This is a genomic window from Pseudomonas sp. SJZ074 (assembly GCF_007828215.1).
Lineage (GTDB): Bacteria > Pseudomonadota > Gammaproteobacteria > Pseudomonadales > Pseudomonadaceae > Aquipseudomonas.
Map to the genome: position 1 here is coordinate 344,025 of NZ_VIUE01000001.1, position 85,909 is coordinate 429,933.

The window sequence follows — 85,909 nt, forward strand, 5'->3', positions numbered from 1 at the left end:
CGATGGCATCGCCAGCTACGGCACCGACGCCCTGCGCTTCACCTTCTGCTCCCTGGCGTCCACCGGTCGTGACATCAAGTTCGACATGGGCCGCGTCGAAGGCTACCGCAACTTCTGCAACAAGATCTGGAACGCCGCGCGCTATGTGCTGGACAAAGGCGAAGACTGCGGCCAGAACGGCGAAGCCTATGAGCTGACCCTGGCTGACCGCTGGATCATTTCGCAACTGCAACGCACCGAAGCCGAAGTGACCCGCCAACTGGACCAGTTCCGTTTCGACCTGGCCGCACAAGCCTTGTACGAGTTCATCTGGAACCAGTATTGCGACTGGTATCTGGAACTGTCCAAACCCGTGCTGTGGGACGAAAATGCACCAGCCGAACGCCAGCGCGGCACCCGTCGCACCTTGGTGCGCGTGCTGGAAGTGGCGTTGCGCCTGGCGCATCCGTTCATGCCGTTCATCACCGAGGAAATCTGGCAGCGCATCGCGCCACTGGCAGGCGCCCAAGGCAAGACGATCATGCTGCAACCGTGGCCGGTGGCCAACGAAAGCCGCATCGATCCGGCGGCCGAAGACGACATCGAGTGGCTCAAGACCTTCATGCTCGGCCTGCGCAACATCCGCGCCGAGATGAACATCGGCCCGGGCAAGCCGCTGACCCTGTTCCTGAAGAACGCCAGCGCCGAAGACCTGCGCCGCCTCAACGAAAACGAAGCGCTGCTCAAGAAGCTGGCCAAGCTTGAATCGGTGACGGTCCTGGCTGCCGGCGAAGAAGCGCCGTTGTCGGCCACCGCCCTGGTGGGCGAGATGGAAGTACTGGTGCCGATGGCCGGCCTGATCGACAAGGCCGCCGAACTGGCGCGCCTGGACAAGGAAATCCTGCGCTTGAAAGGAGAAGTCCAGCGGGTTGGTGGCAAGCTGTCCAACGCCGGCTTCGTCGACAAGGCCCCGGCCGACGTCATCGAGAAGGAACGGGCCAAACTGGCCGAGGCGGAACAGGCCTTGGGCAAGCTGGCCGAGCAACATGCGCGGATTGCCAGTTTGTAACGGCAAGCTGCAATGAACGAAGGAGGCCCTGGTGGCCTCCTTCTTTGTCTTGCCACTTTCTCCTGAGCACTGGAAATCTCCTGTGGGAGCGGGCTTGCTCGCGAAGACGGTGGGTCAGCTAACCAACGAGCTGACTGATCCACCGCCTTCGCGAGCAAGCCCGCTCCCACATTTGTCCAGCGCAAGCCTCAAAAGCAGGCAGGATGTGGGACAATGCCCGCCACTTTTTGAGCCAGCCCCGAATCGACCCGCCCATGACCGCGCCCCGCCCCCCCAGACCCGCACGCCCGAAGCCCAAGCCTGCCACCGAAACCAAGGCCGCCGTGCCCCGTGAAAAAGCCAGCCTGCACCCGCGCAATCGCCATCAGGGCCATTACGACTTCCCGGCCTTGATCAAGGGCACGCCGGAACTGGCCAGGTTCGTGATCATCAACCCCTACGGCAAGGAAAGCATCGACTTTGCCAGCCCCGAGGCCGTGCGGGTATTCAACCGGGCGCTGCTCAAGTCTTTTTATGGCATTGCCCACTGGGACATTCCGGCCGACTACCTGTGTCCTCCGGTACCGGGTCGTGCGGACTATGTGCACTTCCTCGCCGACCTGCTCGCCAACCATAACGAAGGGGAAATCCCTCGGGGCGCGGCGGTGAAGGTGCTGGATGTCGGCACCGGCGCCAACTGCGTGTATCCGCTGATCGGCTACAGCGACTACCGCTGGCACTTCCTGGGTTCGGAGATCGACCCGACGGCGATCGCCTCGGCCAAGACCATCGTCCAGGCCAATGGGTTGGCCAAGGCGATCCAACTGCGCCAGCAAACCAATCGCAAGAAGATCCTGCTGGGCCTGCTCGAAGAAGCCGAACGATTCGACCTGACGATGTGCAATCCGCCATTCCACGCGTCCCTGGAGGAGGCGACCCGCGGCAGCCAGCGTAAGTGGCGCGCCCTCGGCAAGGCCGATCCGAAACGCAAGTTGCCGGTCCTGAATTTCGGCGGTCAGGCCGCCGAGTTGTGGTGCGAGGGCGGAGAAGTCCGTTTCGTGACCCAACTGATCGGTGAAAGCGCGCAGTTGGCTCGGCAGGTCCTGTGGTTCAGCACCCTGGTGTCGAAGGTGTCGAACCTGCCAGCGATTCAGGCCGCCCTGAAGAAGGCCGGCGCGGTGCACAGCGAAGTGGTGGAGATGTCCCAGGGACAAAAGCAGAGCCGTTTCGTGGCCTGGACCTTCCATACCGAAGCCCAGCAGCAGGCCTGGCGTCAGGCGCGATGGGTTCGCAAGGACTGAACGGGCCGCATTACGCCGACCACTTTATTCAGGACAACAAAAAACCGTGCCCGGACTGCTCCGCTGCACGGTTTCTTTAAAGCGTCTTACTTGGCGTTGATCGAATCGACCAGGACTTTGGCCGGAACCAGCTTGACGACTTTCTTTGCAGCGATTTCGATTGCAGCGCCAGTCGAAGGGTTGCGGCCGGTACGGGCAGGACGCTCGGTGACTTTCAGCTTGCCAACGCCTGGCAGAGTGAGTTCGCCGCCGTTTTCCAGCTGATCGGCAACGATTTGGCCCAGTTGGTCCAACAGTGCACGCACGGTGGTTTTCGACGCGTCTGCAGCGTCAGCCAAATCAGTGATCAGTTGGTCTTTAGTAAGAGCCATGTAGTGTTCCTTCCCTATCAAATTCATATGGATTGCAGAGTGCAGTGTCAGCCATCGAGCCCGATCTCCTCGGATCGGACACCCTCGGTCATCACCACGACGGGTCGGGGTAATAGATGCCGAAATCCGGGTTTGGTTCGACCTGACAAATGCTGAATGCATGCTTAACGCAGTGCCTTCGCGTAAGACCGGGCAAAACTAGCACAACGCCTGGGAAATATCCGCCCTTAGCTACCCATTTGGTCAGCTTTATTGCGCTAAATCGGTAAAAAAATGCATATGGACTGTCGGACGGCTCCGAAATCCCCTTCGCAGCGCTCCAAAACCAGTGATTGCGGTACACTGGGCGCTTTTCGGGGGAGCGTGCCCTCCTCCCTTTCATCAGCCGAGAAGCCCATGCCGATCCGTCATTGCATCGTCCACCTGATCGACAAAAAACCCGACGGCACCCCTGCTGTGCTCCATGCCCGGGACTCCGAACTGGCAGAGTCCACGGCCATCGAAAACATGCTTGCCGACCTCAACGAAAGCTACAACGCCAAACAAGGCAAGGCCTGGGGTTTTTTCCACGCCGAGTCCGGTGCACATCCGTTCAGCGGCTGGCTGAAGGAATACCTGGACGGCGGCAAGGATTTCACTGCGTTCAGTCGCGTGGCCGTGGAACACCTGCAGAAGCTGATGGAAGAGTCCAACCTGTCGGTGGGTGGCCACGTCCTGTTCGCCCACTATCAACAGGGCATGACCGACTACCTGGCCATCGCCCTGCTACACCACAGTGAAGGCGTGGCGGTCACCGATGAACTGGACGTCACCCCGTCCCGTCACCTGGACCTGGGCCAGTTGCACCTGGCGGCGCGGATCAACGTGTCGGAGTGGCAGAACAATAAACAGTCCAAGCAGTACATTTCCTTCATCAAGGGCAAGAACGGCAAGAAGGTCTCGGAATACTTCCGCGACTTCATCGGCTGCCAGGAGGGTGTCGACGGCCCCGGCGAAACCCGCACGCTGCTCAAGGCCTTCAGCGACTTCGTCGAAAGCGAAGACCTGCCGGAAGACGACGCCCGGGAAAAGACCAAGACCCTGGTGGATTACGCCAGCAGCCAGGCCAAGCTCGGCGAACCCATGGGCCTGGAGGAATTGTCCGAGTTGATCGACGAAGACCGCCCGAAAGCCTTCTACGATCACATCCGCAACAAGGACTATGGCCTGTCACCGGAAATTCCGGCGGATAAACGCACCCTCAACCAGTTCCGCCGCTTCACCGGCCGGGCCGAGGGGTTATCCATCAGCTTCGAGGCGCACCTGCTGGGCTCGAAGATCGAGTATGACGAAGAGGCCGGTACGTTGATCATCAAGGGGTTGCCGACGTCGTTGACGGACCAGTTGAAACGAAGAAATTGACGAACCGGGCGACCTGATGCCAGTCAGCCAAGCCAAAAAGCGGTGAGGGTAAACTTTGCTCCCACCGTTGTTTGACCACCGGTCAGGACTGTCAACCTCTACAGTAGCGACCTCCATAGAAAATCCATTTCATTCAATAGCACCTCGGTGGAAGCACCCGCCGAGGCCGTCTTCTGCCAGACAGAACTCAGATGGAGCCTATGGAAATGAACCCCATTCACCGGTTTATCAGAATCACCGGCCCAGGCCTGGTAGTTTTACTCATTGGGACTTACACCGGTTTCGCTTCTGCCGCGACCTACACGTGTGAGTACTACTCCTCGCCGAACAACGTTCGCATGAAAACCATCACCGTCAATGCAACCAGCACCAGCGACGCGTTGGCACAAGCCAAAGCCAGCTTTCAGAGAGAAAGTTTTTATAACGCCCAGCAAAACTTGATTCTTTGCAATCCTTAACGGACCCGCGTCCCGTTAAACCTGAATCGCCGCCTGAGTAACATGAGGCGGCGACACATTCGAATAAGCGCAGGGTTATGCAACCGACAGCTTGAAACCAAACCGCGGAAAGTGCACATGCACCACCCCGCCGCGCTCGTCTTCTCGGCGCAGGATCAGCTCTTCGCGCCCGGCAAACAGCAACTCCCCCGCCACCGGATCGACACCATAGTCAGTCGCGGCTATGGTCACCTGCTGCCCCTCCTGTGCAAATCCGCTCGACTCATCGAATGACTCATCCGGCAACGCGGCCGGCGTAGCGTTGTTAGCCACGTCCAACGCCTCTTCGGAGCTCATCGCGCTCGACGCACCATGGCCGAAAGCCAAGACCCGCGCCAGCCAGGCCGAGACGGCCGGATACGCGTCCACCAGCGCCGACGTCACCGGTGTGCCCTTGAGAAACCACAATGGGTGAGCCATGGCGAAGTCGGCAATCGACGGCTCTCCCAGCAGGAAATCACCCTCTTCGCGCTGCAACTGCTGCTCGAGCCGCGCCATGATCGTCGGCCACTGATGCTTGGCCTGCTCGGCAGACAGGCGCGAGGCCGATCCACCGCTGAATAGGCCAGCGCGGTCAGCGATGAACGCCTTGATTGCCTCAGGCGACAACTTGGCGAAACGCACGGCCATCGACTCGGGCTGGAACACCAGGCTCACTGCATGCTGGAACACTACCGAATCGGCCCAGGCCGCAAAGGCTGCCGCGATCATTTCCCGGCCCTCGGGAAACAAAGCCGGTGAAGCTTTTTCCTGTTCCAGTCGCCGGGCGATCAGGGCCGTGTCGCAATAGATGTCCGCGCCGATCTGCAACACCGGCGTCTTGCGATAGCCACCCGTCAACGCCGTCAGGTCGGGCTTGGGCATCATCGGCGGGATGTTGACCGAGCGCCAGGACAAGCCTTTGAAGCCCAGCAGCAGACGGGCTTTTTCGGCGAAGGGAGACGTCGGGTAATGATGAAGAATCAGCTCTGACATGAGGTTTGCCAATGCAGGAAGGAAGTTCGCAAGCTTAGCGCGCCACGGCCAGACAGCCTACCCACCTGATGAGGGCTCATCAGTGGGATGGATGATGCGGCGCGGCACTCGCTACCAGGCATTCCTTGGCACTTTTGCGCAGCTTTTTGATCAACCGCTCCTGACGCAGGGCTTCGCCCTTGTCACGGCAGGCTTCGGTATAGACCAATGCCACCGCCGGGCTGGAGAGAAAGAAACGTGCGCCCTTGCCGCTCTGGTGCTTGGCGAAACGGCGCACCGGATCGTCGCTGATGCCACAGTACAACGCGCCGTTGGCGGCCCGCACCAGGTAGACGAACCAGGGCTTGCCCGGTTCGGTCGCGGCCTCCACAGGCAGCTCGGGAGTGTTGTTGGCAGTCGTCACGAAATGTTCAACAGACGCGTAGGAAGTAGGCCGCGATCTTATCAGCGACTGGCCTGGAACGCCCGAAGCCCTTTGAGCGCCTGGGCCCTCACCGCATTGCGCACCAGCGGCGTCCAACCCAGCAGCAAACCCTTGGCACCCAAGGCCTGACGGGACCAGCGCCACAGATCGAAACTGTCGTGATGTTCACAGATCTTGCCATCACGAAACACGAAGCGAGCCTGAATGTCGTTGACCACGACATTGCCGGTCTGGCTGAACAGGTAAGTCGCCACCCAATGCGCCCCACCGGAACGCTCATCGCTGCGCACGTTATCGAAGGTCAGGGAAAAGTCCTTGGCGCGGGTGGTGAGCATGCGCCACATATCACCGGCATCACGCCCACGAAGCTCGCCGAATGCCGGGTCGCTGAAGACCACGTCGTCGGTGTAACAGGCGCTCATGGCTTCGGCATCCAGGCGTTGGAAGGCCTGGTAAAACCGGTTGATCAGGGCGGTGTGGGCATCACTCATGGACGAACTCCGAAAGCGTTTCAGTAGACTCGCCACAATAATCTGCCACTGGCGAGAACACTATCGTCATTCGCCATGAAAATAACATCAGCGAAGGTCGGTGATTTTCTCGCTGCTGACGCCGACGTACAACGCCCGCCCTGCGCCGATACCAGCGATGATCGCGCCCAGGCCGATCAAGCCGAAGATCCAGCCCAGGGCTTGCCATCCGCCGGTCCAGTCATGCACCACCCCCACTGCGAAAGGCCCGAGGGACGCCAGGGTATAACCGAAGCCCTGCGCCATGCTGGAGAGGTTCGCGGCCACATGGGCGTCTCGCGAACGCAGCACGATCAGCGTCAACGCCAGGCTGAACGTTGCGCCCTGCCCCAGTCCCAGCAGGATCGCCCAACCCCACAAACCTTCGAGGGGTGCGTAGAGGCAACCGAACAGCCCACCGAGGGTCATGACCATGACGATCACGATGGCCGGGCGCTGGTCCTGGCCACGGGTCGCCAGCCAGGGCGCCGCCAGGGAACTGATCAACTGCACGATAACCGAGCCCGACAGCACCAGGCCGGCCTGGGTCGGCGTCAGGCCACGGCCGATGAGGATCGATGGCAGCCAGCCGAACACGATGTAGGCCAGGGACGATTGCAGCCCCATGTACAGCGTCACTTGCCAGGCCAATGGATCGCGCAACAAACCGCGAACCCGATACGCCGCCTGGTGGGCACCTTGTTTCTGAGCGGTCTGCGGCAGCCAGAACACACTGGCCAACAATGCCGGAACCGCCCAGAAGCCAAGCCCCAGGGCCCAACTATGGTCCAGTTGTTCGCTCAACGGCACCGTTGCCCCGGCGGCCATCGCCGCGCCCAGGCACAGCGCCATGGTGTAGACCCCGGTCATGGTCCCGGCCTGCCGGGCGAAGTCACGCTTGACGATGCCCGGCAACAGCACGCCGATCACACCGATACTCGCACCGGCCAGGACGCTGCCGGCGAACAGGCCGACCTGGCCGAACGAACTGCGCAGCACAATCCCACCGGCAAGCGTCAACAAGATCCCCAGCACCACGCGCTCGGCGCCGAAACGCCGAGCCAGCACGGGCGCCAGTGGCGCGAACAGGCCAAGGCACAGCACCGGCAGCGTAGTCAGCAAACCCGCCTGGGCGGCGGACAAGCCGAGGCTTTTCGAAACCTCGCTGAGCAAAGGCGCCATGCTCGACAACGCCGGGCGCAGGTTCAACGCGACCAGGACCAACCCGAGCAACAGCAACCAGGGCCGACGCAGCAGCGGATGGGCTTGCTGAGCCTGTTCATCGTCGACTTCAGCGTCGATCAGCAATTCTTCGAGTTCGGCGGCACGCTTGGGCGCCGTCGACGAGGTGTGGTCAAGCAAATCGCGGGACATGGAGAACTCTGGGGCTTGGGGACAACGGAGCGGCGATCACCAGGAGGGAGCCACCGTTGCGGGCGTTGGACCGATCCAGCACCTGGCCGGCCAGCACTGAAAAAACGAAGAAATATCAGACATGAGATTCGTTTTTTCATCCGATCAAGGGATCAATTTTCTGACATGTTAGTCAGGTTCCTCCGAGGGAACAAGGGCCTAGGGTTGGAGGGCAGGGAAAGAAACGTGATCTTCGATTAGAAAGAAGCAGTCAAGCTGCTGTCCGGTGGTGGGCACAATGCCTTTTCCCGCTATGAGCGAGGGGAAGCTTCCCCGCCTCAGCCGCTGCTCATGCTGATGCGCCTGCTGGATCGTCAGCCGCATCTGCTGGCCGAAATCCAGGTCCTGAACGAAGGCGCCGATCTGCGACAACTGCTGCTCGAACGTCACCCGGAACGCGAGACCATGCTGACGTCTTGAGGCGAGAACGCAGCAAAAAAATAAACCCGGACAAGTCCGGGTTTATTTTCACTACCTGGCGATCAATGCAGGATCTGGCTCAGGAACAGCTTGGTGCGGTCGTTCTGCGGGTTGTCGAAGAAGTCGTTCGGCGCCGCCTGCTCGACGATTTCGCCCTTGTCCATGAAGATCACGCGATTGGCCACGGTGCGGGCGAAGCCCATTTCGTGGGTTACGCACAACATGGTCATGCCGTCTTCGGCCAGGCCGATCATGGTGTCGAGTACTTCCTTCACCATTTCCGGGTCAAGAGCCGAGGTCGGCTCGTCAAACAGCATGATCTTCGGCTTCATGCACAGGGCACGGGCGATGGCCACACGCTGCTGCTGACCGCCGGAGAGCTGGCCCGGGTACTTGTGCGCCTGCTCTGGAATGCGTACGCGCTCCAGATAATGCATAGCGATTTCCTCGGCCTTGCGTTTGGGCATCTTGCGCACCCACATCGGCGCCAGGGTGCAGTTCTGCAGGATGGTCAGGTGCGGGAACAGATTGAAGTGCTGGAACACCATGCCGACTTCACGGCGGATCGCTTCGATCTGCTTGAGGTCGTTAGTCAGTTCCACGCCATCGACCACGATGCGGCCTTGCTGGTGCTCTTCCAAACGGTTGAGGCAACGGATGGTGGTGGACTTGCCGGAGCCCGACGGGCCGCACAGCACGATACGTTCGCCCTGCTTGACGTTCAGGTTAATGTCCTTCAACACGTGGAACTGGCCGTACCACTTGTTGACGCCCTGCATCTGAATAATGCCTTCAGGGCTCACAGGCTTTTTGATTGCTTCACTCATGAGTCAACTCCTAACGCTTGTGGCCTGTGTCGAGCTTGCGTTCCAGATGCATGGAATAGCGCGACATACCAAAACAGAAAATCCAGAACACCAGGGCGGCAAACACATAGCCTTCGGTGGCCATGCCCAGCCATTTCGGGTCGGCGGCAGCTTGTTTCACGCTGTTGAGCAGGTCGAACAGGCCGATGATGATCACCAGGCTCGTGTCCTTGAACAACGCAATGAAGGTGTTGACGATGCCAGGGATCACCAGCTTCAGGGCTTGCGGCAGAATCACCAGGCCCATGCTGCGCCAGTAGCCAAGGCCCATCGCCGCAGCCGCTTCGTATTGCCCCTTTGGAATGGCTTGCAGACCGCCGCGCACCACTTCGGCCACGTAGGCCGACTGGAACAGGATCACCCCGATCAGCGCCCGCAGCAGCTTGTCGAAGTTCATGCCTTCAGGCAGGAACAGCGGCAGCATCACCGACGACATGAACAGCACGGTGATCAACGGCACGCCACGCCAGAACTCGATGAACGTCACGCAAACCACGCGGATCGCCGGCAGGTTCGAACGCCGCCCCAGGGCCAGTACGATGCCCAGCGGCAATGCGCCGGCGATACCGACAGTGGCGATTACCAGGGTCAGCATCAGGCCGCCCCACTGGCTGGTCGCCACGGTGTCCAGGCCGAACACGCCACCGTGCAACAGGCACCAGGCGATGATCGGGTACAGCACCAGAAAGCTCAGGCCGTAGATCGCCTTGCGCGGGAAGCGCGAGATGAACAACGGCGCCACGCCGATCACCGCCAGCCACACGGTCAGATCCACGCGCCAGCGCAGGTCCGCCGGGTAGTAGCCGTACATGAACTGACCGAAACGCTGCTGGATGAACACCCAGCAGGCGCCTTCCTTGGTGCAGTCGGCGCGGGTAGTACCTACCCAGTTCGCATCCAGGATGGCCCAGTGCAGCAGCGGTGGGATAATCAGGTAAATCAGGTAGAACGCAAACAGAGTCAGCAGCGTGTTGATCCAGCTTGAGAACATGTTGGCGCGCACCCACGCCACCACACCGATGCTATTGCTCGGTGGAGGCATATCGGGTTTGAAAGTATGGGATGTCATGCGCGTTTCCTCACCGCTCGATCAGCGCAATGCGCTTGTTGTACCAGTTCATCAGCAGGGAAATGCTGATACTGATCGCCAGGTACACACTCATGGTGATCGCGATCACCTCGATGGCCTGACCGGTCTGGTTCAACACCGTGCCGGCGAACAGCGACACCATTTCCGGGTAGCCGATACCGGCCGCCAGAGAAGAGTTTTTCGCCAGGTTCAGGTATTGGCTGGTCAACGGCGGAATGATCACGCGCAGGGCCTGCGGGATGATCACCTTGCGCAGGGTCGGACCGTTGCGCAGCCCCAGGGAGCGGGCCGCCTCGGTCTGGCCGTGGCTGACCGACTTGATACCCGAGCGCACGATCTCGGCAATGAATGCCGCGGTGTACACGGTCAACGCCAAGGTCAAGGCCAGCAGTTCCGGGATCAGTACCCAGCCACCGACGAAGTTGAAGCCCTTGAGTTCCGGCATTTCCCAACGCACTGGAGCGCCAAACACCAACGCACACACGGCCGGAATCACCAGGAACAGCGCCAGGCCCACCCAGAACTTGTGGAACGGCTCGCCGGTCTCTTCGAAACGCTTGTTGGCCCAGCGAGTCATCAGCACGATGGCGACAATTGCCAGCACGACGCTGACCACGAACGGCCAGAACCCATCGGCAACCAGCGCGGCCGGCATGTTCAGGCCCCGGCTGCTGACGAAGAAGGTGTCGCCGAAGTTATGACTGTTGCGCGGCCCGGGCATGCTCAGGAATACCGCGAAGTACCAGAACAGGATCTGCAGCAACGGCGGGATGTTACGGAAGACCTCCACGTAAACGGTCGCCAGCTTGGAGATGATCCAGTTCTGCGACAAGCGCGCGACACCGATGATGAAACCGAGGATGGTCGCCAGGATCACCCCAATGAAGGTCACCAGCAACGTGTTGAGCAAACCGATGACAAACACGCGGGCATAACTGTCCGCTTCGGTGTAATCGATCAGGTGTTGAGCGATGCCGAACCCGGCACTGCGTTCCAGGAAACCGAAGCCGGAAGTGATGCCCCGGTGCTGGAGGTTGGTCTGGGTGTTGTCGAACAGGAACCAGCCCAACGCGATAACCGCCACGACCGTGACGATCTGAAATACCCACGCACGCACTTTTGGATCGCTGAGGCTGAGCCTCTGCTTTGGTGCGCCGATTGAATTTTGCATGAAGTGCCCCGCAAAGAATGGAACAGAACATCACCCGGTGGTTGGCCCACCGGGTGATAGAACCATCAGCGCACTGGTGGTGCGTATTGGATGCCGCCAGCGTTCCACAGCGCGTTCAGGCCGCGGTCGATTTCCAGCGGGGTGCCTTTGCCGAGGTTGCGCTCGAACATTTCACCGTAGTTGCCGACTTGCTTGACGATCTGCACGACCCAGTCTTTTGGCAGTTTCAGGTCCTTGCCGTATTCACCGTCAGCGCCGAGCATACGAGCGACGTCCGGGTTCTTGGTGGACTTGGCTTCGGCCTCGACGTTCTTGGAGGTCACACCGGCTTCTTCAGCATTGAGCAGCGCATAGCCAGTCCAACGCACGATGGCCAGCCACTCGTCATCGCCGTTACGCACGACCGGGCCCAGAGGTTCCTTGGAAATGGTTTCTGGCAGAACCACGTAGTCCTTCGGCGAAGCCAGCTTGCTGCGCTGGGCGAACAGCTGGGACTTGTCGGAGGTCAGTACGTCGCAACGACCGGATTCCAGCGACTTGGCGCTTTCATCGGAGGTGTCGAACGTGATCGGGGTGTACTTCAGGCCATTGGCACGGAAGTAGTCGGAAACGTTCAGTTCAGTGGTGGTACCGGCCTGGATGCAGATGGTTGCACCGTCCAGTTCCTTGGCGCTCTTGACGCCCAGCTTGTTGTTGGCCAGGAAACCGATGCCGTCGTAGTAGGTGATGAAGCCTGGGAATTTCAGGCCCATGCCCGCGTCACGGGAGCTGGTCATGGTGGAGTTGCGCGAAAGCACATCGATTTCGCCGGACTGCAGTGCGGTGAAGCGCTCCTTGGCGTTCAACTGGCTGAACTTGACCTTGGTCGCATCGCCGAAGACGGCAGCGGCAACGGCACGGCAGAAGTCAGCGTCGATACCAACAATCTTGCCGGTCGAATCAGGCACCGAGAAACCCGGCAGGCCATCGCTTACGCCGCATTGCACAAAGCCTTTCTTCTGTACGGCGTCCAGGGTTGCACCCGCCTGAGCGAACCCGCTAACCCCGAGCACTGCTGCTGCAGTCACTACTGCCAGGGTGGATTTCAGTAACTTCATTCAAACCTCCAGTTTTGCTCTTGTTGTGTCGGAGCTTGAGTCCTATCGCACCCTTTTGGGGCATTGCCGACCCTTGTTGGCTTTTTTTAGGGTCAACCGACGTCTGGACCTTCGCTATGAGTCTATTAATGAGGACGGCGCGCCACTGGCAGCCATACCCACTTCTCACCAATCGGCCGAACGGGCTGTAGCCCTTCACGTTCGCGAAGCCCGTAACGGCTATTGGCGAACATCCATCACCGGATTTCCGATATCCCATGCGTCGCGTCGAGCTGATAGTGTTACCGCGCAGCGTAAGATTCATCACTCGGGTATCCTCATAGCAAAGCCCGTACCAGACCGCCGCGCGGGGCCCTTGAGAATTACGTCAAGACAAAAAGTTGTAATTTTGCGACATCTAATTAACTGAGGCACCGGGGACGCACCGTAATCACGCACTGATAGGGCGCACCCGCACAGATTTGGAGCACAGCCATGACCGACCCCCTGATTCTTGAGCCCAACAGCACCGCAGATGCGTGTGTTATCTGGCTCCACGGCCTGGGCGCGGATCGTTACGACTTCCTGTCGGTAGCCGAAATGTTGCAGCAAAGCTTGCAAACCATGCGTTTCGTTCTACCCCAGGCTCCGACCCAGCCAGTAACGATCAACGGCGGCTACGCCATGCCCAGTTGGTACGATATCCGCGCCTTGAGCCCGGCGCGGGCCATTGACGAGCAACAGCTGGAAGTGTCGGCCAAACGGGTCATGGACCTGATCGAAAACCAGCGAACCAGCGGAATAGACGCCTCGCGGATTTTCCTGGCCGGTTTTTCCCAAGGCGGTGCCGTGGTCTATCACACGGCGTTCGTGAAGTGGCAGGGGCCGCTGGGCGGTGTGATCGCACTGTCGACCTATGCGCCGACATTCGGTGACGAACTGCAATTATCCGCCAGCCAGCAGCGCATTCCGGTTCTGGCGCTGCACGGGCAATACGACGAAGTGGTGCTCAACCCCATGGGCCGGACCGCAAAGGAGTATTTGAAGCAGCATGGTGTCACCGTGACATGGCAGGAATACCCAATGGGCCACGAAGTGTTACCCGAGGAGATTCGCGACATCGGTACCTGGCTGGCCGAACGGTTGCGCTGAATCGCCACGCCAAGCCTTTGACGAACACACTACGCCGCGCCCGTTTCTTGCATTACACTGGCCGGCGTACATTCCTTAACCAATCGATGAGATGACCGTGCTCAAAGCACTCAAGAAGATGTTCGGTAAGAGCGAGGCCGAGCAGCTCGCGCCCGGCCCCAGCGCCCCTGTCCAAGGCCCGAGCCGTACCGAAGCGCCACAACCATCGCGCCACCCTGCCCCTGTTGCGCAGAAGAAAAAAGAGCCGGCGACTTCCCCCGCCGCCGCTTCTGCGTCGGACAAGCCGCGCAATGTCCCACCCAAGCCGCGCCGCGAACGTGCACCGAAACCGCCGGTCGTCGCCTGGAAGCTCGAGGACTTCGTCGTAGAGCCCCAGGAAGGCAAGACCCGCTTCCATGATTTCAAGCTGGCCCCGGAACTGATGCATGCCATCCAGGACCTGGGCTTCCCGTATTGCACGCCGATCCAGGCCCAGGTGCTCGGGTATACCCTCGCCGGCAAGGACGCTATCGGTCGCGCCCAGACCGGCACCGGCAAGACCGCCGCGTTCCTGATTTCCACCATCACCCAGCTGCTGCAGACCCCTCCGCCCAAAGAACGCTACATGGGCGAGCCGAGGGCATTGATCATCGCGCCGACCCGCGAGCTGGTGGTGCAGATCGCCAAGGACGCCGCCGACCTGACCAAATACACCGGCCTGAACGTCATGACGTTCGTCGGTGGCATGGACTTCGACAAGCAGCTCAAGCACCTCGAAGCCCGTCATTGCGACATCCTGGTGGCAACGCCGGGCAGACTGCTGGACTTCAACCAGCGCGGCGACGTGCACCTGGACATGGTCGAGGTCATGGTGCTGGACGAGGCCGACCGCATGCTCGACATGGGCTTCATCCCGCAAGTGCGCCAGATCATTCGCCAGACCCCGCCGAAAAGCGAACGCCAGACCCTGCTGTTCTCCGCCACCTTCACCGAAGACGTGATGAACCTGGCCCGGCAATGGACCACCGACCCGGCCATCGTCGAAATCGAAGCCGAGAACGTCGCCAGCGAAAACGTCGAACAACATATCTACGCCGTAGCCGGTGCCGACAAGTACAAACTGCTCTACAACCTGGTCAACGACAACGGCTGGGAACGGGTCATGGTGTTCGCCAACCGCAAGGACGAAGTGCGGCGTATCGAAGAACGCCTGGTGCGTGACGGCGTCAATGCGGCCCAGCTGTCAGGCGATGTGCCCCAACACAAGCGCATCAAGACACTCGAAGGCTTTCGCGAAGGCAAGATCCGCGTGCTGGTGGCAACCGACGTGGCCGGCCGCGGCATTCACATCGACGGCATCAGCCATGTGATCAACTTCACCCTGCCGGAAGTGCCGGACGACTACGTGCACCGCATCGGCCGTACCGGTCGCGCCGGCGCCGAGGGCGTGTCCATCAGCTTCGCCGGCGAGGACGACTCCTATCAGTTGCCGTCCATCGAGGCGCTGCTGGGCCGCAAGATCAGTTGCGAAATGCCGCCGACCCATCTGCTCCGGCCGGTCGAGCGCAAACGTCACTGACAGTCACCTGTCCTCCAAAAGCGCAGCCACCGACGGCTGCGCTTTTTTTTATCCGGGATATTGCTCGAATAAACTAAAAGTCCATAATGGACAAATTAGTTTACTCGTATCACCCGGAGTCCACGATGCTCAGCACGCCCTCTGTCATGACCCAAGCCCAGGCCCAGGAACTGCTCGCACAAGTCGACGTGCCGCAGATCCTGCGCAAGCTGTTTCACGACCTTGCCACCGGACACGCGGTACAACCGCCCCAGCAACTGGTGGTGTTCCCCCATGGCGTCGGGGATTTCATCAATTACCTGGGGGTGCTGGCCGAAGACCAGGTGTACGGGGTCAAGACCTCGCCCTATATCGTGCGCGAGCAAGGTCCGCTGGTCACCGCCTGGACCTTGCTGATGTCGATGCAGACTGGGCAACCGCTGCTACTGTGCGATGCCGCCGAGCTGACGACCGCCCGTACCGCCGCGACTACCGCCGTCGCCGTCGATGCCCTCGCCCCGCCCAAGGCCCGGCGCCTGGCCGTCGTCGGCAGCGGTGCAGTGGCGAGGGCCCACGTGCAATACGTCAAGGGCTTACGGGATTGGCAAAGCATCAATCTTTACTCTCCTGGCCTGAAGAGCAAATCGGCCAAGGACCTCGACTCACTCACCGACCTCGACTCACGCCTGCAATTGACTGACCGTCTTGAAGCCGTACTGCACGATGCCGACGTGGTGATGCTGTGCACCTCGTCCGCCAAAGCGGTGCTCGACCCTCAGGTCCTCATCAAACCGACACTGATCACTTCCATCAGCACCAACGCCCCACGCGCCCACGAGGTTCCTCCACAATGCCTGAACGACATGGACGTGTTCTGCGACTATCGTCAGACCACGCCGGGTTCGGCCGGGGAAATGCTGATCGCTGCCGAACAACACGGCTGGGACGCATCGCGCATCATCGGTGACTTGCCGGAACTGCTCAGCGAACGCGTTGCGCGCCCTGGCTATGACCGCCATGTGTTTTTCCGCTCCATTGGCCTGGGGCTGGAGGATGTTGCACTGGCAAATGCGCTTTACCGGTTGAACAACCAAGACTGACACCACTCGATCCTTGTGGGAGCGGGCTTGCTCGCGAAGGCGTCAGCACATTCAACATGGATGTGGCTGACACACCGCCTTCGCGAGCAAGCCCGCTCCCACAGGTTCAACGAACTCCCGCACGCGCTTCAGGAGAGTTTCATGACCTCAGCAGATTTCATCATCATCGGCGGCGGCATTGCCGGTGCCTCCACCGGCTACTGGCTGGCCCCCCATGGCCGGGTCATTGTGCTCGAGCGCGAATCCCATCCGGCCTACCACTCCACCGGCCGTTCGGCGGCGCTGTACACCGCCGCCTACGGCACCGCGCAGGTACGGGCATTGACCCAGGCCAGTCGAGACTTCTTCGACGCACCGCCCGCCGGTTTCTGTGAACACCCACTGCTCACGCCCCGGGGCGAAATGACTGTGGACTTCACCGGTGATCCGGCCGAATTGAACAATCAATACCTCAGCGCCAAGGCCACCGTGCCGCAGATGCAATTGCTCAGCGCCGAAGAAGCCTGCGTGCGATTGCCGATCCTGCGCCGGGAAAAAGTCCATGGCGCCCTCTATGACCCCACGGCCGCCGATATCGACACGGATGCGCTGCACCAAGGTTACTTGCGCGGCATCCGCCGCAATGGCGGTGAGGTGCACACCGACAGCGAAGTCCTGGACCTGATTCGCGATAACCAGGGCTTGTGGCAAGTACGAACGACCAACCGGACCTTCACTGCGCCGATTCTGATCAATGCGGCCGGTGCCTGGGCCGACCAGGTGGCGCAAATGGCCGGCGCCCGCACGCTGGGCCTGCAGCCCAAGCGGCGCGCAGCCTTCATCTTCGCCGGCCCCGAAGGCGTGGACATCCATGACTGGCCGATGCTGGTGAGCCTCGACGAATCCTTCTACATGAAGCCGGATGCCGGCATGTTCCTGGGATCGCCGGCCAATGCCGATCCGGTGGAGCCCCACGATGTACAACCGGAAGAACTGGACATCGCCTTGGGGATCTACCAGATCGAGGAAGCCACGACCTTGAGCATTCGCCGCCCGACCCGCACCTGGGCCGGGTTGCGCAGCTTTGTCCACGACGGCGATCTGCTGTCCGGTTTCGACCCGCAGTTACCCGGATTTTTCTGGGTCGCGGGCCAGGGTGGCTATGGCATCCAGACGTCCCCGGCGATGGGCCAGGCCAGCGCGGCGCTGGTGCGCGGCGAACCGCTGCCCGAAGCCCTGGCTCGCTTCGGCCTGAGCAGCGCGATGCTATCGCCGGCACGCCTTGGCTGACCTCCCTCAAGGTGACGTATCGCCACGATTGCGGCACACTTTCTGCGCCCCTGCTTCACAGGGCGCCGAAGCTGCCTGGAGCCCTGTCATGACCACCCCGCTACCCGACCCGGCAATGGACAATTTCCACACCATCGCCGACGCCATCGCCACGCTGTTCTACCCTCACGCCGAGGTGGTGTTGCACGACCTGCGCACACAGAAAGTCGATTACATCGCCAATAATCTCTCCAAGCGCGAGATCGGTGACGATTCGTCCCTGGAGGACATGCTCAGCGAGGACGTCAACGAACGGAACATCGGTCCGTATGAAAAACTGAACTGGGATGGGCAGAAAATTCGCAGCCTCAGCAGCGTCTTGCGCGACGCTGACGGTCGACCGTTGGCCGTGCTGTGCATCAACCTGAATATTTCACTGTTCGAGAATGCCAGGGCCGCGCTGGACCTGTTCCTGTCACCGGGCAAGTTGATCCCGCAGCCGGACTCCCTGTTTCGCGATGACTGGCAGGAGCGCATCAACACCTTCCTGCATGCCTGGATGCGCGAGCGTCAGTTGAGCCTGAACCTGCTGACCCGCGACCATAAACGCGAGCTGGTGTTGGCGCTGCACGCCGAGGGCGCCTTCAAGGGCAAGAGCGCCTCCAACTATGTGGCGAATGTGCTGAACATGGGGCGGGCGACGGTTTACAAGCATTTGAAGGAGTTGAGGGGCTGAGATTTGCATTGCCTGGTCTGACGCCTTCGCGAGCAAGCCCGCTCCCACATTGGATCTCAGTTCGACGCAGATCCCTTGTGGGAGCGGGCTTGCTCGCGAAGACTATGGTTCAGTCGCCGTAGATGTCGGACTTGAAATACTTGGCCTCGATCTTCTGATACGCCCCATTGGCCCGAATCCCATCGATGGCCTTGTTCAAATCCGCCACCAACTGGGTATTGCCCTTGCGCACCGCAATTCCAGCACCTTCCCCAACATATTTCGGGTCCTTGAGTTCAGGACCGACAAACCCGTAGCCCTTGCCCCGGGGCATCGAGAGGAAATCCTCCAACGGGATGGTGTCGGCAAAAATCGCGTCCAGACGGCCGGATGCCAGGTCCATGTAGATTTCTTCGTTGTTGCTGTAGCGCTTGACGATCACGCCTTTGGGTTCGAGGACTTCGGTGGCATAGCGATCAGTGGTGGTCGCCCGCTGCACACCCACGGTCTTGCCCTTCAGGCTCGCGTACTGGTCATCCACCACGGCTCCTTCCTTCATGACCAGTCGCGATGAGGTGAAGTAGTATTTGTGGGTGAAATCCACCGATTTCTTGCGCTCTTCGGTGATGGTCATGGACGACAACGCCATGTCGATTTTCTTCACCTTCAACGATGGAATCAGCCCGTCGAACTCACCTTCGACCCACTCGCACCTGACCTTCATCTGCGCGCACAGCGCATTGCCGATGTCGTAGTCGAAACCCTCGATCTTCCCTTCCGAGGTCTTGGAAGCAAACGGCGGATAAGCCGCTTCGATACCGATGCGCAGGGTTTTCTCAGCAGCGAACAGGCTGCCGGAGGCCAGCAGGCTCAGGGCCAGGCCGGTGATAAGGGAAAGTTTGTTCATGACGTTCTCTCGCGGGTTGTTGTTGGTTTGGCAGAGAAAAAAGCGTGCAAGGGGTGTTTTGTACTTATGAGTCCATTCTGGACTTCAATGTACAAATCGTCAATGAGTCAGACAGGGGAATTGGATGGAGGCTGATGGCCTCTTCGCGAGCAAGCCCGCTCCCACAGGGAAGCTGTGTCGTACACATAGACTGGGTACAACCCAAATCACCTGTGGGAGCGGGCTTGCTCGCGAATGCTGCCCGGCAGGCGCCAGATGGATGACAGACAGACAACCGATTACTGCTTCCAGCGATCCGCTGCCGCATGATCACTGTCCCGCCCCTCGACCCAGCGCGGGCCATCGGCGGTGTTTTCCTTTTTCCAGAACGGAGCACGGGTCTTGAGGTAGTCCATGACAAAGGCGCAGGCGTCGAACGCCGCCTGGCGATGGGCGCTGGCGGCCGCGACGAAGACGATGGGCTCGCCCGGCTCCAGGGCGCCGATGCGGTGCAGCACTTCCAGCTTCAGCAGCGGCCAGCGCTGCTGCGCCTCGACGGCAATCTTGCCCAGGGCTTTCTCGGTCATCCCCGGGTAGTGCTCCAGGAACATCCCGGACACATCCAGGCCGTCATTGAAGTCCCGCACATAGCCGACAAAACTCACCACCGCGCCCACGCCGACATTGGCCGCGTGCATCGCGTTGACTTCGGCGCCCGGATCGAACGGATCGGCCTGTACACGAATCGCCATGACTCAGCCTCCGGTCACCGTGGGAAAGAACGCGACTTCGTCGCCGTCCGCCAGCGGTTCATCGAGTTGGCACAACTCTTCGTTGCGGGCACACATCAGGTTCTGTTCGTTCAGCACGTCGGAGCCCGGGCGAGCCGCCAACAGCGCGCGAACGTCGTCTACCGTAGAGAATTTACCTTCGACGCTCAGAGCGTCCTCCCCGAGGGCCTCGCGATAACGGGCAAAGAACTTCACATTGATTTTCATGAGGCGTCCGCCTGGAAGTGACCGCTCTTGCCGCCCAACTTTTCCAGCATCCGCACGCCTTCGATGGTCATGCCCCGGTCCACGGCCTTGCACATGTCATAGATGGTCAGCGCGGCGACGCTGGCGGCGGTCAGGGCTTCCATCTCTACCCCCGTCTGCCCCGAGAGTTTGCAGCGGGCAACGATGCGTACCCGGTCCTCTCCTTCGGCATTGAGCTCGACCTTGACGCTGGTGAGCATCAGCGGATGACAGAGCGGAATCAGATCGCTGGTTTTCTTCGCCGCCTGGATACCGGCGATGCGCGCGACGGCGAACACGTCGCCCTTGGGGTGACCGCCGCTGACGATCATCTGCAGCGTAGCGGGCAACATACGCACAAAAGCTTCGGCGGTGGCCTCACGGAACGTCACGGCCTTGTCGGTCACGTCGACCATGTTGGCGCGACCTTGGGAATCGAGATGGGTCAGCACGGGGGCCTCCTTGAGGCAGCTACAAGCCATAAGCTGCAAGCCGCAAGCAACAAAGCGCCGCCCGACCGCAGGCCTGGAAGCGGACATTTAATCAGCGCAAAGCTACAAGCTGCAAGCTGCCGGTGAAATCACCCGGTTCGCTTGCAGCTTGTAGCTTTAAACTTGTAGCTGCTCCTAGAGATGGGATTCGGCGTATTCGGCCAGGATCGAGCGCGGTACACCCTGCAGGGTGATGTGGACCCCGTTGGGGAAGTCTTTGAAGCGTTCGGTCAGGTAGGTCAGCCCGGAACTGGTCGCGGACAGGTAAGGGGTGTCGATCTGTGCCAGGTTACCCAGGCACACCACTTTGGAACCGGCCCCGGCACGGGTGATGATGGTTTTCATCTGGTGCGGGGTGAGGTTCTGGCATTCGTCGATCAGGATCAGGCTCTGCTGGAAGCTGCGGCCCCGGATGTAGTTCAGGGATTTGAACTGCAACGGCACCTTGCTGAGGATGTAGTCGACGCTGCCATGGGTGCTTTCGTCATCCATGTGCAAGGCTTCGAGGTTGTCGGTAATGGCCCCCAGCCAGGGCTCCATTTTTTCCGCTTCGGTGCCGGGCAGGAAGCCGATCTCCTGGTCCAGGCCCTGCACGCTGCGGGTGGCGATGATGCGCCGGTAACGCTTGCTGACCATGGTCTGCTCGATGGCGGCGGCCAGGGCCAGGATGGTCTTGCCGGAACCGGCGGCGCCGGACAGGTTGACCAGGTGGATATCGGGGTCGAGCAAGGCGAACAGGGCCAGGCTCTGGTAGATGTCGCGGGGCTTGAGACCCCAGGCCTCCTGGTGCAGCAAGGGCTCCTGGTGCAGGTCGAGAATCAGCAGCTTGTCGTCCTCGATCTCCTTGATCCAGCCGACGAATCCCTGTTCGTCGATGATGAATTCATTGATGTGCACCGCCGGCAGGTTGTCGATCAGTTGCACCTGGTGCCAGGTGCGACCATGGTCCTGGCGGGTATCGACCTTGCTCACGCGGTCCCAGAAGGAGCCGGTCATGGTGTGGTAGCCGTTGGGCAACAGCGAGACGTCGTCGACCAACTGGTCGGTGCTGTAATCCTCCGCCGCAATCCCGCAGGCCCGGGCCTTGAGGCGCATGTTGATGTCTTTGGTCACCAGCACTACGGCGCGATCCTTGTTGCGCGCGTGCAGGTCGATCAATTGGTTGATGATGATGTTGTCGTTCAGGTGTTCGGGCAGCAGCAGGTTGGGTTCGGTGCGCTTGCTCATCAGGATCGAGAGCAGGCCCTTGGGACCACCCTTGCCGCGCTGGATCGGCACGCCCAGCTCGACATCTTCGGGAGAGGCATCCCCCAGGGTCTTGTCGATCAGGCGAATCGCTTGCCGACACTCGGCCGCGACGCTGTGATGGCCGCTCTTGAGCTTGTCCAGCTCTTCGAGCACGGTCATCGGGATGGCAACGTGGTGTTCTTCGAAATTGAGCAGTGCGTTTGGATCGTGGATCAATACGTTGGTATCGAGTACATAGAGGATTGGCTGGTTGGAGGAAGGGCTACGTCCGTGGTCATCCATACTCGGTCACCTTTGTGGGGGCCATTCGACGCAATACCATGACAGTGCTGCGCCTCGAGGTAGCCACCGGATTCACCCGCAAGGATTCAGGTGAACTGCACACAAACGGGGTCTTGGAAGACGCCACCTGTGTTGCAGGTTTCGGCGGTCTGACTTCTTGATACTCCAAAAACCATGACAGGAAAAAGCACTTTGACGCTTTTTTGAAGTTTATTTTTCAGAGTGACGAAAAGCCCTTGGCGTACCGCCGCTACGCCGTTAAAGTCGGAAGTCCGGTCGCCATGAATGCGCAGCGCTTTTTTGCTTTCCCCCAGTGTTTCCGGGCCTTTTGCGTTTCAGCGAAACGCCTCCAGACAATCTTCCCAACCGATCCCGCTCTGCGCCGTTTGCGTGATGAGCCAGGGCATTGCCGTCTTCACCGCATCCTGCTTGGCGTTGAAGTTGATCACCCCGTGACGCCACAGAAGCATCAAGGTCAGCGCGCGGTGGGCACTCTGCTCGGGCTTGAGCCGGTTGGTGCCGTCCTGGGGATCGATGTCCCACAACGCCACTTGCAGGCCCTGCTGCCTGAAAAATGCCTCGGCATCGCCACGTCGCTGACCCTGGGGCGGGCGAAACAGCGGCACATAGTTCTCCGGCAGCTTGCCCTTCACCAGATCGACGCTGCGCCGTACCGAGTCCTGCCAGTCCTGCCAATAGCTATGGGAGCGGAACTCCCAGCCCTGGACCCCCACGCACTGTTCTGAATACAACGACTGGAGGTCGTTGACGGACGCCTCCACCAGCCGCGCCTGGATGTCCTTGCCCAGCACGAAGAAGGTGCCGTTCATGTTCGACTTGCGCAAGTAATCCGTCAGCCAAGGAGTGTTGTCCGGCGCTACGTTGGCACCACTGTCGAACGTCAGCAGAAACAGCCGGTCATGCATGTCTTCGCCGTTGCGTTCGTAATCGCCGAAACGTTCGATTTCGCTGGCGGTTTGCGGAAAAAGCGCGGCTTTTCGCAACAACTCATCCCGGTATTGGGTATGAAAGATCTGGCTCGGCCCGGCCCATTTGAAATAGAACGAGTCTTCATCGAGATGGAATCGGCGCGCCTCCTCACGCAAGGTCGCCATGTTCTCCACCAGGTAGCAGAAGGAGGCGTCCTGGTCACAACTTTGCTGCGCAAAGTTGTAGCCGGTCAGCAAGCGCTGCCACAACCGGGCACGCAGGGCGGTGATCGCCGCCATGTTCACCGAGCGCAGTCCCAGGTACTGCTTGAGGGCGATTTCATCCATGGCATCGGTATCCAGCAACACCCGGGCGAACATCAGGATCTCGGCCCGCGAAGCGACGTCGAACAGGGTCGGGCTGGTGAGTTGTTCCGGCCAGGTACTGCGATCCAGGGTGGCGATGTCGTTGGGCGCGGCAAGGGCATTAAGGCTCAGGAGCCAGGCCGATAACAGAAGCACGAAGCGCAAAAGGGATATCTCCATAACGAAACCCGCGCGGCATCATAGCTGATCCTGAGGTGACCACTGCGCAAACCCCTTATCTGGGCATACGGCTGTTGTGGCGAGGGGATTTATCCCCTCGCCACAACAGCCGACGGCATCCAGGCTACGACTCGAATCGCCGCCCCCCATCACCTATCACCCCAATAGCTGGAGTCCACCCGGACAACCCCCTAGAATCGCCGCACCTTTAAAGGAGATGATTCATGCTGATGGTGATTTCCCCCGCCAAGACCCTCGACTACGAAACACCGCCGGCCACCGAACGCTTTACCTTGCCGCAATACCTGGACCACTCCCAGGAACTGGTCGAGCAATTGCGTGAGTTCTCGCCGGCACAGATCAGTGAACTGATGCACGTCTCCGACAAGATCGGCGGCCTCAATGCCGCCCGATTCGGCAGTTGGACCCCGGCGTTCACCCCGGCCAATGCCAAGCAAGCCCTGCTCGCTTTCAAGGGCGACGTGTACACGGGCCTGGATGCACAGAGCTTCAGCGAAACCGACTTCGATCACGCCCAACGGCATCTGCGCATGCTCTCCGGTCTCTACGGCCTGCTGCGACCGCTGGACCTGATGCAGCCCTACCGCCTGGAAATGGGCACGAAACTGGCCAATGCCCGGGGCAAGGATCTTTATGCATTCTGGGGCAACCGCATCAGCGAATGGCTCAACGAAGCCCTGGCCGACCAGGAGGATGACGTGCTGTTGAACCTGGCTTCCAACGAGTACTTCTCGGCGGTCAAACGCAGCGTCTTGAAGGCGCGCATCATCGATACCGAATTCAAGGATCTGAAGAACGGCCAGTACAAGATCATCAGCTTCTACGCCAAAAAAGCCCGCGGGTTAATGAGCCGGTTTGTCATTCAGGAACGCATCAACGATCCAGCCTTGCTCAAACAGTTCGATGTGCAAGGCTATCGTTACAGTGCCGAGCAATCCTCATCCGAAAAACTGGTTTTCCTGCGCGACCACGCCCCACAATAACGCACCCCCCTCCCAGGCCCCTGATCAGGGGCCTCGATCAGACCGCGATAAGTCATCCCACTTCCCCGCTCAATTCGCCACTTTAATGGCGTCAATATTCAAACCACCCTCCGGGCTAACTTTTGTTTCACTCGACAATTGTCAGTTTTTTCCGTAGTGGCACAGAAAATTTTCAACAGTAGTGGCAAAAAAATATCGAGGCCTTTTAACACCCCGTAACTAAAGGGCGAAATCGCAAGTGCTATCAATATGAAAGCAGTGCCATCTCGGCCAATATTTCAAAAAATTTCAGAAATCGCGATGAGCGGGCTGGAACTATGTCCAAATGCACGGCTCATACCACCCGTAACGATTCTCGCCGAGCGTGTACGAGATAACTTACAAGGGACCTCGACTAAAGTAACCAAGTTGTCACAGCAACTAAGCGAAACGGTCGTCCTTATGGATCCAAGATGGGAAGGACAGGAGATAAGGCACCATAATTATCCCCAAAAAGGCCAAGGCTGCGCCCCTATAACGTGTTCACCCGAGCACACAAGCTTCTGATTTTGTGGGCTTTTTGCCAGAAATCAGAAGTGAACGACCTTTGCACGAACGTTCTGGTTAACGAGGACTGGCTGCATAACAGGGCAGGTCATAACAAGAAGGCCGCATTGCGCACAACTTGAGTGCAATTATTTAGACACTCGGAACTTAGTATGCCTGCACACGGCACTGTGGCGCCTGCATTCCACACTTCCGAGTGCACTATGACCGCTGAACACTATTAACTCCGGCCATTTAATGGCGTGAAAAACAGAGGTAAATGCGATGCGCATTAGCATATTTGGTTTGGGTTACGTCGGTGCAGTATGTGCCGGTTGCCTGTCTGCACGGGGCCATGATGTGGTTGGCGTAGATGTCGCCAAAGACAAGATCGATATGATCAACGCCGGCAAATCGCCAATTGTTGAACCGGGTCTTGGAGAGTTGTTGGCGCAAGGTATTCAAACAGGTCGCCTGCGTGGCACCACCAACTTCGCGGAAGCCATTCGCGACACGGACCTGTCGATGATTTGCGTCGGCACGCCGAGCAAAAAGAACGGCGACCTGGAACTGAATTACATCGAGGCCGTCTGCCGCGAGATCGGTTTTGTCCTGCGTGAAAAAACCACCCGCCACACCATCGTGGTTCGCAGCACCGTATTGCCAGGCACTGTCGCAAACGTTGTCATCCCAATCCTCGAAGACTGCTCCGGCAAAAAGGCCGGTGTCGATTTCGGCGTCGCGGTCAACCCTGAGTTCCTGCGTGAAAGCACCGCGATCAAGGACTACGACCAGCCTCCGATGACCGTCATCGGCGAGTTCGACAAGGCCTCCGGCGACGTCCTGCAATCGCTGTACGAAGAACTCGATGCGCCGATCATCCGCAAGGACATCGCGGTTGCCGAGATGATCAAGTACACCTGCAACGTCTGGCACGCCACCAAGGTGACCTTCGCCAACGAGATCGGCAACATCGCCAAGGCCGTGGGTGTCGACGGTCGCGTCGTGATGGACGTGGTCTGCCAGGACAAGGCCCTGAACCTGTCCCAGTACTACATGCGTCCAGGCTTCGCCTTCGGCGGCTCGTGCCTGCCCAAGGACGTACGCGCCCTGACCTATCGCGCCAGCTCCCTGGACGTGGAAGCGCCGCTGCTCAACTCGCTGATGCGCAGCAACGAATCCCAGGTGCAGAACGCCTTCGACATCGTTTCCAGCCATGAAAAACGCAAAGTCGCCCTGCTGGGCCTGAGCTTCAAGGCCGGTACCGACGACCTGCGCGAAAGCCCACTGGTAGAACTGGCGGAAATGCTGATCGGCAAGGGCTATGACCTGCGCATCTACGACAGCAACGTCGAATACGCCCGTGTCCACGGTGCGAACAAGGATTACATCGAGTCGAAGATTCCTCATGTCTCGTCCTTGCTCAACTCCGACTTCGACTCGGTGATCGACAACTCCGACATCATCATCCTCGGCAACCGCGACGAGAAGTTCCGCGCGCTGACCGAGAACGTACCGGAAGGCAAGCAGGTCATTGACCTGGTTGGCTTCATGTCCAAGGCCACGACTCCAAATGGCCGGACCGAAGGCATCTGCTGGTAAGGCAGCCCCAAGCTGCGAGCTTCAAGCTTCAAGCTGAAAGCCCTCTTGCGGCTTGCAGCTTGAAGCTTGCAACTGATTCTGGGAATCAAGATTATGCACAGGCTAAAGAATGGCCTGCTTCAGGCCGCCGGTTGGCTGTTTTACTTGAGTCTATTGATGGGCATCGCCACGGCGTTGCCCACGTCCACGTTCGACTCCGAATCCAAGGACTTCATTTTCCTGATCGGCGCCGTGGGCATCTGGCGTTACTCCATGGGAGCAACGCATTTCGTGCGTGGCATGATCTTCCTGTATATCGTCTACCCGCACCTGCGTCGCAAGGTACGCAAGCTGGGCGCGGCGGCGGATCCTTCCCATGTCTACCTGATGGTCACCAGTTTCCGTATCGATGCGCTGACCACTGCCCAGGTCTACGGCTCGGTGATCCGCGAGGCCATTGACTGCGGGCTGCCCACTACCGTGGTCTGCTCCATCGTGGAAATGTCCGACGAACTGCTGGTCAAGAGTCTGTGGGCCCGCCTGAACCCGCCAGAGCGAGTCAAGCTCGACTTCGTGCGCATCCCTGGCACCGGCAAGCGTGACGGCCTGGCCTACGGTTTCCGTGCCATCTCTCGCCACTTGCCGGACGACCGTGCCGTGGTTGCCGTGATCGATGGCGACACCGTGCTCGCCGAAGGCGTCGTGCGCAAGACCGTGCCGTGGTTCCAGCTGTTCGGCAACGTGGGCGGCCTGACCACCAACGAGTTCTGCGAAGTGCGCGGCGGCTACATCATGAGCGAATGGCACAAGATGCGTTTCGCCCAGCGTCACATCAACATGTGCTCCATGGCCCTGTCCAAGCGCGTGCTGACCATGACCGGCCGGATGTCGGTGTTCCGCGCCGCCGTGGTGACCAACCCGGACTTCATCGCCGACGTGGAAAGCGACTCGCTGCAACACTGGCGCCTGGGTCGCTTCAAGTTCCTCACCGGCGATGACAAGTCGAGCTGGTTCAGCCTGATGCGCCTGGGCTACGACACCTTCTACGTGCCGGATGCGGCGATCAACACGGTCGAGCACCCGCCGGAGAAGAGCTTCATCAAGGCCAGCCGCAAGCTGATGTTCCGCTGGTACGGCAACAACCTGCGGCAGAACTCCCGGGCGCTGGGCCTGGGTCTGCGGCGTCTGGGCCTGTTTACTTCGGTGGTGCTGTTTGACCAGCGCGTATCGATGTGGACTTCGCTGCTGGGCCTGACCGTGGCGCTGATCGCCAGCTTCAAGTACGGCACCGCGTTCATCCTGGTGTACCTGCTGTGGATCGGCATCACCCGGTTGATCCTGACCCTGCTGCTGTCGTGCTCCGGACACCGGATCGGCCCGGCCTACCCGCTGATTCTCTATTACAACCAGATCGTCGGCGCGCTGGTGAAGATCTACGTGTTCTTCCGCCTCGACCAACAGTCCTGGACCCGCCAGCCCACTGCACTTACCCGTGATCTCGCCAGCTTTCAACGTTGGTTCAACACCTGGTCGTCTCGGACCATGACCTTCTCTGCCGGCAGTATTTTCGTCGCCGTGCTGTTGACGATGGTCTGACCGAACTCGCCTGAATTAACTAGGAAATCGCCCCTATGAACACCGCCGTGAATGTCAACGTAGTGCATGAATCCGAAGCCCAGCGCCAACACGCCCGAGTGAAAATCCCGGCCAAGTTGCGCTTCTTCGGCCCCGACCGTACCCCTATGGAAGTCAAGGTCCTGGACCTGTCCGCTGGCGGCCTGAGCTTCAACGCCGGCCAGATGCCGCTCAAGGTGGGCGAGGCCTACAAGGGCCGCCTGCAATTCGTCATCGACAACCTTGGCCTGGCCATGGACGTGGAATTGCAGATCCGCTCCCACGAGCGCCAGACCGGCCGCACCGGCTGCCAATTCCAGAACCTGGAACCACGGGACATTTCGACACTGCGTCACATCATCACCTCGCACCTGGCCGGCGACATCGTCGGTGTCGGCGATGTGCTGGCGACCCTGCAACGCGACAACTTCACCAAGGCCCGCAAGCACAAGGATGACAATGCTGGCATGAGTGCCCTGGGTCGCCTGCGGGCCGTGACCTTCAGCCTGGGTGTGTTCATCGTCGGCCTGGCGGCATTCGGGTTCATCTTCAAGTCGTTGTACGGCATGTACTTCGTCAGCCACGCCCAGGCAGGCCTGGTGAATGTACCGGGCATGGCGATCACCATGCCGCGCGACGGCACCGTGCAGAGCCTGGTCAAGGCTGACGGCGTGGCCGCCAAAGGCGCCCCGCTGGCGACCTTCAGCACCAGCATGCTCGACGTGCTCAAGGGTCACCTGGACGATAACCAGCTGCAACCGGCCAAGGTCGAAGAGCTGTTCGGCAAGCAGATGACCGGCACCCTGACCTCCCCTTGCGACTGCATCGTGGCTCAGCAATTAGTGGCCAACGGTCAATACGCCAGCAAGGGCGACGTGATCTTCCAACTGGTTCCGCGCGGCACCGAGGCCAACGTGGAAGCCCGCTTCTCCTATCGCCAGTTCGGCGAAGTGCGTCCAGGCACCTCGGTCAACTTCCAGGTCGCCGGCGAAGACATCACCCGCACCGGCAAGATCATCAGCAGCAGCAGCCTGAAAAGCGAAGACCTGTCGTCGGATATCCGCGTGCTGATCAAGCCCGACGAGCCCCTGGACAGTGCCCTGGCCGGTCGTCCCGTGGAAGTCAACAGCGACCGTGGTCCGAACCTGAACTGGCTGGTCGAAAAAGCCATGGCTGTCGGTAAGTAAGCGGAGGACTGCCCGTGACCATTACAAAAATCCTGAACACCCCACAGTTCCTGTGGGAGCGGGCTTGCTCGCGAAAGGATCAACGCGGTCTGACTGTGGCACCGCAGCGTCTGCTTCGCGAGCAAGTCGGATCGCCGCACCGCCGCTCCCACATGGGAACCCTCAGTGCCATTGCGCTGGCAATCAGCCTGGCCGGTTGCGCCGGCCTGCCCGACCAGCGTCTGGCCAACGAGGCCCTCAAGCGTGGCGATACGGCGCTGGCGCAGCAGAACTACCAGCAACTGGCCGACCTGGGCTACAGCGAGGCCCAAGTGGGTCTGGCCGATATCCAGGTGGACAGCCGCGATCCCGAGCAGATGAAAAAGGCCGAGGCCACCTACCGCGCCGCCGCGGATATTTCGCCGCGGGCCCAGGCTCGCCTGGGTCGCCTGCTGGTGGCCAAGCCGGGCTCCACCGAGGCCGAAAAGCACGAAGCCGAAGGCCTGTTGAAAAAAGCCTTCGCCAACGGTGAAGGCAATACCCTGATCCCGCTGGCGATGCTGTACCTGCAATATCCTCACAGCTTCCCGAACGTCAACGCCCAGCAGCAGATCAGCCAGTGGCGCAGCGCCGGTTACCCGGAAGCGGGCCTGGCGCAGATTCTGCTCTATCGCACCCAGGGCACCTACGACCAGCACCTGGATGAAGTCGAGAAGGTCTGCAAGGCCGCATTGGCCACCACCGATATCTGCTACGTCGAACTGGCCACGGTCTATCAAAAGCGCGGTCAGCCGGAACAGCAGGCCGAGTTGCTCAAGCAGATGCAGGCCGGCCACGCCCGCGGCGTCGTTTCCGCCCAGCGCGTAGACAGCGTCGCCCGTGTCCTGGCCGATGCCAGCCTGGGCAAGACCGATGAAAAGACCGCCCAGTCGTTGCTCGAAGGCATCGCCCCTGGCTATCCCGCTGCCTGGGTCAGTCTGGCGCAACTGCTCTACGACTTCCCCGAACTGGGCGATGTCGACAAGATGATGCAGTACCTGGAAAACGGCCGCGCCGCCGACCAGCCTCGCGCCGAGCTGCTGCTGGGCAAGCTGTATTACGAAGGCAAATGGGTACCGGCCGACGCCAAGGCCGCCGAGGCACACTTTCAGAAAGCCGTCGGCCGCGAAGTGGCCGCCGATTACTACCTTGGCCAGATCTATCGCCGTGGCTACCTGGGCCAGGTGTATTCGCAAAAGGCCCTGGACCATCTGCTCAAGGCCGCCCGCAACGGCCAGAACAGTGCCGACTTCGCCATTGCCCAGTTGTTTTCCCAAGGCAAGGGCACCAAGCCCAACCCGGTCAACGCCTATGTATTCAGTCAGTTGGCCAAGGCCCAGAACACCCCGCAAGCCATCGAGCTTGCCCAGACCCTCGAAGCACAATTACCGCCGGAGCAGCTTGCACAAGCCAAACGCCTGCTACAACAAGAGCAGGCCATTCGTGGCGTCATGAGCCCCGATACGCTGGAACTGCAAGCCCTAAAAGAAGATAACGGCGAGGAACAACTATGAAGCCCTTGAAGCTCAATCCTTTTGTGCAGGCCGGAATTGGTCTGACGTTCGCACTGATGTGGTCCTGTCCGACCCTGGCGGCCCTGACCGAAAGCAAGAATTTCGGCCTGGAAGTGAAGATCACCGGCCAATCCGAAGACGACCGCGACCTGGGTACCCAGAGCGGTGGCGACGTCAATGGCGTGGGCCTGGACCTGCGTCCATGGGTCTATGGCGAAAGCGGTAACTGGAGTGCCTACGCCATGGCTCAGGCCGTGACGTCTACCGATGTCATCGAGACCGACACCCTGCAACAGTCCGATGGCGCCACCCAGCAGACAGACAGCGGCGACCGCGAAGCCAAGAAGAACTACCTGGCCATGCGTGAATTCTGGATTGGCTACAGCGGCCTGACCCCTTATCCGGGCGAACAGTTGAAGTTCGGGCGCCAGCGCCTGCGCAACGACGACGGCCAATGGCGTGACACCAACATCGAAGCCCTGAACTGGACCTTCGACACCACGTTGCTGCGCGCCAACGTCGGCGTCGCCGAACGTTTCAGCGAATACCGCACCGACCTCAAGGAACTGTCGCCCAAGGACAAGGATCGCCTGCACGTCTACGGTGACGTGGCTTACCAGTGGATGCCAGGCCAATGGGCCGGTATCCGTGCCCATCACACCCATGACAACGGCAGCCTCGATTACCCGACCCCGGGCGAGCCCACCGACACCCTGGACAAAACCCAGAACGGCGACTTGACCTGGCTCGGCCTGGAAGCCAACAGCGACGCCTACAACTGGCGCAACACCAACACCGTCAACTACTGGGCCAGCCTCACCGGCATGTCCGGCGACAGCGACATCGTCAACCCGCTCAACGCCGACGGCACGCGTCCTGCGCAAGCCAAGCGCAGCGAAGACCTGAACGGCTGGGCCACTGACCTGGGTATCCGCCTGCGCCTCGATCCGCAATGGCAAGTCGGCGCGGCCTATGCCCGCGCCAGCGATGAGTACCAACAGAACGGCCTGCAGAGCAACCGCTCGAACTTCACCGGCACCCGCTCGCGGGTCCACCGTTTCGGCGAAGCGTTCCGCGGCGAGATGGCCAACACCCAGAGCGCCAGCCTGTTTGGCTCCTGGCAGTTGCGCGACGAATACGACGCCAGCCTGGTGTACCACAAGTTCTGGCGTGTGGACGGCAACAAGCCGGTGGGCAGCAACGGCATCAACGCCGTGCAGAACAACACCGACGACGTGACCGGCGCCATCCTCTCCACCTCGACCCTGCCGCTGCGTGACGGCGACAAGGACCTGGGCCAGGAGGTCGACCTGGTGGTCACCAAGTATTTCAAGCAAGGACTGCTGCCGGCCGCACTGAGCCAGTCCATCGATGAACCTTCGGCGCTGGTGCGCTTGCGTGGCGGCGTGTTCAAGCCAGGCGATGCCTACGGCAAAGACGTCGACTCGTACATGCATCGCGCCTTTGTCGACGTGATCTGGCGCTTCTGATGCGAATGGCCATGGGAGTGCCCGAAATGAACCGCTACCTCAGGAACAGCCAGGCGATGAAAGATTCGATCAGCCTGTTGGTCGCAGCGATGCTGCTGGCCGGCTCGCCGGCGTTCGCCAACGTTGAACCGGTGGTCAAGCCGGGCAACGTGGTCAAGGAACTGCAACGCGCCAAGACCTACACCGTCAACAGCGCGCCGACCGCGCCCCTGGAACTGGCCAAGCCGACCTTGCCCGACCTCAAAGGCTTCACTGCCGAAGCGGTCGCGGCCAAGATCGTGCGGACCAAGCCCGGCAAGGTCAGCGTGCGCCGGATGATGCAGGAAAACGCCTTGAAGGACTTCATCGGCGGTGACAACAAGATGGCCGAGTGGGTGGTGCGCCAGCACGGCATCCCGCAAGCCATCTTCATCGACGACGGCTACATGAACTTCAAGGACCTGGCCAAGAAACTGCCCAAGTACATCATCGAAACCTCGCCGGGTGTCTACCTGGCCAAGATTCCGATCGTGGTCGGCCAGAAAGGCATCCTGGAAATCGACAAACAGACCCAGGAACTGCGCCTGTCCCAGGAGGGCGGCTCGTTCCTGGTCAACGATGGCCGGATGTTCATCCGCGACACCAAGGTCACCGGCTGGCGTGAAAAGGACAACGGCCCCGCCACGTTCCGCTCGCCCAAGGAGTTCCGTCCGTTCCTGCTCGCATGGGGCGGTACCGAGACCTACATCGTCAACACCAAGATGGCCAGCTTCGGCTACTCCAACAGTAAGTCGTACGGGGTGAGTATTTCCCAGTACACGCCGAACATGGCCAAGGTCCTCAAGCGCCCGGAACCGACCGGCTGGATCATCGGTTCCGAGTTCTCGGACATGTGGTACGGCTTCTACTGCTATGAGACCCGCGACTTCGTGGTCAAGGGCAACACCTACAAAGACAACATCGTCTACGGCATCGACCCCCACGACCGGTCCCATCGGCTGATCATCGCCGACAACACCGTCTACGGGACGAAGAAGAAGCACGGGATCATTATTTCCCGTGAGGTCAACGACAGCTTCATCTTCAACAACCGCAGCTACGACAACAAGCTCTCGGGCCTGGTGATCGACCGTAACAGCGTCAACAACATCATCGCCTACAACGAGATCTACAAGAACCACACCGACGGCATCACCCTCTACGAGAGTGCCGACAATCTGTTGTGGGCCAACCAGGTGATCAGTAACCAGCGCCACGGCATCCGGATTCGTAACAGCGTGAACATCCGCCTCTACGAAAACGTGGCCATGGCCAACGGCCTGACCGGCATCTACGGCCACATCAAGGACCTGTCCAACACCGACCGGGACATCAAGCTCGACCCGTTCGACGCCGAGGTTTCGTTGATCGTGGTGGGTGGCGAACTGGCCGCCAACGGCAGTGGCCCGCTGTCCATCGACTCGCCCCTGAGCGTCGAGCTGTATCGCGTGTCCATGCTCGCGCCGACCAAATCCAGCGGCATCAGCTTCACGGGAGTCCTGGGCGAACGCCAGGATGAAATTCTCGACCTGCTGGTACGCCAGCAGAAAGCCGTGCTCATCGACCCCGTCGAAAGCCAGACCGAATTGCGGGATTGAGGATGACCTTTATGAACCCACAGATGATCAAACTCCTGGGCCTGTCTGCCCTGACTGCCGGCATTCTCGCCGCTGCAAGCGGCGCGCGCGCCGACGAAATCAAGGCGCCTGCCTTCACCGCGGAGCCCTGCTGCAACCTGTGCCCCGCCGCTCACGATCCGAAGAATTACACCACGCGTTACCAGCAGAATTTCACCACGCTGGTACAGGCCCAGGGTGACTGGCTGTTCCGTACCCAGGAAGACCTGCGTACCGAATTCAACACCACGCCGGCCGGCTACAAGCGCATGCAACAGCTGCACGACGCATTCAAGAAGAAAGGCGTCGAACTGGTCCTCGTCTACCAGCCGACCCGGGGCCTGGTGAATCGCAACAAGCTCAACCCACAGGAAAAGGCCAGTTTCGACTATGAAAAAGCCCTGGCCAACTACAAGACCATGCTCGGCCGTTTCGCGCAGATGGGCTACGTGGTGCCAGACCTGTCGCCGCTGACCAACGAAAACCTGCCCGAAACCCTGCCGGCCCACGATTTCTACTTCCGTGGCGACCAGCACTGGACGCCTTATGGGGCCCAGCGCACGGCGAAGATCGTCGCCGAGAAGGTCAAGCAGATCCCGGCCTTTGCCGACATTCCCAAGCGTGAATTCGAGACCAAGAAATCCGGCCGCATGGGCAAGACCGGCACCCTGCATAACATGGCCGGACAACTGTGCGGCACCAGTTACGCCATCCAGTACATGGATCAGTTCACCACCGAGCCTAAGGGCGAGGCCGGTGACGGCGATCTGTTCGGCGATTCCGGCAATCCGCAGATCACCCTCGTGGGTACCAGTCACAGCGGCAAGAACTACAACTTCGCCGGTTTCCTGGAAGAAGCCATCGGCGCCGACATCCTCAACGTGGCCTTCCCCGGCGGCGGTTTCGAAGGCGCAATGATCCAGTACCTGGGCAGCGAAGAATTCCAGAAGAGCCCGCCGAAAATCCTCATCTGGGAATTTTCGCCGCTGTATCGCCTGGACCAGGAAACCATCTACCGCCAGATGATGGCGCTGCTGGACGACAACGCTTGTGAAGGCAAACCGGCGCTGATGAGCAGCAAGACCGCCCTCAAGCCGGGCAAGAACGAATTGATGGTCAATAGCAAGAACATGGATCTGCGTAACAGCAGTCACCAGGTCGATATCCGTTTCGCCGATACCTCGGTGAAAACGTTGCAAGCCACCCTCTGGTACATGAATGGGCGCCACGAGGATATCAAGATCGAAAAACCGAATACCTCGGACACCGACGGACGTTTCGCCTTCCAGTTGCGCACCGATGAGGACTGGGCTTCGCAGAACCTGCTGGCCGTTGAAGTCCAGGGCCCAGAAGCCGGTGCGGCGCCACAGCAAGTGGAAGCGAAAATCTGCAAACGCAATGTCTCTCCGCAAGCCGAACAAACGGCCCAAATCGGACAATGAGGTCTCGCTTTATGACCAGAAACATGCGCAACCGAACGTTGAAAACGCTGCTGGCGCCGTCCCTGCTGACCCTGGCGATGTTCGCCGGGGCCGCCCAGGCCGCGGCCCCGCTGCGCCCGCCACAGGGCTACTTCGCACCGATCGAAAAGGCCAAGGCCGGTGACTCGGCCCAAGGCTGCGAAGCTGTGCCGGCGCCGTATACCGGTTCCCTGCAGTTTCGCAGCAAGTACGAGGGCTCCGACAAGGCCCGAGCGACGTTGAACGTGCAATCGGAAAAAGCCTTTCGCGACAGCACCGCCGACATCACCAAGATCGAGCGTGGCGTCAGCAAGCAAGTGATGCAGTTCATGCGCGACGGCCGTCCCGAGCAACTGGACTGCACCCTGAACTGGCTGACCACCTGGGCGAAAGCCGATGCGCTGATGTCCAAGGACTTCAACCACACCGGCAAGTCCATGCGCAAATGGGCCTTGGGCAGCATGGCTTCGGCCTATGTGCGCCTGAAATTCTCCGACTCTCATCCGTTGGCGAACCATCAGGAACAGGCGCAGCTGATCGAAAGCTGGTTCAGCAAGATGGCCGACCAGGTGGTCAGCGACTGGGACAACCTGCCGCTGGACAAGACCAACAACCACTCCTACTGGGCCGCCTGGTCGGTGATGGCGACCTCGGTCGCGACCAACCGCCGCGACCTGTTCGACTGGGCCGTCAAGGAATACAAGGTCGGCGTCAACCAGATCGATGCCGACGGTTTCCTGCCCAACGAACTCAAGCGCAAGCAACGAGCCTTGTCCTATCACAACTATGCCCTGCCGCCGTTGGCGATGATCGCCAGTTTCGCCCAGGTCAACGGTGTGGATCTACGCCAGGAAAACAACGGTGCCCTCAAGCGCCTGGGTGAACGGGTGCTGGCCGGGGTGAAAGACCCGGACATCTTCGAGAAGAAGAACGGCGAAGAGCAGGACATGAAGGATCTGAAGATCGATTCGAAGTTCGCCTGGCTCGAACCGTTCTGCAGCCTCTACACCTGCTCCGGCGATGTGCTGGAGCGCAAACATGAAATGCAACCGTTCAAGACCTTCCGCCTTGGCGGGGACTTGACCAAGGTCTATGACCCGGCCAACGAGAAAGGTAAAGGCTCGTAGAACCTGTGGGAGCGGGCTTGCTCGCGAATGCGGTCTGACATTCAACAGTGATGTCGACTGTTACACCGCTTTCGCGAGCAAGCCCGCTCCCACAGGGGATGTGGCTTGGTTTGAAGGTAATGAAACCTCCCGGTTTGGATGGGGGGGTTTGGGGGGGCTCTGGCCCTTGACTGTTGATTCAACATGGAGAGATCGGGATGGTATTTTCATCCAACGTGTTCCTGTTCCTGTTCCTGCCGATCTTTCTCGGCTTGTACTACTTGAGCGGGCAACGCTATCGCAACCTGCTGCTGCTGATCGCCAGCTATGTGTTCTATGCCTGGTGGCGGGTGGACTTCCTGGCGCTGTTTGCCGCCGTCACCCTGTGGAACTACTGGATCGGCCTGAAAGTCGGGGCCGCCGGCGTGCGCACCAAGCCGGCCCAGCGCTGGCTGTTGCTCGGCGTGGCGGTGGACCTGTGCATCCTGGGCTACTTCAAGTACGCCAACTTCGGGGTGGACAGCCTCAACGCGATCATGACTAGCTTCGGTCTCGAACCCTTCATCCTGACCCACGTGCTGCTGCCGATCGGGATTTCGTTCTATATCTTCGAGTCCATCAGCTACATCATCGACGTCTACCGCGGCGACACCCCGGCGACCCGCAACCTGATCGACTTCGCAGCGTTCGTGGCGATCTTCCCGCACCTGATCGCCGGCCCCGTGCTGCGTTTCCGTGACCTGGCCGACCAGTTCAACAACCGTACCCACACCCTGGATAAGTTCTCCGAAGGCTGCACGCGTTTCATGCAGGGCTTCATCAAGAAAGTGTTCATCGCCGATACCCTGGCGGTGGTGGCCGACCATTGCTTCGCCCTGCAGAACCCGACCACCGGCGATGCCTGGCTCGGCGCCCTGGCCTACACCGCGCAGCTGTACTTCGACTTCTCCGGCTACAGCGACATGGCCATCGGCCTGGGCCTGATGATGGGTTTCCGTTTCATGGAAAACTTCAAGCAGCCCTACATCAGCCAGTCCATCACCGAGTTCTGGCGGCGCTGGCACATCAGCCTGTCGACCTGGCTGCGCGACTACCTCTACATCACCCTGGGCGGTAATCGCAAAGGCACGCTGATGACCTATCGCAACCTGTTCCTGACCATGCTGCTCGGTGGTCTGTGGCACGGCGCGAACTTCACCTACGTGATCTGGGGCGCCTGGCACGGTATCTGGCTGGCCATCGAGAAGGCCGTAGGCATCAACACTACCCCACGCAGCCTCAACCCGATCCGCTGGGCACTGACCTTCCTGCTGGTGGTGATGGGCTGGGTAATCTTCCGTGCCGAGAACCTGCACGTGGCCGGACGCATGTACGGCGCCATGTTCAGCTTCGGTGACTGGTCGCTGTCGGAACTGACCCGCGCCAACCTCACCGGCCTGCAGATCGCCACGCTGGTGGTGGCCTACATCACCCTCGCCTTCTTCGGCCTGCGGGACTTCTACACCAACCGTCCGCCGGTCAAGACCAAGCCGGAGGTCAACACCGAGGCCAATGGCCCGGCCACTGCACAACCGGGGCTGATCAAGGCCGTACCGGGCGACAACCCGTCGACGATCCATGAGCCAGGCTACACCGTGGGCGTCGAGGCCCAGGTGCAACCGGCCTACTGGGTCGCGGACTGGCCGTGCTATGTCATGCGTGCGTTGGTGCTGCTGCTGTTCATCGCTTCGATTCTCAAACTCTCGGCGCAAAGCTTCTCGCCGTTCCTTTACTTCCAGTTCTGAGGGATCTGAACATGACCCGCTCATTACGCATCTTTTACATCGCACTGTTCCTGCTGATCCTGGCGGTCCTGGGCCTGTGGTCGATGCGCAGTTTCTTCGGCTTCAGCACCAACCCCGATGCCACCGTGCTCAACGGGCGCTGGGCCAAGGCTGTCGAAACCCACTACGACGACCAGTTCCCGATCAAGCGCCTGGGCACCAACATCTGGGCTGCGCTGGACTACAAGCTGTTCAACGAAGGCCGCAAAGGCGTGGTCCTCGGCCGCGACCAGTGGCTGTACAGCGACGAAGAGTTCAACCCGATCGTCAACGAAGAACTGAACCTGCAAGGCAACTACGCGCTGGTCGAAGGCGTGCGCCAGAAACTCAAGGAACAAGGCATCACCCTGGTGATGGCGATCGTGCCGGCCAAGGCGCGGTTGTATCCAGAACACCTGGGTGAAGTGAAGCCGGCCAGCATTCACGCCAATCTCTACCAGGATTTCCATGCCCGCGTCGCAGCCGACAAGATCCTCGCCCCCGACCTGCTCGGCCCGCTGCAACAGGCCAAGCAGAACGGCCAGCAAGTCTTCCTGCGCACCGACACCCACTGGACCCCGGAAGGCGCCCAGGTCGCCGCCGAAAACATTGCCAGGGCCATTGCCGAGCGCGCGCCCCTCAACGGCGAGCCGCAACGCTTCGTCACCGAGCCTGCCGAAAAGATCATCCACAAGGGTGACCTGCGCCAGTTCCTGCCCCTGGACCCGCTGTTCGAAAACCTGATGCCGGCCCAGGAGCCACTGGTCAAGCGCAACACCCGCGAGGCCGACGACCAGCCCGCCGGCGACGACGCGCTGTTTGCCGACGCCCAGGTTCCCGTGGCCCTGATCGGCACCAGTTACAGCGCCAACCCCAACTGGAACTTCGTCGGTGCACTCAAGCAAGCCCTGCACAGCGACGTCGTGAACTACGCCGAAGACGGCCACGGCCCGATTCTGCCGATGCTCAGCTACCTCAAGAGCGACGCTTTCAAGAACAGCCCGCCACAAGTGCTGATCTGGGAATTTCCTGAACGTTATCTGCCCGTGAACAACGAAATCGGCGACGCCGACCCGCAGTGGGTCGCAGAACTCAAACAAGCCGGTGCGCGCCAACAGAACGTTGCCGCCAACACTCAATCCGAGACGCCCGACCGGGCGCAAAACTGAAAGAGAGGTCCACCATGACTTTCAACACTACTCCTCGCCGTCTCGCTGCTCGTTCCTTCAAGGCCGTTGCCCTGGTTGCCAGCATGAGCGCCCTTTCCTTCGCAGCCTTTGCCGGCGACTCGGCGCTGTACGGCCCGGTCGCACCAAAAGGCTCGAGCTTCGTGCGCATCTACAACGCCAGCAACAGCGAAGTCAGCGCCACCGTCGGCAGCACCAACCTCAACGACGTCGCCCCATTGGCTAGCAGCGACTTCAGCTTCATGCCCGGCGGCGACTACAGCGCCAAGGTAGGCAGCCAGACCGTTCCGGTTAAACTGGCTCCCGATCACTACTACACCCTGGTCAACAACGCGAGTGGCCAGCCGCAACTGATCGAAGAACCACCGTTCAAGAACAAGCAGAAATCCCTGGTGCGGGTGCAAAACCTCACCGACAAGGCGCTGACCCTCAAGACCGCCGACGGCAAGACCGAAGTGGTGCCGAACGTGGCGGCCAAGGGCCGTGGCGAACGTGAAATCAACCCGGTGAAAGTCAGCCTGGCGCTGTTCGAGGGCGACAAGAAAGTCGGCGACCTCAAGCCCGTGGCCCTGGAGCGCGGCGAAGCGGCCGTGCTGTACGTCACCGGCTCTGGAAGCAGCTTGTCGCCGGTCTGGGTAAAGCGTCCAGTGTCAACCCGCTGACAGATTCACTCGACTGACGCTGTACCCCTTGTGGGAGCGGCGGTGCGGCGATCCGACTTGCTCGCAAAAGCGGTCTGACATTCAACATCAATGTCGACCGATCTACCGCCTTCGCGAGCAAGCCCGCTCCCACCCTGACCGAGGCGTCATTCGAGGTACGGAATAAAAACAAGAGTGAAACGACAGAACGCAGTAGCTCTATAACCATTACGCTTCAAAGGAGTAACACACATGATTCCGGTGATCTTGTCAGGTGGTAGCGGCTCACGTCTTTGGCCGCTTTCGCGCAAGCAATTCCCTAAACAGTTCCTGGCCCTGACCGGCGAACACACTCTGTTCCAGCAAACCCTCGAACGCCTGGTGTTCGAAGGCATGGATACGCCGATCGTGGTCTGCAACAAAGACCACCGTTTCATCGTCACCGAGCAGTTGAACGGCCGCAACCTGGAAGCCCAGCGCATCCTGATGGAACCGTTCGGCCGCAACACCGCGCCAGCCGTCGCGCTGACCGCGATGATGCTGGTCAACGAAGGTCGCGACGAGTTGATGCTGGTGCTGCCGGCCGATCATGTGATCGAAGACCAGAAAGCCCTGCAACGCGCCCTGGCCCTGGCCACCGTGGCCGCCGAGCGTGGTGAAATGGTGCTGTTCGGCGTACCGGCCACCAAACCGGAAACCGGCTACGGCTACATCAAGTCGACCAACGATGCGCTGCTGCCTGAAGGTGTGAGCCGTGTGTCGCACTTCGTCGAAAAACCCGATGTCAAGCGCGCCACCGAGTTCGTCGAGGCCGGCGGTTACTTCTGGAACAGCGGCATGTTCCTGTTCCGCGCCAGCCGTTTCCTCGAAGAGCTGAAAAAACACGATCCGGATATCTACGACACCTGCCTGCTGACCCTGGAGCGCAGTGAGCAGACCGCGGACACCATCACTTTCGACGAAGCCACCTTCGCCTGCTGCCCGGACAACTCCATCGACTACGCCGTGATGGAAAAGACCCAACGCGCCTGCGTGGTGCCGCTGTCCGCCGGTTGGAGCGATGTCGGCTGCTGGGCGTCGTTGTGGGAAGTCAATCCCAAGGATGCCGACGGCAACGTCACCAAGGGCGACGTGGTGGTCCAGGACAGCCGCAACTGCATGATCCATGGCAACGGCAAACTGGTGTCGGTGATCGGCCTGGAAAACATCGTGGTGGTCGAAACCAAGGACGCCATGATGATTGCCCACAAGGACAAGGTCCAAGACGTCAAGAAGATGGTCAACACCCTCAACGCCCGGGGTCGCACCGAAACCCAGAACCACTGCGAAGTCTATCGTCCATGGGGCTCGTATGACTCGGTGGACATGGGCGGGCGTTTCCAGGTCAAGCACATCTCGGTCAAGCCGGGTGCGTGCCTGTCCTTACAGATGCACCACCACCGCGCCGAACACTGGATCGTAGTCAGCGGCACCGCTGAGGTGACCTGCGACGAGAACGTGTTCCTGCTCACCGAAAACCAGTCGACCTACATCCCGATCGCGTCGGTTCATCGCCTGCGTAACCCGGGCAAGATCCCGCTGGAAATCATCGAAGTGCAGTCCGGCAGCTACCTGGGCGAAGACGACATCGAGCGCTTCGAAGACATCTACGGTCGCTCCACCCCGATCGAACGTGGCGTGTCGGTAAAGACCATCGCGCAGTAACGATCAGCGAAACAAGAAGCCCTCATCCAGCCCACTGCGTCCCCTATCCGCAGCGGGTTGGGTGGGGGCTTTTTTTGCCCTGGATCAAAATTTCAGGGGCCTGCTTTTCTGCTTGGCAAACGTTTTCCATTTTGACAGCGACGGATCTTTCAGCGCGTTCAATGTACCGGTACTAAAATAGCTGTGCGCCAATGCCTGAGGCGTCACATGACCCGAGTCGACCATGAACTTGGCGAGATTCCCGCCCCACTGCATGAAGTTGCCGCCCAGATCCTTGGTGAAATAACCGGTCTTATAGACCGCACCGGGAAACATCTTGGTAAAGACCTGATAAGCGAAATAATCGGTCACATACTCATCATAATTAAGATTCGTTGCGCCCAAGTCCGTTTCAGCCTGGAAACCGACATGTCGGTAAGAGGAGTAATGCAGGCTTTCGTGAACAATGGTGGAGCGAATCTTGTCCACATCAAGCTGCCCATTATCGGAGTAATCCGGTGAATCCACCCCCATGTAGATGATCCCTTCGGGTGATGTCCACGCAGCAGGATTGGCGCTCAGGTTTATCGAGTCGAACTCCATGGTTTCGTTACCCGGAACAGCCCTTATCTTGTTGAAGAGTTCTTCCTGGGAAACGCTCTTTATGGCAATGGGCTGCCGGGGCGAACTAAACAGTTCACTGATGACGCTGGCCAGTTCGACAATGTCCACATGATTTTTCGCCTCCCAACTGGCCGAAGGTACGTTGCCCGGCATGTTAGGCGGCGCTAGCACAACAGCTTCAAATACACGCTCGGCTGGCGCCTGTTTAGCTGCCCCTGGAGGTGGCTTTGGGCCAACCCCAGGCGGCGGGGGAGGGCCCGCGAATGTCAGAACCCTGAACGGAGGACCACTGGGTATTATCGGTACCGTCGTTGCCTTATCACTCTCCGGCTCTGTTTTTATGAGCCCATCCGTATCTACGAAAGTAAGCGGATTATTCCCCACCATCGCATAAGCATTCAGACCATCGGCAGCCCCGGCCGGGTCCGGATTGAGCCAACGCTGCAACCACGCTGCGTAGTACCTGAAACCGTAGTAATAGAGCCCTGTCGCATCCCGCTCCTTGCCCGAATAACGGATCGTCTTGTAACTGACCTCGATCACATCATCCCCGGCCAGGTAAGCGGTCTCGCCGAAGGGGTAGAAATGCTCCTGGCTGATGATTCGCCCATCGTGTCCGAACTCCAGGCAGACCGAACCCAGATGATCGGAAAAGCTGTATCGATAGTGATCGTTCACACCTGAAGGGGGTGGGCTGTCCCAGTGCAAGACCCGCACGCCGCTGAGCCCGCCCTGGGCGGTGATGACCTGCAGCGACTCGCCGGTGCCGCTGTCGGCGCGCAGCTCCAATCCCGGCAGGTAACGCACCTCGGCGGCCAGGGTCCGGGCCCCCGTGTGCAACGTGCGCAACTTGCGCACCCGCTGGCCGCCGCCATCGTAGACATAGGCCTCACGATCATCGAGCCCCGACTCGCGCTCGACCGGCGTGACCGAGCGCAACTGGTTGCGCAGGTCCCAGGCCAGGGTCCGGCTGCCCTCCAACACCAGGCCGTTACCCCGGGCATCGAACGCCGCGGCGATCTCCTCTTCGGTCGGCGGCACGCCGTTACGGTACGGCAGGCAACGATTGCTGTAGCGGGCCACCTGCAACTGACGACCATGGTTCTGCGCCCCGACGTGGGTCAGCTCCAGCAGGTTACCGCTGGCGTCGTAGCGATAGGTTTGTCGGTAATTGCTGAGCGCAGCCGGGTCGACACGCCCCACAGAGTCGGGCCCCTGATTCGCCCCGCCCGCCTCCCATCCGCTGGCTTCGATCAGCCGATAGAGGCTGTTGTAACGAAAACGACTGACCGGGTCGATGCGCTGGTTGGCGAAATAGCGCACCGGCACCGCCTTGTCCTCGATGCCCAGTACGTTGCCCACGGGGTCGTAAGCGTAAACAAGATGTTGCAGCGACTGACCGGCCCGCCGGACCTGACGCGCCATCAGCCGTCCGTCCTCAGGGGCGTAAGTCAGCGTGGTCTGCACGTCGTTGCCGGCCAACTCCCGTTCGATCTGGCCTTCGGCGTTGTAGTCGATCTCGCTCACCAGGGGTTGCCATTGGCTCTGGCCCTGCAACAGCAATTGGCTGCTGGACAGTCGACCATCGCGGGTCAGGGCCTGGCGCTGCCGATTGCCTCGGGCATCGATCTGCTCCAGCAGATCCCCCAGCGGACCGAGACGCCACGTCGACAACGCACCGTCGCCCGGTTCGAGCAGGGACTCGCGGTCGGCTTCCGACGCCGGCCAGTCCGGCATGGCCCCGTCCAGGCAGAAACGTCGACTCAGGGTCAGACTCTGGCCGCTCAGGGCAAAGGACTCCAACAGCAAGGTGCCCGCCGGGTCATCGTGGCGGATCAGTTGTCCGTACTGATTGAAGGCCTGGAGGCCCTGGCCCGGAGCGCCATATTGCATACGTTCGACACAGGTGCGCCGCTGTCCGCTACCTTGTTCGAACACCGCCACCGGACGGAGCAAGTCGTCGAAGGTCACCTCCCGTTGCATGCTCCGGCCATCCCAGCCCTGCAGGCTCTCACTGGCGAGCCCGGGCAGACCGAGCTGCCAGCCCGCGTCGACACTGTTCGTAAAGAGCACGTCACCGGACAGCGTATACACCGTCGAAAGATTGGCCGGGGTCGCCGCATCCTCCTGTTGCAGGGCCCACAGGCGCGGGTCCCATTGCTTAACCACGCGCCCGGCCATATCGAAAAGACTACGGTTGACCAGTGACTGCGCAGGCTCTCGCTCAAGCGCGCGGCAGTAATCGACCGAACGGACCGGCAGGAACCTGGGATCCACCACAATCAGCCTCGGCGTACCGTGATCCATGTTCATGCCTTGGCCCCCTGATTGTCGTGCGATCTGGCCGACATCTAACAAGGGGCAACCCCAGGTGGCTACTGTCAGAGATTACAGTGATGACCGATGGAGCAGATGGATGAGATATCCATGCCCCGTCCCCTTCGGTAGGATGGAACAACGGTATCGGAGGCTTCGAACATGCTTATCGGCGTCTTGCTGGTCATTACCTGGCTGGTCCTGCTGTTGCGCTATCCGGCCAAGGCGCTGCCGGTGTCATTGGCCGCATTCGTCGGCTTGGGGCTGGTCGCCGCCTGGGTGGTCTGGCAGGAAAACCGTGAAACCCGGCAACTGGCACGCCTGGAGCTGCGCATTACCTACGCCCCCGAACGCTGCCCTGCCGATCGCCCGCTGTTGCTGAACTTGAACAACGGCAACGACGTCCCCTTGGTCGAGCTGCGCTGGCGAATCGCGGCCTATGCCCCCGGCGATACCATCAACCTGGCCGACACGCCCTACAGTGCACCGCGCTACCGGGGCCCTGGCCAATTGCAGGCGGGCAAGGACTGGCAGGATTGCCTGCCACTGCCATCCTTGCGACCCGGCTACCGCCCGCAGACCCTGGAGTTTCGTGCCGAGCGTCTGCAAGGTAGTTTCTCCGACTGATTGCTTCTTCCCGACTTTATTCTGCACAAGGAACGCGCCATGCCCGTTGCGTTGATTACCGGATGTTCCAGCGGCATCGGCCGCGCCCTCGCCGATGCGTTCAAGACCGCCGGATACCAGGTCTGGGCCAGTGCCCGTAAAGCTGACGACGTCGCCCAACTCAGCGCCGCCGGGTTTACCGCGGTGCAACTGGACGTGAACGACAGCCGGGCCTTGGAGCAATTGGGCGAACGGATCAACCAACAGCACGGCGGTCTCGACGTGCTGATCAACAACGCCGGCTACGGCGCCATGGGTCCACTGCTGGACGGCGGCGTACCGGCGATGCAACGTCAGTTCGAAACCAACGTGTTCGCCATCGTCGGTGTGACTCGGGCGTTGTTCCCGGTACTGCGCCGCGCCAAGGGGCTGGTGGTGAATATCGGCAGTGTGTCCGGTGTGCTGGTGACACCGTTTGCCGGCGCTTATTGCGCCTCGAAGGCCGCGGTGCATGCCTTGAGCGATGCGCTGCGCATGGAACTGGCGCCCTTCGGCATCCGCGTGATGGAGGTGCAGCCCGGCGCCATCGCTTCGAGCTTTGCGAAGAACGCCGGTCATGAAGCCGAACAGTTGATCCATGAACAATCGCCCTGGTGGCCCCTGCGCGACGGCATCCGCGCCCGGGCCAGGGCATCCCAGGACAACCCCACCCCTGCCGGCGAATTCGCCGCGGGGTTGCTCAAGGCCGTGCAACAACCCAGGCCACCCCGCCTGCTGCGCCTGGGCAATGGAAGCCGGGCGCTGCCGTTGATGGCGGGATTGCTGCCCAAAGGGTTGCTGGAGAAAGGCTTGATGAAGCGGTTCGGGCTGGGTGGATCGCTTTAATCAAAACGGCAAAGCTCATCGACAACTGACCCACCGCCATCGCGAGCAGGGCTCGCTCCCACAAGCCCCAGAGCCTCAACCGCCGGCCTGGGGCTCGACCACCACCGTACAGGTCATCCCCGCCGCCAGCAGCACGGTGTCCGGCACTTGGTCGAGATGAATCCTTACCGGCACCCGTTGGGCCAGGCGAACCCAGTTGAAGGTCGGGTTCACGTCGGCGATCAACTCGCGACTGACCGGGTTGTCGCGGTCGTAGATCCCCCGGGAGATGCTTTCCACATGCCCCTTCAGCACCTCGCCACTCATCAACTGCAACTGCGCCGGGTCACCGATCCGCACCTTGGGCAGCTTGGTTTCCTCGAAGAAACCGTAAACCCAGAACGAATGCATATCGACCACCGCCATCTTCGCCTCGCCGATGCGCGCATAGTCGCCCCGGTGCACGTTGAGGTTAGTGACGTAGCCATCCACGGCTGCACGAACTTCAGTGCGCGACAGGTTCAGTTCGGCCGCCTCCAGTTGCGCCTGGGCTTGCTGGTAATCGGCCAGGGCCGAATCGGCGAGGTTGCTGGCGTCGTCGCGGTTTTCCCGGGAAATCACCAGGCTGTCCAGGTCGGCGCGCCGATGGGCATTGATCTTGCGCATTTCCCACGTCGCCTTGCGTGAGGCCACCAGCGATTGCGCCTGCTTGACCGCGATACGGTAATGCTCGGGATCGATGCGCATCAGCAAGTCGCCCTTTTTCACCTGCTGGTTGTCATGCACCGGCACGTCCACCACCTCGCCGCTGACATCGGCGGCGACGTTGATGATGTCGGCACGTACCCGACCATCGCGGGTCCAGGGCGTATTCATGTAATGGACCCACAATGCACGACCGATCCACAGCGCAAGGGCCAGCACCAGCAGCGTCGCAAGCAGACTGAAAAACTTTTTCATTGCATCGATCTCAACGGTAGACCGTCAGTGCCAACGCACCGAACAGACAGGTAAACAGACTCAGGCGCAACAGCGCCGGGTGCCAGAAGAAGCGGTACAGGTCCAGCCCCGACAGGAAGCGATCCAGGGCCCAGGCCAACGCCGCGGCGAGGAAGAACATCAAGGTCAGGGTGGGCATGTACACGCCGTGGAAGGCGATTTCACGAGGCATGTCGACGGTCCTGAGGCAGCGCGGCAGCGAAGGCCGCCATGGGCGATTGCGGATCCAGCAACGAAGTGCGGATGAAATGCAGGTAGCTCTTCACCCGGCGCAGGGCCGAGGTGTCGAAATGCGGGGCGAAAGGTTCGTCGGTGGCCTGCACACGGCAGATGGCTTGGTCCACCGCTACCAGGGCACGCTCCAGGTTGCCCGGTCCGGGGTGACGGAAAAGCCTCACCAGCGCCCGTCCCATTCCACGAATCGCCTGGCGCCACGGCTGGCTCTCGGCATAGGCCGGATGCACCGGCAGGATCGCCTGTTCCTTGCGCAACTCGATAACCCCATGACCGACCTCCAGCACCACGAACATCCAGCGCAAGAGGTCCCGTTGCACGGCGGGTTGTCCCGCCGCCAAGCCGTAGGCCTGGTGCAACAGGTCGCGGGTGCGGCTCTCGAAGCCCGACGCCAGCCCCTTGAGCCTGCCGCTGATAGCAAAGACCACTTGTTCGCGCAGGTCCTGCTCAAGCCGGCGCCACAACCAGCGGCTATTGGGCGGCAGGATGATCGCCCCGGCGGCGGCGCACACCAGCATGCCGAGGATCATCGCGAGGTAATCGTTGATGAACGTGTAGGGGTTGTACACCGTCAGGTTGTCGGGTACCGAACCTGTGCAGAAAAAGATCAGTAACCCCAGCCCGACCCCGGCGTATTGCGGCCGCGAACTGAGGAGCGAGCCGAACATGATCACCGGTGCCAACATCACACAGAGCAACGGGAAGCCGTCGATCAGCGGAAAGATGAAGAACATCTCGACAAAACCGATCAGCGCCCCGAGCAAGGTGCCGCAGGCCATCTGGAAGGCCATACGCTTGGGGTTCGGCGTGGCAGCCGACAAACCCACCGTGGCCGCGGCGATCATCGTCATGGTCGCGCCGCTCGGCCAGGCCGTGGCAACCCAATAGCTGCCCAGCACCAGCAAGATGAAGCCGGCACGCAACCCCGAAGCCGCGGCGGCCAGCCAATTGGTCTGCGACACGAACGGCTCGTCCCAGTGTTCACGCTCGTGACGGTGCTCGGCCAGGGACGCATGGGTCAGGGCGTATCCGTGCAGGTCGTCGACAAAGCGATAGAGCAATTCACAGGCGGTGTGGAAATCCAGTAATTGCGCATCGCTCGGTCCTGTTGCCTGGAACGCTGCCCGCAACTGACGGACCTGTGCCGGCAAGTCAGCCTTGTAGCGGGCCAAGACCTGGGCCAGGTGCGCCGCATCCCTATCGGTCAAGCCCCGCGCACTGAAGCCGTCCAGCAATTCGGCCAGGTTCTGCAGGCCGGGCTTGATGGCGTCCACCACATGATCGATGGCACCGACGCGCAAGCGCTGGAGCAACTGGTGCAAGGCATTGAAGCGCGTGGTGATGCCCATGAACTCGCTGTTCAGGCGACTGAGCCGGCCGTTGCGCCGACGCATGTGCGGGTCTTCGAATACCGTCACGCTGCGCAGGCTCTCCAGGCCCACCGCTTCGGCAATGAAACGCACGTTGGCGGCTTCGAAGGCATCCCGCTGGCTACGCCCGCGCAAGCCGTCGGTGACGAACAGCGCGAACACCCCAAAACGCTGGTACAAGGCGTTGCGCATGGCCGTGCTGGCGGTTTGCGGCAGGATCGCGGCGCTGACCAGGGTGGCGCAGAGAATGCCCAGAGAAATTTCCAGGACCCGCCAGAGCGCCGCCATGAACGCCCCTTCCGGATGGGCCAGGGCTGGCAAACCAATCATCGCCGCGGTGTAGCCGGCCAGCACAAAGCCGTAGGCCCGGAAGTTGCGATAACGCGCCGCACCCGCTGTGCAGACACCGACCCAGAGGGTCAGGCAACCGAGAAACCATTCGGTGGTCTGGGCGAACAACGCAATCAACGCCACCATCACCGCCGAACCGGCCAACGTGCCGAGAAAGCGGTAGAAGCTCTTGGCGAACACTTGGCCGCTTTGTGGCTGCATGACGATGAACACAGTGATCATGGCCGTGCGCGGTTGCGGCAGCTCCAGGCGCATCGCCAGCCACAACGTCAGGAACGCGGCAAACAGCACCTTGAAGATATAGACCCAGGTCACCCCATCGCTGCGGGCCCAGTCGAAGAAACCACGGCGCCATTCGAGACGGTAGAGCCAGCGTACGGGGGTCATCAAAGGGCTCATGGGCTAGCATTCATCGGGCGAAATTGAACATCGTGGCGGTGTCAGGTACATCGCTCCCGGCCTCCAGCCCACCACCCAGGGCCGTCACCAGATCGGCATGGACACTGAGGCGCGCCGCTTCCACCTGCTGCTGCACCTGCTGCTGCTTGAACAACAGGCTCTGGGCGTTGAGTACATTGAGGTAGTCCGTCAGCCCGCGCTGGAACGCCACCAACGCAATGTCGTAGGTACGTTGTGCGGCGGCCACGGACTCGGCGGCGAAGGCCTGTTGCTTGTCCATGGACTCGCGACGGATCAGTTGGTCGGAAATGCCCTTGAGCGCGTTCACCAGCGTCTGGTTGTAGTGCGCCACGGCGGCGTCATAGCCGGCCGCCGCCTCGCCCAACTGCGAACGCAGGCGCCCGCCGTCGAAGATTGGCAGCGTGACGGCCGGCCCGACGCTGTAAGTCAGCTTCTTGCCCGTCAGGAACTCCAGCGCACCGCCGCCCGTGGCCATGTAGCCCAGGCTTCCCACCAAGTCCACATTGGGATAGAAACCGGCCCTGGCCACCTCGATGCCCCGGGCCTGGGCCGCCACCTGCCAGCGACCGGCAACCACATCCGGTCGCTGGCCCAGCAGTTCGGCGGGCAATGTCGACGGCAGCTTCAAGGGGGCCCCCAGGGCCAGAGCCGGTCGCTGCAGACCCGCGCCCTCCCCCGGTCCCTTGCCCGCCAATGCGGCCAATTGATTGCGACTCAAGGCGATGGCTTCGTCGAGGGCGTCGAGTTGACGATGGGTCTCGGGCAACGGCGCCTGGGCCTGGCTGACGTCGAAATGAGTGCCGATGCCGCCGTCGAGACGCTTTTGCGCCAGGTCGAGAATCTGTTCCTGCTGGCGCAGGGTCGCGGCGACGATATCGCGCTGGGCATAATGCAGCGCAAAGCGGATATAGGCTTGCACGATGTTGTTCTGCAACTCCAGCTGCGCCTGCCGTGCCTCAGCGACGCTGGCATGGGCCAGGTCGACTGCCCGCTCGCTGGCGTTGCGCTCCCGCCCCCAAAGGTCCAGGGCGTAGCTCAGGCCCAGGCCGGCGTTGTTGTCCCAGGTGGTGGTGTCGGCCAGTTCGCCAGGACCGTAGAACTGATCGGTGGGCCAGTTATGGCGCTTGAGGGTCGCCTGGACATTGACCTGCGGTGACTCGGCCGCCTCGACAACACCGGCCATGGCCTTGGCCTGCCGCACCCTGGCGACGGCCAGGGCCAGGCTCGGGCTGTCCTGCCCCGCCAGGTCGATCCAGCGGTCCAGCTGCGGGTCGCCATAGCCCTTCCACCACTGGCGACTGGGCCAGTGGGCATCGCGGGCGGCCTCGCGGATGGCTTCATCGGTGGCCAGTCGATTGGCCGACAATGCCTCGCCCCGGGGTGCGATCCCTCCTGTCCCGATGCAAGCGCTGAGGGTCAACGATAAAGCCCAAACACTGAGAGTCTTCAGCTCTCTGCTGATGCAACGCGGCACTTGCGCAAGATTCCTGGGAGAGAAAAAACGGGAAACCGTGGGGTCTTCTGTGGGAGCGGGCTTGCTCGCGAAGGCTGACTGACATTCAACATCACCGGCGGTGGACACACCGTATTCGCGAGTAAGCCCGCTCCCACAGGTTCCGCACCAGACTCAAGCCAGCACAGCGACGGCGGCAATTCTAGGCACCCAGCCAAACGGCGATAAGCCGATCTTTCTGCGAATCTTTGTTACCGTAAACGCGATAATCCGTAAGTCGGATCCCGTAGCTCCGTAACTTCGTGTCACAATTTGCCATCGCCCTAGAGAGCCCTCCATGGACACCCTGCAAAACATGCGCGCGTTCTGCTGTGTTGCCGAAGCCGGCAGTTTCACCGCCGCCGCCGTGCAGCTCGATACCACGACAGCCAACGTCTCGCGTGCGGTTTCCAACCTGGAAGCCCATCTGCAAACCCGCCTGCTCAACCGCACCACCCGGCGCATTGCCCTGACCGAAGCCGGCAAACGCTATCTATTGCGTTGTGAACAGATCCTGGCCTATGTCGAGGAAGCCGAAGCCGAGGCCAGCGACGCCCATGCCCGACCGGCCGGACAATTGAAGGTCCACACCATGACCGGTATTGGTCAGCATTTCGTGATCGACGCTATCGCCCGCTATCGCAAGACCCATCCGGACGTGACCTTCGACCTGACCCTGGCCAACCGCGTGCCGGACATCCTGGACGAGGGTTACGACGTCTCCATCGTGCTGGCCAGTGAACTACCGGATTCAGGCTTCGTTTCCCAACGCCTGGGCATCACCTACAGCATCGTCTGCGCGTCACCTGCCTACGTGAAGGCCAACGGTTGCCCCCAAAAGCCCAGTGAGCTGCTGAACCACGCCTGCCTGCGCCTGGTCAGCCCGGTCATTCCACTGGAGAAGTGGGTGTTCGATGGCCCCGAAGGCCAGGAGATGGTCACCATCAACCAGTCCCCCTTCCTGGTGAATTCCGCCGATGCGATGAAAACCGCGATCATCAGCGGCATGGGTATCGGTGTACTGCCGGTTTATGCGGCCATCGAAGGCCTGCGCAACGGCACACTGGTGCGGGTAATGCCCAATTACCGCTCCCAGGAATTGAACCTCTATGCCATCTACCCTTCGCGCCAGTATCTGGATGCGAAGATCAAGACTTGGGTCGAGTACCTGCGGGGTTCGCTGCCGGAAATCCTGACAGCGCACCAGGCCGAGCTGACGGCGTACGAGTTGAGCGGAAGCCTGGCGGGGGCGCGAGCCACGAACTGAAATCGTCGCTCTGTGTCGAGGAACGCCCCTCAGCGCTTGCCCATCGAACGACGGGTGCCGGGAGGTGCGGCACCGGGGGACTTGGCATGACCGTCCTTTACCCCGTTTTTGTACCACGGCAGTTGCCCAGCGCCTTTGGCCGGGGCCAGCTCACCGGGCTTGAAGGGAAACTTGAAGGCCGGGATCGCCGCTTTGCCGCTCTCGGCGCTGGAAACATCGCCGTCAGGCAGGTCGGCCGGTTCGCCGTTCGGGGAAGTCATGTAAATGCCGCTCACTCAAGGTAGACCATCGATCTGCGGCGAGGGGTCTGTTCCTCGCCATATTGTGTGCAAGTCAGGCCTGGGAAAGACATGACGGGCGCCAGTATACCCGCCCGCTTGCGCAACGTATCGGGCAGATTCACCCTGGATACCCACTCGTCCGACAATTATCCAGGACAAAACTGACAAGCCTGTCAGTTAGTCGTCACCTTCCTGACCGTCTCGCAACGCTATATAAGAATCCTGTAAATCCCTTCGTCCCGGACCGGCTTCTCACACCCATGCACATCCAGAAAAAAACCGTCCTGCTCGTCGCGCTATTGGTCGTCCTGGCGGCCCTCGCCCTCTGGCTCGTCGTGAAGCCCAGCGCCGCCAAACCCGGTGCGCCTGCCGCCGTTCCGGTACGGGTGGTCAGCGTGGAGCAAAAGGATGTGCCGCGCTTCGCCAGCGGCATCGGCACGGTGCTGTCACTGCACAGCGTGGTCATCCGTCCGCAGATCGATGGCATCCTCACCCGACTGCTGGTCAAGGAAGGGCAACAGGTGAGCAAGGGTGACCTGCTGGCGACCATCGACGACCGCTCCATTCGTGCCAGCCTCGACCAGGCCCGGGCCCAGCTTGGCGAAAGCCAGGCGCAACTGGCGGTGGCCCAGGTCAATCTCAAGCGTTACAAATTGCTGAGCGTCGACGATGGGGTCTCGAAGCAGACCTACGACCAGCAACAGGCCCTGGTCAATCAGCTCAAGGCCACTGCCCAGGGCAACCAGGCAGCCATCGATGCCGCCCAGGTGCAGCTGTCTTACACCCAGATCCGCTCCCCGGTGACCGGTCGCGTCGGTATCCGCAACGTGGACGAAGGCAACTTCCTGCGCACCAGCGACAGCGAAGGCCTGTTCACCGTGACCCAGATCGACCCGATTGCGGTGGAATTTTCCTTGCCCCAGCAGATGCTGCCCACCTTGCAGCGGTTGATCGCCGCGCCCGAGCAGGCGCTGGTCAAAGCCTACATCGGCGCCGATGGCACGGCGGGCGAGCTGCTTGGCGAGGGTCGGCTGAGCCTCATCGACAACCAGATCAACCCCAACACCGGCACCCTGCGGGCCAAGGCCGAGTTCAGCAACACCGGGCAACGGTTGTGGCCGGGGCAACTGGTCACGTTGAAAATCCAGACCGCCCTCGACAAGGGCGCCCTGGTGGTACCACCGACCGTGGTCCAGCGCGGGCTGGACCAGCACTTCGTCTACCGGCTCAAGGGTGACAAGGTCGAGAACGTGCCGGTGGAAATGGTCTACCAGGACAGCGGCATGCAGATCATCAAGGGGGTGAACGCCGGTGATCAACTGGTGAGCGACGGCCAGTCACGCCTCAGGCCGGGGGCCCGCGTCCAGGTGCTCACTGCCCCACCGGTCCTCGCCACGGCCACGGAGCCGCAGCCATGAAGGGGCACGGCTCGATCTCGGCGTGGTGCATCGACCACCCCGTCGCCACGGTGCTGCTGACGTTCGCCCTGATACTGCTGGGCTCTATCGCCTTCCCTCGCCTGCCCGTCGCCCCGTTGCCGGAGGCGGAATTCCCGACGATCCAGGTCAACGCCCAACTGCCCGGCGCCAGCCCCGAAACCATGGCCTCCTCGGTGGCGACGCCGTTGGAAGTGCAGTTCAGCGCGATTCCCGGCATCACCCAGATGACCTCCAGCAGCGCCTTGGGTTCGACCAACCTGACCCTGCAATTCAGCCTCGACAAGAGCATCGACACCGCCGCCCAGGAAGTGCAGGCAGCCATCAACACCGCCGCCGGCAAACTGCCCGGCGACATGCCGAACCTGCCCACCTGGCGCAAGGTCAACCCCGCCGACAGCCCGGTGCTGATCCTCAGTATCAGTTCGAGTCTGATGCCCGGCACCGAACTGAGCGACTACGTCGAAACGCTGCTTGCCCGTCAGATCAGCCAGATCGACGGCGTCGGACAAGTCAACATCACCGGGCAACAACGCCCGGCGATCCGCGTCCAGGCCTCCGCCGACCGTCTCGCCGCCATCGGCCTGACCCTGGCCGACATCCGCACGACACTCCAGCAGGCCAGTCTCAACCTGGCCAAGGGCGCCCTGTACGGCGACTCAAGCATCTCGACCTTGTCCACCAACGACCAATTGTTCCAGCCCGAGGAATATGGCGACCTGATCGTGTCCTACAGGAATGGGGCGCCGGTGCATCTCAAGGACATCGCCAAGGTGATCAATGGCTCGGAAAACGCCTACGTCCAGGCCTGGTCTGACAGCGAGCCAGGGCTCAACCTGGTGATCTTCCGGCAGCCCGGGGCGAACATCGTCGAGACCGTCGACCGCATCCAGGCGGCCCTGCCCACCCTGGAAGCCATGCTCCCCGCCGCGGTACAGGTCAAGGTGCTGATCGATCGCACCCAGACCATCCGCGCCTCTTTGCACGAGGTGGAGCTCACCCTGCTGATCGCCGTGCTGCTGGTGGTGGCGGTCATGGCGTTGTTCCTGCGCCAGCTCTCGGCGACGCTGATCGTCTCGGCCGTACTGGGAGTGTCCCTGACCGCAAGCTTCGCCCTGATGTACGTGATGGGCTTCAGCCTGAACAACCTGACCCTGGTGGCCATCGTCATCTCGGTGGGCTTCGTGGTGGACGACGCGATCGTGGTGGTGGAGAACATCCACCGGCATCTCGAGGCCGGTGACGGCATGCGCGAAGCGGCAATCAAGGGCGCCGGCGAAATCGGCTTCACGGTGGTGTCCATCAGCTTCTCCCTGGTGGCCGCGTTCATTCCGTTGCTGTTCATGGGCGGCGTGGTCGGGCGGCTGTTCAAGGAGTTTGCCCTGACCGCCACCTCGACCATCCTGATTTCCGTGATGGTGTCCCTGACCCTGGCGCCCACCCTGGCGGCGCTGTTCATGCGAGCCCCGGCGCATCATGCTCACCGAGGTCCGGGCTTTGGCGAGCGGCTGCTGGGTGGCTATGAAAAAGGCCTGCGCAAGGCGCTGGCCCATCAAAGACTGATGATCGGTGTGTTCGGCCTGACCCTGGCACTGGCGGTGGCAGGCTATGTGTTCATCCCCAAGGGGTTCTTCCCGGTGCAGGATACCAGCCTGGTACTTGGCACCAGCGAGGCGGCCGCCGACGTGTCGTTCCCGGACATGGTGGCCAAGCACAAGGCCCTGGCCGAAATCATCGCAGCCGACCCGGCAGTGCAAACGTTCTCCCATTCCGTCGGGGTCTCGGGCAGCAACCAGACCATTGCCAACGGCCGTTTCTGGATCGCCCTCAAACCCCAAAGCAAGCGTGACGTCTCGGCCAGCGGCTTCATCGACCGGATCCGCCCCAAGTTGCAGAAAATTCCCGGCGTGGTGCTGTACCTGAGGGCCGGGCAGGACATCAACCTCAGTTCCGGTCCCAGTCGCGCCCAGTATCAGTACGTTCTCAAGAGCAACGACGGACCGACCCTCAACACCTGGGCACAGAAACTCACCGACAGGCTGCGCAGCAACCCGGCGTTCCGTGACATCTCCAACGACCTGCAACTGGGCGGCAGCGTTACCCATATCAACATCGACCGCAGCGCGGCGGCACGCTTCGGCCTGACCGCCAGCGATGTCGACCAGGCGCTTTACGACGCGTTCGGCCAGCGACAGATCAACGAATTCCAGACCGAGACCAACCAGTACAACGTGATCCTGGAGCTCGACACCCAGCAACGTGGCAAGGCCGAAAGCCTGGCCTACTTCTACCTGCGCTCGCCCCTGAGCGGGGAAATGGTGCCGCTCTCGGCCCTGGCCCGCTTCGATCCGCCCACCAATGGCCCGCTGTCCATTGCTCACGATGGCATGTTTCCAGCCGCCAACCTGTCGTTCAACCTGGCCCCAGGCGTGGCACTGGGGGACGCGGTGCGCATGCTCGACCAGGCGAAGAACGAGATCGGCATGCCCGCCGCCATCAGCGGCAACTTCCAGGGCGCGGCACAGGCATTCCAGAGTTCCCTGGCCAGCCAGCCGTGGCTGATCCTCGCCGCGCTGGTGGCGGTGTACATCATTCTCGGCGTGCTCTACGAGAGCTTCGTGCATCCGCTGACCATCATCTCCACCCTGCCCTCAGCCGGCCTCGGCGCCCTGATCATGCTCTGGCTGCTGGGCCAGGACTTCTCGATCATGGCGCTGATCGGGCTGGTGCTGCTGATCGGCATCGTCAAGAAGAACGGCATCCTGATGATCGATTTCGCCCTCGACGCGCAGCGCAATGGCGGGCTGACTCCGCAGGAGGCGATTTTCCAGGCCGGCATGACCCGTTTCCGTCCGATCATCATGACCACCCTGGCCGCCCTGCTGGGCGCCTTGCCGCTGATGCTCGGCCATGGCCCCGGCGCAGAACTGCGCCAGCCCCTGGGCATTGCGGTGGTCGGTGGCCTACTGGTGAGCCAGGCACTGACGTTGTTCACCACACCGGTCATATACTTGTGGCTCGAGCGGTTGTTCCATCGGCCCGTCCAGCATTCCGGGCCTGCGCCAGCCACGGCGCTGGCGACCACAGACTGAGGCGGGGCCATGCGCGTTCTGATCATCGAAGACGAAGAAAAAACCGCGGATTACCTGCATCGTGGCCTGACCGAGCAGGGTTACATCGTCGATGTAGCCCCCGACGGCGTCGAAGGGCTGCACCTGGCCCTGGAAAGCGAATACGCCGTCATCGTGCTCGACGTGATGCTGCCGGGCCTGGATGGCTTCGGCGTACTGCGAGCCCTGCGCGCCCGCAAGCAGACCCCGGTGATCATGCTCACTGCCCGGGAACGGGTCGAAGACCGCATCAAGGGCCTGCGCGACGGCGCCGACGATTACCTCGGCAAGCCGTTCTCTTTCCTGGAACTGGTGGCCCGCCTGCAAGCCCTGACCCGTCGCAGCGGCGGCCATGAGCCGGTGCAGGTGAGCATCGCTGACCTGTGGATCGATCTGATCAGCCGCAAGGCCACCCGCGCCGGCCAACGCCTGGACCTGACGGCCAAGGAGTTCTCGCTGCTCAGCGTCCTGGCCCGGCGCCAGGGTGAAATCCTCTCCAAGACCGCCATCGCCGAAATGGTCTGGGACATCAATTTCGACAGCGACGCCAACGTCGTGGAGGTGGCGATCAAACGCCTGCGGGCCAAGCTGGATGGGCCGTTCGAGCGGAAGTTGCTGCACACCATCCGCGGAATGGGTTATGTGCTGGAGAACCGCAGTGAGTAACAGCATCGCGCTACGCCTCAGCGGCCTGTTCACCCTGGTCGCCGCGCTGGTGTTCCTGTTGATCGGCGGTGCCTTGTACCAGCAGGTCGAAAAAGGCCTGGGCCTGCTGCCCGAAGCCGAACTCGACGCCCGCTACAGCGTGCTCGAATCCACAGTAGGCCGTTACGGCACGCCCGAACACTGGGTGAAGATCCACAACAAGCTGCGCTTGCTGGGGGAAGAAGACAAACGCATCCACTTCTGGATCGTCAGCGGTGATCCACACTTCGAATATGGCGATCCCGACCCGCAGATCCGCGCCTTCATCGCAGGGCCGCTGGGTAAACGCGACCTGCAATTGCCCAACCGTCATTACCCGATGAAAGTGCTGGTGAGCCAGTTTCCGGCCAAGGACCAACGACCGCCGCTGCGCTTCATGATCGGCATCGACACCGAAACCTTCTACCAGACCCAGTATCGTCTGCTGGTGGCCTTGGTGAGCCTGGCGATTGTCGGGGTGCTGCTGGCGTCCTTGCTCGGCTACTGGGTGGCGCGGATCGGCCTCAAGCCGTTGATCAAGCTGTCCGACGAAGCCCGGCGCCTGACCCCTCCGCGCCTGTCCGGGCGCCTGCGGCTATCGCCGTTGCCACCGGAGCTCAGCCAGTTCGTCAGCTCCTTCAACGCTACCCTAGACCGGGTCGAACAGGCCTACTCACGCCTGGAGTCGTTCAACGCGGATGTCGCCCATGAACTGCGTTCACCGCTGACCAATCTCATCGGCCAGACCCAAGTGGCGCTGACCCGCGGCCGTTCGGCCGAACATTACTTCGAAGTGCTGCAATCGAACCTCGAGGAACTGGAACGGCTGCGTTCGATCATCAATGACATGCTGTTCCTCGCCAGCGCCGACCAGGGCAGCAAGGCCACCAAACTGACCACCACGTCTTTGGCCGACGAAGTAGCCACCACCCTCGATTACCTGGACTTCATCCTCGAGGATGCCCAGGTCCAGGTCCGGGTCAGCGGCGACGCACAGGCCAGCATCGAGATCGCCCATTTGCGCCGGGCGCTGATCAACCTGCTGAGCAACGCGGTGCAGCACACCGCCCGTGGACAGGTTATCGACGTGTGCATCGAAGCCCAGGCCGACCAGATCACCCTCGCCGTCACCAACCCCGGCGAACCGATCGCCAACGAACATCTGCCGCGACTGTTCGAACGCTTCTACCGGGTCGATGCCTCTCGCAGCAACAGTGGGGCCAACCATGGGCTGGGGCTCGCCATCGTCAGGGCCATCGCCCTGATGCACGGTGGGGATGTCTTCGTGCGCAGTGACCGAGGCGCCAACACCTTCGGGATCCGTTTGCCGGCGTGACCGAGCGATACAGCCGCTTTTTCCGGGCCATTGAATGCTGGGCGAAAGGCTATTAGCCCAGAATCACAAAGTCTCGGCCTCCGCCGGCCACTCCGGCTTTTGCTCGAACACGGATTGCCCCTTCTCCTCGATCCAAGCACAATCTGCAAAAGGCCAGCATCTGGTGAATTGCCAGCTATGCTCCCTTCGGAATGGATCGGCCCTATAGACATCGGAATCATGAGCCCCAGCAGTGCGACATCCGGCAACACCCCACGATCGATACGTTCGGAGCGGGTCCTCGTACTGGCCAGCTCACTGGTTGTCATTGCCATCCTGTGCATCGTCACCTTCCTGCTGATCCGCGAGCACGCCAGCGCCCGTGAAGCGGCGACACGTGCGGCCACCAATATCGTGCAGTTGATCGATGCCGACGTGCTGCGCAACGTCGAACTCTACGATGTGTCGGTGCAAGGCCTGATTGCCGCGTCCAAGCGCGACGACCTGAAAGACGTTTCACCGGAAGTCCGTCATCTGGCCTTGTTCGACCGCGCCACCGCCGCTCCCTACAAAGGCGACATCCTGTTGCTGGACAAACAAGGTGATGTGATCGCTGACTCGGCCTCGGTCGAGCCTCGTGTCGGTAATTATGCTGATCGGGAGTATTTCCAGTCCCATGTCCAGAACCCAAGCCCGGACATGATGATCAGTCGTCCCTTCCGGGCCAGGAGTGGCGAGCACGACTGGCGTATCAGTTTCAGTCGCCGGCTGAACGACGACCGCGGCGACTTCCTGGGCGTGGCCGAAGCCGCAATGCGCTTGAGTTACTTCAGCCAGTTGTTCAAAAGCTTGAACATCGGGCATGGCGGTACGGTCAACCTGATCAGCCGCCAGGGAATCCTGCTGGCTCAGGAGCCGCCTCTGGCCGAGGACATGATCGGCCGGGATTTCAGCAACCGGCCGAACTTCGTGCGTATCCTGCGTGAAGGGAATGGCAGCTTCACCAGCATTTCCGGTTTTGATCAGAAACAGCGCCTCTACACCTTTTCCCAGGTCGGCGACTTGCCGTTGATCGTCGTGGTGGCGCTCTCCTCCGAGGAGGTCTTCGCTTCATGGTTACGCACGGCTTTGATCGTCAGCGGCGCTACCGGCGCACTGTGCATCGGCCTGCTCTGGCTCACCTGGCTGCTGCGCCGGGAATTGAGGCGCCGCCACAGAGCCGAACGAGAATTGGCTCATCTGGCATCCGTTGACGCGCTGACCGGCCTGGCGAACCGCCGGGCCCTGGATGAAACCTTGCGACAGGAATGGTTGCGGGCCCAGCGTTCGGGCCAACCGCTGTCGGTATTGATGGTCGATGCAGACCATTTCAAGGCATTCAACGACCGCTATGGCCACCCGCGCGGTGACGTGGCACTGCGAGCCTTGGCCGAGGTCATCAACCAACACGTTCGCCGCCCCGCCGACCTGGCGGCCCGCTACGGGGGTGAGGAGTTCTCGGTGGTGCTTCCTGAGACGACCACCGCCGGTGCATTCACTATGGCCCAATATATTCGCGAAGCGGTGGAGCAACTGCCAGCCACCATAGCCGGTGACACGCCGATGACTGTCAGTATTGGCATCGCGACCTGGGCACAGGGGCCCTATGGCGAAGTCGAACAACTGCTGCACGCTGCGGACAAGGCGCTGTACCAGGCCAAGGCAAGTGGGCGTAATCGAGTGGTTTGTGCGATGTGATGTTCCCCAGAGCCCTGTGGGAGCAAAGCTTGCTCGCGACTGCAGTGGGTCAGCCAGTATCAATGCTACTGACCTGACGCCATCGCGAGCAGGCTCGCTCCCACAGGGGATCGCAGGTGTACTCAGAATTTTTGTTCGGCACAGCCCCAACTGTGGTTACGACCGGGAAACAGGTCGGCTCTAAGGCCGCTTTGCTTTGGCTTTGGCTTTGGCTTTGGCTTTGGCTTTTGATCTTGAACGCCCCGTTAACCACAAGGGCCGAACGCAGGCGTTGCGTAGTGGGCAACCCGGCACGGATGCCGGGTTAGCCGCGCTGGGCCATGGATGGCCCTTCGCGGCGGGCCCACGGAGCAATGCCTTCGTTAAGGAACACCTCGCCTTGGCGAGGTGCCCAGTGGTGGGGCAAAGCCTTTTTTGCTTACTTTTTTTGGCGTTTGAAAAAAAGTGAGCCGCCGTCAGGGCGGAACCCTAAGCAGCCGCTACCGCAGCAACGGATATGTCCCCAAAACTCAAAACTCAAAAAAAGCGGCCCATAAAAAAAGGCCACCCAAAGGCAGCCTTCAAAAAACTAGAGAGGTTTTTTACTTACACCGCCGCAACCGGACGCATGTAAGAGATCGGTGCGGTACTGGCGTCTTCGAACGTCACAACTTCCCAGGCATCTTTCTGCTCAATCAACTTGCGCAGCAGCTGGTTGTTCAGTGCGTGGCCGGATTTGAAGCCCTTGAACTCACCAATCAGGCTATTGCCCAGCAGGTAGAGGTCACCGATTGCATCAAGGATCTTGTGTTTGACGAATTCGTCTTCATAGCGAAGACCGTCTTCGTTCAACACGCCATCGGAATCGACCACGATCGCGTTTTCAACACTGCCGCCGAGTGCGAGGTTGTGCTTGCGCAGATACTCGATGTCACTCATGAAACCAAAGGTACGGGCGCGGCTGACTTCTTTTACGAACGAAGTGCTGGAAAAATCCACGCTTGCACTCTGGGTGCGGTCACGGAAAACCGGGTGATCGAAATCGATCTCGAAGCTCACCTTGAAACCATCGAAAGGGACGAAAGTGGCGCGCTTGTCGCCGTCTTCCACTGTCACTTCCCGCAGGATACGGATGAACTTCTTGGCCGCGTCCTGCTCTTCCAGGCCAGCCGATTGAATCAGGAATACGAAGGGTCCGGCGCTGCCATCCATGATCGGGACTTCGGACGCGGAGAGCTCGACGTAGGCGTTATCGATGCCCAGGCCAGCCATGGCCGAGAGCAAATGCTCCACCGTGTCCACTTTGGTGTCACCGTTGACCAGTGTGGTCGACATGGTGGTTTCACCAACATTTTCCGCGCGAGCAGGAATCTGCACCACAGGGTCGAGGTCGGCACGACAAAACACAATGCCGGTGTCGACAGGCGCAGGCTTGAGGGTCAGATAGACCTTCTCGCCGGAGTGCAGGCCGACACCTGTGGCACGGATAATATTCTTCAGGGTGCGTTGTTTAATCATGGCATGGGCCGCTTCAGCGCAAATTGCGAACTGGTATCAACAAAGGCTGGCGATGATAGCAGACCAGACCTTTGCTGAACACCAATCACCCGAATACCCCTGATACATTTCATCAATCGGCCTGACGACGCAGGAAGGCCGGGATGTCCAGGTAATCCAGATCGTCTTGCGGATTCATCTTCGCGGCAGTCGCAGCACCGGCCTGGGCCTGGTTGCGCATGACGGTTGGACGGTCCAGGTCGCGGTAGTTCACCGCTGGCTGTTCCTGACGAACGGGGGCTTGCTGCTGAGGCTGCGAGGCCATGGTGGTCTGGACAGTGTTGTCGATTACCTTCATCGGCTTCTCGATTTTCGCACCCAGGCCGGTGGCAACCACGGTCACGTGCAACTCGTCACGCATGTCCGGATCGATCACGGTACCGACCTTGACCATGGCGTGGTCGGAAGCGAACGCTTCGATGATGCTACCCACGTCGGAGTACTCGCCCAAGGACAGGTCGGGACCTGCGGTGATGTTTACCAGAATGCCGCGGGCACCTTGCAGGTTCACATCTTCGAGCAACGGGTTGCGGATGGCCGCTTCGGTAGCTTCGCGAGCACGGTTCGGACCGCTGGCGCAGCCGGTGCCCATCATCGCCATGCCCATTTCGGACATTACGGTGCGGACGTCGGCAAAGTCGACGTTGATCATGCCCGGACGCTTGATGATGTCGGAGATACCGCGAACGGCACCGGCCAGTACATCATCGGCCTTGGCGAAAGCCGACAAGAGGCTTGCATCTTTACCAAGGATGGTCAGCAGTTTCTCGTTGGGGATGGTGATCAACGAGTCGACGCTGTCGCTCAGCGCGCGGATGCCTTCATCGGCAATCTGCATGCGCTTGCGGCCTTCGAACGGGAACGGACGGGTCACCACCGCAACGGTGAGGATGCCCATTTCCTTGGCCACTTCGGCAATGATCGGCGCCGCACCGGTACCGGTACCGCCGCCCATGCCCGTGGTGATGAACACCATGTTGGTACCGGCCAGGACTTCAGCGATGCGCTCGCGGTCTTCCAGGGCAGCCTGACGGCCAACCTCGGGGTTCGCGCCGGCACCCAGGCCCTTGGTCACGCCGGTACCCAGTTGCAGGATGGTCCGCGCGCCAATGTTCTTCAGCGCTTGAGCATCGGTGTTGGCGCAGATGAATTCGACGCCTTCGATGTTGCTCTTGACCATGTGGTTGACAGCGTTGCCGCCGCCACCGCCGACACCGATTACCTTGATAACCGGGCTAGCGGGGATGTTGTCTACGAGTTCGAACATTTTCCCTCTCCTTACATTCTCTAGTTTTTTTCGCCTACTGCATCTTCAGCTACAAGCTGCCAGCCCTGAGCTGCAAGCTTGCCGCTTGAAGCTTGAAACTTGTCGCTAAAAGTTACCTTTGACCCACGCCTGGAGACGCTCGAACAGCGGTGCCTTCGTCTCGTCGCTGCTGTAGCTGTCGCGGCTGCCTATCCCTGAGAACGAGATCCCGTCGGACTGCTTCTGCAGGCCGTACATCAACAGGCCCACGCCGGTGGAATAGATCGGGTTGCGTACCACGTCATCCAGGCCCTTGACGCCATGGGGCACGCCCAGGCGTACCGGCATGTGGAAAATTTCCTCGGCCAGCTCGACCGCGCCTTCCATCTTCGACGTACCGCCGGTCAACACGATGCCGGCCGGGATCAGGTCTTCGTAGCCGCTGCGACGAAGTTCGGCCTGGATCAGCGTGAACAGTTCGTCGTAGCGCGGCTCGACCACCTCGGCCAGGGCCTGGCGGGACAGCTCGCGCGGTGGACGGTCGCCGACGCTCGGGACCTTGATGGTTTCACCGGCACCGGCCAGTTTCGCCAGGGCGCAGGCGTAGCGGATCTTGATTTCCTCGGCGTACTGGGTCGGGGTGCGCAACGCCATGGCGATGTCGTTGGTCACCTGGTCACCGGCAATCGGGATCACCGCGGTGTGGCGAATGGCGCCTTCGGTGAAGATCGCGATGTCGGTGGTACCGCCGCCGATGTCCACCAGGCACACGCCCAGTTCTTTCTCATCGTCGGTCAGCACCGAGTAAGCCGAAGCCAGTTGCTCGAGGATGATGTCGTCGATTTCCAGGCCGCAACGGCGCACGCATTTTTCGATGTTCTGCGCAGCGTTCACGGCGCAGGTCACCACGTGGACCTTGGCTTCCAGGCGCACGCCGGACATGCCCAGGGGCTCGCGCACGCCTTCCTGGTTGTCGATCACGTAATCCTGCGGCAGGGTGTGCAACACCCGCTGGTCGGCCGGGATCGCCACGGCCTGGGCCGCGTCGAGCACGCGTTCGAGGTCGGCGGAGCTGACTTCGCGATCACGGATCGCGACGATCCCGTGGGAGTTCAGGCTGCGGATGTGATTGCCCGCCACGCCGACGAATGCCGAGTGGATCCGGCAACCGGCCATCAGCTGCGCTTCTTCGATGGCGCGCTGGATCGATTGCACGGTGGACTCGATGTTCACCACCACACCCTTCTTCAGGCCACGGGACGGATGGGTACCGATCCCGACGATGACCAGCGTGCCGTCGTCCGCAACCTCGCCTACCAGCGCAACCACCTTGGAAGTGCCGATATCCAGCCCGACGATCATTTTTCCGCTTTGCACGTTTGCCATGGGTCCTGCCTCTTCTTAATTCTTCGCGACGGCGGGTTGGGCCGTCGTGGGCGCTACCGGTTCCCGCCAGCCAACAGCCAGGCCATTGGCGTAGCGCAGATCGATGCGCGCGATGTTCGTAATCTGTTCTTTGAGCGTCTTGTCATAGATGGCGATAAAACGGCGCATCTTTTCCACCAGGTTGCCGCGACCGAGCAGCAGCTCGATACCCGGCCCAGAGCTGCCCGCGCCAGTGGTCAGGAACCAACTGCCGCGCTCGCGCAACTCCAGGCGCGCGATGGAGAAGCCCAATGGCCGCAACATCTGGCTCAACACCTGGTACTGCTGCATTACCTGCTGCTGAGCCCGCTGCGGGCCGAACAACTGTGGCAAATGTTCGTAGTTGGCCAGTTCCCGCGGCGTGAACGCCTGGCCCTGGTTGTTCAACAGCGACTCGTCACCCCAGCGGGCCACCGGCAGTTGTTCTTCCAGGCGGATCGAAACCTGATCGGGCCACACACGCCGGACTTCGGCATGGGCAATCCAGGGCATCTGCTCCAGTTCCGTGCGCATGCCCGCCAGGTCGATGGTGAAGAAGCTCGACGCCACGAACGGGGCGATCCGCTGCTGCACCGCCTGCTGGCTGATGTAGCTGAGGTCGCCCTGGACGTTGATCCGGGCGATCGGCCGGTCGGCGTAAGGCAGCAACCGCTGTGCGCCTTCATACGTACCGAACCCCAACGCCACCAGCAGCACCGGCCATAACAGGCTCTTGAGAAAACCAAAGTTGGCTTTCGGCAAGCGCGCCGACATCGGCTCTTTGGCCACCATTCGGCTGGCACCCCGCGGTACCGGCTTGCGACCGGGTGCGGATGGCTGATGACGAAGCGATGCGCCTTGCATGGCTTAACCTCTTGGCTCTTGAGCGCCGACACTGGCGGCCAGGATCGACAGCACCAGCTGCTGGAAATCCAGGCCGGCGGCACGGGCCGCCATCGGTACCAGGCTGTGATCGGTCATGCCGGGCGCGGTGTTGACTTCCAGGAACCAGAACTGCCCCTCGGCGTCCTGCATCACGTCCGCCCGTCCCCAACCGGCAATACCCAGCGCCTCACAGGCCTTGGCCGTGAGGTCCATCAATTCTTGTTCCTTGGCACTGTCCAGCCCGCAGGGGATGCGGTACTGGGTATCGTTGGCGATGTACTTGGCGTCGTAGTCGTAGAACGTGTGCGGGGTGCCCAGCGCAATCGGCGGCAACACCTGGTCACGCAGGGTGGCGATGGTGAACTCGGGACCGGTGATCCATTGCTCGACCAACACTTGCGAATCGTAGGAACTGGCGTCTTTCCATGCCGCGGTCAACTCAGGCAGCGAATTCACTTTCGCCATGCCGATACTTGAACCTTCATGGGCCGGTTTGACGATCAAAGGGAAGCCCAGTTCCGTGGCCGCCGAAATACAGTCGGCCTCGGACGCCAGCACGGCATGACGCGGCGTCGGGATGCCGAGGCTGTGCCAGACCTGCTTGGTGCGCAGCTTGTCCATCGCCAGGGCCGAAGCCAGGATGCCGCTGCCGGTGTAGGGAATGCCCAGGCATTCGAGCAGGCCTTGCATGCTGCCGTCTTCGCCACCGCGACCGTGGAGAATGATGAACGCACGGTCGATCTTTTCGCTCAGCAGGCGCTGCAGGAAGTCATCGCCCACGTCGATGCCGAATGCATCGACGCCGGCGCCTTGCAAGGCGTCGAGCACGGCCTTGCCGGACTTGAGGGACACCTCGCGCTCGGCACTCTTGCCGCCGAACAGCACGGCGACACGGCCGAAAGCTTTCGGGTCAAGGGTGGAAACCAGGTTGGCGTAGGCAGCAGTCATTTCAGTTTCCCCTCGCTGGAAGCCACAGTGGCACCGGCGAATAACGGACTTTTCAACAGTTTCGGCGCCAGGCCGCCGATATCACCGGCTCCTTGGCACAACAGGATGTCGCCGGCGCGCAGCAGCGGCTTGACCAACGGCGCGAGGTCCACGCCGCGTTCGATGTAGATCGGGTCCAGTTGACCGCGCTGGCGGATGCTGTGGCACAGCTGACGGCTGTCGGCGCCCGGGATCGGCTCTTCGCCGGCCGGATAGACTTCCATCAACAGCAGCACGTTGGCGTCGGTCAGCACCTGGACAAAGTCGTCGTACAGGTCGCGGGTGCGGCTGTAGCGGTGCGGCTGGTAGACCATCACCAGGCGGCGCTCCGGCCAGCCACCGCGCACGGCCTTGATCACCGCCGCGACTTCGGTCGGGTGGTGGCCGTAATCGTCCACCAGCATCACGTTGCCGCCGTCCACCGGCAGCTCGCCATAGACCTGGAAGCGTCGCCCCACGCCCTGGAAGCCGGACAGCCCCTGGACGATGGCTTCGTCGCTGACGCCTTCGTCGGTGGCGATGCAGATAGTGGCCAAGGCGTTGAGCACGTTGTGGTTGCCCGGCATGTTCACCGACACGTCCAGCGGTTCGCGATCAGGGCGCAACACGGTGAAGAATGTCTGCATGCCCTGTTGGCGCACGTTGATGGCGCGCACGTCGGCTTCTTCGCCGAAACCGTAGGTCACGGTCGGACGCTTGATCAGCGGCAGGATTTCACGCACCACCGGGTCATCCATGCACACCACCGCCAAACCGTAGAACGGCAGGTTGTGGAGGAACTCGACGAAGGTCTTCTTCAACTTGTTGAAGTCGCCACCGTAGGTCGCCATGTGGTCGGCGTCGATGTTGGTGACCACGGCCACCAGTGGCTGCAGGTGCAGGAAGCTCGCATCGCTCTCGTCGGCTTCGGCGATCAGGTAGCGGCTGGTGCCGAGCTGGGCATTGGTGCCCGCGGCATTCAGACGACCGCCGATCACGAAGGTCGGGTCCAGGCCGCCGGCGGCGAACACCGAGGCAATCAGGCTGGTGGTGGTGGTTTTGCCGTGGGTACCGGCCACAGCGATGCCATGGCGATAGCGCATCAGCTCGGCCAGCATCTCAGCCCGTGGCACCACTGGAATGCGGCGTTCCAGGGCGGTGGCAACTTCCGGGTTGGAGGTGTTCACGGCACTGGAAACCACCAGCACGTCAGCATCGGCGGCATTCTCGGCACGGTGGCCGATAAAGATCTGCGCACCGAAGGACTCCAGGCGCTCGGTGACCGGGGAAGCTTTGAGGTCGGAACCCGAGACCTGGTAACCCAGGTTCAGCAATACCTCGGCAATCCCACACATGCCCACGCCGCCGATACCGACGAAGTGGATGCGGCGGATACGGCGCATTTCCGGTTGCGGCATGGCTTTGCGATTCTCAACCATGGGCCACCTCCAGGCAGGTATCGACCACTTGGGCCGTGGCATCGGGTTTGGCCAGGCGGCGGGCGGCGCGGGCCATGTCTTCAAGTCGTTGCGGTTGCATCAAGACCTCTGTCAGGCGGGCGGCAAGATCCGCGGCGCCGGTCGTTCTTTGCGGCAGCAGGAAGGCAGCGCCTTCGCGGGCCAAATAATCGGCATTGCGGGTCTGGTGGTCGTCGATGGCGTGGGGCAAGGGCACCAGCATCGAGGGCAGACCGGCGGCAGCCAGTTCACTGATGGTCAACGCACCTGCGCGACAGATCACCAGGTCGGCCCAGCCATAGGCTTGGGCCATGTCTTTGATGAAAGGCTGCACTTGCGCCTCGACGCCGGCGACGCGGTAGCGCTCGGCGGTCACTTCATCGTGGTGCTTGCCGGCCTGGTGAAAGACTTCGGGCCGCAGTTCGGAAGCGACCTGCGACAAGGCTTCGGGCAGCAATTTGTTCAACGGCTCCGCCCCCAGGCTTCCGCCCAGGACCAGCAAACGCGCCTTGCGTCCGGCCAGGGCCGGGCGCGGGTTATCGAGAAACAGCTCGGTACGCACCGGATTACCGGTGGTGCGGCGGCTGCCCGACAGGGTAAAGGTGTCGGGAAAGGCTTCACAGACCCGGGCGGCCAACGGCACCAGTAACCGATTGGCGGTACCGGCCACGGCGTTCTGCTCGTGGACGATCACCGGCACGCCGGCCAGTTTTGCCGCAACGCCGCCAGGACCGGTCACATAACCACCGAACCCGACCACGCAGACCGGGCGCAACCGACGAATGATCGCTCGCGCCTGCCAGATCGACTTGAGCAGCATCAGCGGCGCCTTGAGCAACGACAACCTGCCCTTGCCCCGCAGGCCACTGGCGTCGATCCGGTGCAGTTCGAGGCCGGAGCCGGGTACCAGTTCGTTCTCGATCCCCCGCGGCGTACCCAGCCAGTGCACGGTGTAGCCCCGCGCCTGGAACTCCCGGGCACAGGCCAGCGCCGGGAACACGTGCCCGCCGGTACCGCCCGCCATGATCAGCACGTTAGCGCCCATGAGACGGCTCCTCGGCGAAGTCGCTCTCCTGGAATTCCATCTCTTCGCTACCCAGGTGGGTCCGGCTCTCCCATTCGATGCGCAACAACAGGCCGAGACAGGCACAGCAGATCACCAGGGAACTGCCGCCATAGCTGAGGAACGGCAGCGTCAGGCCCTTGGTCGGCAGCAGGCCGACGTTCACACCGATGTTGATCAGAAACTGACCAATCCACAGAAACGACAGCCCATAGGCCACATAGGCAGCGAAGAACTGCTTGGCCTTCTCGGCCCACAAGCCGATGTACATGCCACGCACGCAGACGAACACGAACAGAGCCACGGTGCACAGCGACCCCACCACGCCGAGTTCTTCGGCCAGCACCGAAAACACGAAGTCGGTGTGGGCTTCCGGCAGATAGAACTGTTTCTGCACACTGTTGCCCAGGCCCACGCCCAGCCATTCGCCGCGCCCGAAGGCGATCAGCGCCTGGGTCAATTGATAACCGGAACCGAACTGGTCGGCCCACGGGTCGGTAAAGGTGATCAGACGCGCCATCCGATAGGGTTGCGCCTGCACCAGCACTGTCACGGCAGCCACCGCCAGCGCCACCATCAGGATGAAGCGGAACAGCCCGACCCCGCCCAGGAACAGCATCGCCGCCGCCGCGCCCATCATCACCACCGTGGCGCCGAAGTCGGGTTCCATCAGCAGCAGGCCGGCCATGGGCAGCAATACGATGAATGGCTTGAAGAAGCCCATCCAGCTCTCGCGCACTTCTTTCTGGCGACGCACCAGATAACCGGCGAGGAAAAGCACCACAAAGACCTTGGCGATCTCCGAAGGCTGTACGTTGAAGAAACTGAAACCGATCCAGCGCATCGAGCCGTTGACCTCGCGGCCAATACCCGGCACCAGCACCATCACCAGCAGGCCAAAGGCACCGAGCAGCATCATCCAGCCCAGGCGTTGCCAGGTGGCGATCGGCACCATCATGGTGACGACGCAGGCACCCAGGCCGATCACCAGGTAAACCAAGTGGCGGATCATGTGGTACAGGGTGTTGCCGGACTGCACGGCCGCCACTTCCGACGACGCGGAAGTGATCATCACCAGGCCCAGGCCCAGCAACGCCAGGCAACCGGCGAGCATCGGAAAATCGAGGTCGATGCCACGCCCGGTGATCAGCGGCGACGGATAGGGCTTGATGACATTTCTCAGGCTCATGCCAAGTCCTCCGCAGCCCGGGCGAACAACTGCCCGCGCTCTTCGTAGTTCTTGAACATGTCAAAACTGGCGCAGGCCGGCGACAGCAGGACAGCATCGCCCGGTTGAGCGAGGGCACGGCATTGCTGCACGGCTTCGTCCAGCGAAGCGACGCGAACCAGCGGTACGCCGTCGCCGATGGCCTCGGCGATCAATTCACGGTCGCGCCCCATCAGCACCACGGCACGGCAGTTGGCCGCCACCGGATCGCGCAAGTCCTTGAAATCGGCACCCTTGCCGTCGCCACCGGCGATCAGCACGAGCTTGCCTTCGATGTCTGCGCCCAGGCCTTCGATGGCGGCCAGCGCCGCCCCCACATTGGTGGCCTTGGAATCGTTGTACCAGGCCACGCCATCCAGGTCGCGCACCCACTGGCAGCGGTGTTCGAGGCCGGCGAAGGTACGCAGCGCCGACAGCATGGCGTCGAACGGCAGGCCGACTGCATGCCCCAGGGCCAGGGCCGCCAACGCGTTGGCCTGGTTGTGCGCCCCCCGGATCTTCAGCTCGCGCACCGGCATCAGGTTCTGGAATTCGAAGGCCAGGTATTTCTCGCCATTCTCTTCACGCAATCCAAAGCCCTTGAAGTCCGGCACGCCCAGGCCGAAGGACCAGCATGGCATGCCCTCGCCCAGCAAGGGACGGGTCAGTGCGTCCTGGCGGTTGAACACCACTTGCCGGGCACCGCGGAAAATCCGGTGCTTGGCCAGGTGGTAAGCCGGCAGGCCGCTGTAGCGGTCCATGTGGTCTTCGCTGATGTTGAGCACGGTCGCCACTTCGGCACCGAGATGATCGGTGGTCTCGAGCTGGAAGCTCGACAGCTCCATCACGTATAACTCGACGTCGTCGCTGAGCAGGTCCAGCGCCGGGGTGCCGAGGTTGCCGCCGACGGCGACCCGCTTGCCGGCGGCCGCGGCCATTTCACCCACCAGGGTGGTAACGGTGCTTTTCGCGTTGGAACCGCTGATGGCGATGATCGGCGCCTTGGCGTTACGCGCGAACAGCTCGATATCACCGGACAATTTCACGCCACGGGCAGCAGCGGCCTGCAGGGCCGGCGTCGCCAGGGCCAGGCCGGGGCTCACGTAGAGCTCGTCGGCGCGGCACAGGAACTCGACGTCCAGCTCGCCACAACGCACGTCCACCTGCGGATAGTCACGCCGTAGCGTGGCCAGCTCAGGGGGATTCTCCCGCGTATCGGCCACGGCAAACGACACGCCCCGGCTCGCCAGGAAGCGAACCAGGGACATGCCGCTCTTGCCGAGACCGACAACAATGCGGAAGTGGTCAGAAGCGATCAGGGACACTCGTTCTACCTCAGCTTCAGGGTGGCAAGGCCTATCAGCACCAGAATCACGGTGATGATCCAGAAGCGGACGATCACACGCGGCTCGGGCCAGCCCTTGAGTTCAAAATGGTGGTGGATCGGCGCCATGCGGAATACGCGGCGGCCGGTCAATTTAAAGGACGCAACCTGAATGACCACTGACAGGGTCTCCATCACGAACACGCCGCCCATGATGAACAGGACGATTTCCTGGCGAACGATCACCGCGATGGTGCCCAGGGCCGCGCCCAGCGCCAGCGCGCCGACGTCGCCCATGAAGACCTGCGCCGGGTAGGTGTTGAACCAGAGGAAGCCCAGGCCAGCGCCGATCAACGCGCCGCAGAACACGATCAGTTCGCCCGCCCCTGGCACATAGGGGATCAGCAGGTATTCAGCGAACTTCACGTTGCCCGACAGGTAACAGAAGATCCCCAGCGCGCCGCCGACCATGACCGTTGGCATGATCGCCAGGCCGTCGAGGCCATCGGTGAGGTTGACCGCGTTGCTCGAACCGACGATCACCAGGTAGGTCAGCACCACGAAGCCCGCGCCCAACGGAATGCTGTAGTCCTTGAGCATCGGCAGGATCAGGGTGGTTTCCACCGGCGAGGCGGCGGTCATATAAAGGAAGATCGCCGCGCCCAGGCCGAACACCGACTGCCAGAAGTATTTCCAGCGGCTTGGTAGCCCACGGGAGTTTTTCTCGATGACCTTGCGGTAGTCGTCCACCCAGCCGATGGCGCCGAACAACAGGGTCACCAGCAGCACGGTCCAGACATAGCGGTTGGCCAGGTCGGCCCAGAGCAAGGTGCTGACGCCGATGGATGACAGGATCAACGCGCCACCCATGGTCGGGGTGCCGGATTTGGACAGGTGCGACTGCGGCCCATCGTTACGCACCGACTGGCCGATTTGCAGGTTCTGCAGGGTGCGGATCATCCACGGGCCCAGGAACAGCGACAACGACAGCGCGGTCAACACACCCAGGATCCCGCGCAGGGTCAGGTATTGGAAGACCGCGAAGCCTTTGTAGAACTGTTGCAGGTACTCCGCTAGCAGCAGCAGCATCAATGTTTCTCCGTACGGGTGCCGCACAGCGCCGCGACGATGTTTTCCATCGCTGCGCTACGAGAGCCCTTGATCAATAAGGTGGTGTTCGGGTCTTGCTCGGCACCCAGGGCCTGGATCAGGTCCGCCTGAGTGGTGAAATGCTGTGCGTGCTCGCCGAACGCGGCGACGGCATGGGCCATCATCGGGCCGACGGCATACAGCGCATCGACCTTGCCACGGGCATAGGCACCGACGTCGTGGTGCCCCTGTTGCGCCCATTCGCCCAATTCGCCGATGTCTCCCAGCACCAGCACGGTGCGGCCGGAGAAACCGGCGAGGATATCCACCGCCGCGCACATGGACGTCGGGTTGGCGTTGTAGGTGTCGTCGATCACCCGCATACCGTTAATGGCCAGTTGCGCCACGGTGCGTCCCTTGACCGGTTGCACGGCGTTCAAGCCTGCGACGATGCCCGGCAGCGACACGCCCAGGGCGTGGGCGGCAGCAGCCGCTGCCAGGGCGTTGGCAACGTTATGGGTGCCCAGCAGGTTCAACTGGACCCGCTCGGCGCCGTCGGGGCTGTGCAGGTTGAAGGCCGGGCAACCGCGGGCATCGCGGTCCAGGTCGCTGGCGTAGAAATTCGCGGCGAGGTTGCTCAGGGCAAACGTCAGCACCTTGCGCTCCCCTGCTCGCGTCTTCCAGATTTCGAACGCCTTGTCGTCGAGATTCAGCACGGCAACGCCATCGGCCTCCAGCCCCTCGATGATCTCGCCCTTGGCTTCGACGATTTTCTCCGGGCCACCGAACTCGCCGACATGGGCGGTCCCGGCGTTGTTGAGCACGGCGACGTGGGGCTTGGTCATGCCCACGGTGTAGGCAATCTCGCCGAGCCGCGAGGCCCCCAGCTCGATGACGGCGGCGCAGTGCTCCGGCGCCAGTTCGAGCAGGGTCAAGGGTACGCCGAGGTCGTTGTTCAGGTTGCCCCGGGTGGCCAGCACCGGACCACGGGTACGCAGGATGCTGGCGAGCATTTCCTTGACCGTGGTCTTGCCGCTGGAACCGGTAATGGCCGCGACCGGATTGCCGAATGCCGCACGGTTCAGTGCGCCGAGCTGGCCCAAGGCCTGACGGGTGTCACCGACCAGCAGTTGTGGCAACGCGCTATTGGCTACTTCGCGCTCGACCAATGCCGCGACCGCCCCTTTGGTCGCCACTTCATTCAGGTAATCGTGACCGTCAAAACGCGGGCCGGCCAAGGCGACGAACAGCTGTCCCGGGGCAATGGCCCGGCTGTCGATGCTGACGCCGTCGAAACGGGCATCCGCCGCGATGAGGCGCGCATTCAGGGCGCCGGTCAGTTCGCTGAGCTTCAAGGCCTTAAGCATGGGCCACCTCCCAGGCGGTCAAGGCGTGATCGGCCTCGACCAGATCGGAGAAGCCATGGCGCACGCCGTTGATTTCCTGGTAGTCCTCGTGCCCCTTGCCAGCCAGGACGACCACATCGTCCGCCGAAGCACTGGCGATCAACTGGGCAATCGCCTGGCCGCGGCCGGCTACGAAGGTCACTTTGTCCACCGCCGAGAACCCGGCACGGATGTCGTCGAAAATCTGCATCGGGTCTTCGCTGCGAGGGTTGTCATCGGTGACGAGTACGCCATCGGCCAACCGCTCCACCACTTCGGCCATCAGCGGGCGCTTGCCGCGATCACGGTCGCCGCCGCAGCCGAACAGGCAGAGCAACTTGCCTTTGGCGTGAGGCCGCAGAGCCACCAGGACTTTCTCCAAGGCGTCGGGGGTGTGGGCATAATCGACCACGACCAACGGTTGAGTACCGCCACCCAGGCGCTGCATGCGACCGGCCGGGCCTTCGAGCTTCGGCAGGACCTTGAGGATTTCATCCAAGGCATAGTCCAACCCCAGCAAGGCGCCAATGGCGGCCAATACGTTGCTCAGGTTGAAACGGCCCAGCAAGGTGCTGCGCAGATGGTGTTCGCCCTGTGGCGTGACCAGCGTGGCTCGCACGCCCTCGTCGTCGAACTGCGCCTGGCGTACATACAGGTGGGCGCCGGCATCTTCCAGGCTGTAGGTGATCAACCGGGACTCGCCCTGATTGGCCGCCAATTGCCGGCCGAACGCGTCGTCGAGGTTGATGACCCGGCACTTCAGATTGTTCCAGGCAAACAGCTTGGCCTTGGCTTCGCCATAGGCCTGCATGGTGCCGTGATAGTCCAGGTGATCCCGGGACAGATTGGTCAATACGGCAATGTCGAATGCCAGGGCGGTGACACGTCCCTGGTCCAGGCCATGGGAAGAGACTTCCATCGCAACAGCCTTGGCGCCGGCCTTTTTCAGGTCGGCCAGGGTCGCCTGCACGGCAATCGGGTTCGGCGTGGTGTGCAGGCCACTCACCAGGGCGCCATGGAAACCGTTACCCAGCGTCCCGACAATGCCGCAGTGCTGCCCCAGCAGGTCCAGCGCCTGGGCCACCAATTGGGTGACGCTGGTCTTGCCGTTGGTGCCGGTCACGCCAATCAGGTTCAGGTGCCGGCTCGGCTCGCCATAAAAGCGCCCGGCGATGTCCGATAGCTGCGCCGCGAGGCCCTTGACCGGAATCAGCGGCACGTCGGTGATCGGCAGCACAGTCGCGCCTTCTACCTCATACGCCACGGCAGCCGCACCGCGCTGCAAGGCATCGGCGATGTGGGCACGGCCGTCGTACCGCCCGCCCGGCACCGCCAGGAACAGGTCCCCGGCGCGGACGTTGCGGCTGTCCAGGGCCAGTTCGCGAATCAGCAGATCGTGACCGGCGTGGGCAAAAATCTTGTTCAGGCTCAGGGACATCAGCCACGCCCTCCATCGGCTTTCAAAGGGACGACCGGCGCAGTACTCGCCTGCTGGGTGGGCGGCAGGTTATCCGGGGTGACGTTCATCAGGCGCAGGGTGCCGGACATGACCTTGCTGAATACCGGCGCCGACACCAGGCCGCCGAAGTAGCCCGCCTTGCTCGGCTCGTCGATGACCACCACGATGGCGTAACGCGGGTCGCTCATCGGCCCGAAGCCAGCGAACAGCGAACGGTAGGAGTTCTCGGCATAGCCCTTGGTGCCCACGGAGGTCTTGCGGGCCGTACCCGATTTGCCGGCGACATGATAGGCCGGTACCTGGGCGCGGAAGACGCCGCGCGGCGCCTCGATCACCTGCTGCAACATGCCTTGCATGGTCTTGGCGACATTCTCCGGGATCACCTGGGTGGTCTGCGGCGGTTTGTCGGTCTTGATCAGGGTCAGCGGCGCGATGCGGCCGTTGTTGGCCAACGCCGAGAACGCGTGGACCAGTTGGATCGCCGTCACGGACACGCCGTAGCCGTAGGACAGGGTTGCCGTCTCGGCCTTGCGCCACTCGCGGTAGTTCGGCAGGTTGCCGACACGTTCGCCAGGGAAGCCCAGGCCGGTGTCCTGGCCGAGGCCGATCTTCTGCGCCAGGCGATAGATGGTCTCGCCGCCGATGTCGAAGGCGATCTTGCTCATGCCGACGTTACTGGAGTTGATCAGGATGCCGGTCAGGTCGAGCACTGGACCTTCGGTCTTGGACACGTCACGAATGGTGTACTTGCCGATCTGCAAGGTCCCCGGATACACCTCGACGGTGTCGCTAGGCTTCCAGCGTCCGGTTTCCAGCGCGGCGGCCATGGAAACGGCTTTCATGGTCGAACCCGGCTCGAACACGTCAATCATCGCGCGGTTGCGCATCATCGCTGGCTGCAGGTTGCGACGGTTGTTCGGGTTGTAGGTGGGCTGATTGACCATGGCCAGGATCTCGCCGGTCTTCACGTCCATGATCACCAGGCTGCCGGCCTTGGCCCCGTTCTCGACGATGGCATTGCGCAGTTCGCGGTTGGCCAGGTATTGCAGGCGCAGATCAATGGACAACGCCAAGGGCTTGCCGGCCTTGGCGTTCTTGGTGACCTGGACATCCTTGATCAGCCTGCCGCGCCGATCCTTGATGACCTGGCGCTTGCCGGCGACCCCGGCGAGCCATTCGTCATAAGCCAGCTCCACGCCTTCGCGTCCCCGGTCATCGATATCGGTAAAGCCGACCATGTGCGCCGTCACTTCACCGGCCGGGTAAAAACGCCGGAACTCTTCGATGCCATAGACGCCCGGCACCTTCAGGTCGAGCACGCTCTGGCCCTGCTCGGGCGTCAACCCTCGCACCAGGTAGATGAATTCCTTGTTGGCCTGGGCTTCCAGGCGTTCGGCCAGCGCCTTGGGATCCTGCCCGAGCGCAGCAGCCAGGGCCGGCCATTTTTCCTTGGCCAGCTGCATTTCCTTGGCGTTTGCCCACAAGGTGGTCACCGGGGTACTCACGGCCAGGGGTTCGCCATTGCGGTCGGTGATCAGGCCTCGGTGAGCCGGGATCGGGATATGACGCACGCTACGGGCATCGCCTTGCCCCTTGAGGAAGTCACGGTCGACCACTTGCAGGTCGATGATGCGCCAGGAGATAGCAGCCACCATGATCCCGAGCAACCCCAGGACCAGACGGAACCGCCATGGGAACAGCGCCCCTTCGAGCTTCATCATGGCGCCACCATCTGTACTTCGGCAGCATTCGGGATGCGCATCTTCAGCTGCTCGGTGGCCAATACTTCGATGCGGCTATGGGCCGTCCAGGTGCTTTGCTCCAGGATCAACCGGCCCCACTCGGCCTGGGCCTTGTCGCGCACGCTCAGTTCGTTGTAAAGCGTGTTGAGCAGTTGCCGATTCCAGTGCGCGCTATAGGACACGCCGATGGCCGATACGAGCACGCCAATAAACAGGAGCAGCATGAAAAAGCTGCCGCCCGGCAGGGGCTTGGCGAAGAGCTTGCTCACCGCAACTTCTCCGCAACACGCATGACGGCGCTACGGGCCCGAGGGTTGGCCTTGAGTTCCGCCTCGGAGGCGAACTGCGCCTTGCCATGAATTTTGATTTTCGGCACGAAGGCCTCGAAACGCACCGGCAGGTTGCGCGGCAGGTTGTCGGCCTCGCCCTTGGTGAGCTTGCGCATGAACAGCTTGACGATGCGGTCTTCCAGGGAGTGGAAGCTGATCACCACCAGGCGACCGCCGATCTCCAGCGCTTCCAGCGCGGCATCGAGGCCGGCCTCGAGGTCGCCCAGTTCGTTATTGACGTGGATGCGCAACCCCTGGAAAGCACGGGTTGCCGGGTTCTTGCCCTTCTCCCACGCCGGGTTGGCGACTTTCAGCACTTCGGCCAGGTCGCCGGTGCGCTCGAATGGCTTGATCTCCCGGCGCTCCACAACGGCGCGCGCCATGCGTCCGGAGAAACGCTCTTCGCCGTACTCCTTGAAGACCCGGGCGATCTCTTCCACCGGAGCGGTGTTGACGAATTCGGCGGCGCTGATTCCGCGAGACGGATCCATGCGCATGTCCAGCGGGCCATCATTGAGGAAACTGAAGCCGCGCTCGGGATCGTCCAGTTGCGGCGAAGAAACGCCCAGGTCGAGCAGGATCCCGCCGACCTTGCCGGCCAGGCCACGCTCGGCGACCTCCGACCCCAGCTCCGCAAAGCTGCGCTGCACAATGACAAAGCGGCCGTCTTCGGCCGCCAGCGCTTGCCCGGTGGCAATCGCTTGAGGATCCTTGTCGAACCCCAGCAGCCGGCCATCCGGACCGAGCTGGCTGAGAATCAGCCGGCTGTGCCCACCACGCCCGAACGTACCGTCCAGATAGCAGCCATCAGGACGTACGGCGAGGGCCTCGACGGCCTCGTCAAGCAGTACGGTGATGTGGTTGAAGCCGCTATTTATAGTCACAGGATCAGATCACGCAGTTCATCGGGCATGGCGCCCGGTTGTTGAATAGCAGCGAGGTCGGCGGCGGAAACCGCATTCCAGGCATCTTCGTCCCACAGTTGGAACTTGTTCAGTTGGCCCACCAGCATCGCGCGCTTGTCCAGCTTGGCGTATTCACGAAGGCGCGGTGGGACCAGGAAACGACCACTGCCATCGAGCTCCAGGTCGACGGCATTACCGATCAGCAAGCGTTGCAGCCGGCGGTTTTCTTCACGCAGCGAAGGCAGCGCGCGCAGTTTGGTTTCGATGATTTCCCATTCGTCCAATGGGTAGACGCAAAGACAGGGGTCAACTGCGTCGATCGTGACGATCAGCTGACCGGAACTACGCGAAACGAGCTCGTCACGGTACCGGCTCGGCATGGCGAGACGGCCCTTTGCATCGAGACTGATAGCGTTGGCTCCGCGAAACACGTCAGCGTTTCTCCAAAATCTAGCGTTTTACGTCCAAAAAACCCACTTCATGCCACTTTCCTCCACTCGCACACACTATAGGAATGCGCCCACCGCACCGTCAAGGCGCGGATTGAAGGAAAAGCCTTATAGATCGGAGATTTAGGAGCGTTTCAGGAGGGTCAACAAGAATCTGACGTAGGATTTTTCACCTCAACCCGAGCAACCACAGGAAGCTGCGCGCACAAGTTAAAGTGATTTATTAAGAGTAAGATTTTTTTGGTCTTAGGAAATGCGTCTGCCAGTGATTTCGGCAGGAAGGGAAAAGGTGGAGAGTCGATCTGTAAGCCGGGTTCTGTCTTGAACAGTCATTCGTCTACGATGGCCATCACTGGACATCTTTAGCAACCTACCCGGTCCCAGCGCGGGCCACGCCTTGGGACCCTATTTGGTCTTGCTCCAAGTGGGGTTTACCTAGCCACGAACTGTTGCCAGCCGTGCGGTGCGCTCTTACCGCACCTTTTCACCCTTACCGGCGCCGAAACGCTTAGGCGGTTATTTTCTGTGGCACTTTCCGTAGGCTCACGCCTCCCAGGCATTACCTGGCACTTCGCCCTATGGAGCCCGGACTTTCCTCCCCCCTCTAATTTTCATAGAGGGCAGCGACTGTCCGATCGACTCTCCGCCGCGAAGGTTAACGGCAGAGCGCCCGAAGAACAAGCGCTAAAAGCCTTTGGCCATGTTGCCTGTCCGGTTTTACCGGGTCTTCTGCCGGTCCAGCGCGATCTGATACAGCACGTTCTTGCGCTCACCAGTGATTTGCGCAGCCAAGGCGGCCGCACGCTTGAGCGGCATTTCCTCGAGCAGTAGATCCAGGATACGCATCGCTTCGCTACTGACGACCTCTTCACTGTCCGGCGTGGTCCAACCCGCCACCAGTACGACACATTCACCACGCTGCTGGTTGCTGTCGCTTTCGACGAAGGCCCGCAACTGCGCCAGTGGCAGCCCCTTGAGGGTTTCGAAGGTCTTGGTCAGCTCCCGTGCCAGGAGCGCAGGACGCTCGGGACCGAACACCAGCTCCATGTCTTGCAGGCACTCGAGGATACGGTGCGGCGCTTCGTAGAAAATCAGCGTGCGTGGCTCTTCCTTTATAGACTCCAGGCGCGCCCGACGCCCCACGGCCTTGGCCGGCAGAAAGCCTTCGAAGATGAAGCGGTCCGATGGTAAGCCGGCCGCCGACAGCGCCGCGATCAAGGCACAGGCCCCCGGCACCGGTACCACGTTGATGCCCGCGGCGCGGGCCTGGCGCACCAGATGGTAGCCAGGGTCGGAAATCAGTGGCGTGCCCGCATCGGAGATCAGCGCGACGTTATCTCCCGCCAGCAGGCGCGTGATGAAACGACTGCCCTCGTCCCGTTCATTATGTTCGTGGCAGGCGGCCAGCGGCGTGGAAATACCGAAATGCTGCAGCAGCCGCTGGGAATGCCGCGTGTCTTCAGCCGCAATCAGGGCGACCTCCCGCAGGACTTTCAGCGCCCGGGCACTGATGTCGTCCAGGTTGCCGATGGGCGTCGCCACCACATAAAGCGAGCCCGCAGCGGAATTCATAGCACCTGGAGCAGTCAAAACGCGCACCTCACAAATCGGTAAAAACCGCCATTGTAGCGCGTAGTGGGCGCCGCGACTGTTCACGGCGCTTGACGTGGCGAGGGGATTTATCCCCGCTGGGCTGTGTAGCAGCCCCAAGAGCTGCCACCTTGGTGTGTCAGGATGAAGGGGTCCAGCCTGTTTGGGGCTGCTGCGCAGCCCAGCGGGGATAAATCCCCTCGCCACAGGTTAGTGTCACCACCTGAGTAACAGCGCTTTTGTGCCGCACCGCAACATTTGAAATAGCTAAATCGATCGATTCACGCCACTGACATCGCGCCCCGGCCAGCGCTTGGGTACAATTCGACGCTAATTTGATCTCGTATCAGGACATTTACATGATCGCTTGTCTGCGGCTGCTCTCCGCCCTTTGCCTCGCTGCCCTTCTGGCGGCCTGCGTCAGCTCGCCCTCGTCCAGCCTTGGCGAACTTCCCCGGACCCCGGATGCCAGTATCGAGCAACTGCTCGAACAGGCCGCCCAAAGCAAGACCCCGGAAAAGGCCGCCCTGCTACGCCTGAGCGCGGCAGACCTGGCCTACCGCAAGGGCAATGCCGGCCAGTCCGCACAAATCCTGCAGCAGGTGCCACTGGAGCAGCTCAAGCCTGGCCAGCAGATTTTCGCCAGCACCCTGGCGGCGGAACTGGCAATGACACGCAACCAGCCCAAGGCAGCACTGACCGCCCTGAGCCACCCGAGCCTGCAACATCTGGGCGAAATGCCGGTGGAACAGCAGGTCCGCACCGGGACGGTCCACGCCCGCGCCCTTGAAGCCGATGGCCAGACCCTGGCCGCCGCGAAGGAGCGCATCTTCATTGCGCCCCTGCTCGAGAACGAAGCAGCCGCCAAGAACCATGAAGCGATCTGGTCGCTGATTGCCTCGCTGCCCACCGATCAACTGCAACCGACCACCACCGATGACCTCGGCGGCTGGCTGAGCCTGGCCCGCGCCGTGAAAACCGCCGGCACCCTGGAACAGCAACAGGCGGCCATCGACCATTGGCGCGAACAGAATCCGAAGCACCCGGCCGCCCTTCAACTACCGACACCCCTGGTCAAGCTAAAGGAACTGGCAAGCCAGCCCCTGAGCAAGATCGCCCTGCTGCTGCCCCAAAATGGGCAACTGGCCGCAGTCGCCAAAGCCCTGCGTGAAGGCTTCATGGCATCGCATTATCAGGCCCAGCAGGCCGGGCAGAACCCACCGAGCATCCAGTTCTATGACAGCTCGACCCTGACTTCCATGGACGACTTCTATCGCAAGGCCCAGGCTGACGGCGTGCAGCTGGTGGTTGGCCCCCTGGAAAAACCACTGGTCAAGCAGATCAGCACGCGAGCGCAGTTGCCGATCACTACCCTGGCATTGAACTACAGCGAAGGCGAGCAAGGTCCACCCCAACTGTTCCAGTTCGGCCTGGCGCCTGAGGATGAAGCCCGCGAAGTGGCCCGCCGTGCCCGTGCCGACGGCCTGCATCGCGCAGCGGTCATGGTACCGAAGGGCGAATGGGGCGATCGCGTGCTGAAAGCCTTCAGCCAGGACTGGCAAGCCTCCGGTGGCAGCATCCTGGCCATCGAGCGCGTCGACCAGCCGGTGCAACTGGCCCAGCAGATCGCCGACATGTTCCAGCTGCGCCAGAGCGAAGGTCGCGCCAAGAGCCTGCAGAACACTGTGGGCACCACGGTCGCGGCCCAGCCTTCCCGTCGCCAGGACATCGAATTCATCTTCCTGGCGTCGACTCCACAGCAGGCCCAGCAGATCAAACCGACTCTGAACTTCCAGTATGCCGGGGATGTGCCGGTCTATGCGACGTCCCAGGTGTTCAGCGCCAGCGGCGACCAGAACCAGTACAACGACATGAACGGTATCCGCTTCTGCGAAACCCCGTGGTTGCTCGATGCCAACGACCCACTGCGCAAGCAGGTCACTGCCCAGTGGCCACAGGCTGCCGGCAGTCTGGGCCGGCTGTATGCGATGGGTGCCGATGCCTATCGCCTGGCACCGCGCCTGGGCCAGCTCAAGACACTGCCGGACAGCCGCATCGAAGGTCTGTCGGGCAGCCTGGCGGTGTCCCAGTCCCAACGGGTTCAACGTCAATTGCCCTGGGCCGAATTCGTCAACGGCCAGGTGCAGCGCCTGCCGGACACCCAGCGCTGATGCCCGAGCGATCACGCCAGCAAAGCGGCCGGAATGCCGAGGGCCTGGCCCTCGCGCATCTCCAGCAGCAGGGCCTGCGCCTGGTGGCGCAGAACTGGCTGTGTAAACGCGGCGAGCTTGATCTGGTCATGCTTGACGGCGATACAGTAGTATTCGTCGAAGTCCGCTACAGAAAAAATACCCAATGGGGTGGCGCGCTCGATAGCATCGACCAGCGCAAGCGCCAGAAACTGGTTTTCGCCGCGCAGTATTTCCTGCAGAGCGAATCCCGCTGGGCTGATCACCCCTGCCGTTTCGACGTGGTTGCCATCGACAGCAACGCCGATCAGTTGAATTGGCTGCAGAACGCCTTCGACAGCTGAACGTCTACGCCCATGACAAACCGAGCCGGACACCTTCACTCAACTTTTGCTCTTTGCTTTGCGCGCCGCACACGTTTGTGCCGATAAGTCGCGCTACTTAAGGTCACACAGATGGACATGCAATCGCGAATTCGCCAGCTTTTTCAGGCCAGTATCGACACCAAGCAACAGGCGATGGACGTACTTGCACCCTACATCGAGCAAGCCAGCCAAGTGATGGTCAACGCCCTGCTCAACGAAGGCAAAATGCTTTCCTGCGGCAATGGTGGTTCCGCCGGCGACGCCCAGCACTTCTCTTCCGAGCTGCTCAACCGCTTCGAGCGCGAGCGTCCTAGCCTGCCGGCCATCGCCCTGACCACCGACAGCTCGACGATCACCTCGATCGCCAACGACTACAGCTACAACGAAGTCTTCTCCAAACAGATCCGCGCCCTGGGCCAGCCCGGCGATGTGCTGCTGGCGATTTCCACCAGCGGCAACTCGGCCAATATTATTCAGGCGATCCAGGCCGCACATGATCGCGAAATGATTGTCGTAGCATTGACCGGGCGTGACGGCGGCGGCATGGCTTCACTGCTGTTGCCTGAAGATGTCGAGATCCGCGTACCGGCCAAAGTCACCGCACGCATCCAGGAAGTCCACCTGCTGGCGATCCATTGTCTTTGCGACTTGATCGACAGCCAAATATTCGGGAGTGAAGAATGACCCCTAATCGCCTGGGCCTTCTGGCCCTGACCCTGTGCCTCGGCATCAGCGGCTGCACATCGGTGGTTAATGCCAGCCGGGAAAAGCCGATCGAAGACGACCGCGGCACCCGCACCTTCGGCAGCAAGATCGACGACTCCCTGATCGAAACCAAAGTCGGGGTGAACATCGCCAAGGCCGACCCGGACCTGGACAATAACTCGCACATCGTCGTCACCAGCTTCAACGGTGTCGTGCTGCTGGCGGGCCAGACCCCACGGGAAGACCTCAAGGCCAAGGCCGAGCAAGAGGCCAGTGCCGTACAACGGGTCAAGACCGTACATAACGAATTGCAGGTCCTGCAACCGTCCTCGCTGCTGGCGCGGCAGAACGATGCCTGGCTGACCACCAAAATCAAGACGCAGATGCTGACCGATGCGAGCATTCCTGGTTCGCGTATCAAGGTTGTGACTGAGAATGGCATCGTTTACCTGCTGGGGCTGCTAACCAAGAAGGAGGCTGCTCAGGCGACCAATCTGGTGCAGGGGGTGTCTGGGGTGCAGAAGATCGTGAAGTTGTTTGAGTATATTGACTGAGGGTTGTTGCGGCTCTCGATGCTGCGCTTGCTAGAAAACGGTGCTTCTTCAGACGGGGAAGCGCCGTTTTTTTGGGGGGTGGTTAGTGTGTATATCCGTTTCTGCGGTAACGGCTACTGGCGGTTCCGCCCTTACGGCGGGTCACTTTTGATAAGGCGCCAAAAGTAACCAAAAGCGCCTCGCCCCACCACTGGGCACCTCGCCAAGGCGAGGTGTTCCCTCACTCCGGCATTGCTCCGTGGGCCCGCCGCGAAGGGCCATCCATGGCCCAGCGCGGCTATCCCGGCATCCATGCCGGGATACCCACTACGCAATGCCTGCGTTCGGCCCTTATGGTTAACGGGGCGTCTAAGATCAAGATCAAGATCAAGATCAAGATCAAAAGCAAAAGCAAAAGCAAAAGCCAGAGCGAAAGCGAGGCGGCCTGACGGCCGGTCTGTCTCTGCGGCTGTACTTCAATCCAACTGTGGGAGCGAGCCTGCTCGCGATGGCGGTGTATCAGCCAACATCGATGCTGCTGACTTGACGCCATCGCGAGCAGGCTCGCTCCCACAAGGATCTGAGGTGGGTACAAGCTTTGTGTTTACTGAAAATCTCTGCGGGAGCAAAACCTGCTCGCCATGGCAGTGTGTCAGCCAATATCAATGCTGCTGACCTGACGCCATCGCGAGCAGGCTCGCTCCCACAAGAATCTGAGGTGGGTACAAGCTTTGTGTTTATTGAAAATCTCTGCGGGAGCAAAACCTGCTCGCCATGGCAGTGTGTCAGCCAATATCAATGCTGCTGACCTGACGCCATCGCGAGCAGGCTCGCTCCC

At 61.4% G+C, this 85,909-nt stretch carries 73 protein-coding genes, 1 other RNA gene and 1 pseudogene (1 of these 75 running past the window's edge); 36 read left to right on the forward strand and 39 right to left on the reverse strand.

Annotation, left to right across the window (positions count from 1 at the left end; genetic code table 11):
* A protein-coding gene (locus FBX99_RS01540; protein WP_144931255.1) for a valine--tRNA ligase crosses the window boundary here: on the forward strand, positions 1-1,048 show its final stretch. 1,799 nt of this gene lie to the left of the window's left edge; 1,048 of the gene's 2,847 nt are visible here — the last part of the coding sequence; its start codon lies beyond the left edge, outside the window; it ends in the stop codon at positions 1,046-1,048.
* Positions 1,049-1,302: 254 nt separating this feature from the next.
* Positions 1,303-2,328, forward strand: coding sequence for a 23S rRNA (adenine(1618)-N(6))-methyltransferase RlmF (gene rlmF / locus FBX99_RS01545; RefSeq protein WP_145130454.1), 1,026 nt, complete (start codon positions 1,303-1,305; stop codon positions 2,326-2,328).
* Positions 2,329-2,414: 86 nt separating this feature from the next.
* Here rlmF and FBX99_RS01550 read toward each other — a convergent pair whose 3' ends face one another.
* On the reverse strand, positions 2,415-2,699 hold the full coding sequence (locus FBX99_RS01550; protein WP_144927832.1) for an HU family DNA-binding protein: 285 nt from the start codon (positions 2,697-2,699) through the stop codon (positions 2,415-2,417).
* A gap of 396 nt (positions 2,700-3,095) precedes the next feature.
* Between FBX99_RS01550 and yejK the strand changes: the two genes are divergently transcribed.
* Positions 3,096-4,100, forward strand: a complete 1,005-nt coding sequence (yejK, locus tag FBX99_RS01555) for a nucleoid-associated protein YejK (RefSeq protein WP_014340016.1) — start codon at positions 3,096-3,098, stop codon at positions 4,098-4,100.
* A gap of 206 nt (positions 4,101-4,306) precedes the next feature.
* Positions 4,307-4,558, forward strand: coding sequence for a hypothetical protein (locus FBX99_RS01560; RefSeq protein WP_144927830.1), 252 nt, complete (start codon positions 4,307-4,309; stop codon positions 4,556-4,558).
* Between the two features lie 75 nt (positions 4,559-4,633).
* Here the strand turns inward: FBX99_RS01560 and FBX99_RS01565 are convergent, their stop codons facing one another.
* From FBX99_RS01565 to FBX99_RS01580, 4 genes are all read right to left on the reverse strand, one after another.
* Positions 4,634-5,572 carry a glutathione S-transferase family protein gene (locus FBX99_RS01565; RefSeq protein ID WP_144927828.1) on the reverse strand — a complete coding sequence of 313 codons (939 nt, stop codon included), beginning with the start codon at positions 5,570-5,572 and terminating at the stop codon, positions 4,634-4,636.
* A 79-nt stretch (positions 5,573-5,651) separates the two neighbouring features.
* Entirely contained in the window at positions 5,652-5,975 is a 324-nt protein-coding gene (locus FBX99_RS01570) for a GIY-YIG nuclease family protein (RefSeq protein ID WP_052126382.1), read from the reverse strand.
* A gap of 41 nt (positions 5,976-6,016) precedes the next feature.
* Entirely contained in the window at positions 6,017-6,487 is a 471-nt protein-coding gene (locus FBX99_RS01575) for a nuclear transport factor 2 family protein (protein WP_047701306.1), read from the reverse strand.
* Between the two features lie 87 nt (positions 6,488-6,574).
* Positions 6,575-7,879: a CynX/NimT family MFS transporter gene (locus FBX99_RS01580; RefSeq protein ID WP_144927826.1), complete on the reverse strand. Its 1,305-nt coding sequence runs from the start codon at positions 7,877-7,879 to the stop codon at positions 6,575-6,577.
* Positions 7,880-8,119: 240 nt separating this feature from the next.
* Here FBX99_RS01580 and FBX99_RS01585 point away from each other — a divergent pair.
* Positions 8,120-8,338, forward strand: a pseudogene (locus tag FBX99_RS01585) (type II toxin-antitoxin system MqsA family antitoxin); the annotation flags it as partial.
* Between the two features lie 62 nt (positions 8,339-8,400).
* Here FBX99_RS01585 and FBX99_RS01590 read toward each other — a convergent pair.
* The 4 genes from FBX99_RS01590 to FBX99_RS01605 all read right to left on the reverse strand — a co-directional run bounded on the left by FBX99_RS01590 (position 8,401) and on the right by FBX99_RS01605 (position 12,562).
* Positions 8,401-9,165 (reverse strand): amino acid ABC transporter ATP-binding protein, encoded by a 765-nt coding sequence (locus FBX99_RS01590; RefSeq protein WP_042730176.1) that lies wholly within the window; start codon positions 9,163-9,165, stop codon positions 8,401-8,403.
* A 10-nt stretch (positions 9,166-9,175) separates the two neighbouring features.
* Positions 9,176-10,273, reverse strand: coding sequence for an amino acid ABC transporter permease (locus FBX99_RS01595; RefSeq protein ID WP_144927824.1), 1,098 nt, complete (start codon positions 10,271-10,273; stop codon positions 9,176-9,178).
* Positions 10,274-10,283: 10 nt separating this feature from the next.
* The gene (locus FBX99_RS01600; protein WP_144927822.1) at positions 10,284-11,465 is read right to left on the reverse strand and encodes an amino acid ABC transporter permease; all 1,182 of its coding nucleotides are present in this window, start codon (positions 11,463-11,465) and stop codon (positions 10,284-10,286) included.
* Between the two features lie 65 nt (positions 11,466-11,530).
* Positions 11,531-12,562 carry an amino acid ABC transporter substrate-binding protein gene (locus tag FBX99_RS01605; protein WP_047701313.1) on the reverse strand — a complete coding sequence of 344 codons (1,032 nt, stop codon included), beginning with the start codon at positions 12,560-12,562 and terminating at the stop codon, positions 11,531-11,533.
* Positions 12,563-13,036: 474 nt separating this feature from the next.
* Here FBX99_RS01605 and FBX99_RS01610 point away from each other — a divergent pair, with 474 nt between their 5' ends.
* From FBX99_RS01610 to FBX99_RS01630, 5 genes are all read left to right on the forward strand, one after another.
* On the forward strand, positions 13,037-13,693 hold the full coding sequence (locus FBX99_RS01610) for an alpha/beta hydrolase (RefSeq protein WP_144927818.1): 657 nt from the start codon (positions 13,037-13,039) through the stop codon (positions 13,691-13,693).
* Positions 13,694-13,784: 91 nt separating this feature from the next.
* Positions 13,785-15,251: an ATP-dependent RNA helicase RhlB gene (rhlB, locus tag FBX99_RS01615; RefSeq protein WP_144927815.1), complete on the forward strand. Its 1,467-nt coding sequence runs from the start codon at positions 13,785-13,787 to the stop codon at positions 15,249-15,251.
* A 125-nt stretch (positions 15,252-15,376) separates the two neighbouring features.
* Positions 15,377-16,330: an ornithine cyclodeaminase family protein gene (locus tag FBX99_RS01620; protein WP_144927812.1), complete on the forward strand. Its 954-nt coding sequence runs from the start codon at positions 15,377-15,379 to the stop codon at positions 16,328-16,330.
* A 141-nt stretch (positions 16,331-16,471) separates the two neighbouring features.
* Entirely contained in the window at positions 16,472-17,599 is a 1,128-nt protein-coding gene (locus FBX99_RS01625; protein WP_144927809.1) for an FAD-binding oxidoreductase, read from the forward strand.
* Between the two features lie 88 nt (positions 17,600-17,687).
* Positions 17,688-18,314 carry a transcriptional regulator gene (locus FBX99_RS01630; RefSeq protein ID WP_145130456.1) on the forward strand — a complete coding sequence of 209 codons (627 nt, stop codon included), beginning with the start codon at positions 17,688-17,690 and terminating at the stop codon, positions 18,312-18,314.
* A gap of 109 nt (positions 18,315-18,423) precedes the next feature.
* On the opposite strand, the gene FBX99_RS01635 is transcribed toward FBX99_RS01630, so the two are convergent.
* The 6 genes from FBX99_RS01635 to FBX99_RS01665 form a co-directional block, all read right to left on the reverse strand.
* Positions 18,424-19,200 carry an ABC transporter substrate-binding protein gene (locus FBX99_RS01635; RefSeq protein WP_144927803.1) on the reverse strand — a complete coding sequence of 259 codons (777 nt, stop codon included), beginning with the start codon at positions 19,198-19,200 and terminating at the stop codon, positions 18,424-18,426.
* A gap of 278 nt (positions 19,201-19,478) precedes the next feature.
* The gene (moaE, locus tag FBX99_RS01645; RefSeq protein ID WP_024777619.1) at positions 19,479-19,931 is read right to left on the reverse strand and encodes a molybdopterin synthase catalytic subunit MoaE; all 453 of its coding nucleotides are present in this window, start codon (positions 19,929-19,931) and stop codon (positions 19,479-19,481) included.
* Between the two features lie 3 nt (positions 19,932-19,934).
* The gene (locus FBX99_RS01650) at positions 19,935-20,177 is read right to left on the reverse strand and encodes a MoaD/ThiS family protein (protein WP_144927794.1); all 243 of its coding nucleotides are present in this window, start codon (positions 20,175-20,177) and stop codon (positions 19,935-19,937) included.
* Positions 20,174-20,647 carry a cyclic pyranopterin monophosphate synthase MoaC gene (gene moaC, locus FBX99_RS01655; protein ID WP_145130460.1) on the reverse strand — a complete coding sequence of 158 codons (474 nt, stop codon included), beginning with the start codon at positions 20,645-20,647 and terminating at the stop codon, positions 20,174-20,176. Before moaC ends, FBX99_RS01650 begins: the two co-directional genes overlap by 4 nt.
* A 174-nt stretch (positions 20,648-20,821) precedes the next feature.
* A complete protein-coding gene (locus FBX99_RS01660; RefSeq protein ID WP_144927788.1) occupies positions 20,822-22,216 on the reverse strand; it encodes a PhoH family protein in 1,395 nt (464 codons plus the stop codon).
* Between the two features lie 335 nt (positions 22,217-22,551).
* Positions 22,552-23,676 carry a polysaccharide deacetylase family protein gene (locus tag FBX99_RS01665; protein WP_145130462.1) on the reverse strand — a complete coding sequence of 375 codons (1,125 nt, stop codon included), beginning with the start codon at positions 23,674-23,676 and terminating at the stop codon, positions 22,552-22,554.
* 239 nt (positions 23,677-23,915) lie between these two features.
* On the opposite strand from FBX99_RS01665, the gene yaaA reads away from it, so the two are divergent.
* The 13 genes from yaaA to FBX99_RS01735 all read left to right on the forward strand — a co-directional run bounded on the left by yaaA (position 23,916) and on the right by FBX99_RS01735 (position 42,158).
* Positions 23,916-24,695: a peroxide stress protein YaaA gene (gene yaaA / locus FBX99_RS01670; protein ID WP_144927781.1), complete on the forward strand. Its 780-nt coding sequence runs from the start codon at positions 23,916-23,918 to the stop codon at positions 24,693-24,695.
* Between the two features lie 810 nt (positions 24,696-25,505).
* Positions 25,506-26,822, forward strand: coding sequence for a nucleotide sugar dehydrogenase (locus FBX99_RS01675; protein WP_144927778.1), 1,317 nt, complete (start codon positions 25,506-25,508; stop codon positions 26,820-26,822).
* 93 nt (positions 26,823-26,915) lie between these two features.
* Positions 26,916-28,397, forward strand: coding sequence for a mannuronan synthase (gene alg8, locus FBX99_RS01680; RefSeq protein WP_145130464.1), 1,482 nt, complete (start codon positions 26,916-26,918; stop codon positions 28,395-28,397).
* 35 nt (positions 28,398-28,432) lie between these two features.
* Entirely contained in the window at positions 28,433-29,602 is a 1,170-nt protein-coding gene (locus FBX99_RS01685; protein ID WP_145130466.1) for an alginate biosynthesis protein Alg44, read from the forward strand.
* A 14-nt stretch (positions 29,603-29,616) separates the two neighbouring features.
* Positions 29,617-31,134 (forward strand): alginate biosynthesis TPR repeat lipoprotein AlgK, encoded by a 1,518-nt coding sequence (gene algK, locus FBX99_RS01690; protein ID WP_145130468.1) that lies wholly within the window; start codon positions 29,617-29,619, stop codon positions 31,132-31,134.
* 5 nt (positions 31,135-31,139) lie between these two features.
* Positions 31,140-32,624: an alginate export family protein gene (locus tag FBX99_RS01695; protein ID WP_144927843.1), complete on the forward strand. Its 1,485-nt coding sequence runs from the start codon at positions 31,140-31,142 to the stop codon at positions 32,622-32,624.
* A 26-nt stretch (positions 32,625-32,650) separates the two neighbouring features.
* Entirely contained in the window at positions 32,651-34,240 is a 1,590-nt protein-coding gene (gene algG, locus FBX99_RS01700; RefSeq protein ID WP_144927766.1) for a mannuronan 5-epimerase AlgG, read from the forward strand.
* 11 nt (positions 34,241-34,251) lie between these two features.
* Positions 34,252-35,700, forward strand: a complete 1,449-nt coding sequence (locus tag FBX99_RS01705; protein WP_144927763.1) for an alginate O-acetyltransferase — start codon at positions 34,252-34,254, stop codon at positions 35,698-35,700.
* A 23-nt stretch (positions 35,701-35,723) separates the two neighbouring features.
* The gene (locus FBX99_RS01710) at positions 35,724-36,845 is read left to right on the forward strand and encodes a mannuronate-specific alginate lyase (protein WP_144927760.1); all 1,122 of its coding nucleotides are present in this window, start codon (positions 35,724-35,726) and stop codon (positions 36,843-36,845) included.
* Between the two features lie 197 nt (positions 36,846-37,042).
* On the forward strand, positions 37,043-38,608 hold the full coding sequence (locus FBX99_RS01715; protein WP_144927758.1) for an MBOAT family protein: 1,566 nt from the start codon (positions 37,043-37,045) through the stop codon (positions 38,606-38,608).
* Positions 38,609-38,619: 11 nt separating this feature from the next.
* Positions 38,620-39,795, forward strand: a complete 1,176-nt coding sequence (locus tag FBX99_RS01720) for an alginate O-acetyltransferase (protein WP_144927755.1) — start codon at positions 38,620-38,622, stop codon at positions 39,793-39,795.
* Between the two features lie 14 nt (positions 39,796-39,809).
* Positions 39,810-40,475, forward strand: coding sequence for an alginate O-acetyltransferase AlgF (locus FBX99_RS01725; protein WP_144927752.1), 666 nt, complete (start codon positions 39,810-39,812; stop codon positions 40,473-40,475).
* 231 nt (positions 40,476-40,706) lie between these two features.
* Positions 40,707-42,158, forward strand: coding sequence for a mannose-1-phosphate guanylyltransferase/mannose-6-phosphate isomerase (locus FBX99_RS01735; RefSeq protein ID WP_144927747.1), 1,452 nt, complete (start codon positions 40,707-40,709; stop codon positions 42,156-42,158).
* A gap of 84 nt (positions 42,159-42,242) precedes the next feature.
* Here FBX99_RS01735 and FBX99_RS01740 read toward each other — a convergent pair whose 3' ends face one another.
* Positions 42,243-45,074, reverse strand: a complete 2,832-nt coding sequence (locus tag FBX99_RS01740; protein ID WP_145130470.1) for an RHS repeat domain-containing protein — start codon at positions 45,072-45,074, stop codon at positions 42,243-42,245.
* A gap of 165 nt (positions 45,075-45,239) precedes the next feature.
* On the opposite strand from FBX99_RS01740, the gene FBX99_RS01745 reads away from it, so the two are divergent.
* Together FBX99_RS01745 and FBX99_RS01750 are read left to right on the forward strand one after the other, a co-directional pair.
* Positions 45,240-45,704 (forward strand): multidrug transporter, encoded by a 465-nt coding sequence (locus FBX99_RS01745; RefSeq protein ID WP_144927741.1) that lies wholly within the window; start codon positions 45,240-45,242, stop codon positions 45,702-45,704.
* 39 nt (positions 45,705-45,743) lie between these two features.
* Complete coding sequence (locus tag FBX99_RS01750; protein WP_144927738.1) at positions 45,744-46,568, forward strand: SDR family oxidoreductase; 825 nt, start codon at positions 45,744-45,746, stop codon at positions 46,566-46,568.
* 75 nt (positions 46,569-46,643) lie between these two features.
* On the opposite strand, the gene FBX99_RS01755 is transcribed toward FBX99_RS01750, so the two are convergent.
* The 4 genes from FBX99_RS01755 to FBX99_RS01770 are packed head-to-tail and all read right to left on the reverse strand — an operon-like array spanning position 46,644 to position 51,395.
* A complete protein-coding gene (locus FBX99_RS01755) occupies positions 46,644-47,507 on the reverse strand; it encodes an HlyD family secretion protein (RefSeq protein WP_144927735.1) in 864 nt (287 codons plus the stop codon).
* 10 nt (positions 47,508-47,517) lie between these two features.
* Positions 47,518-47,718 carry a DUF1656 domain-containing protein gene (locus FBX99_RS01760; RefSeq protein WP_024780658.1) on the reverse strand — a complete coding sequence of 67 codons (201 nt, stop codon included), beginning with the start codon at positions 47,716-47,718 and terminating at the stop codon, positions 47,518-47,520.
* The gene (locus FBX99_RS01765; protein ID WP_144927732.1) at positions 47,708-49,900 is read right to left on the reverse strand and encodes an FUSC family protein; all 2,193 of its coding nucleotides are present in this window, start codon (positions 49,898-49,900) and stop codon (positions 47,708-47,710) included. Before FBX99_RS01765 ends, FBX99_RS01760 begins: the two co-directional genes overlap by 11 nt.
* Positions 49,901-49,910: 10 nt before the next feature.
* On the reverse strand, positions 49,911-51,395 hold the full coding sequence (locus tag FBX99_RS01770; RefSeq protein ID WP_144927729.1) for an efflux transporter outer membrane subunit: 1,485 nt from the start codon (positions 51,393-51,395) through the stop codon (positions 49,911-49,913).
* Between the two features lie 316 nt (positions 51,396-51,711).
* On the opposite strand from FBX99_RS01770, the gene FBX99_RS01775 reads away from it, so the two are divergent.
* Positions 51,712-52,680, forward strand: coding sequence for a LysR family transcriptional regulator (locus tag FBX99_RS01775; protein ID WP_144927726.1), 969 nt, complete (start codon positions 51,712-51,714; stop codon positions 52,678-52,680).
* A gap of 29 nt (positions 52,681-52,709) precedes the next feature.
* Here the strand turns inward: FBX99_RS01775 and FBX99_RS01780 are convergent, their stop codons facing one another.
* On the reverse strand, positions 52,710-52,940 hold the full coding sequence (locus tag FBX99_RS01780) for a hypothetical protein (RefSeq protein WP_144927723.1): 231 nt from the start codon (positions 52,938-52,940) through the stop codon (positions 52,710-52,712).
* A 281-nt stretch (positions 52,941-53,221) separates the two neighbouring features.
* Here FBX99_RS01780 and FBX99_RS01785 point away from each other — a divergent pair, with 281 nt between their 5' ends.
* The 5 genes from FBX99_RS01785 (at position 53,222) to FBX99_RS01805 (ending at position 61,243) form a co-directional block, all read left to right on the forward strand.
* Complete coding sequence (locus tag FBX99_RS01785) at positions 53,222-54,379, forward strand: efflux RND transporter periplasmic adaptor subunit (RefSeq protein WP_144927720.1); 1,158 nt, start codon at positions 53,222-53,224, stop codon at positions 54,377-54,379.
* A complete protein-coding gene (locus tag FBX99_RS01790) occupies positions 54,376-57,489 on the forward strand; it encodes a multidrug efflux RND transporter permease subunit (RefSeq protein ID WP_144927717.1) in 3,114 nt (1,037 codons plus the stop codon). Before FBX99_RS01785 ends, FBX99_RS01790 begins: the two co-directional genes overlap by 4 nt.
* Before the next feature lie 9 nt (positions 57,490-57,498).
* Positions 57,499-58,173 carry a heavy metal response regulator transcription factor gene (locus FBX99_RS01795; RefSeq protein WP_144927714.1) on the forward strand — a complete coding sequence of 225 codons (675 nt, stop codon included), beginning with the start codon at positions 57,499-57,501 and terminating at the stop codon, positions 58,171-58,173.
* Complete coding sequence (locus FBX99_RS01800) at positions 58,148-59,527, forward strand: heavy metal sensor histidine kinase (protein ID WP_144927711.1); 1,380 nt, start codon at positions 58,148-58,150, stop codon at positions 59,525-59,527. Before FBX99_RS01795 ends, FBX99_RS01800 begins: the two co-directional genes overlap by 26 nt.
* Positions 59,528-59,746: 219 nt before the next feature.
* Positions 59,747-61,243 carry a sensor domain-containing diguanylate cyclase gene (locus FBX99_RS01805; RefSeq protein ID WP_144927708.1) on the forward strand — a complete coding sequence of 499 codons (1,497 nt, stop codon included), beginning with the start codon at positions 59,747-59,749 and terminating at the stop codon, positions 61,241-61,243.
* A gap of 585 nt (positions 61,244-61,828) precedes the next feature.
* On the opposite strand, the gene lpxC is transcribed toward FBX99_RS01805, so the two are convergent.
* From lpxC to rsmI, 18 genes are all read right to left on the reverse strand, one after another.
* Positions 61,829-62,740 carry a UDP-3-O-acyl-N-acetylglucosamine deacetylase gene (lpxC, locus tag FBX99_RS01815; protein ID WP_010452622.1) on the reverse strand — a complete coding sequence of 304 codons (912 nt, stop codon included), beginning with the start codon at positions 62,738-62,740 and terminating at the stop codon, positions 61,829-61,831.
* 112 nt (positions 62,741-62,852) lie between these two features.
* Entirely contained in the window at positions 62,853-64,046 is a 1,194-nt protein-coding gene (gene ftsZ, locus FBX99_RS01820) for a cell division protein FtsZ (RefSeq protein WP_047701346.1), read from the reverse strand.
* 105 nt (positions 64,047-64,151) lie between these two features.
* Positions 64,152-65,411, reverse strand: a complete 1,260-nt coding sequence (ftsA, locus tag FBX99_RS01825; protein ID WP_144927705.1) for a cell division protein FtsA — start codon at positions 65,409-65,411, stop codon at positions 64,152-64,154.
* A 15-nt stretch (positions 65,412-65,426) separates the two neighbouring features.
* Positions 65,427-66,293, reverse strand: a complete 867-nt coding sequence (locus FBX99_RS01830; protein WP_144927702.1) for a cell division protein FtsQ/DivIB — start codon at positions 66,291-66,293, stop codon at positions 65,427-65,429.
* Positions 66,294-66,296: 3 nt separating this feature from the next.
* Positions 66,297-67,262, reverse strand: coding sequence for a D-alanine--D-alanine ligase (locus FBX99_RS01835; RefSeq protein ID WP_144927699.1), 966 nt, complete (start codon positions 67,260-67,262; stop codon positions 66,297-66,299).
* Positions 67,259-68,719, reverse strand: coding sequence for a UDP-N-acetylmuramate--L-alanine ligase (gene murC / locus FBX99_RS01840; protein WP_144927696.1), 1,461 nt, complete (start codon positions 68,717-68,719; stop codon positions 67,259-67,261). Before murC ends, FBX99_RS01835 begins: the two co-directional genes overlap by 4 nt.
* Positions 68,712-69,782 (reverse strand): undecaprenyldiphospho-muramoylpentapeptide beta-N-acetylglucosaminyltransferase, encoded by a 1,071-nt coding sequence (gene murG / locus FBX99_RS01845; RefSeq protein WP_145130472.1) that lies wholly within the window; start codon positions 69,780-69,782, stop codon positions 68,712-68,714. Before murG ends, murC begins: the two co-directional genes overlap by 8 nt.
* Positions 69,772-70,989 (reverse strand): putative lipid II flippase FtsW, encoded by a 1,218-nt coding sequence (ftsW, locus tag FBX99_RS01850; RefSeq protein ID WP_144927689.1) that lies wholly within the window; start codon positions 70,987-70,989, stop codon positions 69,772-69,774. Before ftsW ends, murG begins: the two co-directional genes overlap by 11 nt.
* Positions 70,986-72,332: a UDP-N-acetylmuramoyl-L-alanine--D-glutamate ligase gene (gene murD / locus FBX99_RS01855; RefSeq protein WP_047701351.1), complete on the reverse strand. Its 1,347-nt coding sequence runs from the start codon at positions 72,330-72,332 to the stop codon at positions 70,986-70,988. The genes ftsW and murD overlap by 4 nt, the downstream gene beginning before the upstream one ends.
* A 5-nt stretch (positions 72,333-72,337) precedes the next feature.
* Positions 72,338-73,420 carry a phospho-N-acetylmuramoyl-pentapeptide-transferase gene (mraY, locus tag FBX99_RS01860; RefSeq protein ID WP_041020571.1) on the reverse strand — a complete coding sequence of 361 codons (1,083 nt, stop codon included), beginning with the start codon at positions 73,418-73,420 and terminating at the stop codon, positions 72,338-72,340.
* Positions 73,420-74,787, reverse strand: a complete 1,368-nt coding sequence (gene murF / locus FBX99_RS01865) for a UDP-N-acetylmuramoyl-tripeptide--D-alanyl-D-alanine ligase (RefSeq protein ID WP_144927687.1) — start codon at positions 74,785-74,787, stop codon at positions 73,420-73,422. Before murF ends, mraY begins: the two co-directional genes overlap by 1 nt.
* On the reverse strand, positions 74,780-76,243 hold the full coding sequence (locus FBX99_RS01870) for a UDP-N-acetylmuramoyl-L-alanyl-D-glutamate--2,6-diaminopimelate ligase (protein WP_144927684.1): 1,464 nt from the start codon (positions 76,241-76,243) through the stop codon (positions 74,780-74,782). The genes murF and FBX99_RS01870 overlap by 8 nt, the downstream gene beginning before the upstream one ends.
* Complete coding sequence (locus FBX99_RS01875; protein ID WP_177329221.1) at positions 76,243-77,982, reverse strand: penicillin-binding protein 2; 1,740 nt, start codon at positions 77,980-77,982, stop codon at positions 76,243-76,245. The genes FBX99_RS01870 and FBX99_RS01875 overlap by 1 nt, the downstream gene beginning before the upstream one ends.
* Positions 77,982-78,275: a cell division protein FtsL gene (gene ftsL, locus FBX99_RS01880; RefSeq protein WP_041020575.1), complete on the reverse strand. Its 294-nt coding sequence runs from the start codon at positions 78,273-78,275 to the stop codon at positions 77,982-77,984. The genes FBX99_RS01875 and ftsL overlap by 1 nt, the downstream gene beginning before the upstream one ends.
* Complete coding sequence (gene rsmH / locus FBX99_RS01885; RefSeq protein ID WP_371921415.1) at positions 78,272-79,219, reverse strand: 16S rRNA (cytosine(1402)-N(4))-methyltransferase RsmH; 948 nt, start codon at positions 79,217-79,219, stop codon at positions 78,272-78,274. The genes ftsL and rsmH overlap by 4 nt, the downstream gene beginning before the upstream one ends.
* On the reverse strand, positions 79,216-79,671 hold the full coding sequence (gene mraZ, locus FBX99_RS01890; protein ID WP_003205355.1) for a division/cell wall cluster transcriptional repressor MraZ: 456 nt from the start codon (positions 79,669-79,671) through the stop codon (positions 79,216-79,218). The genes rsmH and mraZ overlap by 4 nt, the downstream gene beginning before the upstream one ends.
* Positions 79,672-79,978: 307 nt before the next feature.
* Positions 79,979-80,332, reverse strand: an RNA gene (gene rnpB / locus FBX99_RS01895) — RNase P RNA component class A.
* A gap of 74 nt (positions 80,333-80,406) precedes the next feature.
* Positions 80,407-81,261, reverse strand: a complete 855-nt coding sequence (gene rsmI / locus FBX99_RS01900; RefSeq protein WP_178111827.1) for a 16S rRNA (cytidine(1402)-2'-O)-methyltransferase — start codon at positions 81,259-81,261, stop codon at positions 80,407-80,409.
* Positions 81,262-81,638: 377 nt separating this feature from the next.
* Between rsmI and FBX99_RS01905 the strand changes: the two genes are divergently transcribed.
* The 5 genes from FBX99_RS01905 (at position 81,639) to FBX99_RS28820 (ending at position 85,520) form a co-directional block, all read left to right on the forward strand.
* Entirely contained in the window at positions 81,639-83,450 is a 1,812-nt protein-coding gene (locus FBX99_RS01905; RefSeq protein WP_144927677.1) for a penicillin-binding protein activator, read from the forward strand.
* On the forward strand, positions 83,450-83,812 hold the full coding sequence (locus FBX99_RS01910; RefSeq protein WP_144927674.1) for a YraN family protein: 363 nt from the start codon (positions 83,450-83,452) through the stop codon (positions 83,810-83,812). The genes FBX99_RS01905 and FBX99_RS01910 overlap by 1 nt, the downstream gene beginning before the upstream one ends.
* A gap of 111 nt (positions 83,813-83,923) precedes the next feature.
* Positions 83,924-84,517, forward strand: coding sequence for a phosphoheptose isomerase (locus FBX99_RS01915; protein WP_024781264.1), 594 nt, complete (start codon positions 83,924-83,926; stop codon positions 84,515-84,517).
* Positions 84,514-85,092, forward strand: coding sequence for a BON domain-containing protein (locus tag FBX99_RS01920; protein WP_024781263.1), 579 nt, complete (start codon positions 84,514-84,516; stop codon positions 85,090-85,092). Before FBX99_RS01915 ends, FBX99_RS01920 begins: the two co-directional genes overlap by 4 nt.
* 263 nt (positions 85,093-85,355) lie before the next feature.
* The gene (locus FBX99_RS28820) at positions 85,356-85,520 is read left to right on the forward strand and encodes a hypothetical protein (RefSeq protein ID WP_178111828.1); all 165 of its coding nucleotides are present in this window, start codon (positions 85,356-85,358) and stop codon (positions 85,518-85,520) included.
* Positions 85,521-85,909: the final 389 nt, after the last annotated feature.

Bases quoted from the DNA above. Each gene is read 5' to 3' on its own strand.
- alg8 (WP_145130464.1), top strand. From the start codon at position 26,916: ATGCACAGGCTAAAGAATGGCCTGCTTCAGGCCGCCGGTTGGCTGTTT.
- FBX99_RS01550 (WP_144927832.1), bottom strand. From the start codon at position 2,699: ATGGCTCTTACTAAAGACCAACTGATCACTGATTTGGCTGACGCTGCA.
- FBX99_RS01735 (WP_144927747.1), top strand. From the start codon at position 40,707: ATGATTCCGGTGATCTTGTCAGGTGGTAGCGGCTCACGTCTTTGGCCG.
- FBX99_RS01745 (WP_144927741.1), top strand. From the start codon at position 45,240: ATGCTTATCGGCGTCTTGCTGGTCATTACCTGGCTGGTCCTGCTGTTG.
- FBX99_RS01760 (WP_024780658.1), bottom strand. From the start codon at position 47,718: ATGCCTCGTGAAATCGCCTTCCACGGCGTGTACATGCCCACCCTGACC.
- FBX99_RS01795 (WP_144927714.1), top strand. From the start codon at position 57,499: ATGCGCGTTCTGATCATCGAAGACGAAGAAAAAACCGCGGATTACCTG.
- FBX99_RS01605 (WP_047701313.1), bottom strand. From the start codon at position 12,562: ATGAAGTTACTGAAATCCACCCTGGCAGTAGTGACTGCAGCAGCAGTG.
- FBX99_RS01870 (WP_144927684.1), bottom strand. From the start codon at position 76,243: ATGTCCCTGAGCCTGAACAAGATTTTTGCCCACGCCGGTCACGATCTG.
- rhlB (WP_144927815.1), top strand. From the start codon at position 13,785: ATGACCGTGCTCAAAGCACTCAAGAAGATGTTCGGTAAGAGCGAGGCC.
- ftsA (WP_144927705.1), bottom strand. From the start codon at position 65,411: ATGGCAAACGTGCAAAGCGGAAAAATGATCGTCGGGCTGGATATCGGC.
- rsmI (WP_178111827.1), bottom strand. From the start codon at position 81,261: ATGAATTCCGCTGCGGGCTCGCTTTATGTGGTGGCGACGCCCATCGGC.
- FBX99_RS01565 (WP_144927828.1), bottom strand. From the start codon at position 5,572: ATGTCAGAGCTGATTCTTCATCATTACCCGACGTCTCCCTTCGCCGAA.
- FBX99_RS01610 (WP_144927818.1), top strand. From the start codon at position 13,037: ATGACCGACCCCCTGATTCTTGAGCCCAACAGCACCGCAGATGCGTGT.
- FBX99_RS01595 (WP_144927824.1), bottom strand. From the start codon at position 10,273: ATGACATCCCATACTTTCAAACCCGATATGCCTCCACCGAGCAATAGC.
- FBX99_RS01790 (WP_144927717.1), top strand. From the start codon at position 54,376: ATGAAGGGGCACGGCTCGATCTCGGCGTGGTGCATCGACCACCCCGTC.
- FBX99_RS01805 (WP_144927708.1), top strand. From the start codon at position 59,747: ATGAGCCCCAGCAGTGCGACATCCGGCAACACCCCACGATCGATACGT.
- yejK (WP_014340016.1), top strand. From the start codon at position 3,096: ATGCCGATCCGTCATTGCATCGTCCACCTGATCGACAAAAAACCCGAC.
- FBX99_RS01685 (WP_145130466.1), top strand. From the start codon at position 28,433: ATGAACACCGCCGTGAATGTCAACGTAGTGCATGAATCCGAAGCCCAG.
- FBX99_RS01625 (WP_144927809.1), top strand. From the start codon at position 16,472: ATGACCTCAGCAGATTTCATCATCATCGGCGGCGGCATTGCCGGTGCC.
- FBX99_RS01740 (WP_145130470.1), bottom strand. From the start codon at position 45,074: ATGAACATGGATCACGGTACGCCGAGGCTGATTGTGGTGGATCCCAGG.
- FBX99_RS01800 (WP_144927711.1), top strand. From the start codon at position 58,148: ATGTGCTGGAGAACCGCAGTGAGTAACAGCATCGCGCTACGCCTCAGC.
- moaE (WP_024777619.1), bottom strand. From the start codon at position 19,931: ATGGCGATTCGTGTACAGGCCGATCCGTTCGATCCGGGCGCCGAAGTC.
- lpxC (WP_010452622.1), bottom strand. From the start codon at position 62,740: ATGATTAAACAACGCACCCTGAAGAATATTATCCGTGCCACAGGTGTC.
- murF (WP_144927687.1), bottom strand. From the start codon at position 74,787: ATGCTTAAGGCCTTGAAGCTCAGCGAACTGACCGGCGCCCTGAATGCG.
- FBX99_RS01710 (WP_144927760.1), top strand. From the start codon at position 35,724: ATGCGCAACCGAACGTTGAAAACGCTGCTGGCGCCGTCCCTGCTGACC.
- FBX99_RS01650 (WP_144927794.1), bottom strand. From the start codon at position 20,177: ATGAAAATCAATGTGAAGTTCTTTGCCCGTTATCGCGAGGCCCTCGGG.
- FBX99_RS01575 (WP_047701306.1), bottom strand. From the start codon at position 6,487: ATGAGTGATGCCCACACCGCCCTGATCAACCGGTTTTACCAGGCCTTC.
- FBX99_RS01755 (WP_144927735.1), bottom strand. From the start codon at position 47,507: ATGAAAAAGTTTTTCAGTCTGCTTGCGACGCTGCTGGTGCTGGCCCTT.
- FBX99_RS01560 (WP_144927830.1), top strand. From the start codon at position 4,307: ATGAACCCCATTCACCGGTTTATCAGAATCACCGGCCCAGGCCTGGTA.
- FBX99_RS01785 (WP_144927720.1), top strand. From the start codon at position 53,222: ATGCACATCCAGAAAAAAACCGTCCTGCTCGTCGCGCTATTGGTCGTC.
- FBX99_RS01715 (WP_144927758.1), top strand. From the start codon at position 37,043: ATGGTATTTTCATCCAACGTGTTCCTGTTCCTGTTCCTGCCGATCTTT.
- FBX99_RS28820 (WP_178111828.1), top strand. From the start codon at position 85,356: ATGGCCCAGCGCGGCTATCCCGGCATCCATGCCGGGATACCCACTACG.
- FBX99_RS01775 (WP_144927726.1), top strand. From the start codon at position 51,712: ATGGACACCCTGCAAAACATGCGCGCGTTCTGCTGTGTTGCCGAAGCC.
- FBX99_RS01725 (WP_144927752.1), top strand. From the start codon at position 39,810: ATGACTTTCAACACTACTCCTCGCCGTCTCGCTGCTCGTTCCTTCAAG.
- FBX99_RS01920 (WP_024781263.1), top strand. From the start codon at position 84,514: ATGACCCCTAATCGCCTGGGCCTTCTGGCCCTGACCCTGTGCCTCGGC.
- FBX99_RS01765 (WP_144927732.1), bottom strand. From the start codon at position 49,900: ATGAGCCCTTTGATGACCCCCGTACGCTGGCTCTACCGTCTCGAATGG.
- ftsW (WP_144927689.1), bottom strand. From the start codon at position 70,989: ATGAGCCTGAGAAATGTCATCAAGCCCTATCCGTCGCCGCTGATCACC.
- rlmF (WP_145130454.1), top strand. From the start codon at position 1,303: ATGACCGCGCCCCGCCCCCCCAGACCCGCACGCCCGAAGCCCAAGCCT.
- FBX99_RS01780 (WP_144927723.1), bottom strand. From the start codon at position 52,940: ATGACTTCCCCGAACGGCGAACCGGCCGACCTGCCTGACGGCGATGTT.
- FBX99_RS01630 (WP_145130456.1), top strand. From the start codon at position 17,688: ATGACCACCCCGCTACCCGACCCGGCAATGGACAATTTCCACACCATC.
- FBX99_RS01635 (WP_144927803.1), bottom strand. From the start codon at position 19,200: ATGAACAAACTTTCCCTTATCACCGGCCTGGCCCTGAGCCTGCTGGCC.
- yaaA (WP_144927781.1), top strand. From the start codon at position 23,916: ATGCTGATGGTGATTTCCCCCGCCAAGACCCTCGACTACGAAACACCG.
- FBX99_RS01910 (WP_144927674.1), top strand. From the start codon at position 83,450: ATGCCCGAGCGATCACGCCAGCAAAGCGGCCGGAATGCCGAGGGCCTG.
- FBX99_RS01835 (WP_144927699.1), bottom strand. From the start codon at position 67,262: ATGACTGCTGCCTACGCCAACCTGGTTTCCACCCTTGACCCGAAAGCT.
- FBX99_RS01875 (WP_177329221.1), bottom strand. From the start codon at position 77,982: ATGAAGCTCGAAGGGGCGCTGTTCCCATGGCGGTTCCGTCTGGTCCTG.
- FBX99_RS01750 (WP_144927738.1), top strand. From the start codon at position 45,744: ATGCCCGTTGCGTTGATTACCGGATGTTCCAGCGGCATCGGCCGCGCC.
- murC (WP_144927696.1), bottom strand. From the start codon at position 68,719: ATGGTTGAGAATCGCAAAGCCATGCCGCAACCGGAAATGCGCCGTATC.
- algG (WP_144927766.1), top strand. From the start codon at position 32,651: ATGAACCGCTACCTCAGGAACAGCCAGGCGATGAAAGATTCGATCAGC.
- FBX99_RS01830 (WP_144927702.1), bottom strand. From the start codon at position 66,293: ATGCAAGGCGCATCGCTTCGTCATCAGCCATCCGCACCCGGTCGCAAG.
- FBX99_RS01580 (WP_144927826.1), bottom strand. From the start codon at position 7,879: ATGTCCCGCGATTTGCTTGACCACACCTCGTCGACGGCGCCCAAGCGT.
- FBX99_RS01590 (WP_042730176.1), bottom strand. From the start codon at position 9,165: ATGAGTGAAGCAATCAAAAAGCCTGTGAGCCCTGAAGGCATTATTCAG.
- FBX99_RS01660 (WP_144927788.1), bottom strand. From the start codon at position 22,216: ATGGATGACCACGGACGTAGCCCTTCCTCCAACCAGCCAATCCTCTAT.
- FBX99_RS01705 (WP_144927763.1), top strand. From the start codon at position 34,252: ATGAACCCACAGATGATCAAACTCCTGGGCCTGTCTGCCCTGACTGCC.
- FBX99_RS01905 (WP_144927677.1), top strand. From the start codon at position 81,639: ATGATCGCTTGTCTGCGGCTGCTCTCCGCCCTTTGCCTCGCTGCCCTT.
- FBX99_RS01915 (WP_024781264.1), top strand. From the start codon at position 83,924: ATGGACATGCAATCGCGAATTCGCCAGCTTTTTCAGGCCAGTATCGAC.
- murG (WP_145130472.1), bottom strand. From the start codon at position 69,782: ATGGGCGCTAACGTGCTGATCATGGCGGGCGGTACCGGCGGGCACGTG.
- ftsZ (WP_047701346.1), bottom strand. From the start codon at position 64,046: ATGTTCGAACTCGTAGACAACATCCCCGCTAGCCCGGTTATCAAGGTA.
- FBX99_RS01675 (WP_144927778.1), top strand. From the start codon at position 25,506: ATGCGCATTAGCATATTTGGTTTGGGTTACGTCGGTGCAGTATGTGCC.
- FBX99_RS01720 (WP_144927755.1), top strand. From the start codon at position 38,620: ATGACCCGCTCATTACGCATCTTTTACATCGCACTGTTCCTGCTGATC.
- mraY (WP_041020571.1), bottom strand. From the start codon at position 73,420: ATGCTGCTGCTGCTAGCGGAGTACCTGCAACAGTTCTACAAAGGCTTC.
- FBX99_RS01620 (WP_144927812.1), top strand. From the start codon at position 15,377: ATGCTCAGCACGCCCTCTGTCATGACCCAAGCCCAGGCCCAGGAACTG.
- FBX99_RS01600 (WP_144927822.1), bottom strand. From the start codon at position 11,465: ATGCAAAATTCAATCGGCGCACCAAAGCAGAGGCTCAGCCTCAGCGAT.